Raw genomic sequence first — 115343 nt, 5'->3', positions numbered from 1 at the left:
CGCCGCGGGCCCGTGCATACCTGTGGAAACCGGGGTTTGTCAGGCCTGTTCGGCTCGGAACGCCGCCGGTGTCACGCCCGTGTGCTGCTGGAAGTACTTCGAGAAGTTCGCCGAGTCCCCGATGCCGACGGCCACGCCGATCCGGCCCACCGGCAGGTCCGTGTGGGCCAGCAGGCGCTTCGCCTCCAGGGTCACCCGGCGGTCGATGAAGGCCTTCGGGGTCTGGCCGGTCGCCGCCCGCACCGCGCGCACGAGGGTGCGCCGGGAGTAGCCGAGCTCGTCGGCGTACGCGCTCACGCTGTGGTTCGTGGTGAAGCCCTGCTCGACCGCCGCGCGGAAGCGGCTGAACGTCGTGTCCGGCTGCGGCCTGCACTCGTCCGCCGCCGCCTGCGCCGACACGTGCGCGACCCGCAGCATGAAGGCCGTCAGAGAGTGACGCAGTACCGACGTGTGCAGGCTGAGCGGCAGCGTCGCCGTGTCCAGATACTCGCGCTTCAGCTGCTCCAGCGATGCGTCCAGGGCGGCGCGTTGGGCTTCGTCGGGGTGGAGCAGGGGTGGCCGGTCGTAGCGGTACAGGCCCGTCGCCTCGACGATCGCGCGCGGCAGGAAGCCGGGCTGCATGGTGAGCGCCGTGCCGACGTAGCGCTCGCTCGTCGAGAAGCCGTGCACCTGGCCGGGCCGGATCCACAGGATGTCGCCGGCGCCGACCTCGTACTCCGTGAAGTCGATCATGTGGCGGACCGGGCCCTCGCGGAAGAAGAGCAGGACGTGGAAGTCGATCCGGTGCACGCGCCGCGACAGGCCCACGCCGCCCGCCCAGGGACCCTCCGTGCCCATCGGGCCGATCTGTATCCCGACCCCGGACACGCTGGCGCTCGGGTCGAAGGGATACGTACGGATGTGCTCCGTCGCTCCCATATGTGCGCTCGGATGTGCGCCGCCCTGCTCCGTCATCCACTTTCCTTGGGTCGAACCGGCTCGGCCTCTGACAGGTGTCCCATTTTCACCGAACGCTGGCACGGGGGCACCTGCCGCGCCAAAAGTATGACCTTTAGATTCGTAGGTAGTTCGACCAGGGCTTTCGCCCCGGTCGGGCGGTGCCTTCGGGTACCTCGGATGCACAACGGATGCGAAGGAAGTCGTACAGATGAGCACGCAGACACCGGACGCCCTCGGCCCCTTCGAGTGGAGTGACCTCGACCGGCGTGCCGTCGACACCGCGCGCCTGCTCGCGGCCGACGCCGTGCAGCAGGTCGGCAACGGCCACCCGGGTACGGCGATGAGCCTGGCCCCCGTCGCGTACACCCTCTTCCAGAAGGTCATGCGCCACGACCCGGCCGACCCCGAGTGGACCGGCCGCGACCGCTTCGTCCTCTCCCCGGGCCACACCAGCCTCACCCTCTACACCCAGCTCTTCCTCTCCGGCTACGAGCTGGAGCTGGACGACCTGAAGGCGTTCCGCACCCACGGCTCGAAGACTCCCGGCCACCCCGAGTACGGCCACACCGCCGGTGTCGAGACGACGACCGGACCCCTCGGCCAGGGCGTCGCCAACGCCGTCGGCATGGCGATGGCCGCCCGCTACGAGCGCGGCCTCTTCGACCCCGAGGCCCCCGAGGGCGAGTCCCCCTTCGACCACACCATCTGGGCGATCGTCTCCGACGGCGACCTGGAGGAGGGCATCTCCGCCGAGGCCTCCTCCCTCGCCGGCCACCAGAAGCTCGGCAACCTCGTCTTCGTCTACGACGACAACCACATCTCCATCGAGGGCGACACCGCCACCGCGTTCTCCGAGGACGTCCTGAAGCGGTACGAGGCCTACGGCTGGCACGTCCAGCGCATCGAGCCCCAGGCCGACGGCGACACCGACGTGCGGGCCCTGTACGAGGCCCTGGCCGCGGCGAAGGCCGAGACCGGCCGCCCGTCCATCATCGCGATGCGCACGATCATCGCCTGGCCCGCCCCGAACGCGCAGAACACCGAGGCGTCCCACGGCTCCGCCCTCGGCGCCGAGGAGATCGCCGCCACCAAGCGCGTCCTCGGCTTCGACCCGGAGCAGACCTTCGAGGTCGCCGACGACGTCATCGCCCACACCCGCGGGGCCCTCGACCGCGGCGCCGACGCGCACGCCGAGTGGGACAAGCGGCTCGGCGAGTGGCGCACGGCCGAGCCCGAGCGCTCCGCCCTTCTCGACCGCGTCGTCGCCGGCCGCCTCCCCGAGGGCTGGGAGCAGGCGCTGCCGTCCTTCGACGAGGGCACGAAGGTCGCGACGCGCGCCGCGTCCGGCAAGGTCCTCCAGGCGCTCGGCCCGGTCATCCCCGAGCTGTGGGGCGGCTCGGCCGACCTGGCGGGCTCGAACAACACGACCATCGACAAGGCCAGTTCGTTCCTGCCCAAGGGCAACCCGCTGCCGGAGGCCGACCCGTACGGCCGCACGATCCACTTCGGCATCCGCGAGCACTCGATGGCCGCCGAGATGAACGGCATCGCGCTGCACGGCAACACCCGTGTCTACGGCGGCACCTTCCTCGTCTTCTCGGACTACATGCGCAACGCCGTCCGCCTCTCCGCACTGATGCAGCTCCCCGTCACGTACGTGTGGACGCACGACTCCATCGGCCTGGGCGAGGACGGTCCCACGCACCAGCCCGTCGAGCACCTCGCCTCCCTGCGCGCCATCCCGGGCCTGAACATCGTCCGCCCGGCCGACGCCAACGAGACCGCCGTCGCCTGGCGCGAGATCCTGCGGCGCGGCACGACCAAGCCCGCCCCGCACGGCCTCGCGCTGACCCGCCAGGGCGTGCCCACGTACGAGCTCGACGAGCGGGCGGCGAAGGGCGGTTACGTCCTGCGCGAGGCCTCCACCGGGACGCCCGACCTCATCCTGATCGCGACCGGCTCCGAGGTGCACCTCGCCGTGGCCGCCCGCGAGCAGCTGGAGGCCGAGGGGATCGGCACACGCGTCGTGTCGATGCCGTCCGTCGAGTGGTTCGAGGAGCAGTCGCAGGACTACAAGGACAGCGTCCTGCCGTCGTCCGTGAAGGCGCGCGTCGCCGTCGAGGCCGGCATCGGACTGACCTGGTACCGCTACGTCGGCGACGCCGGACGCATCGTCTCCCTGGAGCACTTCGGCGCCTCCGCCGACGCCGCCACGCTCTTCGCCGAGTACGGCTTCACCGCCGACAACATCGCCGCCCGGGCGCGCGAGTCCCTCACCGCCGCCCGCGCCTGATCCGTACGCACCCGTACACCCGAAAGAAGATGAAGAACATGAGCAACGCCGACTCCACCGTCAAGCCCCTCAAGTCCCTTGCCGGCGAAGGCGTTTCCATCTGGCTGGACGACCTGTCCCGCAAGCGCATCGAGTCCGGCAACCTCGCCGAACTGATCGAGAACAGCCACGTCGTGGGCGTCACGACGAACCCCTCGATCTTCCAGGCGGCCATCGGCTCCGGTGAGGGGTACGAGGAGCAGCTCGCCGACCTCGCCACCCGCGGCGTCACCGTCGACGAGGCGGTCCGCATGATGACGACCGCCGACGTCCGCGCCGCCGCCGACATCCTGCGCCCCGTGTACGACGCGACCGAGGGCCGCGACGGCCGCGTCTCCATCGAGGTCGACCCGCGCCTGGCCCACGACACCGAGGCCACCGTCGCCGAGGCCAAGCAGCTGTCCTGGCTGGTCGACCGCCCGAACGTCATGATCAAGATCCCGGCCACGAAGGCGGGCCTCCCGGCCATCACCGAGGTCATCGGCCTCGGCATCAGCGTCAACGTCACGCTGATCTTCTCCCTGGAGCGCTACCGCGCCGTCATGGACGCCTACCTCGCGGGCCTGGAGAAGGCGCAGTCCGCCGGCATCGACCTGGCGGGCGTCCACTCCGTCGCCTCCTTCTTCGTCTCGCGCGTCGACGCCGAGATCGACAAGCGCCTCGACCAGGTCGGCACCGACGAGGCCAAGTCCCTCAAGGGCAGGGCCGCCCTCGCCAACGCCCGCCTCGCCTACGAGGCGTACGAAGAGGCCTTCGCCTCCGAGCGCGCCACGAAGCTGGAGACCGCCGGCGCCAACAAGCAGCGCCCGCTGTGGGCCTCCACCGGCGTCAAGGACCCCGCGTACAAGGACACCCTGTACGTCGACGAGCTCGTCGCCCCCGGCACGGTCAACACGATGCCGGAGGGCACCCTGAAGGCCACCGCCGACCACGGCGAGATCACCGGCGACACGGTGACGGGCGGCTACGAGCAGGCCCGCGCCGACCTCAAGGCCGTCGACGCGCTCGGCATCTCCTACGACGAGGTCGTCCAGCAGCTCGAGGACGAGGGCGTCGCCAAGTTCGACGTCGCGTGGAACGACCTGCTCGGCACCGTCGCGAACCGCCTCGCCGGCAAGGAGGCGCAGGCCAAGTGAGCACCACAGCTTGGCAGAACCCGCTGAGGGACCCCCGCGACCGCCGCCTGCCGCGCATCGCGGGCCCCTCCGGGCTCGTCATCTTCGGCGTCACCGGCGACCTGTCCCGCAAGAAGCTGATGCCGGCCGTCTACGACCTCGCCAACCGCGGACTGCTGCCGCCGGGCTTCTCGCTCGTCGGCTTCGCCCGCCGCGAGTGGGAGGACCAGGACTTCGCCCAGGTCGTCCACGACGCGGTGCGCGAGCACTCCCGCACGGAGTTCCGCGAGGAGGTCTGGCAGCAGCTCGTCGAGGGCATGCGCTTCATCCCCGGCGACTTCGACGACGACACGGCGTTCAAGCAGCTGGGCGATGCCGTCGACGACCTCGACGAGAAGCGCGGCACGAGCGGCAACTACGCCTTCTACCTCTCCGTGCCGCCGAAGTTCTTCCCGCAGGTCGTGCAGCAGCTCAAGAAGCACGGCCTCGCCGACGGACCCGAGGGCTCCTGGCGCCGCGCCGTCATCGAGAAGCCGTTCGGCCACGACCTCGCCAGCGCCCGCGAACTCAACGCGATCGTGCACGAGGTGTTCGCCCCGGACCAGGTGTTCCGGATCGACCACTACCTCGGCAAGGAGACGGTCCAGAACATCCTGGCCCTCCGCTTCGCCAACCAGATGTACGAGCCGATCTGGAACCGGAGTTACGTCGACCACGTGCAGATCACGATGGCCGAGGACATCGGCATCGGCGGCCGCGCCGGCTACTACGACGGCATCGGCGCAGCCCGTGATGTCATCCAGAACCACCTCCTCCAGCTCATGGCGCTCACCGCCATGGAGGAACCCGCCTCCTTCGACGCCGAGTCGCTCCTCACCGAGAAGCTCAAGGTCCTCAAGTCGGTGCGGCTGCCCGAGAACCTCGGCGAGCACACCGTCCGCGCCCAGTACGCGGCCGGCTGGCAGGGCGGCGAGAAGGTCCCCGGCTACCTCCAGGAAGACGGCATCGACCCCAGGTCGAAGACCGACACCTACGCGGCCATCAAGCTGGAGGTCGACAACCGCCGCTGGGCGGGCGTCCCGTTCTACCTGCGCACCGGCAAGCGCCTCGGCCGCCGCGTCACCGAGATCGCCGTCGTCTTCCAGCGCGCCCCGCACTCCCCGTTCGACTCCACCGCCACGGAGGAACTCGGCCAGAACGCCGTGGTCATCCGGGTCCAGCCCGACGAGGGCATGACCGTACGCTTCGGCTCGAAGGTCCCGGGTACCTCGATGGAGATCCGGGACGTGTCGATGGACTTCGCCTACGGCGAGTCCTTCACCGAGTCCAGCCCGGAGGCGTACGAACGGCTCATCCTGGACGTTCTGCTCGGCGACGCCAACCTCTTCCCCCGTACGGAGGAGGTGGAGGAGTCCTGGAAGATCCTCGACCCGATCGAGGGCCACTGGGACGCCCACGGCCGGCCCGCGCAGTACGCCTCGGGAAGCTGGGGCCCGAAGGAAGCGGACGAGATGCTCGCACGAGACGGACGGAGCTGGCGCAGGCCATGAAGATCGACCTCACCGACACGACGGCAAGCAAGGTCAACAAGGCCCTGGTGGAAGGCCGCAGGGCGATTGGCACCCCGGCCGTGGGCATGGTCCTCACGATGGTCATCGTGACCGACGAGGAGAACGCCTACGACTCCATCAAGGCCGCCGAGGAGGCCTCCCGCGAGCACCCCTCGCGCACCCTCGTCGTGATCAAGCGGCACGCCCGCTCGCCCCGCGACCGCCAGGGCAACCGCCTCGACGCCGAGGTCAGGGTCGGCGCGGACGCCGGGACCGGCGAGACCGTCCTGCTGCGCCTGTACGGCGAGGTCGGTCAGCACGCCGACTCCGTCGTCCTGCCGCTGCTGCTCCCGGACGCGCCCGTCGTCGTCTGGTGGCCCGTCGACGCCCCCGAGGTTCCCGCCAAGGACCCCCTGGGCGCGCTCGCCCAGCGCCGCATCACCGACACGTACGCCGTCGAGGACCCGCTGACCGCGCTGGCCGCCCGCGCCGCCTCGTACGCCCCCGGCGACACCGATCTCGCCTGGACCCGCCTCACCCCGTGGCGCTCCATGCTCGCCGCCGCCCTCGATCAGGCCGGCGCCGAGATCACCTCGGCGGCCGTCGAGAGCGAGGCCGAGAACCCCAGCGCCGAGCTGCTCGCCCGCTGGCTGGGTGTCCGCCTCGGCGTGCCCGTCGAGCGCGTCACCACCGCGGGCCCGGTCGTCACCGCCGTCCGCCTCGGCACGGCCGGCGGCGAGATCCGCATCGACCGCCCCGACGGGCCCCTCGCGCAGCTCACCCTGCCCGGCCAGCCGCAGCGCACCCTGGCCCTCAAGGTCCGCACCACCTCCGAGCTGATCGCCGAAGAACTCCGCCGCCTCGACGCGGACGAGATGTACGCCATCGCCCTGCGCGGCGACGGCACCAAGGAGCGCGTTCAACATGCCTGACACCACCCCGCATCTCACGGTCCGCCCCCAGTGGACGGCCCTTTCGGACCACCGCGCGAAGCAGCGCCAGGTCCATCTGCGGGATCTGTTCACCACCGACCCGGACCGCGCCGGGCGCTACACCGTCCAGGTCGGCGACCTGCACGTCGACTACTCCAAGCACCTGATCACGGACGAGACGCTCGCCCTGCTCCAGGAACTGGCCGTCGCCACCGACGTGTTCGGGCAGCGCGACGCGATGTTCCGCGGCGAGAAGATCAATACGACGGAGGACCGGGCCGTGCTGCACACGGCGTTGCGGGCCCCGCGTGACGCGGTGGTCGAGGTCGACGGTGAGAACGTCGTCCCGCAGGTGCACGCCGTCCTCGACAAGATGGCCGTGTTCGCGGGCAAGGTCCGTTCGGGGGAGTGGACGGGGCACACCGGCAAGCGGATCAAGAACGTCGTGAACATCGGCATCGGCGGCTCGGACCTGGGTCCCGCGATGGCGTACGAGGTGCTTCGCTCCTTCACCGACCGGGACCTGACGGTCCGTTTCGTGTCGAACGTGGACGGTGCTGACCTGCACGAGGCCGTGCGTGATCTCGACCCGGCCGAGACGCTGTTCATCATCGCCTCGAAGACGTTCACCACGATCGAGACGATCACCAACGCCACGGCGGCACGCAGCTGGCTGCTCACGGCGCTCGGCGACGACTCGGCGGTCGCGAAGCACTTCGTGGCCCTGTCGACGAACGCCGAGAAGGTGTCCGACTTCGGCATCGACACGGCCAACATGTTCGAGTTCTGGGACTGGGTCGGAGGCCGTTACTCGTACGACTCGGCCATCGGCCTCTCGCTGATGATCGCGATCGGCCCGGACGCCTTCCGGGAGATGCTCGACGGGTTCCACCTCGTCGACGAGCACTTCCGCACCGCCCCCGCCGAGGCGAACGCTCCGCTCCTGATGGGCCTGTTGGGCATCTGGTACGGCAACTTCCACGGCGCCCAGTCGCACGCGGTGCTCCCGTACTCGCACTACCTGTCCAAGTTCACGGCGTACCTCCAGCAGCTCGACATGGAGTCCAACGGCAAGTCCGTGGACCGCGAGGGCCGCCCGGTGGACTGGCAGACGGGTCCCGTCGTCTGGGGCACCCCCGGCACCAACGGGCAGCACGCCTACTACCAGCTCATCCACCAGGGCACGAAGCTCATCCCGGCCGACCTGATCGGCTTCGCCCGCCCGGTCGGCGAGCTCTCGGCCCAACTGGCCGACCAGCACGATCTGTTGATGGCCAACCTGTTCGCGCAGGGCCAGGCCCTCGCCTTCGGCAAGACCGCCGACGAGGTCCGCGCCGAGGGCGTCGCCGAGGCGCAGGTGCCGCACCGCACCTTCAAGGGCAACCACCCCACGACCACCATCCTGGCGAAGGAACTCACGCCTTCCGTCCTGGGCCAGCTCATCGCCCTCTACGAGCACAAGGTGTTCGTCCAGGGCGCCGTCTGGAACATCGACTCCTTCGACCAGTGGGGCGTCGAACTCGGCAAGGTCCTCGCCAAGCGCGTCGAACCCGCCCTCACCCAGGGCGCCGACGTCCCCGGCCTCGATGCCTCCACCCAGGCGCTCGTCGCCACCTACCGCACGCTCCGGAAGAAGTGAAGACAGACATGACCGCGATACAGCTCGGACTCATCGGCCTCGGCAAGATGGGCGGCAACATGCGCGAGCGCATCCGCCGCGCCGGCCACACCGTCATCGGCTACGACCGCAATCCCGAGGTCTCCGACGTCGACTCGCTCGCCGAGCTCGTCGACCGGCTCGAAGGCCCGCGCGTGGTCTGGGTGATGGTCCCCGCGGGCGCCGCCACCCAGTCGACGATCGACGAGCTGAAGGAACTCCTCTCGCCCGGCGACATCGTCGTGGACGGCGGCAACTCGCGCTGGACCGACGACGAGAAGCACGCCGCCGAGCTCGCCACCAAGGGCATCGGCTTCGTCGACGCCGGCGTCTCCGGCGGTGTCTGGGGTCTGGAGAACGGCTACGCCCTCATGGTCGGCGGCGACAAGGAGCACATCGCCCGCGTCCAGCCCGTTTTCGACGCCCTCAAGCCCGAAGGCGACTTCGGCTACGTCCACGCCGGCAAGGTCGGCGCCGGGCACTTCTCCAAGATGGTCCACAACGGCATCGAGTACGCCATGATGCAGGCCTACGCCGAGGGCTGGGAGCTCCTGGAGAAGGTCGACTCCGTCACCGATGTGCGGGAGGTCTTCCGCTCCTGGCAGGAGGGCACGGTCATCCGTTCCTGGCTGCTCGACCTGGCGGTCAACGCGCTGGACGACGACGAGCACCTGGAGAAGCTGCGCGGCTTCGCCGCCGACTCCGGTGAGGGCCGCTGGACGGTCGAGGCGGCCATCGACAACGCGGTGCCGCTGCCCGCGATCACCGCGTCCCTGTTCGCGCGCTTCGCCTCGCGCCAGGACGACTCACCGCAGATGAAGATGATCGCCGCGCTGCGCAATCAGTTCGGCGGCCACGCCGTCGAGAAGAAGTAATCAGAGGGAGACGACAGCCATGGGCGACCTCCTGCTGGTCCGCCACGGCGAAACGGAGTGGAGCCTGTCCGGACAGCACACCAGCTGGACGGACAAGCCCCTCACCCAGCACGGCGAGGAACAGGCCAAGTCCCTCGCCCCGCTCCTCGCCGGACGTCCGTACGCCCTCGTCCTCACCAGCCCGCTCGGCCGCGCGGTCCGCACCGCCGACCTCGCGGGCCTGAGCGGGGCCAGGACCGAGGCGGATCTCCATGAGTGGCACTACGGCGCCTACGAAGGCGTCACCACCCGCGAGATCCACCGCACCCGCCCCGACTGGGACCTGTGGACCCAGGGCGTCCCGCAGGGTCCCGAAGGCGGGCCCGGCGAGTCCCCGGAGGCCGTGGGCGAGCGGGTCGACCGCGTCCTGGCCCGCGTGGCACCCGCGCTCGCCGAGGGCGATGTGGTCCTGGTGGCCCACGCCCACGTCCTGCGCGTGCTCACGGCCCGCCGCCTGGGCCTCGCCCCGGCGGACGGCCGGTTGTTCCAGCTGGCGACCGGGACGGTGAGCCGCCTTTCGGCGGAACACGGGCGACCGGTGATCGCGGAGTGGAACGTGCGGGCGCCCGGACGCGAGTGAGCCGAGTGAACGCGGGGTCTTGACAAGGGGATTGGTCCATACCAACTTGGTGGTCGCGCCTCGCGCGCCGCTGGTGTCCGGTCCAATCCCCTTGCCCCCACCGGGAGTTCATGTGTTCTCCAGACGCAAGAGACGCTCCGGAAGGCCCCGCCTTCTCGCCCTCATCGGATCCGCCGCACTCGCCGTGGCCGGCGCGGTCGCCCTCCCCACCACCGCGCAGGCGGCCAACGTGCTGTCCAACGCGGGCTTCGAAAGCGGCAGCACGAGCCCGTGGACCTGCTCCGGCGGGCTCGGCTCGGTCGTGTCCAGCCCGGTCCACGGCGGCACCAAAGCCCTGGCGGGGGCGGCCAGTTCCAGTGACAACGCGAAGTGCAGCCAGACCGTCTCCGTCCAGCCGAACACCGCGTACACCCTCTCGGGCTGGGTGCGCGGCAACTACGTCTACCTCGGCGTGGACGGCGGGGCCTCGACCTGGACGCAGTCGCCGACGGCCTACAGTCAGCTCACGGTGCAGTTCACGACCGGCGCCTCCCAGACCAGCGCCACCATCTACACCCAGGGCTGGTACGCGCAAGGCACCTACTACGCCGACGACATCAGCCTCGACGGGCCCGGCGGCGGGGGCGGCGACACCCAGGCGCCCACCGCCCCGACGGCCCTGAAGTCCACCGGCAAGACCTCGACGAGCGTCTCCCTGTCCTGGACCGGGGCGAGCGACAACGTCGGCGTCACCGGCTACGACATCTACAGCGGCGGCAGCAACAAGCTCCTGACGGTCTCCGGCACGAGCGCCACCGTCAGCGGCCTCTCCCCGAGCACCGCGTACGCCTTCACGGTCAAGGCCCACGACGCGGCCGGCAATGCCTCGGCCGCCTCCAACTCGGTCTCCGTGACCACCGATCAGGGCTCCGGCGGCGGGACCGGTTTCAAGCAGGCGGCCCCGTACTTCTACACCGGCTGGGGTTCCCCGCCCAGCCCGGCCACGGTGATGAACGCGACCGGCGTCAAGTGGTTCACGATGGCGTTCGTCCTCTCCTCCGGAGGCTGCAACCCGGCCTGGGACGGCCAGCGCGCCCTCACCGGCGGCCAGGACCAGACCGCGATCAACGCCATCCGCTCCGCGGGCGGTGACGTCGTCCCGTCCATCGGCGGCTGGAGCGGCAACAAGCTCGGCCCCAACTGCTCGACCCCCGAAGCCCTCGCGGGCGCCTACCAGAAGGTCATCGACGCGTACGGGCTCAAGGCCATCGACGTCGACATCGAGAACTCCGACGAGTTCGAGAACGAAGCCGTCCAGGACCGCATCCTGGGCGCCCTGAAGATCGTCAAGGCCAACAACCCGGGCCTGCGCACGATCCTCACCTTCGGCACCTCGACGACCGGACCGACGTACTACGGCAACCGCCTCATCGAGCAGTCCAAGGCCCTGAACGCGGGCATCGACGTCTTCACGATCATGCCGTTCGACTTCGGCGGCGGCTCCGACATGTACGGCAGCACCGTGAACGCCGCCGAGGGCCTCAAGGCCAAGCTCAAGTCGGTCTACGGCTGGGACGACACGACGGCGTACGGGCACATCGGCATCTCCGGCATGAACGGCCTCAGCGACCAGCAGGAGACCACGACGCCGGCGATCTGGACCCAGGTCAAGGACTGGGCCAACAGCCACCACATCGCACGCCTCGCCTTCTGGTCGGTCAACCGTGACCGGCCGTGCGCGGGCGGGGGAGTGGCGGAGAACTGCTCCGGCATCAGCCAGGACAACTGGCAGTTCACGAAGATCACCGCCGGGTTCACCGGCTGAGCACGCGCAGGCGCAGGACAGGCCCCCGGGTTCTCCCGGGGGCCTTGTCGTTCCCCGGAAGCCTCGGAAGATCGTCAACTTCCTTGCGCGCCTGAGGACTTACGCACGAGGCGCATCGCGCGTACAGTCCCGGGCAACCTCGTTTAGTTACGTAACTTTACTGGCGCCTCCCTCCCGCGTGAGGAGCTCCATGTGAACGTGCCTCCCTCCACGCCCGTCGTGCTCGCCCTCGATTTCGGCGGCACCAAGACGGCCCTGACCATTGCGGACCAGCACGGCACCCGGTTGCACGACCTCACCGTCGAGACCGCGGCGGAGCACGGCGCACGAGCAGGCCTCAAAAGGGCCATGGGTGCCGCCCGCTCCCTCCTCGACGGCCGCGAACCGGTCGCCGTCGGGGTGTCCACCATCGGCATCCCCGGCGCCGACGGGGTCGCCCTCGCCCCGAACATCCCCGGCTGGGACGAACTCGCCCTCGGTCATGAACTCGCCCTGGAATTCCCGGAGTCGGAGCTTCGCCTCGCCACCGACGTGAAGGCCGCGGCACGCTACGAATGCGACGCCGGGGCGTTGAAGGGCTGCGACCCGGGCCTGTACGTGAACCTCGGCACCGGGCTCGCCGTCGCCATCGTGGCCGGCGGCACGGTCGTGGCCGGACGGCACGGCGCGTCCGGCGAGATCGGCTACAACCTGCGCACCGTCGCCGACGTCGGACGGGGCTCCGGTGACCGGATCCCGTTGGAGGACGTCGTCAGCGGCAAGGCTCTCAGCCGCGCAGCGCAGGCGAACGGTTCCACCGAGCTCTCCCTCCACATCGTGGAGTTCATCGACGAGCTGGCCTTCCATCTCGTCAACCTCGCCATCGCCGTGGATCCCGAGCGGATCGTCGTCGGCGGCGGCATGGTCCGCTCCTGGGCCGCTCTGCACGCACCGCTGCGCACCGCCCTGGACGCGGCCGTGCCCTACCCGCCGCAGCTCGTACCCGCGGCGCACCCGTACGACGCGCCCCTGCTCGGGGCACTCGCGCTGGCCGTCGAGGCCGCGCGCACCGGAACCTGACGCACCCGGCCCACGAAGGGACTGGCAGGACATGAGGCCCACGCGCATCCTCGCCGCAGCGGTCATCGGCGCGCTCGCCGTGACGGCGACGGCCTGTTCGGAGACCAAGCACAAAGGCGGCTCCGACGGCAACGACGCCACACAGAGCAGCGGCCCGAAGAAGAAGGGCGGCACGGTCACCATCGCCAACACGGCGGGGCAGACCTGGACCTGCAACTTCAACCCGTTCAACCCGGCCGTCTACAACACCTCCATCGGCTTCGTCTACGAACCCCTGATCTACGTCAACGCCCTCAAGAACCAGGCCGAGACACCGATGCTCGCCAAGAGCTACAAGTGGAACGCCGACAAGACGCAGATCGACTTCACGATCCGCTCCGGAGTGAAGTGGAACGACGGCAAGCCGCTCACGGCCAAGGACGTCGCCTTCACCTTCAACCTCATGAAGCGCGTCAGGTCCACCGACCTGTACGCCCTGTGGACCACGGCCGGACTCCGGTCGGCGACCGCCTCCGGCGACCAGGTCACCCTGAAGTTCGACAAGGCGGCACAGCCTTACTTCTACGCGTTCGCCCACCAGGTCGCCATCGTGCCCGAGCACGTCTTCGGCACCGGCGCGGCCGCGGCCCACCCCGACACCTGGGTCGACAAGAAGCCCGTCGGCACCGGCCCCTTCGAGGTCAACCCCTGCTCACCGAACAACATCCAGTACACCGCCAACCCCGACTACTGGCAGCAGGGCAAGCCGTACATCCAGAAGGTCGAGTACCCGGCCTACCTCGACAACGGCCCCGCCAACCTCGACCTCGCCAACGGCAAGGCGCAGTGGGGCAGCCAGTTCATCCCGGGCATCAAGCAGTTCTACCTGGACAAGTCGCCCGACAACCACACCTGGTCGCCGCCCGTCCTGAACGTCGGCATCTACCCGAACCTCGACCCGTCCCACAAGATGTCCAGCAACCTCAAGGTCCGCCGGGCGATCTCGTACGCCATCGACCGCGACAAGGTCTCCAAGATCGGGGTCGGCGGGCAGGAACCGGCCGCCAACCAGTCGGGCATCGTCACGCCGACGTTCGACACGTACTACGACAAGGCGGCCGTCGAGAAGGCCGGCTTCGACAAGCCGGACCCGGCCCGCGCCAAGAAGCTCCTCGGCGAGCTCGGCTACTCCCCGTCGAAGCCGCTCAAGCTGAAGATCATCACGATCACCGGCTACACCGACTGGGACGCCTCCCTCAACGTCATCAAGCAGAACCTGAAGGCCGTCGGCATCGACCTCACCGTCCAGGACCTCGCGCAGCAGACCATGGTCGGCAAGCTCTACACCGGTGACTACGACCTTGCGTACTACAACCAGCAGACCAGCGGCCCGACCCCGTACTACGAGCTGCGCCAGATGCTGCACTCCGCGAACACCGCGCCTCTCGGCAAGAACGCCACCAGCAACTACCAGCGCTACAAGAACCCGAAGGTCGACCAGCTCCTCAACGACTACGCGTCGGCGGACGAGACCAAGCAGGTCGAGATCGTCAAGCAGGTCGCCCAGTACATGATCGACGACGTCCCGGTGATCCCCGTCGTGGAGGCGGTGGACTGGTTCCAGTACAACACCAAGGACATCGCCGGCTGGCCCACCGAGGACAACCCCTACGCCCAGCCCGCGGCCTACAACTTCCCCGACACGGGCCAGGTGCTCACCCACCTGTACTCCAAGTCGGCCCAGTAGGCGGTGACCTGTGCGCTTCATACTGCGCCGCCTGGGGTTCTTTCTCCTCACGCTCTGGGCGGCCCTCACCCTGAACTTCTTCATCCCGCGCTTCATGCCGGGCGACCCGGTCGACGCGCTCGTCGTGCGCACCCGTGGCCGCGTCTCCCGCGACGCGCTCGAACAGATGCTGACGTCGTTCGGCTTCAAGCCCGACCAGAACGTGGCGGTCCAGTACGTCGACTACCTGGGCCACATGTTCACCGGGAACTGGGGCCGCTCCATCGGCCAGACGCTGGGCGAGCCGGTCACCAAGCTGATCGGCGGCGCCCTGCCCTGGACCCTGGGCCTCGTCGGCATCACCACGGTGCTCGCGTTCGTCCTCGGCACGCTCATCGGCACCGTCTCGGGCTGGCGCCGCGGCGGCGCCCTCGACGCGATCCTCCCGCCGATCTTCGTGATCACGTCGGCGCTGCCGTACTTCTGGGTGGGCCTGCTGCTGATCCTGGTCTTCTCCCAGGGCACCGGCGGCTGGCTCCCCGCCAACTTCAACTACGACACCACGATCGTGCCCGGCTTCTCCCCGGGCTTCGTGGGCAGCGTGCTCTCCCACGCGGTCCTGCCCGCGGCGACGCTCCTCATCACGACGATCGGCGGCTGGATCCTCACCATGCGCAACAACATGATCACCACGTTGGCCGAGGACTACGTCCGGATGGCCCGCGCCAAGGGCCTCGGCTCCCGCCGCATCATGTACGGGTACGCCGCCCGCAACGCGATCCTGCCCAACCTCGCCGGCTTCGCCATGTCCCTCGGTTTCGTCATCTCGGGCGCGATCCTCATCGAGTACGTCTTCAACTACCCCGGCATCGGCTACCTCCTCTACAACGCCGTCCAGAACGTCGACTACCCGCTGATGCAGGCCCTGTTCATGCTGTTCACGGTCGCGGTCCTGGTGGCGCTGCTCGCGGTGGACATCGCGACGGTGTGGCTGGATCCGCGAGCCAGGGCGAAGGGGTGAGCGCCCGATGACCACCACCGCCATCACCGCACCGCCCCCGGAGAAGGCCCCGGCCCGCACCCGGGCGGGCGGCGGCCTCTGGCGCGCCGTCCGGGGCAACCGGAAGGCCATGGCGGGCGCGGTGATCCTGCTCGTGTTCACCGTCGTCGCCGCGTTCCCGGGCCTGTTCACCTCCGTCGACCACCCCGACGAGGCGAACTTCGCCCCCCGCCTCGCCCCGTCCACCGCCCATCTCCTCGGCACCACGGCGCTCGGCCAGGACATCTACTCCCAACTCGTCCACGGCACACGGGAGTCGCTCGTCATCGCCGTCGTGGCCGGCGCCCTCGCCACCGTCCTGTCCGTGATCGTCGGAGTCTCCGCCGCGTACCTCGGCGGCCTCGCCGACGACCTCCTGTCGCTCCTGACGAACGTCGTCCTCGTCATTCCGGCGTTCCCCCTGGTGATCATCCTCGCCAAGTACGCCGGCAAAGGCTCGCTCACCGTCATCCTCGCCGTCCTCGTCCTCACCGGCTGGTCCTACGGCGCCAACCAACTGCGCGCCCAGGCACTGTCGTTGCGCAACCGGGACTTCCTGGAATCGGCGCGGGTGCGCGGCGAGCGGCGCTCGTACATCATCGTCTGCGAGGTCCTGCCGACGATGACGTCCCTGATCGTCGCCAACTTCCTCGGCGCCGCGCTCTATTCGGTGCTGAGCGCGGCCGGCCTGCAGTTCCTCGGCCTCGGCGACCCGAACTCGCAGAGCTGGGGCACCATGCTCTACTGGGCCCAGAACCAGCAGGCCCTGCAGACCGGCACCCCGCTGTGGTCCCTCGCCCCCGGCCTGTGCGTCGCCCTGCTCGGCGTCGCGTTCGCCCTCGTCAACTACGCCTTCGACGAGATCGGCAACCCGGCCCTGCGTCCCGTACGAAGGAGGCGCAAAGGTGCCTGAACCCCTGCTGAGCGTCACCGACCTCACCGTCGTCTACGACACCGCACGCGGCCCCGTCACGGCCGTCGACCACGTCGAACTCACGGTGGAAAAAGGACAGTTCACCGCAGTCGTCGGCGAGTCCGGCTGCGGCAAGTCCACCCTGATGTTCGCCGTCGCGCAGCTGCTCAACCCGCCCGCCCGCATCGCCGGCGGCGCCGTCCGCTTCCGCGGCGAGAACCTCGTCACCCTCGGCGAACGCGAACTCAACGCCCTGCGCTGGCGCGACTACTCCGTCGTCCTGCAGTCCGCCATGAACGCCCTGAACCCGGTGGCCACCCTCGCCGCCCAGTACAAGGACGCGATGGCCGCCCACGGGACTCATACGAACGAGGAGATCCGGGCCCGCTCCGCCGAGGTCCTCGACCTCGTCGGCATCGACCCCGTCCATCTGCACAGCTACCCGCACCAGCTCTCCGGCGGCATGCGCCAGCGCGCCATGATCGCCATGGCGCTGCTGCTCACCCCGGACCTGGTCATCATGGACGAGCCGACCTCAGCGCTCGACGTCGTCGCCCAGCGCTCCCTCATGGTCCAGATCAAGGAACTCCAGCAGCTCCTCGGCTTCGCCGTCGTGTTCGTCACCCACGACATGTCCCTGGTGAGCCACTTCTCCGACCAGCTCCTCGTCATGTACGCGGGCCAGGTCGTCGAACAGGGCCCCACCCGCACCGTCTTCGACCACCCCTCCCACCCCTACAGCCGCGGCCTCCTCGAAGCGTTCCCCTCGATCCGCGGCCCCCGCGTCCCGCTGCACGGCATCCCCGGCAGCCCGCCCGACCTCGCCGCGCCCCCGGCCGGCTGCCGCTTCACCCCGCGCTGCCCCCTCGTCCACGAGCGGTGCCATGTCAGCGAGCCCGCCCTGTACGAAGTGGGGGCGGCCCGCTCCCGCTGCCTGCTGCACCTCACGGAGGCCGCCTCATGAGCCCTCTCCTCGAAACGATCGGCCTCACCCGCCACTTCAAGGTCGGCACCGGGCTCACCCGCAGCGTCCTGCACGCCGTCGACGACGTCGACCTCGCCATCGGCGAACGCGAGATCGTCGCCCTCGTCGGCGAGAGCGGCAGCGGCAAGTCCACGCTCGCCCGCCTCGTCGCCCAGGTCCACAAGCCCACCCGCGGTGAGATCCGGTACCAGGGACAGCCGCTGACCGCCCACCGCGGCCGCAGGGCCGAGCTCGCCTACCGCGGCGACGTCCCCATGGTCTTCCAGGACCCCTTCGCCTCCCTCAACCCCGCCTACCGCGTCTCCCACGGCATCCTGCGCGGCCTCAAGCTGCACCGCCCCGAACTGAGCGGCACCGAGCGCCAGGCGGAAGCCGAGCGGGTCGTCGAGGCGGTCGGCCTCACCCCCGCCGCCGAGGTCCTGTCCCGCTTCCCGTACGAACTCTCCGGCGGCCAGCGCCAGCGCATCGGCTTCGCCCAGGCTCTCGCCCACCGCCCCAAACTGATCCTCGCCGACGAACCCGTCTCCATGCTCGACGTCTCCATCCGCATCGGCCTGCTCAACGTCATGGCCGACCTGCGCGAGACCGAGGGCGTCTCCATCCTCTACATCACCCATGACATCGCCGGCGCCCGCTATCTCTCGGACCGGATCGCCGTCATGTACGGCGGTCACGTCGTCGAGACCGGCCCCACCGAGGACGTCCTGGCCCACCCCCGCCACCCCTACACCGAGCTGCTCCTGTCCGCCGTCCCCGATCCGCGCGCCCCCCTCGACGTCGACGCGGCCGCCGCCAAGACCGACCCGCCCGTCGTCATCGACCCCACCCCCAGCTGCCGCTTCCGCACCCGCTGCCCGCTCGCCGTCGACCAGTGCCACCACGTCACCCCACGCCTGCAACCCGTCGCCGAGGGCCACACGGCGGCCTGCCACGTCACGGCCCCGCCCGAGGGCGCCCGGTGACCACACCCCCCTGGAACCGCCTGCGCCTGCGCAGCAACAACGAATGGCTGCTCCTCGAACGCCTACGCCTCGAAGGCCCCGCCTCCCGCGCCCAACTCGCCCGCGACAGCGGCCTGTCCAAGCCCACCGTCTCCTCCGCCCTGGCCGCCCTGGAACGCGCGGGCCTGGTCCGCGAGGCCGGCACCCACGCGCAGAGCAGGGGACGCGTCGCCGTCCTCTACGAACCCGACCCTCGTGCCGGACACGTCCTCGGCATCGACATCGGCCGCGCCCTGCTGCGCACGGCGGTGGCCGACGTGACGGGCGCGATCGTTTCCCGTACGGAGTTACGCAACCGCGGCCGCAGCGCGGGAGCGGTCGCCGACGCGGCCGTCACCTGCGCCGAACAGGCCCTCGCGGAAGCCGGGTTGAGCCAGGCGGACGTCGTGCACACCGCCGTAGCCACCCCCGGCGTCTTCGACCGCCACACCGGCCGGGTCCGCTATGCCGTCAACCTGCCCGGCTGGGGCCGCCCCGGCCTCGTCGAGCGCATGCGCGACCGGCTCGGCACCCCGCTCTCCGTCCACAACGACGCCAACCTCGCCGCGCTCGGCGAGTACACCTTCGGCGCGGGCAAGGACAGTCATCTGTTCGTGTACGTCCTGATCGGCACCGGCCTCGGCATGGGCGTCGTCGCCGACGGCGAACTCTTCCTCGGCGCGCACGGCGCCGCGGGCGAGATCGGCTTCCTGCCACTGGACGGCGTACCGGCCTCGGGAGCGGCCCCCCGGCGCGGGATGCTGGAGGACGCGGTCTCCGCCGACGCCGTCGTCCGGGCCGCCCGCGTCCTGGGCATGACCGGGCCGCTCACTGCCAAGCGAGTCTTCGACGCCGCCCGCACCGGCGACCGTGCCGCCCTCGCCGCCGTACGTCAGGAGGGCGAGCGCCTCGCCCTCGCCGTCGCCTCCGTGACCGCCGTCCTCGATCCCGATCTGGTGGTCCTCGGCGGCGGCGTCGGGAAGGGCGCGGACCTCCTGCTCGCCACGGTCGCCGAGACCCTGCACCGCCTCACCCCGCTGCGCCCCCGCGTCGAGCCCAGCAGGACGGGAGCGGACGCGGTCCTGTTGGGAGCGATCACCACGGCCCTGCGCGCCGCCCGCCCGCTGCTCTTCGAGCGTCTGACGGGGAGGGGGCCGGAGAGAGGTCCGGCAGAGGGTCCGGAAATGCAAAAAACCCCAGATTGACTGGGGTTCCTGCTGGTGTCCGAGGGGGGACTTGAACCCCCACGCCCGATAAAGGGCACTAGCACCTCAAGCTAGCGCGTCTGCCATTCCGCCACCCGGACAAGGTGTCTGTCTTCGCGGGGTGTTCCCCGCGGCGACAGAGAGAACATTACCAGGCCCGAAGGGGTGCCCGAGCCCGCCACCTCTTCGCTGTGAACGGCGGATGACGACCCCCGCCCGCCCTTGGGCCGCGGCCTTCGGAGAGAGAGGATGAGGGGGACCACCAGCAACGACAGTGGAAGGAACAGGCGTGAGCGAGTCGAGCACGGGCAGGACGGTCTCGGGCGAGGACGAGGTCGTCGACCTCTGTCGTGAGCTGATCCAGATCGACACCAGCAACTACGGCGACCACTCGGGCCCCGGTGAGCGCAAGGCCGCCGAGTACGTGGCGGAGAAGCTCGCCGAGGTGGGCCTCGAGCCCAAGATCTTCGAGTCCCACCCGGGCCGGGCCTCCACGGTCGCCCGGATCCAGGGCGAGGACCCCTCGCGGCCCGCGCTCCTGATCCACGGCCACACCGACGTCGTTCCGGCCAACGCGGCGGACTGGACCCACCACCCGTTCTCCGGCGAGATCGCCGACGGGTGCGTCTGGGGTCGCGGCGCCGTCGACATGAAGGACATGGACGCGATGACCCTCGCGGTCGTCCGGGACCGGCTGCGCAGCGGCCGTAAGCCCCCGCGCGACATCGTCCTGGCCTTCCTCGCCGACGAGGAGGCGGGCGGCACGTACGGCGCGCGGCACCTCGTCGACAAGCACCCGGACCTCTTCGAGGGGTGCACGGAGGCGATCAGCGAGGTCGGCGGGTTCTCCTTCACCGTCAACGAGAAGCTGCGGCTCTACCTCGTGGAGACGGCCCAGAAGGGCATGCACTGGATGAAGCTGACCGTGGACGGCACCGCCGGCCACGGTTCGATGATCCACAAGGACAACGCGATCACCGAGCTGTCCGAGGCCGTCGGGCGCCTGGGGCGGCACAAGTTCCCGGTGCGGGTCACCAAGACGCTGCGGCACTTCCTCGACGAGCTCGGCGACGCGCTCGGCACCGAGCTCGACCCGGAGAACATGGACGAGACGCTCGCCAAGCTCGGCGGCATCGCCAAGCTGATCGGCGCCTCGCTGCAGAACACCGCCAATCCGACGCAGCTCGGCGCCGGCTACAAGGTGAACGTGATCCCCGGGCAGGCCACCGCGCACGTCGACGGCCGCTATCTGCCGGGCTACGAGGAGGAGTTCCTCGCCGATCTCGACCGCATCCTCGGCCCGAACGTGAAGCGCGAGGACGTGCACGCGGACAAGGCCCTGGAGACCACCTTCGACGGCGCGCTCGTCGACGCCATGCAGACGGCGCTCCAGGCCGAGGACCCGATCGCCCGCGCGGTGCCGTACATGCTCTCCGCCGGCACCGACGCCAAGTCCTTCGACGACCTCGGCATCCGCGGGTTCGGCTTCGCCCCCCTGAAGCTGCCGCCGGAGCTGGACTTCGCGGGCATGTTCCACGGCGTCGACGAGCGAGTTCCGGTCGACGGGCTCAAGTTCGGTGTGCGCGTGCTCGACCGGTTCATCGACGCGTCCTGAACCGGCGAGGTCGCGCCGGTATTCGACTGCGCGTACGTACAGGACTGGAAAGAGTGAAAGGAAACATAGGCTCGTAGCCTGATCAGTCCCTCCTCGTTACAGGGAGTGCAGTCCGCGGCTGGGACTGCATTGCCAACAAGGAGGAATAATGATCAAGAAGGTCGTCGCTGCTGCGGCTGCCACGGGTGGTCTCGTGCTCGCTGGTGCGGGCATCGCCGCTGCCGACACCGGTGCTCAGGGTGCCGCCGTGAAGTCTCCCGGTGTGATCTCGGGCAACGTCATCCAGGTTCCGGTCCACATCCCGGTGAACGCCTGTGGCAACACGGTGTCCGTGATCGGGCTGCTGAACCCCGCCTTCGGCAACGCCTGCGTCAACAAGTGACGTTGAAGTGCATCGCCCCTTGAGGGCCTGAGTCCGTCGGCCCCGGAGTGCGCGCCATGCGCTCCGGGGCCGATTGGGCATTCCGCGCACGCGTATGGATGCCCGTGCGCATTCCGCAAGGTAATAAGGCAGGTTAAAGCTATGCGACAGGTCACGCGCAAAGGCCTGATCACCGTGGCGGCCGCGACCGGCGTACTCGCCGTGTCCGGTGGTTACGCCCACGCAGACTCCGGTGCCGAGGGGGGCTCGTCGGGATCGCCCGGCGTCCTTTCCGGCAACACGATCCAGCTCCCCGTGGACATTCCGGTCAACGCGTGCGGCAACACAGTGAACGTCGTCGGGTTGCTCAACCCCACGTCGGGCAACGACTGTGCGAACACGTCGAAGCCGGGAGGCGGCCGCGCCGGCGGGAGCCACTCCGGTGGGCACCACTCCGGTGGGCACCACCACCACGGCGGTGGCGCCACGGCCGAGGGAGGCACGAGCGATTCGCCCGGCGTCGGCTCCGGCAACCATGTGCAGGTTCCGGTCCACGTGCCGGTCAACGCCTGCGGCAACAGCGTCTCGGTCATCGGGCTGCTCAACCCGGCGGGCGGCAACGACTGCGCGAACTCGCCGGGAGAAGAGCCGACGACCCCGCCGACCAAGCCGCCGACGAGGAACGTGCCGAGCACGCCCCACCACCCCGTCACGCCGTCGACGCCGTCGACGCCGAGCCGGCCCGTCACCCCGAACCACCCGGGGACGCAGACCGTCACCCAGCCCAAGGGTTCGGAGCAGCTCGCCGAGACCGGCAGCTCGATGCCGCTGGGTACCGTCCTCCCGGCCGGTGCGGGCGCCCTGCTCGCGGGCGCGCTCCTCTACCGGCGGGCGCGGGCAGGCGTGTGACCGCCACGTGACGCGGCGTGACTGAGAAGGTGCGGAACGGAGCGGGCCCAGTAGCGACGGGGCCCGCTCCGCTCGCTCACCACGTGGCGCGCAGCTGGCGGATGATCCGCCGGCGCAACCGCACTCTGCGGCTGCCGTCGCGCAGCAGGCTCAGGCGGTCCAACTCCCAGTGTCCGTACTCGGCGTGGTCGGTCAGCAGGCGTGTGGCGTCCTTGCGGGAGACCCCGCGAGGGACGTACACGTCGACAAATTCGTATTCCGGCATCGCATCTATTGTGCGGGCACGGGCCGTGTACGGATAGCGTCTGCCCTATGTCTGATGCTGCGCAGCCCACCACTGCCGAGGTACGCGCCGCCGCCGAGGCGGTCAAGGCTGCGCTCGACCGCCACCTGGCGGCTGTCGAGCGCAGGTCGGGTGAGGACGATCCGGCCGTCTATGAAGCGTTCAACGAACTGGCCGCGGCGGCCGAGGAGTACGACGAGCTCCTCTATGACCGCTACGACGAGGTCACCCCCTTCGAGATTCCCGGTACGGAGGACTCGCTGCCCCCGTACACCGGGCCCGAGGAACCGAACGCCCTGAGCGTGCTCATCCGGCGCGACTACGCCGTGGTGGAGCCGCAGCGACTGCTGGCACAGGCCCAGCGGGTCGCCGACGTGGAGGCCGACTCGGACCTCGGCGACGGCGCCGCGGCGGCCGTCGGGACCATCGGGAGCAGCGTGCACGCCGCCCTCGGTGTCCTCTTCGGAGAGTTCGAACCCGACGAAATCGCGTCCCGGCACAAGGAGTTCGGCCTGGAGGAGGGCGACTCCACGCTGTGGGTGACGGCCTCGGACGAACCGGCGGAGCCGGGGGAGTGGCTGGACGCGCCGTTCGACCAGGCCGATCCGCAGCGGGTCGTCTGCCGCTTCGACGTCAGTTCCGTCTTCGACGACGAGCTGGACGGCGACCTCGAGGCCGACGGGCCCGGCGCGGTCACGGGCGCCACGGACGACGAGCTGGAACCGACCTGACACGGCCGGTGACGGCGTCGGCGAGCGAGTGAGGGGCGGGCGGACTTCGGTCCGCCCGCCCCTCCCGTCTGCCGCTGTGGGCTTACTGCGCCGGCGGGACCTGCGCGCGCAGCAGGGTCTGCAGACGTGTCGTACGCGGCTTGGCCGGGACCTCGGCCACGGCGCGCGGCAGGGCCGAGTCCGCGCCGTGCACCACCGAGAGGTGCCGCTCACCGCGGCCGAACGCCGTGTACACCCACGGGCGGCTCAGTGCCTGCGTCGCGTCGCCCGGCAGCACGACAACCGCCGCGGGCCACCGCAGGCCCACCGCCTGGTGCGCGGTCAGCGCCCACCCGTGCCGCACGGTCCGCTCCACCGCGTCCTGCGGTACGACCACCGGGGTCCCGGCGCAGTCCAGGTGCAGGCCGTCCGCGTCGGCCCGCACCACCCGGCCGGGCACCGTGCGGCCAGGGGCTGGTACGTACGCGATCCGGTCGCCCGGGTCGAAGCCGCCGAAGCGGCCGGGGCCGGGGTTGAGGCGCTCCTTGAGGGCCGCGTTCAGCGCGCGCGTCCCGGCGGCGCCCCCATGGCCGGGCGTGATGACCTGGGTCTGCTCGGAGGGCACGCCGATCGCCCGCGGCACCGAGTCGGCGACCAGCTGTACGGCCCGGTGGATCGCCTCGGCGGCGTCGCGCACCGGCACGATCACCACTTCCTTGCCGGGGGCCGCCACCTCGTTCAGCTCGCCCACACCGATGCCGGAGACCAGCTCTCCGACCGGGCCGGGGTCCGGGGTGCGGGAGACGATCCGGGGGCACACGCGGGCCGTGAGGAGATCCGCGAAGACCCGGCCGGGGCCCGCGGACCACAGGACGGACGGGTCGCCGCTGAGGACGAGCCGCGCGCCGTCGGGGAGCGACTCGGCGAGCATCGCGGCCGTCTCCACGTCGAGCTGCGGCGCGTCCAGGACCACCAGCAGGTCCACCGCGAGCGCGCCGTCCCGGTCCCGGCCAGGGCCCTCGGCGCCGGACAGCAGGCCGGACACGGTGACCGCGGTGCCCTCCGGGGCGCCGGGGCCGAAGTGCTCGGCGAGGCGGCGCCGCCCGTCGAGGCTGTGCGCCGCGGCGCACACGCGCAGGCCGAGGCGGGCCGCGGCCTGGACGAGTGCGGCGGGCTCGGCGCGGGCCGCCTCGGCGCCCGTGTGCAGGACGAGGCCGTGTCCGGCGGCCGCCCTGATCAGCTCGGCGGTGGAACCGCCGGCCGCCGCGGCAGCAGGCTCCCAGTCCGCGAGGGCCTGCGAACTGTCTTCCTTGGAGAGGGAGTTGACCAGCCGGGCGAGCCCGTCGGCGAGGCTCTCCTCGGCCAGCGCGTACCGCTCGAGGCCGACGAGCACCCGGACCGGCCGCTCGGCTTCGTCACCGTCCTGCGAGCCGTCCTCCGAGCCGTCCTGCGCTGCGGTCTCCTGGGCGCTCTCCGGGGCGCGTGCGGGCCCGCCGGGCGGCTCTTCCAGTGCGTCCTGGAAGACGAGCGCGTCGCCCTCGGCGATGGCGCTCTGCACCGCCTCGTCCGGGTCGGGCACGGCGCGCTTGCCCAACGCCTCCGCGAGTTGCGGCGCGTCCAGGGCGGTGTGCCCCGCGACCGCGGCCTGTTCCAGCAGCCATACGGTCACGGCACGGCCCCTGCGCTCGTCGCCGGGGCCGCACTCGGCGCCGAGCAGCGCGCGGGCGAAGCCGTCCGCCTGCTCGGGCCGCACGCCCGGGATCCGCAGGAGCTGCCAGGGGTCGTCCCGGAGCGCACTGTCAGCGCCCTCACCGAGCGTCGCGGCGGCGGGTGCGGCGAGCGAGGCGGGGGCGCCGCCCTCGGCCAGGAGGGCCCGCACGGCGTCGACGGCCTCCGCGGCCGGCTCGGCAGGTCCCGCGGGCGCGGCGGCCGGCGCACGGCGGACGGGCTCGGCGACGACCTTGCGGGGAGCCGGCGCAGGCTCGCTGAACACGGCGGCGGGCCGCTCACCGCTCTCGACGGCCCGGACCGCGGCGAGGAGATCGGCGGCCGTACCGCTCAGCTTCCCCCCTGCCGCGATGGGCCCTTCCTTGGCCGCCTTCCGCTGGGCGATCCGCTCCTGCAACTCCCGCTGCGCGGCGATCTCGGCAGCGGCCTCGGACACGCCCTCGGTGGCGGGCTCCGCGGCGGCGGCACCGGCACCGGCTCCGTCGTCCGTCTCGGCTCCGTCGTCCGTCTCGGCCGGGTCAGGGGTGCCGGCCCCTTCCTCGGCGGCGGTTTCCTCGGGGCCGGTGGGCTCCGCGCCTTCTCCGGCGCGGGGCGCGTCGGTGTCGGCCGGGCCCGGATGGCCCTCCGCGGCAGCGGGCTCCGTACTCACAGCGTGCTCCAGTCCTGATCGGGATAGCGGTGCACGGGCGCCGACACGTCGTCGAGCGCCTGGCAGATCTCGTCAGGAAGACTAAGGGCCTCCACTGACAATGCCGCCGTGAGCTGCTGCGAGTTGCGCGCGCCGATGATGGGGGCGGCCACCCCGGGCCGGTCGCGGATCCAGGCGAGGGCGACCTGGAGCGGCGTCACCGCGAGGCCGTCCGCCGCCGTGGTGACCGCGTCGACGATGCGGGTCGCGGCGTCGTCGAGGTACGGCGCGACGAAGGGCGCCATGTGGTCGGACGCGCCCCGCGAGTCGGCGGGCGTGGCGTTGCGGTACTTGCCGGTGAGGACCCCGCGGCCGAGCGGTGACGACGGGAGCAGACCGATGCCGAGGTCGAGCGCTGCGGGCAGGACCTCCCGTTCGACCCCGCGCTGGAGCAGGGAGTACTCCATCTGCGTACTGGCGAGCCGGGTGCGTATCCCCGGTGCGGCCAGCTGCCACGTGCCGGCCTTGGCCAGCTGCCAGCCGCAGAAGTTGGAGACGCCCGCGTACCGGGCGCGGCCGCTGCTCACCGCGATGTCGAGGGCCTGGAGCGTCTCGTCGAGCGGGGTGGCCGGGTCGAAGGCGTGGACCTGCCACAGGTCGACGTAGTCCGTGCCGAGGCGGGCGAGGGACGCGTCGAGGGCGGCGAGGAGATGGGCGCGCGAGCCGTCGAAGCGGCGGTCCGGGTCGGGCACGCTGCCCGCCTTCGTCGCGATGACCAGATCGCGTCGCGGCACGAGGCCCTCGACGAGCTGCCCGAGGAGATACTCGGCCTCCCCGCCCCCGTAGACATCGGCCGTGTCGACGAGTGTGCCGCCCGCTTCCCAGAACGTCTTCAACAGGTCCGCGGCGTCGTGCTCGTCGGTGTCGCGGCCCCATGTGAGGGTGCCGAGCCCGATCCGGGACACGCGCAGGCCGGTGCGGCCGAGATGCCTCTGCTCCATGGGCGCTGAGATTACTGGCCGGAAGTCGGTTATTGGGGGCCTGTGGACAACCGGCCTCTGCCGACCCCCGAACCGGCGCGCTAGGGTGCCCGGACAAAGGACGTTACTGATCAGTAAGGGGATCGGCCATGGAGCTCGGCATCAACCTCGGTTACTGGGGCGCCGGAATGGACGCGGACAACCTGGCCGTCGCACGGGAGGCCGACAAGCTCGGCTATGCCGTCTGCTGGGCCGCGGAGGCCTACGGCTCGGACGCGCCCACGGTGCTCTCCTACGTCGCCGCGCAGACCGAGCGCATCGACATCGGCTCCGCCATCATGCAGATCCCCGCCCGCCAGCCCGCGATGACCGCGATGACGGCCGCGACCCTCGACTCCCTGTCCGGCGGCCGCTTCCGCCTCGGCCTCGGCGTCTCGGGCCCGCAGGTCTCCGAGGGCTGGTACGGCGTGAAGTTCGACAAGCCGCTCGCCCGCACCCGCGAATACGTCGAGATCGTGCGCCGCGCGATGAGCCGCGAGCGGCTGTCGTACGAGGGCGAGCACTGGACGCTGCCGCTGCCGGGCGGCCCGGGCAAGCCGCTCAAGATGACCGTGCACCCGCAGCGCGAGCACATCCCGCTCTACATCGCGGCGATCGGCCCGAAGAACCTGGAGCAGACCGGCGAGATCGCCGACGGCGCCCTGCTGATCTTCCCGGCCGCCGAGCACCTGGAGGAGACCGCCCTGACGCACCTGCGAGCGGGGCGCGAGAAGGCCGGCAAGACCCTGGAGGGCTTCGACGTCGTCCCGACGCTGCCCCTCGCGCTCGGCGCCGACAAGGACGTGCCCGCGCTCGCCGACATGTTCCGCCCGTACACCGCCCTGTACGTCGGCGGCATGGGCAGCCGGAAGCAGAACTTCTACAACCAGCTCGCCCAGCGCATGGGCTACGAGAAGGAAGCCGCCGAGATCCAGGACAAGTACCTGGGCGGCGACAAGGAGGGTGCGGGGGCCGCGGTGCCGCACCAGCTGATCGACTCGACGACACTGCTGGGCTCCGTGGAGCGGATCGCCGAGCGGATGCAGGCCTACGCGGCTGCCGGGGTGACGACTCTGACGCTGGCCCCCGCCGGCTTCACGCTCGACGAGCGGATCGCGGCCCTGCGGGCCGGCACCGAGGCCCTGGAGCGGGCCGGACTGGCGTAACGCGGGGAGAGGGAAAGTTCTGCGGCCGTGGTGGGGGCTCGGGGGTCTTCCCCGCCACGGCCGTCATGGGTAACAACGTCTCATCGGGCACCTGGTTACGCCCCGAGACCCTCTCACGGGGTCCTTCCTTCGGCCGAGTGGCCCCACACAGCTGTTGCCCGGTCCGGCATGCCGTATTTGACTCGTTTTCGGCGGAACCCCCGCACGGAACGCGCGGCGCGCACGGAGGTGCCAGAGATGCTGTCGGCCAAGAGTCTGTTCCAGGAGATCCTCGACGACGACGAGTCTTTCCGGCTCTTCTGTTCCATCGCGGCGAGCGGGGAGTCGCAGGGCGGCTGGGAGAACGGCCGTATCGCCGCGCTCGTCCCCCTCAGCGAGCGGGCCCTCGCGCCCAAGATCGCGCGGCACGGCGCCGACGAGGACAAGCACGGGCGGATCTTCAACGCGCTGATGAAGAAGCGCGGCCTGCAACCCGTGGACGTACCGCCGGAGACCGACTACACGATGCTCCTGGAGAAGCACGGCATCGGCCTCGCGCACCAGCAACTCAAGGCCGACGATCCGCTCACCGTGCGGGACGTCGTCACGTATCTCGCCCACAGCCGGGTCACCGAGCAGCGGGCCTCCGAGCAGATGGAACTGCTGCGCAAGTACTTCGCGGACGACCCCGAGATCGGCCGCGCGGTGAAGATGATCTCGGTCGACGAGGACAACCACCTCGCGTACTGCCACGAGGAACTGCTGCGCTTCGCGTACGCGGGCCACGGCCGCGACATCCAGCGCATCCTGCGCGAGTGCGCCCTGGAGGAGATCCGCGTCTACCGCGACGTCAGCCTGGCCGTCATGCAGCACATGGGGCACATCCTGCGCTGGCCGAAGCCCAAGGCGGGCCTGCTCGCGGCAGGCATCCACGCCATGTACGCGTACGAACGCCTGGTCGGCTGGCGGCGGATGGTGTCCCTGGAGATGCCGGAGCGGCGCAACGCGCTGGGCGGGCCCACGACGAGCGCGGTCGAGTTCGCCTAGGGCCCCCGGGGAGGCGCGCTACAGCCAGCCGCGCCGCTTGAACGTCCGGAACAGCAGAAGTTCCAGGCAGAGCATCGCGAGGATCACGATCGGATAGGACCACGTCCAGTGCAGCTCCGGCATGTGGTCGAAGTTCATGCCGTAGATGCCCGCGATGAGGGTCGGGACCGCGGCCATGGCGGCGTACGCCGAGATCTTGCGCATGTCGTCGTTCTGCCGCACACCCATCTGCGCCAGGTGCGCCGCCAGGATGTCCGAGACGAGCCGGTCGAGGGCGTCCACCGACTCGTTGACGCGCAGGAGGTGGTCGCCGACGTCGCGGAAGAACGGCCGCGCCGAGTCGTTCACGAAGGGCACGGACCCCATGGACTGGCCGGTTCCGGACAGCCGGGCGATCGGGAGCAACAGCGGGCCCGTGGCCCGGCGGAACTCCAGGATCTGGCGCTTGAACGTGTAGATCCTGGACGCCGTGTTGCGCGAGCCGCCCCCCTCCGGCGAGAACACCTCCGCCTCCAGCTCCTCCATGTCGGTCTGGAGCTCGGTCGCGACCTCCAGGTAGTGGTCGACGGTCGCGTCGGCGATCGAGTACAGGACCGCGGTCGGCCCGTGCCGCAGCACGTCGGGGTCCGCTTCGAGCCGCTTGCGTACGGTCTTCAGGGGCGCGCCCTCGCCGTGCCGGACGGTCACCACGAACGAGTCGCCCATGAAGAGCATGACCTCACCGGAGGAGACCCTGTCGCTGTCCGGCTCGTACACGACCGGCTTGAGCACCACGAACACCGAGTCGTCGTACACCTCCAGCTTCGGCCGCTGATGTGCCTTGAGCGCGTCCTCGACGGCCAGCGGATGAAGGCCGAACGCCTCGCTGACCCGCGCGAACTCGTCCTCCGCCGGCTCGTGCAGGCCGATCCAGACGAAGGAGTGGCCCTCGGCCCTGGCCTCGGCGAGCGCGTGGGAGAAGTCCGCGGGCCCCTCGGTCCTGCGCCCGTCGCGATAGATGCCGCAGTCGACGATCACGCTTCGTATTCTTCCCAGGGGGTGCCCGGGCCGCACGTCGCACTGGGCCTAGGCTGGCCCGCATGCCCACGCTGATCCTCGTCCGGCACGGACGCTCCACCGCCAACACCGCGGGCCTGCTCGCCGGGTGGACCCCCGGTGTCTCCCTCGACGAGCGCGGCGCCGCGCAGGCCGCCGCGCTGCCGGAGCGGCTGGCCGCGGTGCCCCTCGCCGAGATCGTCACGAGCCCCCTCCAGCGCTGTCAGGAGACCCTGGCCCCGCTGCTCGCTGCCCGCCCGGAACTCACCCCGCACACCGACGACCGCATCGGCGAGTGCCACTACGGCGACTGGTCGGGCCGCAAGCTCGCCGAGCTCGTCGACGACCCGCTGATGGAGGTCGTGCAGCAGCACCCGTCGGCCGCCGCGTTCCCCGGCGGCGAATCCATGCGGGCCATGCAGCACCGGGCCGCGGAGGCCGTACGCGAGTGGAACGCGCGCGTGGAGCGCGACCACGGCCCGGACGCCGCCTATCTGATGTGCTCCCACGGCGACATCATCAAGTCGCTCGTCGCGGACGCCATAGGGCTTCATCTGGACCTCTTCCAGCGCATCTCCGTGGAGCCCTGCTCGGTCACGGTGATCCGTTACACCCGGCTCCGCCCCTATCTCGTCCGCCTCGGCGACACCGGTGACTTCGCGTCGCTCGCCCCGCGCGAGAAGCCGGCCGAGGGGGACGCCCCGGTCGGGGGCGGTGCGGGCGCCCCGTGATCGTCCGCCGCAGTAGGGTGAAGCCGTCGCAGTAACTGCAGTTGTTGCCGCGCCCGATCAAGCAGTCGGTCCCAGCAGTCGATTCCAATGGAGACAGGACGTGTCCCGTCAGGTGTTCCTCTACGACCCCCCGGAGCGTTTCGTGGCCGGCACGGTCGGGCTCCCCGGGCGCCGTACCTTCTTCCTCCAGGCCTCGGCCGGCGCCCGTGTGACGAGTGTGGCTCTGGAGAAGACCCAGGTCGCAGCCCTCGCCGAGCGCATGGACGAGCTCCTCGACGAGGTCGTGCGCCGCAGCGGCGGGAACGCGTCGGTGCCCGCCGTCGTGCCCACGGAGATCCACGACACCGCGCCTCTCGAAGCGCCCGTCGACGAGGAGTTCCGGGTCGGCACGATGGCCCTCGCCTGGGACGGCGAGGAGGAGCGGATGATCGTCGAGGCGCAGGCGCTCGTCGAGCTCGACGCGGACTCCGACGAGGACCTCGCGGAGGCCGAGGAGCGGCTGCTCCAGGACGAGGAGAACGGCCCCCCGATGCTGCGGGTCCGGCTCACCGGCGTACAGGCGCGCGCGTTCGCCAAGCGCGCCCTGGACGTCGTGAACGCGGGGCGCCCGCCGTGCCCCCTGTGCAGTCTGCCGCTCGACCCGGAGGGACACGTATGCCCGCGTCAGAACGGATACCGGCGAGGAGCGTGACCGTCACGGACACGGACCTCCTCACCAGGGGCGAGCTGGCGGTCCAGGGGCGCATCCGTGAGGCGTCGAACGCGGTGCTCCTGTGCACGGTCACCCACGCGGGCCGTGCGGCGTCGTGCGTGTACAAGCCCGTCGCCGGCGAGCGTCCCCTGTGGGACTTCCCCGACGGCAACCTCGCCCGGCGCGAGGTCGCGGCCTACGAGGTCTCCGAGGCCCTCGGCTGGAGCCTCGTACCGCCGACCGTGCTGCGCGACGGGCCGTACGGCGAAGGCATGTGCCAGCTCTGGATCGACCAGCCCGATGAGCCCTCCGAGGGTGCCGAGCTGCTCGCACTCGTGGAGGGTGAGGAACCGGGCGACGGCTGGAAGGCCGTCGGGTTCGCGGAGGTCGGCGAGGGGCGCACGGCGCTGCTCGTACACGCGGACGACACGCGGCTGCGGCGCCTCGCCGTGCTGGACGCGGTGATCAACAACGGCGACCGCAAGGGCGGTCACCTCCTGGTCGACACCGAGGGGCGCCTGTTCGGCATCGACCACGGTGTCTCCTTCAACACCGAGGACAAGCTGCGCACGCTCCTGTGGGGCTGGGCGGGGGAGCCACTGACCGGAGAGGCGACCGAGGCCCTGAAGGCGCTCACGGGCGCCCTGGAGGCCGGGAAACCCCTCGCGCTGCGGCTCGCGGAGCTGATCACCGAGGACGAGCTGGGCGCCGTACGCGCACGGGTCGACGCGATGCTCACGACCGGGAAGCACCGGGAGCCGAGCGGGGAGTGGCCGGCCATCCCGTGGCCGCCCGTCTGAGCCGGTCCGTCTGAGCCGGTCCGTCTGAGCGGGTCCGTCTGAGCCGGCCCGTCCGAGCCCGCCCGTCCGAGTCGCCCCGTCCGAGCCCTGCGGTCCGCGTCGTCCGGGGGCGCATCTCAGTGGCTGCGGCTACGTTCGAAGGGATCCCTCACGGGATCCCCGGAACGGAGGCCACGCCGTGAAACTGATCGTCGAGGACCGGATCGACCGGCCCGTGAAGGACGTGTTCAACTCCATCGTGAGCCCGGAGGGGCTGTCCAGCTTCTTCACGGCTGACGCATCCGGCCCGATGATCCCCAACACCACGGTGACCTGGCGTTTCGGCCATGTCGACGCGACCTTCGACGTCGAGGTCGGGCCCGTGGAGACGGACCGGCTGATCTCGTGGAGCTGGCCCGGGGGAGACGTGACCATCGAGCTGGAGCGGGCCGACGACGGCGCGGCCACGCTGCTGACGATCACCGAGCAGCCCATGAGGGAGAACCTGGAGGGTGCCGCGCGGGCCGTCGGGCAGACCCAGGGGTGGACGTACTTCGTGACGGGGCTCAGAGCTCATCTGCTGCACGGCATCCGCCACTTCGGACTCTCGGGCGCCATCCGTGCCACCGTCGAGGCCTGACATGGCACCCGAGCGGACCGCAAGAGGGCCTTCCCGGCCATCGGACCCGGTCCGGTTCGTATGCGGAAGCTCCGTCCGGTTAGGCTCATGGCATGCATGCCTGGCCCGCTTCTGAGGTCCCCGTCCTGCCTGGCAAGGGCCGCGACCTGAGGATCCACGACACCGCGACCGATGGCCTCGTCACCCTCGAGCCCGGTCCCGTCGCCCGTATCTACGTCTGCGGGATCACCCCGTACGACGCGACCCATATGGGTCACGCGGCGACCTACAACGCGTTCGACCTCGTTCAGCGCGTGTGGCTCGACACCAAGCGGCAGGTCCACTACGTCCAGAACGTGACGGACGTCGACGATCCGCTGCTCGAGCGCGCGATCCGTGACGGCGTCGACTGGACCGGACTCGCGGAGCGCGAGACCGCCCTCTTCCGCGAGGACATGACCGCCCTGCGGATGCTGCCGCCGCAGCACTACATCGGAGCCGTCGAGGCGATACCCGGCATCGTGCCGCTCGTCGAACGGCTCCGGGACATGGGCGCCGCCTACGAGCTCGAGGGCGACGTCTACTTCTCCGTCGAGTCCGACCCCCACTTCGGCCAGGTCTCCCGCCTGGACGCCGCGGCGATGCGGCTGCTGTCCGCCGAGCGCGGCGGTGACCCGGACCGCCCGGGCAAGAAGAACCCGCTCGACCCGATGCTGTGGATGGCCGCCCGCGAGGGCGAGCCGAGCTGGGACGGCGGCTCGCTGGGCCGCGGCCGGCCCGGCTGGCACATCGAGTGCGTCGCCATCGCCCTCGACCACCTGGGCATGGGCTTCGACGTGCAGGGCGGAGGGTCCGATCTGGCCTTTCCGCACCACGAGATGGGCGCCTCGCACGCGCAGGTCCTCACCGGCGAGTTCCCGATGGCCAAGGCGTACGTCCACGCCGGCATGGTCGCGCTCGACGGCGAGAAGATGTCCAAGTCCAAGGGCAACCTCGTCTTCGTCTCGAAGCTGCGGCGCGACGGGGTCGACCCGGCCGCGATCCGTCTCGCGCTCCTCGCGCACCACTACCGGGCCGACTGGGAGTGGACCGACCAGGTCCTGAGCGACGCCGTCGAGCGGCTGGGCCGCTGGCGTGCCGCCGTGTCCCGCCCCGACGGTCCGTCCGCCGCGGCGCTCGTCGAGGAGATCCGCGAGGCGCTGTCGAACGACCTCGACGCACCCTCCGCGCTCCTCGCGGTGGACCGCTGGGCCGCCCTTCAGACGGAGCAGGGCGGTACGGACGAGGGGGCGCCCGGCGTGGTGTCCCGCGCGGTCGACGCCCTGCTCGGAGTGGCGCTCTAGACGCCTCGGCCCCGGGCCCCGGTCCCGGGGCACACATCCCTCGACCGCCCCCGAACTCCTTCGAGTTCGGGGGCGGTCACGTCTGTCCGTGTGACGGCAGGCGCACAGCGAAGGGGCGGTGCACACCGCGTGTGCACCGCCCCTGCTGAGCCGTTGTCGCCCTACTCCGGCGAGTCCTCGGAGGAATCGTCCCCGGAGTCCGAGGACGTGTCCGTGTCACCCGTCCCGCCGGGGGCCTCCGTGCCCGGGTCGGGGCGCTGGGGCCGCGGGGGCCGGGTGCGCTCGCTCGGGGTGTCCCGCAGGTACGACGCCGTGTCGCCGCCGTCCGTCGCGTGGCCGGCCGGACCGCCCGGAGGGCCGCCGCCGTCCCTGCGCCGCAGATAGCGCTCGAACTCGCGGGCGATCGCCTCGCCGGACGCCTCGGGAAGCTCCGCGGTGTCCCGGGCCTCCTCCAGCGACTGCACGTACTCGGCGACCTCGCTGTCCTCCGCCGCCAGCTGGTCCACGCCCAGCTGCCACGCCCGGGAGTCCTCGGCCAGCTCGCCCAGCGGGATGCGCAGGTCGATCAGGTCCTCCAGGCGGTTGAGCAGCGCCAGCGTCGCCTTCGGGTTCGGCGGCTGCGACACGTAGTGCGGCACCGCCGCCCACAGGGAGACCGCGGGGACGCCCGCGTGCGTGCAGGCCTCCTGGAGGATGCCGACGATGCCCGTCGGACCCTCGTACTTGGTCTCCTCCAGGTCCATGGTGCGCGCCAGGTCCGCGTCGGACGTGACGCCGCTGACCGGCACGGGCCGCGTGTGCGGGGTGTCGCCGAGCAGCGCGCCCAGGATGACGACCAGCTCGACGCCCAACTCGTGCGCGAACCCGAGCAGCTCGTTGCAGAACGAACGCCACCGCATCGACGGCTCGATGCCCCGGACCAGGACCAGGTCGCGCGGCTTGTCGCCGCCGACCCTGACCACGGAGAGCCGGGTCGTCGGCCAGGTGATCTTCCGCACGCCGCCGTCGAGCCACACCGTCGGCCGGTTGACCTGGAAGTCGTAGTAGTCCTCGGCGTCGAGCGCCGCGAACACCTCGCCCTTCCACTCCTTGTCGAGATGCGCGACCGCGGCGGAGGCGGCGTCACCGGCATCGTTCCAGCCTTCGAACGCGGCCACCATGACCGGGTCGACCAGCTCGGGAACCCCCTCGAGCTCGATCACCCAGCGCCTCCTTCCGACGTCCCCCAGTGCCCTCATGGCCTGGGAGGGACCCCTATCGCGTACCTGCCCACCTTACGGCGTCCGAGAGGACCGTCCGCAGCCCCCTTGTACGGGGGAGTGACCGGATCACTGCCCCGCGATCCGCCCTCGCACTCCCCCTTCACGCCCGTAGCGGAACCCGTGTCAGAGCGTGGAGCGCAGCCACTGCTCCACGCTCGCGATGTGCACCGTCGCCCAGGACCGCGCCGCCTCCGCGTCACCGTCGCGCAGCGCCGCCAGGATCGCCCGGTGCTCGTGCAGGGTCCGGCTGACCGCGTCCTCCTGCGTCAGGCCGCGCCAGACGCGGGCCCGGGTCGTCGGTCCGGACAGGCCGTCGAGGAGCGAGCACAGGACCGAGTTGCCCGAGCTCTGCACGATGCCGCGGTGGAACTCCAGGTCGGAGGCGACGAGTTCCTCCACCGAGGGCGCGGTGCCGAGCGCGTCCAGCTGGGCCGCGAGCGCGTCGAGCCGCGCCTCGTCGATCCGGGTGGCGGCCATCGCGGTCGCGGCCGGCTCCAGGATGCGACGCACGGCGAGGAATTCGAGGACGGTGTCGTCGCGGTGGAAGTCGACGACGAAACTCAGGGCCTCGAGGAGGAGTTGGGGGTCGAGGCTGGTGACGTACGTCCCGTCGCCCTGCCGCACGTCGAGGATGCGGATGAGGGACAGGGCGCGGACGGCCTCGCGCAGGGAGTTGCGGGACAGGCCGAGGTCGGCGGCGAGTTCGCTCTCCTTGGGGAGCCGGTCGCCCGGGCGCAGGGCGCCGGAGACGATCATGCCCTTGATCTTCTCGATGGCCTCGTCGGTGACAGCCATGGCGGCCTCCCTGTCCTCGGTCGGAGCGCCACCGTCTGGAGCGCCGATACCTCCGATGTATCGGCCCATTATGTGTGCACGGACGCGGTAGGCGGGGCGTAGTCCCGTAACCACGACCTGATCGTGCGGATGCGGGAGCGGAACGCGCGCACGACGGACGACGCACGCCCGGCCGGGAGGTCCCCGGCCGGGCGTTCTCAACTCGCCTGGCTGTTCTCCAAGTCGGAGCGGTCCGTCGTGGACTCCGCACTCGCCTCCGGCCGAGCCTGAACCGGTCGCGCGAGCAGCCACGCGCCGCAGACCAGGGTGACCGCTTGTGCCCCGGCCAGCAGCGCGAACCCGGCGCCGAAGCTGTGCCCGCCGCTCGCCGCGATGGCCACGCCCATCAACGTCGGCATGAAGGCCGAGACCAGGTTGCCGACCCCGTTGACCACCCCGTACGCGCTGCCCACGAAACGGGCCGGCGCGCAGTGCTGGACCAGCGTGGGTATCGCCGGGCCTTGCAGGCCCCAGAAGCCGCCCGCGAGGATCAGTCCCGTCGCCGCCGCCCCGTCGCTGTCCGCCCCGGCGACGAGGAGGACACAGACCGCCGTACCGGCCGAGCCGACGACGAACGGCAGCGCGAGCAGCCGCCGCGGCAGCCGGTCGAGCAGCAGACCGCCGAGGAACCCGGACACCAGCGACATCAGGAACGGCAGCGACGACACGGCGCCCATGGCGGCCAGGGAGAAGTGCCGCTCCTGCAGAAGATACGACGGCAGCCAGGCGCTCGAACCCCACAGATACGCAAGCGTGGCGATCTCGATGAGCAGGATCGGCGCCAGGCGCGGCATGTGCAGAGCGCCCTTGAGGGTGGCACCGAACCCGGGCCGGCCGGCCCTCGCCACACCCCGGCCGCGGACGAACAGGGCGATCAGCGGCAGGCCGATCACCGCGTTGAGTGCGGCCAGGGCGAGGAACGACGTGTGCCAGTCGAAGCGGTAGACGAGATACGTGATCAGGGGGAGGCCCGCGGCCGTGCCCAGGGACACCCCCATCGAGCTGACCGCGTTCGGCCTTCCCGCCTCGTGCGGCGAGAAGTGCTCGCGCACGTACATCGTCTTGAGCGAGAACAGCGGTCCCTCGGCCGCGCCCAGCAGGGCACGCAGCACGGTGAGCGTGAGCGCGCCCAGGGCGTACGGCGACAGCAGGGTCATCACCGACCACAGGGCCACGCTCACGAACAGGCCGCGCCGCACCCCGAGCGTCGTCTCGTAGAACGGAGTGAGGAAGAACGCCGCGATGCCGTACCCCACGAGGAAGACGGTCGACAGGGCGCCCTGCGCCACCCGGTCACCGGTGATGCCGAAGTGTTCGGTGAACGCCTCGTCGGTGATGAGGACGGAGACGTTCACCCGGTCCACGTAGCTGATCAGGACGATGACCAGAAGGCTGAGGACACCCGACCAGCGGGCTCTCGGACTCATGCAGACGCCTGCTCCGCGGCGGCGGCCCGGTACATGCGGCGCAGGCGCACCACTCCCAGGTCGTGCTGGTAGAGGTTCTCGCGCTGGTCGGCGTCCGCGGGCATGGCCTCCAGCATCACGCGGTCCTGCTCGAGCACCTCCCAGTGGCGCTCCTCGATGAGGGTCTTGTAGAGGAAGCGCCAGGTGTCACGCTGCCAGCCCTCGACCCGGCGGTAGCGCCAGAAGAAGACACCGCAGCGCTGCTCGTCGACCGGGCAGACCATGCCGACGATCCCGAACGGACCGCCGGGACCGGCCGACGGCGGGTACGGGATGGACAGGTCGACCCAGTCGATGCCGGTGTGGCACAGCTCGACCCAGTCGAAGTTGACGCCCCGCTGGTCGGTCTTCTCGAAGAAGTAGCCCCGGTCCGTCTCGCGGATGCGGAACTTGGCCGTCGTGTCACCGTCGTACATGGTGTGCGAGTCGTGGTGCAGGAAGGCGCCGTGCATCGGGTCGAGGAGGTTCTCGACGGCGTAGCGCCACGGCACCTCCCACTCCGCGTAGCACAGGATCGCGTCGGTGCCGGGTTCGGTGAGCGGCTCGGGGAGCGTCAACTCGGCCGGTTCCGGGTGCTGTTCGTCGCCGAAGTAGGCGAGGATCGCGCCGCCGACCTCGCGCACGGGCAGCGACCTGACGAGCTTCTTGCCCTCCAGGTTGCAGCCGGGCAGGCCGGGCACCGAGGAGACGGTCCCGTCACCCTCGACCTCGACGCCGTGGTACCAGCACGCCACCCGGTCCCCGAGGTGTTTGCCGAGCGACAGGGGCGCGCCGCGGTGCGGGCAGCGGTCCGCGAGCATGGACAGCGTGCCGTCGGAGCGGCGGAACAGGAGCCACTGCTCGCCGAGCGCGGTCACCTTGCGCATGGCGCCGGGCGCGACGAACGAGGACGGGACGACGGGGTGCCACTGGTTGCGCAGGCCCGTCGCGTAGATGTGGTCGGCGGTCATCGGGATCACGCTCCCAGTCGGTGCATCTCGGCGCGGAACGAGTCCTCGGTCCACGGGGCGCCGTCGGGGGCGTGGACCTGGCGGGCGTTCAGCCCACGGATGACGTCGGCGAGTTCGTGGCCGTCCTTGGTGAAGACCTCTTCGAGGGTGGCGGCCAGCTTGTACTCGTAGGGGGTGGGTTCGTGCGTACGGGACTGGTGGACGTTCAGGTACGGCCAGGTGGTGGTCACACGTGCCTCCAGGGAAGGGGTTACAGGTCGAGGGCCAGACGGCCGGAGGCGCAGCGCGAGACGCAGATCATCATCGAGGCGCCCGCGGCCCGTTCGGCGTCGGAGAGCAGGAAGTCGCGGTGGTCGGGCGTGCCGTCGAGCACCCGGGTCTCGCAGGACCCGCAGATCCCGTCGCGGCAGGAGCTGGCCACGTCCAGGCCGGCCGCCTCCGCCGCCTCCAGGATCGACGTGTCGGCGCCGACGGTGAGCGTGAGCCCGGAGGCGCGGCACTCGACCTCGAAGCCCTCGTCGTCCGTGGACCGCTCGACGACCGGGGCCGCGAACCGCTCGACGCGCAGCCGGTCCGCCGGGCAGAGGGCCTCGATGGCGGCGAGCAGCGGCTCGGGACCGCAGCAGTAGACGAGCGTCCCGGCCGGCAGCCCGGCGAGCGTGGACGCGAGGTCGATATGACCCTGCTCGTCCTGCGGCACCACCGTGAGATCACCGCCCAGCGCGGTGAGTTCGTCGACGAACGCCATCGACCCACGGCTGCGGCCGCCGTACACCATGCGCCACTCGGCGCCCCGGCGCGCGGCCTCGCGGGCCATCGCGAGGATCGGCGTCACACCGATGCCGCCCGCGACGAAGACGTAGCCCGGCGCGTCCTCCAGCGCGAAGTGGTTGCGCGGCGCCGACACCGTGACCCGCCCGCCGGGGCGCAGCTTCGTGTGCACATGGCGCGAACCCCCGCGTGACGAAGGCTCGTTGAGGACGCCGATGCGGTACGACGCCGGGGTGCGCGGGTCCGAGCACAGGCTGTACTGGCGGACCTGCCCGCCCACGTGGACGTCGAGGTGCGCGCCGGGCTCCCAGGCGGGCAGGGGCTTGCCGTCCGGGTGGGTCAGTTCGACGGAGAGGACGCCGTCGGCCTCCCAGGTCATGCGGTGTACGAGGAGGTCCAGGAGGGTCTCGTCGGTTGCGGTCATGGCTGCGGGGCCTCCCTACGCGGTGGGGATCTTCACGGGCGGGGTGAACGGGTTCTTCATCGGGCCGAGCGCCGCGAGATCGACCTCGACGAGCGTCGGCCCGTCGGAGGCGACGGCCTCGGCGACGACGGGCTCCGCGTGCTCGGCTGCGGCGATCCGCAGATACGGCAACCCGCAGGCCCGGGCGAGGAGTTCGAAGTCGGGTGTGGCGAGGTCGACACCCGAGCGGCGGTCGCTGTGGCGGTCCTGCATGTTGCGCAGGACGCCGTAGCCGCCGTCGTTGAACACGAGGAGGGTCAGGCGCGGGCGCTCCTGGGCGAGGGTGAGCAGTTCGCCGAGGTGCACGGCGAGCCCGCCGTCACCGGCGATGACGACCGTGGGCGCGTCGGGCCGGGCGAGCGCGGCCCCGATGCCCATGCCGAGGCCCTGCCCGATGCCGCCGCCGCGCGGGAAGACGTTGTCGCGCGGGTCGTACATGTCGAGGAGGCGGTTGCCCCAGCTGCTCGACGGGATGGTGACGTCGCGGGCGACGACTGCCTCGCGGGGGAGCGCGGCCCGGATCGCGTCGCAGATGGCGGCCTGCGGGCCGATGTTGTCGTGCAGGGTGGCGCGCACTTCGTCGCGGACCGCGGTGACCCGCGCCGTCCAGCCCGGCTCGGCGGGCCTCGCGTACGGGAGCAGCCGCTCCAGTACGTCGGCGGCGTCGCCGTGCAGCGCGTGCGGGGCCGGGTACACACGGCCGAGCGCGTCCGCGTCCAGGTCGATCTGGATGTGCGCGGCGGGGAGCTGGAGGCCGTAGTCGGCGGTCTCGTTGGACCGGAAGTGGGTGCCGATCGTGACCAGCACGTCGGCGTCGGCGAGCAGGGCGCGCCCGGCCGGCGTCGTCGCGAAGTTGCCGACGACCTGCGGGTGGTCCTCGGGGACGGCGCCGCGCCCGGAGTTGGACGTCAGGAGAGCGGCGCCGGTCGCGGCGAGCAGGTCCGCGAGCTGGACACGGGCGCGCGTGGCACCGCCACCGGCCCAGATCACCGGGCGCCGGGCCGAGGCCAGCAGGGCCCCCGCGGCGGCGAGCTCGTCGGCACCGGGCGCGGGCACGGCGGTCTCCTCGAACTCCTCCGCGGCGGTGTCGGTCTGGGCCGCGTACTGGAGGTCGACCGGCCACTCCACGCTCGCCGGGCCGCCCGGCGCCGTGAGCGCGGCACGGGCCGCCTCGCGCAGGATGCGGCCCGCCCCGTCGGCGGACGGCACGGTCGCGGCGTACTTGGAGACCGCCGTCAGCATGCCCAGCTGGTCCTTGGTCTCGTGGATGAAACCGCGGCCGCTGCCCAGGAACTCCGACTCGACCTGCCCGGTGATGTGCAGGACGGAGGTGCCGGACGCCAGCGCCTCGATCAGGGAGCCGGCCGCGTTGCCCGCGCCCGTCCCGGTCGACGTGAGGGCGCAGCCGAGCGTGCCGCGGGCCCTGCCGTAGGCGTCGGCCGCGTTGACGGCGGACGCCTCGTGGCGCACGGGCACGAACCGCAGCTCGCGGTCGACGGCCTCGACGAGCGGCAGGTTGTGCACACTGACGATCCCGAAGACCGTGTCGATGCCCAGTTCCCGCAGAACGGCGACGAGGAGATCGCCTCCGGTGTCGTAACGCATGGTGGTCTCCTCAGAGGATGGAGCGGCCGACTCCGCCGCAGACGTCGATGCTGGTTCCGGTGATGTACGAGGCTCGCGGCGAGAGCAGCGCGACGATCGCGTACGCGACCTCCTCGGCCCGGCCGAGCCGCCCGAGCGCGATCCCGCGGTCGGTGGCGAGTTCCGCCTGCCAGTCCTCGTAGGAGAGCCCGGACTCCGCGGCGGCGTGCCGGCGGGTCCACTGGCCGGTGTCGACGAGGCCGAGGCAGACCGAGTTGACGCGGATCCCCTCGGGGGCGAGCTCGGTGGCGAGAGACTTGGAGAGGTTGAGGATGCCGGCGCGGGCGGCGCTCGTCGTGATCAGCCGGGTCTCCGGCTGCTTGGCCAGGACGGCGTTGACGTTCACGACGGAGGCGGCGTCGGACGCGGCGAGGTGGGCGCGGGCGGCGTGCAGCGGGTTGAGGACGCCGGAGAACTTCAGCTCCAGTTCGTCGCGCCAGTCCTCGGCGGTCGACTCGTCGAGACTCTTCATGCGGGACTGGCCCGCGTTGTTGACGAGCCCGTCGAGGCCCCCGAAGGTGTCGGCCGCATGCCGGACGAAGTCCCGTACGGCCGTCGCGTCCCGCACGTCGCAGACGCCGGTCAGGAGACGGTCGCTGCCGAGGCGCGCCGCCGCCTTCGAGAGGCGGTCGGCGTCACGGCCGCAGGTCGCGACGCGCGCGCCCTCGTCCAGCAGGGCGCGGACCGTGGCCAGGCCGACGCCCGAGCTGCCGCCGGTGACCAGGACGGTCCGGTCGGCGAGGCCCAGATCCATGATTCTCCTTCAAGGCGCGGAGCGCCGCAGTACGTTGCCACTCGGCCTCGGCGGCGGTCAGGGCTCGGCCGTCATGAGGGATCTGGATCCCGGACGAGGAGCCGCCTCGCTCGCGAGGGGGAGGAGGCACAACTCTGCGCTCCTGTGGTGTAGATCAGTTCATCGTGAAGCCGCCGTTGACGGCGATCACTTGTCCGGTGAGATAGCGGGACTCCTCGCCGAGCAGGAAGGCGACGAGACCGATGAGGTCGCCGGGCTCCTGCGGCCGCGAGATGGCCCGGCCCGAGCGGTACAGCTCGTGCCGTTCCTCGGGGACGGTCTCGGTGGCCTCGCACTCGGTGAGGCCGGGCGCGACCGCGTTGACGGTGATGCCCTTGTCGCCGAGTTCCCTGGCCATCGCCCGGGTCAGGGCGATGACCGCGCCCTTCGAGGCGATGTAGTGGGCGAGGCGGGGCGAGCCGTAGAGCGCGGCGTCCGAGGCGACGTTCACGATCCGGCCCGGCGAGCCGAAGAGCGGGTACAGGGCCTTCGACACCAGCCAGGGGCTGCGGGCGTTGACCGTCATCAGGCGGTCCCACACCTCGACGTCGATGTCCTGGAACTCCTTGCCGCCGACGCCGTTGGCGAGAGCCGCGTTGTTGATCAGGCCGTACAGCGGACCCAGTTCCCGTACGCGGGCGGCGAGTTCGTCGACCGACTCGGGGTCGGCGACGTCGCAGCGCACGAAGTGGGCGTCGAGTCCGTCACCGCGCAGTTCCTCGACCGCGTGGTTCCCGCGCTCGGTGTCGAGCTCGGCGACGACGACGCGGAAGCCGTCCTCGGCGGCCCGGCGGGCCATGGCCAGTCCCAGGCCACGGCCCGCCCCGGTGACGACGACGGTGCCGGCGCCCCCTGAGGGGTCAGTCACGGGTGACACCGTGCATCGGCGAGTGCTCCGGGTACGTCGGGACCTGCGGCTTCTGCGTGCCGATGACGACGCAGAACAGGGCGTCGGTGTCGCCCTCGTTCTTCAGGGACCGGGCCACGCCCGCCGGGACGACGATCATGTCGCGGTAGCCGAGGGTGCGGTACTCGACCTCGTCGGCGCCGCGGTGGATGCCCACGCGGACCTGGCCCTCCAGGACGAAGAAGGCCTCCTCGACGTCGTGGTGGGTGTGCTCGGGGCCCTCGGCGCCGGGCGGCAGCAGCATGTTGGAGAAGGTGAAGCCGCCGGAGGGGAGGATCCGCGAGTCGTTCTCGTGGTTGCCGGTGGCGCCGGAGCCGACGTAGCGGATCTGGCCGCGGCGGTACTGCGGGCCCGCCTTCTCCTGGAAGGAGAGGGTGTTGAAGTCCGCGACGCGGGACTCCTTGGTGGCGATGAGCGAGTCGGTGTACTTGCCGAGGTCGCTGCCGTTGTCGTAGTCGGTGGTGGTCAGAGGCATGGCTGGACTCCTACTCGGGGATGCGGGCGGTGATGCGGAGGTGGGACAGGACCCACGCGTCGAAGCGCGCGGGCTGTTCCTGGTTGGCCAGGTGACCGGCGTCCTTGACGATCACGTAGGCGGTCTTGTGGAGGGCGCCGGCGAGGACCTGCGAGGCCTCGACGCCGGTGACCTGGTCCTGGTCGCCGCACAGGACGAGCGTGGGCGCGGCGATCGTGGGCAGTTCGGGCCGCAGGTCGGCACCGGCCATGGACTCGGCGGCGTAGGCGTAGCCGGGCAGCCGCACGGAGGCGGCCATGGTGTCGACGACCCGCTGTACGAGTTCCTCGGGCGCCCCGCCGGACACGAGCCGCGGCCCGCGCTTCTCGGCGAAGGCGCGCGGCCCGAGCTCGGCCAGCTCGGCGGCCCGCGCCCGCATGCCCTCGGCCTTGGCGGGGTCGGTGCCGGAGCCCGCGCTGGAGTCGGCGACGACGAGGGACTCGACCAGATCCGGGTGGCGGGCCGCGAGCCGCAGCGCGATCACCCCGCCCCAGGAGACACCGATCACGTGCGCGCGTCCGCCGCGCTCCCGGACGACCTCGGCGGCCGCGTCCGCGAACCCGTCCAGGTCCAACGGCCCTTCAGGATCGGGCGACTTGGCGTAGCCGGGCGCGTCCCAGGCCACGACCCGCGCGTACGCGGACAGCTCGGCGAGCTGCGGGGCGAACGCCGCCGACGAGGAGCCGATGCCGTGCAGGCACAGCAGCAGGGGGCCGTGATCGCCCGCCTCCTCGACATGGACGGCGCTCACAGGATCTGGCCCGTCCGCCCGGCCAGCGCCGCCAGGCTGCGCAGCACCGCGTACGGCACGACCTGGCTCGTCGCGGGGTTGCCCGGGTCCGGCAGGTGCGCGACGTCGAAGCGGTACGCGCCGTGCGCGCCGGACGCCTCGACGACGTGCCGCGTGTGGCGGGCGCCGGGGTCGGCGACGACCCGGACCCGCACAGCGTCCAGGTCGCCGACGGCGAGGGCGACCGAGGCGGCCACGTTCGTCGACTTGGGGAACTTCACGGGGATGTCGCGCGCCGTGCCGGACATGACCTCGACGGGCCCGGTCGCCGTCCGCAGCCTGGACAGCAGCTCCTCGTCCATCCAAGGCTGTTCGAGGGTGGACGGCAGCTTGGTGGTGGTGAGCCGCACCTCGTCGAGGGGGCCGAGGGAGCACACCGCCTGAAGAAGGTCGAGCCCGCCCACCGCACCGCCGGTGAAGTACACCCGGCCGGGGCCCGCCGCGAGCAGCCGCTTGGACAGCTCGTCGTCGGTGAGCGCCCCGGTCGACGCGACGAGCAGATCGGTGCCGGAGGCGAGGACCCGCTCACCCCACTCCCGTACGACACCCTGCCCGGCCGCCTCGACGATCAGGTCGCAGCACTCCAGGGCCTCGTCGAAGGTCCGCTGGGGCGCGGGCGCCGTGTCGCCGAGGGGGCGGTTGTCGATGATGCACGTCAACTCGGCGCCGGGCACCTGCTGTTCGGCGAGTGCGGTGCCGACGACGCGGCCGATCGCGCCCCAGCCGACGAGGCCCACCTTGCGTACCGTGCTCATGCGCTGACCTCCAGGGAGACGGATGTGTGCGGGCCGGGGTCCGGGGAGCCGGCCATGTGACAGCGGATCTCCTTCGACGGCGGGCCCGCCGTGCCCCACAGGTCGGACAGCTCGGGCACGCGGCGCCACACCCGCGCGATCCACGCGTCCTCGACGATCTGCGCGACCTCGGACGTGTACTCGCACACGAGCCCGGACGGGTCGGTGAAGTAGGAGAAGGTGTTGTTGCCGGGGCCGTGGCGGCCCGGGCCCCACTGCGGGTCGATGCCGTGGTGCTTGAGCCGGCCGAGGCCCCGCATGAAGTGGTCGACCGAACTCATCTCGTACGCCACGTGGTTGAGGGAAGCCCACTCGGCCTGGTTGAACGCGATGCAGTGGTGGTCGGCGTTGCAGCGCAGGAACGCCATCTGGTGCTCGGACCAGTCGGAGACGCGCAGGCCGAGTACGTCGCAGTAGAACGCGACGGAGGCGTCGATGTCGGCGGTGTTCAGGACGGCGTGCGTGACGCCGACGGGGACGGCGGCGTCCCTGCCGCGCGGCGCGACCGCCTCGACCTGCGCGCTGATCTCCACGAGCCGCTGTTCGGGGTCGGTGAAGCGCAGGCCGTAGCCGCCGCCCACCTGGTCGAGCGGTCCGGGGCCGAAGACCGGGGTGATCCCGCGGGCCTCCAGGCGCCGGGCCGCCTCGTCGACCTCGGCGGGCGTGGCGACGGCGAACGCGAGCCGGCCGAGTCCCGTGCGGTCCGCGCGGGTGAGGTGCAGGACGTGGTGCTCCTCGCCGGTGCCGCGCAGCCAGGCCGCCGCGCCGCGCTCCGCCTCGACGGTCCGCAGGCCCCAGACCTCCTCGTAGAAGTCGGCGGCCTCGGTGAAGGCGGGGGTGAGCAGCTCGACGTAGCGCAGGGAGCGCAGGCGGGCGACGGGTCCTGGCGATGGGTGGGGCATGAGTGTCTCCAGACGACGGGGCGGTCAGTTGGCCCAGGGCAGGGGCGCGTCCGAAGTGCCCCAGTACAGGGACTTCTGGCGCTGGTAGGCGCGGATGGCGTCGCGGCCCTTCTCCGTACCGAGACCGCTGTCCTTCATCCCGCTGAACGGGGTGGACGCGCTGAACTGCTTGTACGTGTTGATCCAGACCGTCCCCGCCTCGATCCGGCGGGCCAGGCGCCACGCGGCCCGGTGGTCGCGGGTCCAGATCCCGCAGGCGAGCCCGTAGACGGAGTCGTTGGCCTGGCGGACCAGGTCGTCCTCGTCGTCGTAGGGCAGGGCGACCAGGACGGGCCCGAAGATCTCCTCCTGGCAGGTCCGTGAGGTGTTGGGGAGCCCGTCGAGGACGGTGGGCAGGTAGTACGCGCCGTCCCGGTACGTGTCGCCCTCGGGCGCCCGGCCGCCGCACAACACCCGGGCGCCCTCGGAGCGGGCCAGATCGACATGGGCGGCGACGGAGTCCCGGTGCCGGTGGTGGACCAGCGGTCCGACCTGGGTGCCGGGGTCCGTGCCGGGACCGACGCGCAACTTGCTCACCCGCTCGACGAGTTCGCCGACGAAGCTGTCGTAGATCTCGCGTGCGACGAAGAGCCGCGAGCCCGCGATGCAGGACTGGCCGCTGGACGAGAAGATCCCGAACATCACGCCTGCCAGAGCCTGCTCGACGTCCGCGTCCGCGCGCACGATCGTCGGCGACTTGCCGCCGAGTTCGAGGGAGGCGGGGATCAGCTTCGAGGCCGCCACCGCCGCGATGGACCGGCCGGTCTCCGTGCCGCCGGTGAAGCCGATCCTGGCCACCAGGGGATGGTGCACGATCGCGTCTCCGACGACCCGGCCGCTTCCGGGCAGGACCGACAGCAGGGCGGTGGGCAGGCCGAGCTCGCCGAGCGCCTGGTGGATGAGGCGCCCGAGCGCGAGGGAGACCAGCGGGGTCCAGGCGGCGGGCTTGAGCAGGACGGCGTTGCCGCCGGCGAGGGCGGGCGCGATCTTCTGCGCGTCGCTGGCGACCGGCGAGTTCCAGGGGTTGATCGCGCCGACGACACCGATCGGCTCGTACACGCTCATCGTCACGTACGCGCCGCGGGACGGGGTGAGGGTCTCCTCGGCCGTCTCCAGGGCCGCCGCCATGTACCGGAAGGTGCCGGCCGCGCTGAGCGCGAGGGCCTTCGTCTCGGTGAGGGTCTTGCCGGTGTCGGCGGTCTGGAGGGCCGCGAGGTTGTCGGCGGCCTCCTCGGTCAACTCCGCGATGCGGCAGAGGAGTCGGGCGCGCTGGTGGGGGAGGAGATCGCGCCAGGCCGGGTCGGCCACGGCGAGCGCGGCGGCCCGAGCGGCCTCGTCGACCTCGTCCGCGGACGCGGAGTGGACGGTGGCGAGCACTTCTCCGGTCGCCGGGTCGACGGTCTCGACCGGCTCGCCCGCGCCGCGTCGCCACTGGCCCGCGATCAGGATGTCGGTGGGGTGGTGAGGCACGGGCGGGACCTCCAGGCGGTCTACGGCCAACGGGTGCGGGGGAGTTGGGCTCACCGAGGCGCTCGCTCACGTTGGCTGCGTCCATCGGCTTGCTCAGTGCTAGAAATCTAAGCGCTTAACTATTTTCCCGCAAGACCCTGCGGCGAAGTCGTCGCGCGACGCTGTCCGAGGTGGGTTACGTGAGGGTGACGGTGAGGTCACTTCCGATGTATCTAAGCCGTTAATCATTGACCGCTTAGATAAGTGCTCTTAGTGTCTGCGCAACTCCTCTGTTCGCGTTGTCGCGGAAGGACCCCCTCATGACGACTGTGGCCGGCAAGCCAGGCCTCGGCTCGATAGCAGCCCGGCTCGAACGACTCCCGCAATCCCGCTGGCACGTGAAGGTCCGGTTCCTGATCGGCGCCGTCACGTTCTTCGAGGCGTTCGACCAGCTCCTTGCCGCGTCCGCGCTGCCCGTCCTGATCAAGGACTGGCACCTGACCACGGGCCAGGCCACCTTCGCGGTCACCACCGGCTCCGTGGGCATGCTCCTGGGCGCCCTGGTCGCCGGCTGGCTGGGCGACCGGATCGGCCGGGTGCGGACCGTGGCCCTCGGCGTCGCCGTCACCGCGCTCGGGAGCCTCGCCGTGGCCTTCTCGAACGGCATCGAGCTCTTCTCGCTCTTCCGCTTCGTCCAGGGCCTGGGCATCGGCGGCGTCGTCCCCGTGGCGGCCACGTACATCAACGAGATCGCCCGCTCCGACAAACGCGGACGCTTCGTCCTGATCTACGAGATGATCTTCCCGGCCGGTCTGGCCGCGGCCACTCTCGTCGCGGTGTGGGTGGTGCCGAACCTCGGCTGGCGCGCGATGTTCGTGATCGGCGCCCTGCCCGTCCTGCTCGCCGTCGCCCTGCCCAAGCACGTCGCCGAGTCGCCCCGCTGGCTGCTCTCCCAGGGCCGCACCGAGGAGGCCGAGCAGGCCATCGCGCGGATCGAGGCGGAGGTCGCCGCGGCCACCGGGGAACCCCTGCCGCAACCGGCCGCGGACCGGTCGGAGGAGACCTCCCGGGGCCGCCTGCGCGAGCTGTTCACCGGCCGCTACCTGCGCCGCACGACCGTCGTCTCCGGGCTCTGGTTCGTCGCGTACTACGTCAACCACGGCATCTCCACCTGGCTGCCGTCGCTCTACACCAAGAACTTCGGGCTCGACCTGACCACCGCGCTCGTCTACACGCTGCTCAGCAATGTGACGGGACTCCTCGGCACCCTCGCCGTCGCCCTCGTCATCGACCGCGTGGGCCGGCGCCCCGCCCTCGTGGCCGCGCTCGGCGGCACCACGTTCACCCTGGCGACGCTCGCCCTGGTCGGTGTGACGTCGGGCGGCCAGGTCGCGATCTTCGCCTCCTGTACGACGTTCTTCGTCTACGCGATCAACGCGGGCCTCTACCTCTACTCACCCGAGCTGTACCCGACGCGCAACCGTGCCAAGGGCGCCGCGTTCGGCGGTCTGTGGAACCGCCTCGGCGTCATCCTGGGCCCGATCACGGTCGGCGCGATCATCGGCGGGGGCGGCAGCCTCACGCTCGTCTTCGCCCAGCTCGCCGCGGTCGCCGCGGTGGGTGCGGTGATCGCGCTGTTCGCGGTGGAGACGAAGGGCAGGACGCTGGAGGAGCTCAACTCCTGACGGTGGTGCGCGTGTTCGGCGCCGGTCTCTCGCGCGGGGGGTGCGAGGGGGCCGGCGCCGTTCGTGTTCCCCGTGGCGTCGGTGGAGGCGGTGGCGTCGGCCGGGACGGGCGCAGGTCCGTCGTCTGCGCGGCGGTGCTGCCGTTTCAGTTCTGTCCGTCCGCCATCGATCGTCCCAAGCCACCCAGAAGCGCGGCGAGTTGGCGCTGCTCGCCGGGTACGAGGCCCGCGAGCAGCTCCCGTTCGTGCGTACGACGTTCCTCGGACATGCGGCCGACCAGGTCGACCCCGGCCGGGGTCAGCCGGAGATGGACGATGCGGCGGTCCTGGCCGTCCCGTTCGCGCTCGATGAGGCCGGCCTCGACGAGACGGTCGGCGTGCTGGGTGACGCCGCCCGCGCTGACCGCGCCGGCCGCCGCGATCTCACCCATGGTGCGCCGGTAGGGCGCTCCCACGGCGTGCAGGGCCGCCAGCACCTCGAAGGCGGCCAGGCTGATGCCGTGCCGCTTCACGACCCGCCCGATCAGGGTCCGGTAGCGGGCGGTGCACTCGTTGAGCGCGGCGAAGACGGCCGGCCCCGAAGCGCCGGGGGCCTCGCGTGGGGGCGGCCGGTGCGCCGCCGCGGGGTCCGGCGCCGGGACCCGCCCGGTCAGCGCGGCCGTCAGCACGTCCGTGAGCACAGGTTCCAGCGTCTCCGTGGGCACCGACCTCGCCGGCTCATGGGCGAACAGATAGCGTTCCATGATCACGCCGAAGAGAACGCTGCGGATCATGGCGATGCGGGCGTCCGCCGCGTCGGAGTCCCCGAGCACGCTCCGCAGTGGCTCGCTCACCTGGCGGTCGAGGATCGTGGACAGCAGCTCGGCGCTGGGGGGATGGCTGAGCCCCGAGCGGATCAGCGCCGGCCAGGGGTCGTGCGCGGGGAGCCGGTCCCAGCGGTCGAGATAGTCGTGGGCGAGTGCCCCCGGCAGCTCCTCGCGGCCGACCGAGGGGTCGTCGAGCACGCCCTCGGTGACACCGGTCCCGCCGCCGACGACCTCGCGGAACAGCCCGTCCTTCGAGCCGAAGTACGCCATGACCAGGCCGGGCGTGACCCCCGCCTCGGCCGCGATGGCCCGGATGCCCACCCCTTTGTAGCCCTGGGCGGCGAACAGCCGCCGCGCCGCATCGAGGACGGCGCTGCGGCGCCCCTCGGGGTCGTGGGAGCGGCCGCGGCGGGGCTCGGGGGCGGTCCGGTCCGGGGTGCTGTGCTCTGCGTCCACGTGCCTCAGATTAAACGAGTGTTCAGAAATGGGGTGTTCGGGCCGGTCGTACGACGGCGTCCCGCCCGGGCCGCCGTCGCCGCCGTGTCGCCCGGGCCGCCGTCACTCGCCGGCCCGTCCGGCCCTTCCGGCGCCCTTCCGGCGCCCTTCCGGCGCGCCCTCGCGGGGTGCGTTCGAATACAGCCGTTCAAAAACGCCCGTTCAAAAGTGGCTCATGACGCGTGCACCGGCCCCGCGAGGCCGCTCAGCGCCCGTCCGCTGCCGCCCCGCCGCACCGCGATGAGCTCCGCCGCGATGGACACGGCCGTCTCCTCGGGCCCGCGCCCGCCGAGATCGAGGCCGATCGGTGAGCGCAGCCGCGCCAGTTCGGCCTCGCCGAGCCCCGCGGCCCGCAGCCGTGCCAGCCGGTCCTCGTGCGTGCGCCGGCTGCCCATGGCGCCCACGTACCCGGCCCTGCTGCGCAGCGCCAACTCCAGCAGGGGCACGTCGAACTTGGCGTCATGGGTCAGCACGCACACGGCCGTGGCCGCGTTCACCTGGTCCTCATGGGCCGCGAACCAACGGTGCGGCCAGTCCACGACGACCTCGTGCGCGTCCGGGAAACGAGCGGCCGTCGCGAAGGCCGGGCGGGCGTCGCACACGGTCACCCGGTGTCCGAGCAGAGCTCCGATCCGCACGAGGGGGCGCGCGAACTCGACCGCGCCGCACACCAGGAGGTGGGGCGGTACCCCGAAGGCCTGCACGAACAGTTCCCGCTCGGGCGCGCACGACGAGTCAGGGCCCGGCTCGCCGACCCGTACGAGGCCGCTCGTGCCGCGGGCGAGCAGCGCTTCGGCGGCCAGGGCCGCGGCCCGGTCGAGCCGTGCGTCGCCGAGTGTCCCGCTCACCCCGGACGCGCCCGTGGCGAGGCTTCCCGGCCCGCCCTCCACCGGCGTCACCAGTGCCACCGGGACATGGGCCGCGAGGTCGGCGGCCACCCGGGCGAGCGGTGCGTCGCCGGTGACCTCGCGTACCAGCACCTCAATGGTTCCGCCGCAGGTCAGGCCCACCGAGAACGCGTCGTCGTCGCTGACCCCGTACGTCTCGCGGGCGGGCCCCGCACCGGCGAGGACGTCCTCCGCGACCGCGCACACCGCGGCCTCCACGCAGCCGCCGGAGACGCTGCCGACGACGCGGCCGTCCTCGGCGACCAGCATCGACGTACCGGCGGCGTGCGGGGCGGAGCCCCAGGTGCCGACGACCGTCGCCATCGCGAAGCGGGTCGCGGAGGCCTGCCACGCGGCTGCCTGGTCGATCACGTGTCGCATGTCGCTCACCTCGAGCACATCGAATCGGCTGCACCCTCTTGCCAAGAAGAAACTTTAGTGTAAATCATTTTAGGCATTAGATAGATGCGTCGACCCGAGAGGCCTGGTGGAAGCCGGTTGAAACCGACACCCTTTGACTACAGCGCTCCAGGCAGCGTCGGCGAGGTACTCGCCCTCCTCGCCGACGAGGAGCGGGAGGCCAAGGTCCTGGCCGGCGGCCAGTCCCTGATCCCCATGCTCAGCATGCGCCTCGCCCGCCCGGGGCTGCTCGTCGACATCACGCGGGTCCCCGGCCTCGACCGCCTGTACGCCGACGCGTCGGGCGCCCTGCACATCGGCGCCGCCGTCCGTCAGTCCCGGGCCGCGGACGACCCCGCGGTGCGCGACGGGTGGCCCCTGCTCGCGGCGGCGATCCGGCGCATCGGGCACCCGCAGATCCGCCACCGCGGCACGGTCTGCGGCAGCCTCGCGCACCACGACCCCGCCGCCGAACTGCCGGCCGCCGCGCTCGCCCTCGACGCCCGCTTCGTGATCGCCGGACCCGGCGGCACGCGTACCGTCGGCGCCGCCGACTTCTTCGTGGCCACCTTCCAGACCGCCGTGGCTCCGGACGAGCTCCTCACCGAGGTCGTCCTGCCGCCACGGGCCGGTGACGGCTGGGCCTTCGAGGAACTCGCCCGCAGACATGGCGACTTCGCCACCCTCGGTGTCGCGGTCACCCTGCGCCGGGCGCCGGACCGGCGCACGGTCGCCGCCGCCCGCGCGGTCTTCTGCGGCGCGGGCCCCGTCCCCGTCCGCCTGCCCGCCGTCGAGGAGGCGCTGACCGGGACCGACGCGGGAGCGGCGGCCCTCGACGCGGCCGCGTCCGCCGCGCTCGCCGGCCTGACGCCCGCCGACGACGTCCACGCCACGGCCGCCTACCGCCGCGAGGCCGCCGCCCACCTCCTCGTCCGTGCCTGCACCCTCGCCTGGGAGCGCTGCTCATGACCACCGACCTCGCCACCCCCGACCCGGCGACGGCCATCCACGCCGCCCCGCCGCCGCTCGCCGAACCCTCCGGCTGGCACGAGATACGCCTGACCGTCAACGGCGCGCCCGTGACCGCCCAGGTGGAGTCCCGGCTGCTGCTCAGCGACTTCCTGCGGGACCGGCTGCGCCTCACCGGCACCCACGTCGGCTGCGAGCACGGCGTCTGCGGTGCCTGCACCGTCCTCGTCGACGGCGAGCCGGCGCGCTCCTGCCTGACGCTGGCGGTGCAGTGCGCGGGCGCCGAGCTGCGCACGGTCGAGGGCCTCGCCCCCGGGGACGCCCCGCTCACCCCCGTGCAGCGGGCGTTCCACGAGTGCCACGGGATGCAGTGCGGCTTCTGCACCCCCGGATTCGTGATGACGGCGACCGCGCTGACCGAACAGCCCCGGCGGCCCGACGCGGCTGACGTAGCCGACGCCCTCAGCGGACACCTGTGCCGCTGCACGGGCTACCGCAACATCCGCCGTGCCGTGTGCCAGGCGCTGGACGAGCGCTTCGACGGCGGCGACGCCGAGCAGGGGGAGTGACTCGTATGTCCCACGGACCGTCCCCAGCACCCCGGCAGCCCGCGCGGGGCGACGGCCCCTGGACCGGCCGCCCCGTTCCGCGCGTCGAGGACGACCGCCTCCTGCGGGGCAACGGCCGCTACGTCGACGACGTCGCCCTGCCCGGTGCCGCCGAGGCCGCCTTCCTGCGCAGCCCGCACGCCCACGCCCGCATCCGATCGGTCGACGTCACCGCCGCGCTCGCCGCCCCCGGGGTCGTCGCCGTCTGGACCGGCGTCGACGTGGCCCATCTGCCCGCCATGCTCAACAGGGAGGAGCTGCGTACCCCGCCCGGCCTCGCCGAACTCCTCGACCCGTACGTCGCGATCACGCCGATGCCGCTCCTCGCCACGGACAAGGTCCTCTACGTCGGGCAGCCCGTCGCGGTCGTCCTCGCCGAGAACCGCTACCTCGCCGAGGACGCCCTCGAACTCGTCGACGTCCGCTACGCGCCCCTGCCCGTCCTCGTCGACCCCGACCGCGCGCTGACCGAGGACGCGCCGCTGCTCCACGACGAGCTGCGCGACAACACCGCCGTCGCCGTGGCCACCAAGGTGGGCGACCCCGACGCGGCGTTCGCCTCGGCCCACACCGTCGTCAGCGAGGAGTTCCAGGCCCACCGCTACGTCGCCTCGCCCGTCGAGACCCGCGCGGTCTCGGCCCAGGTCGACCCGTACAGCGGCGAGCTGACCGTCTGGTCCAACACCCAGACACCGCACCGGGTGCGGGAGGCCACGGCGCACACACTCGGCCTCGACCCGGAACGCGTCCGTGTCATCGCCACCGACGTCGGCGGCGGCTTCGGACAGAAGGGCATCCTCTACGTCGAGGAGATGCTCGTCCCGTACGCGGCCCGTGTCCTGGGCCGCCCCGTGCTCTGGCGCGAGGACCGCAACGAGAACCTGACGGCCTCCTCGCACGCCCGTGAGCAGATCCACCGCATCGAACTCGCCGCGGACGCGCAGGGCCACCTCCTCGCCGTACGCGACCGCATCACCGTCAACTTCGGCGCGTACAACATGACCGGCCTGGTCGTGCCCTACAACTCGGTGTGCCATCTCCTCGGCCCCTACCGTGTCCCGCACGTGGACATCGACGTCGTCGGTGTCCTCACCAACACCACCTTCGCCACGCCCTACCGGGGGGCGGGCCGCCCCGAGACCGTCTTCGCGATGGAACGCGCGATGGACCGCCTCGCCGCCGAACTCGGCCTGGAACCAGCCGAGTTGAGGGCACGCAACCTCGTGGGCCCCGACGAGATGCCGTACGCGACGGGCCTCGTGGACCGCTCCGGCAAGCCGCAGTCGTACGACTCCGGGGACTTCCCCGAGCTGCTGCGGCGCGCCGTCGCCAAGGCCGACGTCGAAGGGGTGCGCGCCCGGCAGCGCGAGGGCGCCCGTGACGGCAGGCTCGTCGGGGTCGGCTTCGCGATGTACATCGAGGCGACCGGACTCGGCCCGTTCGAGACCGCCCGTATCGACGTCGCGCCCAGCGGCCGGGTCAAGCTCGCGATCGGCGCACCTTCCCAGGGGCAGGGGCACCGCACGTCCATGGCGCAGATCGCCGCCGACGCGATCGGAGTTCCCTTCGACGCCGTCGACGTGGTGGGCGGGGACACCTCCGCGACGCCGTTCGGTGTCGGCACCATCGCCAGCCGGGCCCTCGTCAACGCGGGCAACGCCACGCACCGGGCCGGCCGCCTCGTCCGCGAGAAGATCATCGAGGCCGCGGCGCGCCGGCTCGGCGTCCCCGCCGACGGGCTCGACCTGCGCGAGGGCGTCATCACGTCCAAGACCGCCGAGGAGCAGGCCCTCACCCTGGCCGAACTCGCCGGCCGGGCCCCGCTTCCCGGCACCCCCGAGCCCACCGACGGCCGGCACGGCACGGAGCTCAGCGAGACCGTGCACTTCCGCCCGCCCGGCTTCGCCGTCTCGAGCGGCGCGCACGCCGCCGTCGTCGAGGTCGACGAACACACCGGCGAGACCGAGATCCTGCATTACGTGGCCGTCCACGACGCGGGCGTCATCGTCAACCCGATGATCGCCGAGGGCCAGGTCACCGGCGGTATCGCCCAGGGCATCGGCGGCGCGCTCTACGAGGAGATGATCTACGGCCCCGACGGCCAGCCCCGTACCGGCACCTACATGGACTACCTGGTGCCGACCTCGTCCGAGATACCCGACCTCGACCTCGACGAGATCCATTCCCCGAGCCCGATGAACGACCTCGGCGTCAAGGGCCTCGGTGAGGGCGGCGCCATCGCCCCCCAGGCCGTCCTCGCGAACGCCGTCGAGGACGCGCTGCGCCCCTTCGGCGTGGTCGTCCGGCGCGGCCCCCTCTCACCCAGCCGTGTACGCGACCTGCTCCGCGCGGCCGGCCGGCCCACGGCCGCCGGCTGACCCGGCGCCGCTCCACCCCGACGATCGGACACCCACCATGCGACTCGACCACTCCTTCACCGTCCCGGCCGCGCCCGACGACGCGTGGAGACTCTTCCTCGACCTCGGCCGTGTGGCCCCCTGCATGCCGGGCGCCGTGCTCGACACCCTCGACGGCGACGCGTTCACCGGACGCGTCAAGGTGAGGGTCGGCGCCGTGCAGATGAGCTACCGCGGCGAGGGCACCGTGACGCGCGACGAGAGCGCCCGCTCGATGGTCCTCGACCTCAGCGGCAGCGAGACCCGGGGCGCGGGCACCGCGTCCGCCACCGTCACCGCGTCGCTCGCCGCCGACCCGGCGGGCACCCGGGTCCGCGTCGGCACCGACCTCGACATCACCGGCCGCCCCGCCCAGTTCGGCCGCGGCATCATGACCGAGGTCGGCGACCGCATCGTGCGCCAATTCGCCGACCGGCTGGAGGAGTTGCTGAGGGAACCGGCCGCCGCGGAACCGGCGGCAGCGGTCCTGTCGCAGGCCCGCGAGCCCGAAGCGGTGGACCTCGGAGCGGCCGCCCTGCCCGTCCTCCTGCGGAAGGCCGCCGTCCCGGCCGCGGCCGTTCTCGTCACGATCGCCGTGTTCCGCCTCCTCGCCCGACGCGGGTCCGGCCCCCGATCGCTTCAGGGGTAGGATTTTCAGGGGCGTAGGACATCGCGTCGCGCCCGGGAGCGGCCGAGGGGACGGGGATGACTGAACGGAAGGCGGCACGGCGTGATGCCGTGGCGGAGGTCATCGAGGACTGGGCGCGTGAGCGGCCCGAGCTGGACACGACCCCCCTGGAGGTCCTCGCCCGGCTGCACCGCTCGTTCCTGCGGTACAACACCAAGCTCATCGCGTCGATAGAGCGACACGGGCTCTCCGTCGCCGGATTCGACGTGCTGACCGCGCTGCGCCGCTCCGGCGAGCCGTACCGCCTGACCGCGGGGCAGCTCGCCGACCAGGGGCTCGTCTCGTCGGCCGGGGTCACCCTGCGCATAGACCGCCTGGAGAAGGACGGCCTGATCGTCCGGGAGCGCGACGCCGGCGACCGCAGGGTCGTCTACTCGCGGCTCACGGACGAGGGGCTCGCCAAGGTCGACGAGGTCTTCACCGAGCACCTCGACAACGAACGCCGGATGCTCGGGGAGCTCTCCCCGGCGGAGCGCCGCCAGCTCGCGCGGCTCCTGCGCAAGCTGGAGAACTCCATCCTCGCGTCCGACACCCCCGACGAAGCGGCTTCTTAGGGACGAGGCGGTTTCCGGGCGACGAGGCGTTTCCCGGCGACGACGCGGCTTCCTGGAACGGGGGCGCTCACTCCCACAGGGAGCTGGGCGCCTCCCTCCTGATCACCGGCGCGATCTCCTCGGCGAACCGCTGGAGCGTCTCGACCTGCTCGCCCGTACCCTGCCCGAAGGCGTCGACGGTGACCGACTGGAGGTCGTGCCGGTACACCTCGTGGTAGCCGAGGATCTTGTCGATGATCTGCTGCGGCGAACCGATCAGCTGGGGCCCGTCCGCGATGGCGTCCTCGATCGTGCGGAACGGCGTGTTGTACCCCGCCCTGCCCTCCAGGTGCGGCTTGAAGGTCTGCGCGACCTTCGCCTCGTACAGCTCCTTGAAGCGCGCCACCGCCCGCTCGTGCGAGTCCGCGATGAGCAGGCCGCCCGAGCCCGCCGCGACATGCGCCCGTGCGGGATCGTGCCCGTACGCCTCGAACCGCTCCCGGTAGTGGTCGATGAGCTTCGCGTAGGCCGCCCGCGGCTGGATGGCGTTGGCCGTGAACAGCGGATCGCCGTGCCGGGCCGCCAGCTCGGGGGAGTTGAGCGAGGTCGCCGAGCCGTGCCAGACGCGCGGCAGTCCGTCGTACGGACGCGGCACCGTCGTCACGTTCTTCAGGGCGGGCCTGAACTCGCCCTCCCAGTCGACGCCTTCCTCGCTCCACAGCCGCTTGAGGAGCTCGTACTTCTCCTTCTGGAGGTCCCACTGCCGCTCCTCGTCGAGCCCGAAGAGGTCGAAGTGGCCGGCCTCCGCGCCCTTGCCGATGACCAACTCGATGCGCCCGCGAGAGAGTTGGTCGAGGGTCGCGTAGTCCTCGGCGACCCGCACCGGGTCGAGGATCGCGACGACCGTCACGCCGGTCAGGAGCTTGATACGGGACGTGCGGGCGGCCAGCGCGCCGAGGACCACCGTCGGGCTCGACGACAGGAACGCCCCCGCGTGCCGCTCGCCGACCGCGTAGGCGTCGAAGCCGAATTCCTCCGCCGCGACACAGACGTCGACGACCTGCGTCAACCGGTCGGCGGCGGACGGGAGTTCACCGGTGAGGGGGTGCGGCGCATGGCCGATGATGGACAGGACCTGGAACTTCATGTCCCCACTCTCGCGCCCGGGCGTTGCGGGCGTGTGTACGCGGCATGGCGGCGCACCGGGGCATGCGAGAGGGGCGGCTCCCCCCGTGGGAGCCGCCCCTCAAGTCAGGTGATTCCAGGGGTGCCTACTTCTTGTCGAGCACGTCCTGGACCTTGGCCCGCACGTCGTCCGTGGCCAGGCCGCGGATCGTCAGCGTGGTGCGGCGGCGCAGCACGTCGTCCGCCGTCTCGGCCCACTCGTGGTCGCGGGCGTAGGCGACCTGCGCCCAGATCTCCGGGGCGTCCGGGTGGACCCGCTCGCCGAGCTCCGGGTTCTCGTTGGCCATCCGGGCGATGTCGAAGGCCAGCGAACCGTAGTGCGTGGCCAGGTGCTTGGCCGTGTCGGCCGCCATGCGCGGCCCCGGGGCCGGGTTGTCGACGAGGAGGCGGTGCGCGACGGCGCGCGGGTTGGCGACACCCGGCAGCGGCATCCGCTTCGGCAGCTCCTTGACCGGCTCGAAGTCCTCGCCCAGCGGGTGGCCCGGCAGCGACTCCAGCTTCTTCATGACCGTGCGGCCGATGTGGCGGAACGTCGTCCACTTGCCGCCGGCGACGGACAGCATCCCGCCGCGGCCCTCGGTGACGACCGTCTCGCGCTTTGCCTTCGAGGTGTCGCCGGGCCCGCCCGGCAGCACGCGCAGACCCGCGAACGAGTACGTGATCAGATCCCGCTTCAGCTGCTGGTCCCGTACGGAGAAGGCCGCCTCGTCCAGGATCTGGTCGGTGTCCTTCTCGGTGACCGACACGTCGCGCGGGTCACCCTCGTACTCCTCGTCGGTCGTGCCGAGGAGCAGCATGTCCTCCCACGGGAGAGCGAACGTGATGCGGTACTTGTCGATCGGCGTCGCGAGCGCGGCCTTCCACGGGGAGGTGCGCTTGAGGACGAGGTGGGCGCCCTTGGAGAGGCGTATGGAGGGGGCCGCGTTCGGGTCCTCCATGGCGCGCAGGTGGTCGACCCAGGGGCCGGTCGCGTTCAGCACGAGCCGGGCGTTCACGCCGAACTCCTCGCCGTCGACGCGGTCCTTGAGGTCAGCGCCCGTGACCCGGCCCCGGGTGAAGCGCAGACCCGTGACCTCGGCGTGGTTGAGGACCACGGCTCCGGAGTCGACGGCCGCGCGGACGGTCATCAGCGCCATGCGCGCGTCGTTCATCTGGTCGTCGCCGTACACGGCCACGGCCTTGAGGTTCTCCGTCCGCAGCTCGGGCACGTCCTGCTGTGCCTTCGCGGGGGAGAGCAGGTGCCCGACACCGTCGCCGAACGCCGACAGGGCGCTGTACGCGAACACGCCCGCGCCCAGCTTCGCGGCGCCGTGCGGGCCGCCCTTGTAGACAGGCAGGTAGAAGGTGAGCGGGTTGGCGAGGTGCGGTGCCACCTGACGCGACACCGCACGTCGCTCGAAGTGGTTCTCCGCCACCAGCTTCACCGCGCCGGTCTGCAGGTAGCGCAGACCGCCGTGGAGCAGCTTGGAGGAGGCGGAGGAGGTGGCGCCGGCGAAGTCACCGGCGTCCACCAGGGCCACCCGCAGTCCCGACTGCGCGGCATGCCAGGCGGTGGAGATGCCCAGGATTCCGCCGCCGATCACCAGGAGGTCGTACTGAGCCTTGGAAAGCTGCTCCCGGGTCTCGGCGCGGCTCGCTGCTTTGAACGACGCAGTCGAACCGGCGGCCGGATGCGTCCCGAGGGCAGGGACGCTCTGCAGGGTGGTCATGTCTTACTCCTCGCCACTTTCGTCGAGCCAGCCCATGGAGCGTTCGACGGCCTTGAGCCAGCTCTTGTACTCACGGTCGCGCTTCTCCGCGGCCATGTTGGGGGTCCATTCGGCGGCCCGGCGCCAGTTGGCGCGCAGGTCGTCCGTGCTCGTCCAGAAGCCGACGGCGAGACCGGCGGCGTAGGCGGCACCGAGGCAGGTGGTCTCGGCGACCATCGGGCGCACCACGGGGGCGTCCACGAAGTCCGAGAGCGTCTGCATCAACAGGTTGTTGGAGGTCATGCCGCCGTCGACCTTGATCGCCGCGAGCTCGACGCCGGAGTCCTTCGTCATGGCGTCCGTGATCTCACGGGTCTGCCAGGCCGTGGCCTCCAGGACGGCGCGCGCCAGGTGCGCCTTGGTGACGTACCGGGTCAGGCCGGCGATCACACCGCGGGCGTCGGAGCGCCAGTACGGGGCGAACAGACCGGAGAAGGCCGGCACGAAGTACGCGCCACCGTTGTCCTCGACCGACGACGCGAGCGTCTCGATCTCGGCGGCGGTGGAGATCAGGCCCATCTGGTCGCGCATCCACTGCACCAGCGAACCGGTGACGGCGATCGAGCCCTCCAGGGCGTAGACCGCCTTCTGGTCGCCGATGCGGTAGCCGACGGTGGTCAGCAGGCCGTTGTACGAGTTGACCGGCTTGTCGCCGGTGTTCATCAGCAGGAAGGTGCCGGTGCCGTACGTCGACTTGGCCTCGCCCTCGGAGAAACAGGTCTGGCCGAACAGGGCCGCCTGCTGGTCGCCGAGCGCGGACGCGACGGGAATGCCGCCGAGGAGGTCGCCGAGACGGCCGCCGCTGACCTCGCCGTACACCTCGGCGGAGGAGCGGATCTCCGGGAGCATGGCCAGGGGGACGCCGATGGACTCGGCGATCTTGCTGTCCCACTCCATGGTGTGGAGGTTCATCAGCATGGTGCGGGAGGCGTTGGTCACGTCGGTGACGTGCTTGCCGCCGTCGACACCGCCGGTCAGGTTCCAGATGACCCAGCTGTCCATGGTGCCGAAGAGGATGTCGCCCGCCTCGGCGCGCTCGCGCAGGCCCTCGACGTTGTCGAGCAGCCAGCGGGCCTTGGGGCCCGCGAAGTAGGAGGCCAGCGGGAGGCCCGTCTCACGGCGGAAGCGGTCCTGGCCCACATTGCGCCCGAGCTCCTTGCACAGGGCGTCGGTACGGGTGTCCTGCCAGACGATGGCGTTGTGGACGGGCTCACCCGTGTTCTTGTCCCACAGCAGCGTCGTCTCGCGCTGGTTGGTGATGCCGATGGCCTTGATGTCGTCGCGGGTGATGCCGGCCTTCGTGATGGCTCCGGCGACGACCTCCTGGACGTTGGTCCAGATCTCGGTCGCGTTGTGCTCGACCCAGCCCGGCTTCGGGAAGATCTGCTCGTGCTCCTTCTGGTCGACGGAGACGATCCGGCCGTCCTTGTCGAAGACGATGCAACGGCTGGAGGTGGTGCCCTGGTCGATCGCTGCGATGAACGGGCCCGCGGTGTGTGCGTCGGTCACGGTCTGCTCCTGGAAGTTCTCGGTGCGGCTCTGGCGGAGGGTGCGTAGGGGGTCGGTCGCCTACTTGAAGGCGATGTTGTAGAGACCGCCCGCTATGGCGCCGCCGATGAGCGGGCCGGCGACCGGGATCCAGGCGTACGTCCAGTCGGAGCCGCCCTTGTTCGGCAGGGGCAGCAGGGAGTGCACGATGCGGGGTCCGAGGTCACGGACCGGGTTGATCGCGTAGCCCGTGGGCCCGCCGAGGGAGAGACCGATGCCGACCACGACGAACGCGGTGACCATGGCGCCGAGGACACCCAGGCCGTTGCCTCCGTCGTTGAGGCCCTGCGTGAGGATGGCCAGGACGAGCACGACCGTGGCGATGATCTCCGTGACGAGGTTCTGCGCCACGTTCCGGATCTCGGGGCCGGTCGAGAAGATGCCGAGCACCGGGCCCGCGTTGGGCGCGGCCTTCTCCTGGACCATGCCTTCCTCGGCCGGCGGGGCGGCGAGGATCTCCGGGTCGGTCAGATGCGCCTGGAACTGGCCGTAGTACGTGGCCCAGACCAGCAGGGCGCCGATCATCGCGCCCAGGAGCTGCGAGCCCAGGTAGAGCGGAACGTCGCTCCACTTGGTGCCGCCCTCGATGGCGAGGCCTATGGTCACCGCCGGGTTCAGGTGGGCGCCTGACACGCCCCCTGCCAGGTAGGCACCGGTCAGTACCGCGAAGCCCCACCCGAAGGTGATCGCGAGCCAGCCGGCGTTGCGCGCCTTGGAGCGCTTCAGCGTGACGGCGGCGCACACGCCACCGCCCAGCAGGATGAGCACGGCGGTACCGATGGTCTCGCCGATGAAGATGTCGGAGCTGGACACCCGCGACTCCTTTGTCCTTCGTCCAGGGGAAGCCGAACCCCGGGTCCCTCTCCGGTGGTTCGCGCCCTCAGGTGAGAGCGTTTTCGGCCCTGGCTTGCCACACTCTAACGCCTATTGCCGGTAGGTGTTCGACAATGCCGACCGATGGACGCGAGTCTCACCCCGGGGTTACTCGCTAGTCAAGGGTTCTGTTATCGAAAACTCGATCGTTATTGATCGGGCCGGGCTATCGGTTCCGTGTCTGGACTGCGCGTTCGTCGATGGTGTCCCGGAAAGGTGCGGCATGCACGCTGAAACGGCGAAGGCCCCGCCGGGAAGCGGGGCCTTCGGTCCGTACGGGGGCGCCGGCGGGCGGCGCGGGGCGCTCAGAAGCGGCTGGCGCCCAGGTCCCGGGAGACGGCGCGGGCGCAGTCCCGCACGGCGGCGACGAGCTCGGGGCGCAGCTCCCCCTCGACGCACACGCGCTCCACGGCGCCGGTTATGCCGACCGCGCCGACGGGCATGCGCCGCCGGTCGTGGATCGGGGCCGCGACGGACGCGACGCCCTCCCAGGTCTCCTCGACGTCGTCCGCGTACCCGCGCGCGCGGGTCAGGTCCAGAAGGGTCTCGAACTCGGTCATGTCGCTCACGGTCCGCCCGGTGAACACCTTGCGCTCCACCTCGACGACCTCGCTGTGCGCCACCGGGTCGTACGCCGACAGGACCTTGCCGAGCGCCGTGGAGTGCAGCGGCTGCATCGCCCCGACCTCCAGGACCTGACGGCTGTCGTCGGGCCGGAACACGTGGTGCACGATCAGTACGCCCTGCTGGTGCAGGACGCCGAGATAGACGCTCTCGCCGCTGGAGCGCGCCAGGTCGTCCGTCCACACCAGCGCGCGCGCCCGCAGCTCGTGCACGTCGAGATAGCTGTTGCCGAGGCGCAGCAGCTCCGCGCCCAGCTGGTAGCGGCCCGACGCGGCGTCCTGCTCGACGAAGCCCTCGTGCTGCAACGTACGCAGAATGCCGTGCGCCGTGCCCTTGGCCAGGTCCAGCGCCGAGGCGATGTCCGAGAGGCCGAGCCGGCGCTCACCGCCCGCAAGGAGCCGCAGCATGGCGGCTGCCCGCTCGAGTGACTGGATGTTCCGTGCCATCCCAGCCCTTCCTCCCTCGATCCTCTCGCCGAGCAACGTTCGACAATGCTGAACACTATCGGTCGTTGCCGACCTCGTGCGAATACGCGAGGAGCCTATATTTCGCCCCGTTTGGCTCGACGCCCCGGTTCGGAGCCCACCCGCACGCACCCGCACCCCGCGCCACATGGCCGTTCCGGCCAGTGGACGCCTCCGCGCAGAAACCACCGGCCCGGCTACCCTGACCGGGTGCGCCTCCTCCATGGGAGCCGCAAAGCCGACAGCCGTCGCACCTCAGGGAGCACTTTCATGGCCTCGTTGCCAACGCCCGTCCCGTCCACCGACTCCGCCGGCCGGACCCGAGCCGACGCCCTCCGTGAAGCCCTGGCCACCCGCGTGGTCGTGGCCGACGGCGCGATGGGCACGATGCTCCAGGCGCAGGACCCGACCCTCGAGGACTTCGAGAACCTCGAAGGCTGCAACGAGATCCTGAACGTCACCCGCCCCGACATCGTCCGCTCGGTCCACTCGGAGTACTTCGCGGTCGGCGTCGACTGCGTCGAGACCAACACGTTCGGCGCGAACCTCGCGGCCCTGGGGGAGTACGACATCCCCGAGCGCGTCTTCGAGCTCTCCGAGGCCGGCGCGCGCATCGCCCGCGAGGTCGCCGACGAGTTCACCACGAGCACCGGACAGCAGCGCTGGGTCCTCGGCTCCATGGGCCCCGGCACCAAGCTGCCCACCCTCGGCCACGCCGCGTACACGGCGCTGCGCGACGCCTACCAGCAGAACGCCGAGGGCATGATCGCCGGCGGCGCCGACGCGCTCCTCGTCGAGACGACGCAGGACCTGCTCCAGACGAAGGCCTCGATCATCGGCGCCCGCCGCGCCCTCGACGCCACCGGTACGAACCTCCCGCTGATCTGCTCGGTCACGGTCGAGACCACCGGCACGATGCTCCTCGGCTCCGAGATCGGCGCGGCGCTGACCGCCCTGGAGCCCCTCGGCATCGACATGATCGGCCTGAACTGCGCCACCGGCCCGGCCGAGATGAGCGAGCACCTGCGCTACCTCGCCCGCCACTCCCGCATCCCGCTGTCCTGCATGCCCAACGCCGGCCTGCCCGTCCTCGGCAAGAACGGCGCGCACTACCCGCTGACCGCCCCCGAGCTGGCCGACGCCCAGGAGACCTTCGTCCGCGAGTACGGGCTCTCCCTCGTCGGCGGCTGCTGCGGCACCACCCCCGAGCACCTGCGCCAGGTCGTCGAGCGCGTCCGCGGCCTCACCCCCACCGTCCGCGAGCCGCGCCCCGAGCCGGGCGCCGCCTCGCTCTACCAGACGGTCCCGTTCCGCCAGGACATCTCGTACATGGCGATCGGCGAGCGCACGAACGCCAACGGCTCCAAGAAGTTCCGCGAGGCCATGCTGGAGGGCCGCTGGGACGACTGCGTCGAGATGGCCCGCGACCAGATCCGCGAGGGCGCGCACATGCTCGACCTCTGCGTCGACTACGTGGGCCGTGACGGCGTCGCCGACATGGAGGAGCTGGCCGGGCGCTTCGCCACCGCCTCCACCCTGCCGATCGTCCTGGACTCCACCGAGGTCGAGGTCCTGCGCGCCGGCCTGGAGAAGCTCGGCGGCCGCGCGGTCATCAACTCCGTCAACTACGAGGACGGCGACGGCCCCGAGTCCCGCTTCGCGAAGGTCACCCGCCTCGCGCAGGAGCACGGCGCCGCCCTGATCGCGCTGACCATCGACGAGGAGGGCCAGGCCCGCACCGTCGAGCACAAGGTCGCCATCGCCGAGCGCCTCATCGACGACCTGACCGGCAACTGGGGCATCCATGAGTCGGACATCCTCATCGACTGCCTCACCTTCACCATCTGTACCGGCCAGGAGGAGTCGCGCAAGGACGGCATCGCCACCATCGAGGCGATCCGTGAGCTGAAGCGCCGTCACCCCGACGTGCAGACCACGCTCGGCCTGTCGAACATCTCCTTCGGCCTCAACCCGGCCGCCCGCATCCTCCTCAACTCGGTCTTCCTCGACGAGTGCGTGAAGGCGGGCCTCGACTCGGCGATCGTGCACGCGTCGAAGATCCTGCCGATCGCCCGGTTCGACGACGAGCAGGTCACCACCGCCCTCGACCTGATCTACGACCGTCGCGCCGAGGGCTACGATCCGCTGCAGAAGCTGATGGCGCTGTTCGAGGGCGCCACCGCGAAGTCCCTCAAGGCCGGCAAGGCCGAGGAGCTCGCCGCGCTGCCCCTGGACGAGCGACTCAAGCGCCGCATCATCGACGGCGAGAAGAACGGTCTGGAGGCCGACCTCGACGAGGCGCTGCAGACCCGCCCCGCCCTCGAAATCGTCAACGAGACGCTCCTGGACGGCATGAAGGTCGTCGGCGAACTCTTCGGCTCCGGCCAGATGCAGCTGCCGTTCGTCCTCCAGTCCGCCGAGGTCATGAAGAACGCGGTGGCCTATCTGGAGCCGCACATGGAGAAGTCCGACGCCGAGGGCAAGGGCACCATCGTCCTGGCCACCGTGCGCGGCGACGTCCACGACATCGGCAAGAACCTCGTCGACATCATCCTGTCGAACAACGGCTACAACGTCGTCAACCTCGGCATCAAGCAGCCCGTCTCCGCGATCCTGGAAGCCGCCGAGGAGCACAAGGCCGATGTCATCGGCATGTCCGGACTCCTCGTCAAGTCCACGGTGATCATGAAGGAGAACCTGGAGGAGCTCAACCAGCGCAAGATGGCCGCCGACTTCCCCGTGATCCTCGGCGGCGCGGCACTGACGAGGGCGTACGTCGAGCAGGACCTCCACGAGATCTACGAGGGCGAAGTCCGTTACGCGCGCGACGCGTTCGAGGGCCTGCGCCTCATGGACGCCCTCATCGCCGTCAAGCGGGGCGTCCCCGGCGCCACGCTCCCCGAGCTCAAGCAGCGCCGGGTAAAGGCGGGCGCCGTACAGATCGAGGAGCGGCCCGACGAGGAGCCGGCGCGCTCCGACACGTCCACCGACAACCCGGTCCCCGAGCCTCCCTTCTGGGGCACCCGCGTCATCAAGGGCATCCAGCTCAAGGAGTACGCGTCCTGGCTGGACGAGGGCGCCCTGTTCAAGGGCCAGTGGGGCCTCAAGCAGGCGCGCACCGGCGACGGGCCCACGTACGAGGAGCTGGTGGAGACCGAGGGCCGCCCGCGGCTGCGCGGCTGGCTGGACGAGCTGCACACCAAGAACCTCCTGGAGGCGGCCGTCGTCTACGGCTACTTCCCGTGTGTGTCCAAGGGCGAGGACCTGATCATCCTCGACGACCAGGGCAACGAGCGCACCCGCTTCACGTTCCCGCGCCAGCGCCGCGGTCGCCGGCTGTGTCTCGCGGACTTCTTCCGTCCCGAGGAGTCGGGCGAGACCGACGTCGTCGGCCTCCAGGTCGTCACCGTCGGCTCCCGGATCGGCGAGGAGACCGCCAAGCTCTTCGAGTCGAACTCGTACCGCGACTACCTCGAACTGCACGGCCTGTCCGTCCAGTTGGCCGAGGCCCTCGCCGAGTACTGGCACGCACGCGTCCGTTCGGAGCTGGGCTTCTCGGGCGAGGACCCCGCCGAGATGGAGGACATGTTCGCGCTCAAGTACCGCGGCGCCCGCTTCTCGCTCGGCTACGGAGCGTGCCCGGACCTCGAGGACCGCGCCAAGATCGCACAGCTCCTGGAGCCCGAGCGCATCGGCGTCCACCTCTCCGAGGAGTTCCAGCTCCACCCGGAGCAGTCCACGGACGCGATCGTCATCCACCACCCCGAGGCGAAGTACTTCAACGCGCGCTGACGTGGTCCGCAGACCGCCCGCGTGTCGCCGACGCGCGCACTGATCCGCAGAAGTCGTACACTGGTCGGTCCAGTGCAGGCCGGTTGCCTTCCTGTCAAAAGGAGGCAGCCGGCCTTCTCGTCCCTCACGGAGGTGTGCCCGGATGACCAGTACGGTCCCCGCTCTCGGTACCCGAACGGCCGAAGGCTCCGCCCTGCAGGCCGTGCTCCTCGACATGGACGGCACTCTGGTGGACACCGAAGGCTTCTGGTGGGACGCCGAGGTCGCCGTCTTCGGCTCGCTGGGGCACGCGCTCGACGAGGCGTGGCGCGAAGTCGTCGTCGGCGGCCCCATGACCCGCAGTGCCGGCTTCCTCATCGAGGCGACCGGCGCGGACATCACGCTCCCCGAGCTGACCGTGCTGCTCAACGACGGCTTCGAGGAGCGCATCAGCAGTGCCCTGCCGCTCATGCCGGGTGCCGCGCGGCTGCTTGCCGAACTCGCTGCCCACGAGGTGCCCATGGCCCTCGTGTCCGCCTCTCACCGGCGCATCATCGACCGGGTCCTGACCTCGCTCGGCCCGGAGCACTTCGCGCTCACGGTCGCAGGTGACGAGGTCGAGCGGACGAAGCCGTACCCCGACCCGTACCTGCTCGCCGCCGCGGGACTGGGTGCGGATCCGGCCAGATGCGCCGTCATCGAGGACACCGCCACCGGTGTCGCCGCCGCCGAGGCGGCCGGCTGCCACGTCGTCGCCGTACCCTCCGTGGCCCCCATCGCACCCGCCTATCGGCGCACCGTCGTCCCCTCGCTCGAACACGTCAACCTGCCTTTTCTCCATGGGCTGATGGGCTACTGAACCTTCGGTAACACCGCTCGCGCGTGGCCGAAATGCTGTGCCCATCAACCCAGTTGAGCGTGTGACGTTTCCCACTCGACGTGGGGTCGACAGGTATGCGGACCTGTGCTGCGACCCCACCTCCCGCTCCATCCCGAGTGACCTTGTGTCCCGATTGGTCGGACCCTGAGCCGAAGAGACCCCTGTGGGGTTATCGGTGTGTCCGCGCCCGGTTTCGCAGCGTGATGAAGCCGTGGCTCCGGCCCCTTCGGGACGCTTCGCCGTGCGCATTAATGTCGTGGCGAGAACATCGCCGTAACCCCTCGTGTCCCGTCGACACCACCCCCGTTGCCGGGCCCACGGGATCGACAGCTCTGGAGAACTTCGAGCATGAACCGCAAGACTTTGGTGTTGCCGGCCGTCATCGGCCTGCTCGCGCCTGTGCTCGCCGCCTGCGGCGGGTCCGACAGCGGGGGCAAGGACGGCAACCCGATCGCCGTCGGTACCACCGACCGGTTCGTTGCCTCGAAGGCGGTCCCGGCCCCGTTCGACCCCGCGTACGCCTACGACGCGGGTTCCTGGAACGTGCTGCGCCAGACCATCCAGACCCTGATGGCCATGCCGCGCGGCGGCGGCGAGCCGGTGCCCGAGGCCGCCCAGACCTGCGGCTTCACCGACACCGGCAACGAGCGCTACTCCTGCACCCTGCGCAAAGGCCTCGCGTACGCCGACGGCACCCCCGTCACCGCCTCGGACGTGAAGTTCTCCATCGACCGCGTGCTCGGCATCAAGAGCGACAGCGGCTCCTCCGCGCTGCTCTCCAGCGTCGACACGATCGAGACCAAGGGCCGCAGCGAGGTCATCTTCCACCTGAAGAGCCCCGACGCCACCTTCCCGTACAAGCTGGCCACACCCACCGCCGGCATCGTCAACCCCGACGACTACACGAAGGGGAAGCTGCGCAACGGCTTCGCGGTCGACGGCTCCGGCCCGTACACCCTTGACGCCAAGGTCAAGAACAACACCCTCGTCAAGGCCGTCTTCACCAAGAACCCCCACTACAAGGGGCAGTTGAAGCCGAAGAACGACAAGGTGGAGCTGGTCTCCTTCGCGGACGCCGGCGCCATGGGCAAGGCCCTCGAAAAGGGCGACGTCGACATGATGACGCGCACCATGTCGCCGGAGCAGATCAAGCAGCTCTCGGACAACCCGAGCAAGAACATCAACCTGGTCGAGATGCCGGGCATGGAGATCCGTTACCTCGGATTCGACACCAGCGCCCCGGTGGTCAAGAGCAAGGCGGTCCGCCAGGCCATGGCGCAGGTCGTCGACCGCGGCCAGCTCACGGCCGACGTCTACGGCACCTCCGCCGAGCCGCTCTACTCGCTCGTGCCCGCCGGCATCACCGGCCACACGAACTCGTTCTTCAACCGGTACAGCGAGCCGAGCGTCTCCAAGGCCCGCTCGATCCTGTCCCGGGCCGACATCACCACGCCGGTGAAGCTGACCCTGCACTACACGACCGACCACTACGGCCCCGCCACCAAGCGGGAGTTCGAGGTGCTCAAGAAGCAGCTCAACTCCAGCGGCCTGTTCGACGTCGGCATCAAGGGCGACGCCTGGGACACGTACCGCGCCTCCGAACTCAAGGGCAAGTACGACGTCTACGGCCTCGGCTGGTTCCCCGACTTCCCCGACGCCGACAACTTCATCGCGCCGTTCCTCGACAAGGACAACTTCCTCGCGTCCCCGTACGCGAACAGCACGATCCGGGACCAGCTCATCCCCGAGTCCCGTCGTGAGGCCGACCGGCTGACCGCCTCCAAGAGCCTCACCAGCATCCAGAACATCGTCGCCGACGACGTGCCGGTCCTCCCGCTCTGGCAGGGCAAGCAGTACGTCGCCGCCCGCGACGACATCACCGGAGTCGAGTGGGCGCTGAGCTCCTCCTCGATCCTTCAGCTCTGGGAGCTCGGCCGCGGCGTGAGCGGCTGATCCCCGCGCGAGCCGGCCTCCCCCTGCGGGCGGCCGGCTCGCCCGATTTCCGCACCACTGACGACAAGGCACGTACGTGAGAATGCGCAACCAGTGGCTGGTCCTGCCCCTCGGGACGGGACTCACCGCGGCCCTGCTGGCCGGCTGCGGCACCGACCAGGGCGATGCCGCCGGGCAGGGCGGGGCCGTGGTCATGGGAATGTCCGACGACATCCAGGCCACCGATCCGGCGTCCGGCTACGACCCGGGGTCGTGGCTGCTGTTCAACAACGTGTTCCAGTCGCTCCTGAGCTTCCCCAAGGGCAGCACGGAGCCGGAACCCGAAGCCGCCAAGGAGTGCTCCTTCACGGACTCCGGCACCCGCGTCTACTCCTGCACCCTGCGCGACGGCCTCACGTTCAGCAACGGCCACAAGCTCACCTCGAAGGACGTCAAGTTCTCCTTCGACCGCATGATGAACATCGGTGACGACGCCGGCCCGGCGATCATGTTCCCCATGCTCGACAAGGTCGAGACGCCGAACGCCAAGACGGTCGTCTTCAAGCTGAAGCACGCGGACGCCACCTTCCCCAGCAAGATCGCGTCCGGCGCCGGTTCCATCGTCGACCACACCGCCTACTCCATGGACGGCCTGCGCACGGACGGCAAGGCCGTCGGCTCCGGCCCCTACAAGCTGGACTCCTTCGACAAGAAGAAGGCCGTCTTCTCGGTCAACCCGGGCTACAAGGGCACCGCGAAGGTCCAGAACTCCGGCATGACCATCAAGTTCTTCCACGGCGACCAGGCGGGCCTGAAGAAGGCCCTCGTCGGCGGCGACATCGACCTCGCCTACCGCGGACTCGCCGCCAAGGACATCGCAAGCATCGAGAACTCCACCTCGACGAGCAAGCCCGTGGACGTCGTCGAGGGCACCAGCGCCGAGGTCCAGCACCTGGTCTTCAACATGAAGGACCCCGTCGCGGGACGCCTGTCCGTGCGCAAGGCCATGGCGTACCTGATCGACCGGGACGCCCTGGTCGACGAGGTCTACCAGGACACCGCCACCCCGCTGTACTCGATCATCCCGGCGGGCATCAGCGGCCACAACACGGCCTTCTTCGACACCTACGGCGCCCACCCCTCGCCCGCCAAGGCCCGCGCCGCGCTGCGCGCCGACGGCATCACCGGCAAGGTGAAGATCACCCTCTGGTCGACGCCCTCGCGCTACGGCCCCGCCACCGACCAGGAACTGGCGGCCGTCGCCAAGCAGCTCAACGCGAGCGGCCTGTTCGACGCCGACATGAAGTCCATCGAGTTCGGCCAGTACGAGAAGGACATCAAGACCGGCAAGTACGGCGTGTACGTGAAGGGCTGGGTCCCGGACTACCCGGACCCCGACAACTTCACCCAGCCCTTCTTCGGCGCCGGCAACGTGCTCGGGAACAACTACACCAACAGCACCATCACCGGGAAGATCATCCCGGAGACCGGGGCAGAGAGCGACCGGGCGTCCACCGACCGGGACTTCGAGCAGCTCCAGAACATCGTCGCCGACCAGCTCCCGGTCCTGCCCGTCTGGCAGGCCAAGCAGTACGCCGTCGTCCGCGACAGCGTCTACGGCCTGGAGTCCTGCCTCGACGCGTCGACCGTGTTCCGCTTCTGGGAGATCAGCAAGGGCTGAGCCGACCGACGCACCACGCAACAGGCCGGTGGCCGCCTCCCTTCGCGGGAGGCGGCCACCGGCCTGTTCTCTCAGACGCCATTGCTCGTGCCGGAGCCTTCTACTGGGCGCCGGGACGCACCAGACCGCTCTCGTACGCGTACACCGCCGCCTGCACGCGGTCGCGCAGCCCCAACTTCGTCAGCACATGGCCGACATGGGTCTTCACCGTCGTCTCGCTGACGAACAGATCCGCCGCGATCTCTGCGTTCGACATGCCGCGCGCCACGAGCTTCAGGACCTCGACCTCACGCTCGGTCAGCGTGTGCAGTGTGTCGGGCACCGGGTCGTCACCCGACGGGAGATGGTCCGCGTACTTGTCGAGCAGCCGGCGCGTGATGCTCGGCGCGAGCATCGCCTCGCCCGCCGCGACCACCCGGATCGCCTGCACCAGCTCGTTGGCCGGGGCGTCCTTCAGCAGGAAGCCGCTGGCGCCGGCGCGCAGCGCCTCGACCACGTACTCGTCGAGGTCGAACGTCGTCAGGACGAGCACCTTCGCCGCACCGTCCCGGCCGGGGCCGGTGATCTGCCGGGTCGCCTCGACACCGTCCATCCGCGGCATGCGGATGTCCATCAACACCACATCGGGCTGCAGGGCACGGACCTGGTCGAGCGCCTGCAGGCCGTCTCCGGCCTCGCCGACGACCGCGATGTCCTGCTCGGCCTCCAGAATCATCCGGAACCCGGTACGGAGCAGCGGCTGGTCGTCGACCAGTAGGACGCGGATCGCCACGTAACTCTCCTTCGGTAGTCCGGGCCCATTCTGCCCTGCTAGCCGGCGTCGGACCCGGGCACCCTGATCTGAAGCGGATACGGCGGGGGAGTCCCACCGAACTCCGGGCAAACCGCCTGATGGTCGCACCAACCGCACAGCTTCGTCGGGCGCGGCCGCCACTCGCCCGTCTCCGTGGCCAGCTGGATCGCGTCCCACAGCGCGTGCAGCTTGCGCTCCACCCGCTCCAGGTCCGCCACCACCGGGTCGTACGTCAGCACGTCGCCGCTGCCCAGATAGACCAGCTGGAGCCGCCGCGGTACGACGCCCTTCAGGCGCCACACCACCAGCGCGTAGAACTTCATCTGGAAGAGGGCGCCCTCCGCGTACTCGGGGCGCGGGGCCTTGCCCGTCTTGTAGTCGACGATCCGGACCTCGCCCGTCGGCGCCACGTCGACCCGGTCGATGATGCCACGCAGCTTCAGGCCCGAGTCCAGCTGGGCCTCGACGAACAGCTCCCGCTCGGCGGGCTCCAGACGCGTCGGGTCCTCGAGCGTGAACCAGCGCTCGACGAGTTGCTCGGCCTCGCCGAGCCAGCGCGCCATCCGCTCACCCTCGCCGTCGTCCGCGAACAGGTCGGCCAGCTCCGGCTTCACCTCGCGCAGCCGGTCCCACTGGCCGGGAATGAGCGCCTTGGCCCGCGGCGCCGTCCGCTCTCCCGCCGGAGCGTCGAACAGTCTCTCCAGCACGGCGTGCACCAGCGTGCCGCGGGTCGCCGCCTCGCTCGGCTTCTCGGGCAGCTTGTCGATCACCCGGAACCGGTAGAGCAACGGGCACTGCATGAAGTCGCTCGCGCGCGACGGCGAGAGCGACGCGGGGCGAGCGGCCGCGGCGGCCCCTTCGGTGCTGGTTTCCATGACGACAGACCATACGGGCCGCCACTGACAGTCAGCCACGAACGCGTCGCGGGCGTCCTGGGAGGCCGTCCCCGGCGGTGCCGCAGGGGAGTCGACGAGGGCCGCGCCACACCGGACGCATACCATCGACGGCAGACCCCCTCGCCCTGCATGATCGTGCAACGGCAGGAGCGAGGGATTTCCAACGAGGGGACCGAGGGATCACCGTGGACGACAGCGGCCGGCCGCAGCCCGGCAGCGGCACGACGGACGACCATCAGGCCGCCCGCCCCGGCCCCACGCCCCCACCGTCCCCGAGTGCCAACGGCGAGGCCCGCGCGAACTCCGTCCCGCACACGCCCCGGGACCCGGAAGAGCCGCCGCACGAGGAGCACCCCGAGGACGCGGCCCCGGCCGACCAGGGCGACACCTCGGACACCGCCCCGGACCCGTTCACCAAACACACCCCGGCCGGCGGCGACGACGCGCCCGCGCCCGCCCAGGACCCCGTATCCCAGGGCGACACCCCGCCCAGCCGTACCCCCGCGACAGGCGGCCGCCGTCCCACCAAGGCCCCTGAGCCCCGTGGCGGACTCCTCATGGGGCGCCCCTTCGGTGTCCCCGTCTACGTCGCGCCCAGCTGGTTCCTCGTCGCCGCCCTCATCACCTGGGTCTTCGGCGGACAACTCGACCACGTCCTGCCCGGACTCGGCGCGGTCCGCTATCTCGTCTCCCTCTTCTTCGCGGTCGCGTTCTACGCCTCCGTGCTCGTCCACGAACTCGCGCACACCGTCGCCGCGCTCCGCTTCAAGCTGCCGGTGCGCCGCATTCAGCTCCAGTTCTTCGGCGGCGTGTCCGAGATCGAGAAGGAATCCGAGACGCCGGGACGCGAGTTCGTACTCGCCTTCGTCGGACCGCTGCTCTCCCTCGTCCTGGCCGGCGTCTTCTACCTCGGCATGCTCGCCGTGGAACCCGGCACCGTGCCCGGCGTCCTGCTCGCGGGACTGATGATCTCCAACCTCATCGTCGCCGCGTTCAACCTGCTGCCCGGCCTGCCCCTCGACGGCGGCCGCATGCTCCGCGCGATCGTCTGGAAGATCACCGGCAAGCCCATGAGCGGCACCGTCGCCGCCGCCTGGGTCGGCCGGGCCCTCGCGATCACCGTCCTCATCGGACTCCCGCTGCTCACCCAGTCCGGCGCCCTCGGCGAAGGCGCCGCGGACGTCAGCGGCATGGACACCGTCACCGACGCCCTGCTCGCCGCCATCCTCGCCGCGATCATCTGGACCGGCGCCGGCAACAGCCTCCGCATGGCCCGCCTGCGCGAACACCTCCCGGAGCTGCGCGCCCGCACCCTGACCCGCCGCGCCGTCCCCGTGGAGAGCGCCACCCCGCTGTCCGAGGCCCTGCGCCGCGCCAACGAGGCGGGCGCCCGCGCCCTCGTCATCGTCGACGCCGACGGGGAACCCAGGTCCCTCGTGCGCGAGGCCGCCATCGTCGGCGTACCGGAACACCGCCGCCCCTGGGTCGCCGTCAGCGGTCTCGCCCAGGACCTCACCGACGGCATGCGCGTCTCCGCGGAACTCGCCGGCGAGGAGCTCCTCGACACCCTCCGCGCCACCCCCGCCACCGAGTACCTCGTCGTCGAGGAGAGCGGTGCCATCTACGGCGTCCTGTCCGCCGCCGACGTGGAGCGCGCCTTCGTCAAGGCCATGGCGCGCCCCTCCTGACCGGGCCCGTACCCCCGCGACCCCTGGTCCGCGGGTCCTCCGCGGACCGGTAGGCTGGTCACATGTCCGAACCGACCGGTGCCGCCCGCCGACGCGGGCCCTTCAAGGTCGGGGACCAGGTACAGCTGACCGACCCCAAGGGCCGCCACTACACGTTCACGCTCGAGGCCGGGAAGAACTTCCACACCCACAAGGGTTCCTTCCCCCACGACGAGCTGATCGGCGCTCCCGAGGGCAGCGTTGTCCGCACCACCGGAAACGTCGCCTACCTCGCGCTGCGCCCCCTGCTCCCCGACTACGTCCTGTCCATGCCCCGCGGCGCCGCCGTGGTCTACCCCAAGGACGCGGGGCAGATCCTGGCCTTCGCCGACATCTTCCCCGGCGCACGCGTCGTCGAGGCAGGCGTCGGCTCCGGCTCGCTGAGCAGCTTCCTGCTGCGCGCCATCGGCGACGAGGGCATGCTGCACTCCTACGAGCGCCGCGATGACTTCGCCGAGATCGCCACGCAGAACGTGGAGCGCTACTTCGGTGGCCCCCACCCCGCGTGGCAGCTCACTGTCGGCGACCTCCAGGACAACCTGAGCGACGCCGATGTGGACCGCGTCATCCTCGACATGCTCGCCCCCTGGGAGTGCCTCGAGGTCGTCTCCAAGGCCCTCGTCCCCGGCGGCATCCTCTGCTGCTACGTCGCCACCACCACCCAGCTCGCGCGGACCGTCGAGTCCATCCGCGAGATCGGCTGCTTCAACGAGCCGACGTCCTGGGAGTCGATGATCCGTAACTGGCACGTCGAGGGCCTGGCCGTCCGCCCGGACCACCGCATGATCGGCCACACCGGCTTCCTCCTCACCGCCCGTCGCCTCGCGGACGGCGTCGAGCCGCCCATGCGCCGCCGCCGCCCCGCCAAGGGCGCGTACGGCGAGGACTACTCGGGCCCGAACGCGGACGGCGGCAACGCCGGGCGCTGACCCGAACACCCGACACAACGCACAGGCGCCGTCGTCGAGTTCCCGGCATATCGGGGGAACTCGACGACGGCGCCCGTTCGTTGAGGAGTGGCGCGCACAGTACGGCAAGGACACGTGAGGAAGCTGAGAATCAGCGGACCCTGACGTTCCCCCACGGTGTGAGGTATGGCACGATGCTGGCCACCCCCACCGGCACAGCCCTCACAGGAGACACTCCTAGTGCAGCACCCCGCCGTCCCGGAACTGGCGCACACCACCACCCGCCCCATCCACTGGCTCGCGACCGCCGCGGCCGTATCGGCCGTCGTCGCGGCCTCCTCGTTCCTGCAGCCCGGCGCGGCCACCGCGGCCCAGCCGGCAACACAGCCCGTCGGCACCAGAACCGCCGCCGCGCCGCCCGACGCGGCCGCCGTCCACTTCCCGCTCGAGTGCGGCCCCGCAAAGATCCTCGTGGTGAAGAAGGCCACGGGGGACCTGGACGGCGACGGCAGGCCGGAAACCGTCGCCGTGGTCCGCTGCGACGCGGGCTCCGGCACCCCGCCGAACGGCGTCTACGTCCTCACCCAACCCCCCGAGGCCCACGCCGAGCCGCGCATCGTCGCCACCCTCGTCGACCCGAAGGAGCGGCTCACCGCCGACGACGTGGCGGTACGCGACCGGGCCGTCACGGCAACGCTCCTCGGCTACTCCAGCTCCGCCGTCCCCAGTTGCTGCCCCGACACCCAGGACAAGGCCAAGTGGCAGTGGAAGGGCGATGCGTTCGTGCGCTCCACTCCCGCGGAGGCACGCAGCGTCTGAGGCGCGGCACACGAAAGGGGCCCTGCCCGCCGGGAACGGCGGCACGGGCCCCTTTCGTTGGCCTCTTCCCACACCGAGTGACGCGCGGGAACCCCGCGGTCACTCCGCGTCAGGGCCGTAGACCTCCACCCTGTCCGAAACGCGACGTACATGAATGCAGTCGCCCGGGCACTCCTTCGCGGAGTCCACGACGTCGTTCAGAAGCGGCAGCGGCACCGGGGTGGTGGCCCCCTGTGCCTGCAACAGCTCGTCCTCCGCGCCCTTCACATAGGCCAGTCCGTCGATGTCCAGCTCGAAGACCTCCGGCGCGTACTGCACGCAGATCCCGTCGCCGGTGCAGAGGTCCTGATCGATCCACACCTCAAGGGCGACACCGCTGTCGATGCCGGATCCGGCCTCCTGCTGCACGCTCATATCTCCTGCCGTTTCCTGCCTCGAACCACCCCGCGTACCAGCAAGTCGGGCCAGCTCCGACGGGTGTTGAACAGTTCGACCCTACAACCGGCCGCTTTCCGATGTTGTTGGGTGGGTATTCCCCTGGCGTGAGGGAGAGCGCAAGGGTGAAGATCGGACACACCCCCTTCGTCTTTGTGATCTAGGGGTTTCAATCGACACCCACCCAGGTAGGGTCTGGAAGCGTCCAGCTCCCCTTGGAGGAGGTGAGGACCGTGGCAGCCCACGACGACGACATGAACCGCGGCATCCGCCCGGGAAGAGGGTCCGACGACCCCGCCGGTCAGATTGCCTATCTTGAGCAGGAGATCGCCGTCCTGCGACGCAAGCTCGCCGACTCTCCGCGCCATACGAGGATTCTCGAAGAGCGGATCGTCGAGCTGCAGACCAACCTGGCCGGCGTGTCCGCACAGAACGAGCGGCTCGCCAACACGCTCAGGGAGGCCCGCGATCAGATCGTGGCCCTCAAGGAGGAAGTCGACCGGCTCGCGCAGCCGCCGGCCGGCTTCGGAGTCTTCCTCATGGCGAACGAGGACGGTACCGCCGACATCTTCACCGGCGGCCGCAAGCTCCGGGTGAACGTCAGCCCCAGCGTGGAGCTCGAAGAGCTCAGGCGCGGCCAGGAACTGATGCTCAACGAAGCGCTCAACGTGGTCGAGGCCATGGAGTACGAGAGCGTCGGCGACATCGTCACCCTCAAGGAGATCCTCGAGGACGGCGAGCGCGCCCTGGTGGTGGGGCACACCGATGAAGAACGAGTGGTCCGGCTCGCCGAACCGCTCCTCGACATCACCATCCGCCCCGGCGACGCCCTCCTGCTCGAACCCCGATCCGGCTATGTCTACGAAGTCGTACCCAAGAGCGAAGTCGAAGAGCTCGTCCTGGAAGAGGTCCCGGACATCGGCTACGAGCAGATCGGCGGTCTGGGCAACCAGATCGAGCTGATCCGCGACGCGGTCGAGCTCCCCTACCTCTACCCGGACCTGTTCAAGGAGCACGAGCTGCGGCCGCCCAAGGGCGTCCTGCTCTACGGGCCTCCCGGCTGCGGCAAGACCCTGATCGCCAAGGCGGTGGCCAACTCCCTTGCCAAGAAGGTCGCGGAAGTGACCGGACAGGCCACGGGCAAGAGCTTCTTCCTCAACATCAAGGGTCCGGAGCTGCTCAACAAGTACGTCGGTGAGACCGAGCGGCAGATCCGCCTCGTCTTCCAGCGTGCGCGTGAGAAGGCCAGCGAGGGCACGCCCGTCATCGTCTTCTTCGACGAGATGGAGTCCCTCTTCCGCACCCGCGGATCAGGCGTCAGCTCGGACGTGGAGAACACCATCGTCCCCCAGCTGCTCGCCGAGATCGACGGTGTGGAGGGCCTGGAGAACGTGGTCGTGATCGGTGCCTCCAACCGTGAGGACATGATCGACCCCGCGATCCTGCGGCCCGGACGACTCGATGTGAAGATCAAGATCGAGCGCCCGGACGCCGAAGCGGCCAAGGACATCTTCGCCAAGTACCTGACCGCCCGCCTCCCGCTGCACTCCGACGACCTCGGAGAGCACGGCGGCGACCGCGCCAGTACGGTCCACGGGATGATCCAGACCGCCGTGGAGCAGATGTACGCGGAAAGCGAGGAGAACCGCTTCCTCGAGGTCACGTACGCCAACGGTGACAAGGAAGTCCTGTACTTCAAGGACTTCAACTCGGGCGCCATGATCGAGAACATCGTCGGACGCGCCAAGAAGGCCGCCATCAAGGCCTTCCTGGAACACAACCAGAAGGGCCTCAGGGTCTCCCACCTCCTCCAGGCTTGCGTGGACGAGTTCAAGGAGAACGAGGACCTGCCGAACACCACCAACCCGGACGACTGGGCCCGCATCTCCGGTAAGAAGGGCGAACGGATCGTTTACATCCGTACGCTCGTCACCGGAAAGCAGGGCGCGGACACCGGACGCTCCATCGACACGGTGGCGAACACCGGGCAGTACCTGTAAAAGGCAGGGCGGCTGCGGGTGCCTCTACCGGGTACCCGCAGCCGACTGTTTTCCAGGCAACAATTCCGGCCGACTTTCCGGTTTCCCGGCAACGGCCGGCTCGCAGGCTCAGCAACAGCAATGACGGTAATGATCTCCCCACCGGCGCATAGGCGTTCTAGGCTCTTCGGTACCGCCGAGTCGCGCAGCGCGGGGACGGGCACCGCACGCGCACCGGAGAACCAGCGGTACTTGAGCGCCGCCCCCGAACGGGGGCGCCGCCGGGCAAGGAGGGCCGCATGACCGTACGGCGAGTAATGGGCATCGAGACGGAGTACGGGATCTCCGTCCCCGGCCACCCCAACGCCAATGCCATGCTCACCTCGTCCCAGATCGTCAACGCCTACGCGGCGGCGATGCACCGGGCGCGCCGCGCCCGCTGGGACTTCGAGGAGGAGAATCCGCTGCGGGACGCGCGAGGCTTCGACCTCGCCCGGGAGGTCGCCGACTCCAGCCAGCTCACCGACGAGGACATCGGCCTGGCCAATGTCATCCTCACCAACGGTGCCCGCCTGTACGTCGACCACGCACACCCCGAATACAGCGCCCCCGAGGTCACCAACCCGAGGGACGCCGTCCTGTGGGACAAGGCCGGCGAGCGCATCATGGCCGAGGCCGCCGAGCGCGCCGCCCAACTCCCCGGGGCCCAGCCGATCCACCTCTACAAGAACAACACCGACAACAAGGGTGCCTCCTACGGCACGCACGAGAACTACCTGATGAAGCGGGAGACCCCCTTCTCGGACATCGTGCGCCACCTGACGCCCTTCTTCGTCTCCCGCCAGGTCGTCACCGGAGCCGGCCGCGTCGGCATCGGCCAGGACGGCCATGAGCACGGCTTCCAGCTCAGCCAGCGCGCGGACTACTTCGAGGTCGAGGTCGGCCTGGAGACGACCCTCAAGCGCCCCATCATCAACACCAGGGACGAGCCGCACGCGGACGCGGAGAAGTACCGCCGCCTGCACGTGATCATCGGCGACGCGAATCTCTCCGAGATCTCGACCTATCTCAAGCTGGGCACGACGGCCCTGGTCCTTTCCATGATCGAGGACGGCTTCATCGCTGTCGACCTGGCCGTCGACCAGCCCGTGCGCACCCTCCACCAGGTCTCCCACGATCCCGGCCTGCAACATCTGGTCACACTCCGCAGCGGCCGCACGCTCACCGCGGTGCAGCTCCAGATGGAGTACTTCGAGCTCGCCAGGAAGTACGTCGAGGAGCGCTACGGGGCGGACGCCGACGAGCAGACCAAGGACGTCCTGACCCGCTGGGAGGACGTGCTCGGCCGCCTGGAGAGCGATCCGATGAGCCTGGCCGGAGAGCTCGACTGGGTCGCGAAGCGGCAGCTCATGGAGGGCTACCGCCGCCGCGACAACCTCGACTGGGACGCCGCGCGGCTCCACCTCGTCGACCTCCAGTACGCCGACGTGAGGGCCGAGAAGGGCCTGTACAACCGTCTCGTGGCCCGCGGCAGGATGAAGCGGCTCCTGGACGAGTCGGAGGTCGAGAGGGCCCGTACGAAGCCTCCGGAGGACACCAGGGCGTATTTCCGCGGGCGCTGCCTGGAGCAGTACGCGGACGACGTCGCCGCGGCCTCCTGGGACTCGGTGATCTTCGATCTGCCCGGCCGTGACTCTCTGCAGCGGGTCCCAACCCTCGAACCCCTTCGCGGAACGCGTAATCACGTGAAGGAGCTGCTCGACCGGTGCCGCACGGCCGAAGATCTGGTCCGGGTGCTGTCCGGAGGCTGAAAAGCCGGCGGCAGGGGAATCACAGAGGTGGGCCTCGCACGTTGGACGAAGTGCGGGGCCGATGTCGGACCCGGCTTGTAGGGTCTGATCAAGAACGTCGAACCGAGCGGGGTGAGGTAGATGGCGACCAAGGACACCGGCGGCGGACAGCAGAAGGCGACGCGTTCCACCGAGGAGGTCGAGGAGCAGGCGCAGGACGCGCAGGCTTCCGAGGACCTCAAGGAACGCCAGGAGAAGCTGAGCGACGACGTGGACTCCGTGCTGGACGAGATCGACGACGTCCTCGAGGAGAACGCCGAGGACTTCGTGCGGAGCTTCGTTCAAAAGGGCGGCGAGTAGCTCGTTCCACCTTTGAACTGAAGGTGGCGTGGCCGGGGTGCCGGGGGCGGGCGGGTCGTCGACCGAAGCCGTCCCAAGCACCCGGCCACGGATGTGGATCACTGCCGTTCCGCGGGTAGGGTCCCTGACGTACTGTGCTTCAACTGCAATTCGGCCATCGGCAAGTTGGGACATTCGTCCCGACGTCATCCGTCGCGCCGCCGCCTACGTGGAAGGAATCGCGTGGAAGCCAACACTCGTAGCACCGGGCGTCTACCAGCAGCCTTCCTGACGCCTGGATCCTCGTCCTTCGTGGACTTCCTGTCCGTGCATCAGCCGGAAATCCTGCCCGGGAACCGCGCGTTGCCGGTGAAGGGCGCGATCGAGGCGCCGCACGGCACGACGATCGTGTCCGTCACGTTCCCCGGCGGTGTGGTCCTCGCCGGTGACCGCCGGGCCACCATGGGCAACATGATCGCTCAGCGCGACATCGAGAAGGTCTTTCCGGCGGACGAGTACTCGGCGGTGGGTATCGCCGGTACGGCCGGTCTGGCCGTGGAGATGGTGAAGCTCTTCCAGCTGGAGCTGGAGCACTTCGAGAAGGTGGAAGGCGCCCAGCTGTCGCTGGAGGGCAAGGCGAACCGGCTCTCGACCATGATCCGGTCGAACCTCGGCATGGCCATGCAGGGCCTGGCCGTGGTGCCGCTGTTCGCGGGGTACGACGTGGACCGCGGCAAGGGCCGCATCTTCTCGTACGACGTCACGGGCGGGCGGAGCGAGGAGCACGGGTACGCGGCGACCGGCTCCGGTTCGATCTTCGCGCGTGGGGCGATGAAGAAGCTCTACCGCGACGATCTGACGGAGCCGGAGGCCACGACGCTCGTCGTGCAGGCCCTGTACGACGCGGCGGACGACGACTCGGCGACCGGTGGTCCCGACGTGGCGCGCCGGATCTACCCGATCGTCACCGTGATCACGGACGACGGGTTCCGCAGGCTCACCGACGAGGAGGGTTCGCAGATCGCCCGTTCCATCCTCGAGCGCCGGCTGGAGCAGCCCGACGGCCCGCGGGCCGCGCTTCTCTGACCGGTACGCATCCGTCATGCCCGAAGCGCCATTCGCCCGAGACTTGAGTCACTGAGTCACTGACAGAAAGGGACGGACAGCCGGTGTCGACGCCGTTCTATGTCTCACCCCAGCAGGCCATGGCCGACCGGGCGGAGTACGCCCGCAAGGGCATCGCCCGCGGTCGCAGCCTGGTTGTGCTGCAGTATGCCGATGGCATCGTGTTCGTCGGCGAGAACCCGTCCCGCGCGCTGCACAAGTTCAGCGAGATCTACGACCGGATCGGCTTCGCCGCCGCCGGCAAGTACAACGAGTACGAGAACCTGCGGATCGGCGGTGTGCGCTACGCCGACCTGCGCGGTTACACCTACGACCGTGACGATGTGACGGCGCGTGGCCTGGCGAACGTGTACGCGCAGACGCTGGGCACGATCTTCTCGAGCAGCGCCGAGAAGCCGTACGAGGTCGAGCTGGTGGTCGCCGAGGTCGGGTCCGAGCCCGAGGGCGACCAGATCTACCGCCTTCCGCACGACGGCTCGATCGTCGACGAGCACGGCTCGGTCGCGGTCGGGGGGAACGCGGAGCAGATCAGCACCTACCTGGATCAGCGCCACCGGGACGGGATGACTCTCGCTCAGGCGCTGAAGCTGGCGGTGCAGGCGCTGTCGCGGGACACCAACGGCAGTGAGCGGGAGATCCCCGCGGAGCGGCTGGAGGTGGCGGTCCTCGACCGCACGCGCCCGCAGCAGCGGAAGTTCAAGCGCATCGTGGGGCCGCAGCTGTCGCGGCTGCTCGAGGCCGGTGCGGCGACGTCCGCCGAGCCGGTGGAGAGCAGTGACACGGAGTCCGACGACGAGGAGTGAGCAGGGCTTTCCTGCCGAGGTGTCCGGCGCCCCGACCGTGCAAGCGGTCGGGGCGCCGTTCGTCGTCTCAGGCCGCGGGCGCGGCCGTGGAGCCGCGGACGACCAACTCGACGGGGAGCGCGCCGGTTTCCGGGGTGCGGCCGTCCAGGACGGCGAGGAGCGCGGCCATGCCCCGCTCGCCGAAGAGCTCCGCCGGCAGCCGGACGGTGGTGAGTTCGGGCTCGACGGCGGTGGCGAGCGAGAGGTCGTCGAAGCCGGTGACGGAGAGGTCGTCGGGGATGCGCAGGCCCAGTCTGCGGGCGGCCTTGTAGGCGCCGGTGGCGAGCTTGTCGTCGTCGCAGACGATCGCGGTGGGGCGGGGTCCCGGGGTGGTGAGCGCGGCCTGCGCGGCGGTGCGGGCGGCGTCGACCGTCAGGGGCGAGCGCACGGTGCTCACGTGGGTCTCGGGGACGCGGGCCGTGCGGTCGGCGAGCTCGTGGGCGCGCACGTCGAAGGTCCAGGAGGGCACGGCCGAGGCGAGGTGCAGGAACCGGCGGTGGCCGAGGGCCAGCAGATGGTCCGTCACCTGGCGCATCCCGTCGGCGATGTCGAGGTTGACGGTGGCCGCGCCGCCGGTGCCCGCCGTGTCGTCGGGGTCGCTGTCGAGCATGACGAGGGGGAGTCCGCCGCCGCGGATGGCGGTGACGGCGTCGGAGGCCATGGAGGAGGCGAGGACGCCGTCGAGGGCCGCGCGTGCGGAGTCGAAGGGGTCGCGCGCGGGGCCGATGCCTTCGGGGGAGGGGTAGAGCACGACGCCGAAGCCGTGTTCCGCGGCGACGCGGGCGGCGCCGGTGTAGACGCCGGCGAAGAACTCGTTGGTGAGGGCGGGGACCACGAGGAGGGCCGTGCGGGTGCGGCCGAGGCGCAGATTGCGGGCGGCGAGGTTGGGGCGGTAGCCGAGGTCGCGGGCGGCGGCGCGGACGCGTTCGGCGGTGGCTTCGGCGACGCGGCCGCGCCATTTGTCGCCGAGCACGAGGGAGACGGCGGCCTGGGAGACTCCGGCGGCGCGGGCGACGTCGCGGCTGGTGGGACGCGCGGGGGCCGTCTCGTCTGACCCGGTCGTCACTCATGCCTCCGTGGGGTGTGCGGCGGGGCCCTCGGGTGGACCCGTGGTCTGCGGACATGGTACGTATGACCCTCGACGTTATACGTAAAACCTAGGGCGCCTCGGGGCGGCGAGAGGGCGGGCGATGGCCGCGGGTTATGCGGAGATCCTCAAGGCGCGGCACGCGGCGCGGCTGCTGGCGGGCACCCTGGTGGGGCGCCTGCCGAACGCGACGGCCGCCATCGCGATCGTGCTGTTCGTGCGGGCCGAGGGCGGCACGTACAGCCTGGCCGGGGCGCTCGCCGCGGTGTACGGCGTCTCCAACGCGGTGGGCCAGCCGCTGCTCGGCCGGCTCGTGGACCTGCGAGGACAGCCGCGAGTGCAACTCCCGGCAGCGCTGGCCTCGGCCCTGGCCATGACCGTCTTCGCCTGCGCCGGGACCGGGTCACCGGCGCTCGCGTACGCCGCCGTGGGCGCGGCCGGCCTGTTCACCCCGCCCCTCGAGGGCGGGCTGCGCGCGCTGTGGCCGAACGTGCTGCCGCGCGAGGACCAGGTGCACACCGCGTACGCGATGGACGCCGTGGCGCAGGAAGTCATGTTCACCGTCGGGCCGTTGCTCGTCACTGTGTGCGTTTCGCTGTGGTCGGCGCAGGCCGCGCTCATCGTTCTGAACGTCGTCGGCGTGCTCGGCGCGCTGTCGGTGGTCGTGTCGCAGCCGTCGCGCGCGTGGCGCTCGGCGCCGCGCGAGGCGCACTGGCTGGGCGCCCTGCGCTCGCCCGGACTCCTCGCGCTCCTCGGGGCCTTCCTGTTCATCGGGACGGCGCTGGGCTCGATCACGGTGGCGGGCGTCTCGTACGCGGACGGACACGGCGGCGACGTGACGTACGGCTGGCTGATGGCGGCGCTCGGGCTCGGCGCGCTGGCCGGTGGCTCGGTGTACGGGGCGCGGCAGTGGGCCGGTGTCCCCGAGCGGCGGCTGCGGTGGCTGGTGGCCCTGCTGGCCCTCTTCTACGTGCCGTTGGTGCTGATGCCGGGCGTGGTGGCCATGACGGCCCTGACGGCGCTCGCGGGGGTGTTCCTCGCCCCGTCGATCGCCTGCGCGTTCATCATCGTCGACCGGCACGCGCCGCGGGGCACGGTGACGGAGGCGTTCTCGTGGCTCGTGACGACGTTCACGGTGGGTACGTCGATCGGAACCGCCGCCGCCGGACCGGTCGTCGAGTGGGGCGGCACGGTGTGGGGCTTCGCCGTTCCCGGAGCCGCGGGCGTGGCCGCTCTGCTCGTCCTCCTCGCCACCGGACGGGTCCTCGCAGCTCCCCGTGGCGCCGGGCGTGTCGCGGGCTCATCGGAAAATGATCGAAACGGTGCTGTCGAACCCGGTTTCAGTACAGGGCATCAGGCGTAATGTTCACTCATGGACCGCCGCATTTTCGGGCTGGAGAACGAGTACGGCGTCACATGTACGTTTAGGGGACAGCGCCGCCTGTCTCCTGACGAGGTGGCGCGGTACCTCTTCCGCCGTGTCGTGTCATGGGGCCGCAGCAGCAATGTCTTTCTGCGGAACGGCGCCCGCCTCTATCTCGATGTCGGGTCACATCCGGAATATGCAACTCCCGAATGTGACAACGTGACCGAGTTGGTCACGCACGACAAAGCGGGCGAGCGCATTCTGGAAGGCCTGCTCGTCGACGCCGAACGCCGCCTGCACGAGGAGGGAATCGCGGGCGACGTCTATCTCTTCAAGAACAACACGGACTCGGCGGGAAACTCCTACGGCTGCCACGAGAACTATCTGGTGGCCCGTCACGGGGAGTTCTCGCGACTCGCGGACATCCTCATTCCGTTCCTGGTCACACGGCAACTGCTGTGTGGCGCGGGCAAGGTGCTGCAGACTCCGCGCGGCGCCGTGTACTGCGTGAGCCAGCGCGCCGAGCACATCTGGGAGGGCGTGTCCTCCGCGACCACGCGTTCCCGCCCCATCATCAACACCCGCGACGAACCGCACGCGGACGCCGAGCGCTACCGGCGTCTGCACGTCATCGTCGGCGACTCGAACATGTCCGAGACGACGATGCTCCTCAAGGTGGGCGCCACCGACCTCGTGCTCCGCATGATCGAGGCCGGCACGGTCATGCGTGACCTCACACTGGAGAACCCGATCCGGGCCATCCGCGAGGTCAGCCACGACATCACCGGCCGGCGCAAGGTGCGTCTGGCCAGCGGCCGCGAGGCATCCGCCCTCGAGGTGCAGCGCGAGTACTACGAGAAGGCCGTGGACTTCTGCGAGCGCCGCGGGATCCGCACCGGCACCGTCGAGCAGGTCCTCGAACTGTGGGGCCGCGTTCTCGACTCGATCGAGGCCGAGGACCTCGACCGGATCGGCACCGAGATCGACTGGGTGATGAAGTACAAGCTCATCGAGCGGTACCGGGCCAAGCACAACATGACCATGTCGCATCCGCGGGTCGCGCAGATAGACCTCGCGTATCACGACATCCACCGCCGCAGGGGCCTCTACTACCTTCTGGAGAGGAAGGGACAGGCGGCCCGCATCTGCAACGACCTCAAGATCTTCGAGGGCAAGTCGGTGCCGCCGCAGACCACGCGCGCTCGGCTGCGGGGCGACTTCATCCGCAGGGCCCAGGAACAGCGCCGTGACTTCACGGTCGACTGGGTGCACCTGAAGCTGAACGACCAGGCGCAGCGGACGGTGCTGTGCAAGGACCCCTTCCGGTCGGTGGACGACCGGGTGGAGAAGCTGATCGCTGGAATGTAGGACGACCCGCTCACCGTCGACCCGGAGCCCCGTACGTGATCTACGTACGGGGCTCTTTGGTGCGTGTGCGGTACCCCGGGTCAGTGACGTGAGGGCCTACAGTGGCTGGACCGTACTCACGTAACCCGCAACCTGAGGATCACTGTGCGACGCCGACTTGCTGCTCTGCTCATCGTCCCGGCTCTGGCGCTGACCGCGACGGCGTGCGGGGGTGATGACAACAAGAAGAGCGACACGGACAAGGCGGACTCGGCGTCTCCCTCGCCCAAGGCCGAGGCGGCCGCGCCCAAGCCCGTCGACTCGGCTTCGCCCATGCCGGAGATCAGCGGCGCCATCGGCAAGCAGGCGAAGATCACCGTGCCGAAGGCCGAGCCGAGCGGCAAGTTCGTCGTGCACACGCTGTCGCAGGGTCACGGCGCCGTGGTCAAGAAGGACGACCTGGTGTCGATGAACTTCACCGGCAAGGTCTGGAAGAGCGGCAAGGACCTCGGCAGCTCCTACCAGCAGGGCGGCAGCCCGCAGATGATCACCGCGGGCTCGAAGTCCGTCATCCCGGCGTTCGCGGACGCCCTGGTCGGCCAGAAGGAAGGCAGCCGCGTCCTCGTCGTGGCGCCGCCCGCCGCCGGCTTCGGCAGCCAGGGCAACCAGCAGGCGGGCGTCACCGGCACCGACACGCTGGTCTTCGCGATCGACGTCGGCAAGGTCACCCCGAAGATGGCGACGGGCACGCAGGCGTCCATCCCGTCGAACCTGCCGCAGATCAAGGCCGACAAGCCGGAGCCCGCGACGATCTCCGTGCCGAAGAACGACCCGCCGAAGAAGCTGGTCGACCAGGTCCTGATCCAGGGCAAGGGCCCCGAGGTCAAGAGCGGCAAGACGGTCACCATGCAGTACAGCGGTGCCGCCTGGAAGATCAACGAGGGCAAGCCGAAGGCCACGCTCTTCGACTCCTCGTGGAACACCGGCCAGCCCTTCACCACGGTCATCGGCGCGGGCCAGGTCATCCCGGGCTGGGACAAGGGTCTCGTCGGCAAGCACGTGGGCGACCGCGTCCTGCTGGTGATCCCGGCCGACCAGGCCTACGGGAAGCAGGCCAAGGGCGACACGCTCCCGGCCAACTCGACGCTCGTGTTCGTCGTCGACATCCTGGCCACGTCCTGACCCTGCGGGATGCAAGACTGTCCGGGTTGCCCAACCGTTTAGCAGCAGGAGCAAGAGACGTGAGCATCGAGAAGCCCGAGATCGACTTCCCCGAGGGCCAGCCGCCGGCTGACCTGGAGATCAAGGAGATCTGGGAGGGTGACGGCGCCGTCGCCAAGCCCGGCGACTACGTCAAGGTCCACTACGTGGGCGTGGCCTTCTCCACCGGCGAGGAGTTCGACGCCTCCTGGAACCGCGGCAACCCGCTGGAGTTCCAGCTCGGCGCCGGCCAGGTCATCACCGGCTGGGACAAGGGCATCCAGGGCATGAAGGTCGGCGGCCGCCGCCGGCTGACGATCCCCGCCCACCTCGCCTACGGCGACCGTGGCGCCGGCGGCGGCGTGATCGCCCCCGGCGAGACGCTGATCTTCGTCTGCGACCTGGTCGGCGTCTGATCGACAACGACGCGGTCGCCGTCTGATCAGGCTGTGACCGCAAGCGGTCAACCGAGGGCCCATGCCTCCTGGCATGGGCCCTCGGCTTTTGCCACGACACCCCGGAGCGGTACGGTCGACGTTCGGATGGGGGAGAGCCAGAGGGCTCTCGAAGAGAGGACGTAGGGCGTCGATGGCCATTGCGAAGGCCGAGCGGCTGATGAATCTGGCGCTGTGTCTGCTCGGGACGGGACGCCCGCTCAGCAAGCGTGAGCTGCGCGGTTCCATCGAGGCCTACCTGGAAGCCAATTCCGACGACAGCTTCAACCGGATGTTCGAGCGCGACAAGGACGACCTGCGCGAGCTCGGCCTGGTGATCGCGACCGTGGAGAACCTCGACGGGGAGGTCGGCTATCTCGCCCGCCGCGACAGCAACCGGCTGCCGCCCGTCACCCTCGACGCCGAGGAGGCCGCCGCGCTGGGTCTCGCCGCGAAGGTCTGGCAGCAGGCCCGTCTCGCCGGCGCCGCCAGCGGAGCCCTGCAGAAGCTGCGGGCCGCGGGACTCCCCGAGGACGTCGACCCGTACGAGGCGCACTCGGCCCTCGAACCCCGTATCCCCGCGCACGAGGCGTCCTTCGAACCCCTGATGCTGGCCTGCCGCGACCGGCGGCCCGTCGTCTTCGACTACCGCAAGGCCACCGCCGCGCGGCCCGAGCAGCGGCATGTCGAGCCGTGGGCGCTGGAGTGCTGGCGCGGCCACTGGTACCTCGCCGGCTGGGACCGCGACCGCGGCGCCGAGCGCGTCTTCCGGCTCTCCCGCATCACCGGCAAGGTCCGCTCCCGGGCCGGCCGCTTCACCGCCGACGTGCCCGACGTCGTGACCGTCCGCGAGACCGTCGCGGGCTGGGCCGGCGAGACCGCCGACCGCACGGCCCTGATCAGGCTGCGCACCGGCTCCGGCTATCCGCTGCGCGCCAAGGCCTCGGCCGTACGCGACCTCGGCGACGGCTGGGACGAGCTGGAGATTCCTTACGGACACGGGCTCGACGCCTGGCTGGTCGAGTTCGGGCCCGATGTGGTCGTGCTCGAACCCGCCGAGCTGCGGGCCGAGGTCGTCGACCGGCTGCGTGCCGTGGCCAAGGGCTGAGGGGAACGAGGACCAATGGCCACGAACGCCATCGACCAGACCCGGCGGATGCTGTCCCTCGTGACGTATCTGCGGGAGCGCCCCGGAGCACGCGTCGAGGATGTCGCCCGCGCCTTCGGGATCACCGAGGACGAGCTGATCTCGGACCTCGACATCCTGCCGCTGTGCGGGACGAGCTTCCGTGGGGGCGACCTCCTCGACATCGACACGGACGGCGACCGCATCTGGTGGCACAACCCGGACGACGTCGCCGCGCCGCTGCGGCTCGCCGCCGACGAGGCGACGGCGCTGCTCGTCGCCGCGCGCGCCGTGTCCACACTGCCCGGCCTCAGGGAGAGCGACCGGCTCGCGCTCCTTCGGGCCACCGCCAAGCTGGAGGCCGCGGCGGGCGAGGCGGCCGGGGCGAGCGCCCGGCTCTCGGTGACCTTCGAGTCCGAGGGCGGCGTCTTCGCCGACGTCGACCGGGCGATCTCGGAGCGGCGCCGGCTGTGGATCCGCTACTACTCCCCGGCCCGCGACGAGCTCACCGAGCGGGAGATCGACCCCATCCGCCTGGTGAGCGTCGGCCACACCTACGTGGAGGCCTGGTGCCGGCGCTCCGAGGCGCGGCGCACCTTCCGCCTCGACCGGGTCGCCGAGATCCGGATCCTGGACGAGCCGTCCGCGCCGCCGGAGATCGAACTGCGGGACCTGTCCGAGGGGCTCGTGCAGCCCGCGGCCGAGGACCCGGAGGTCGTGGTCGAGGTCGGTCCCGGCGGACGCTGGGTCGCGGAGTACTACCCGCACGACAGCGCCGAGGAGTTGGCGGACGGCGGCCTGCGGATCACGCTGCGCACGCCGGACCCGTCGTCGCTGAGGCGGCTCGCGCTCCGGCTCGGCCGCGACGGGCGCATCGTCTCGCCGCTCGGGCTCGCCGAGAGTGCGCGGCAGGCCGCCGGGGAGGCGCTGGCCGCGTACGACGGGCAGGGGTAGCGCCGTTGGCCGCGGGCGGGTCCGTGACGACCCTCACGCGCGCGGCCGGGGCGAGAAGGGTGGGCGTGCCGTTGACCGCGGTACGGCCCGGGGGCGCCAGAAGTTCGGGAAGTTCTGAAAAATCTGGGATGGTCGAAATGGGTGGATTGTCCGCAGTGGTGGGTCCGGTGCTCTTCAAGGCCGCCTGCCCCGACTGCCGTGAGCGGTTCGAACTCTCCGCAGGAGCCCTGCGCCTGGCGATCGGTGCCACCCGCCGCACCACGTTCTACTCGTTCACCTGCCCCGAGTGCGGCGCCGCCGTACGTAAGCCGGCCGGGGAGCGGATCATCGAACTCCTCACCGGCGGAGGGGTGAGCACGCTCCGCCTCCACCAGACCGTCTAGGCTCGGCGCATGTTCTGGGCGATGCTGGCGATTGCTGTGGGGTTCGTGGGACTCGCCGTGCTCGGCGTACTCGCGGTCAAGGTCTTTGTCGAGGCGCAGCGCCTCGGGCGCCAAGTCGCCGACACCACGCAGCAGATCAACCGCGCGGCGGAGGACCTGGAGCGGGCGGCGACCGGAACGGCCCGCGCGAGCCGCGAGCTTCTCTGATCGCAGGACCCGCCGAGTGTGACGGGGGAGACATGCTGGAAAGCGCTTTACCCCTGTGCCCTGTCCGGTTGCCGGGACGGGCGGGTACGCTGCGAGGCGCGGCCCGTCGAGCGAGGCGCGGACCGCAACTGGGAGTACGCAGAGGGATTGCCCCCTGTTCACCCCCGCGGGATACGATCGCTGCCAGCACGGTGGTCGGACATCAGTCCGACCTGTACCGGCAGCCCCGCCCCTGCCGCCTCGGTGAGAAGGTAAACGCTTATGTTCGGAAAGATCGGCGCCCCTGAGATCATTCTGATCCTCGTCGTCATCGTCCTGCTGTTCGGCGCGAAGAAGCTTCCGGACATGGCGCGCTCGCTGGGCAAGTCGGCCCGCATCCTCAAGAGCGAGGCCAAGGCGATGAAGTCCGACGGCCAGCAGACCGCTCCGGCCGACCCGCCGCAGCACGACGGGCAGACCCCGGCGCAGCGCACGATCAAGGCCGCCCCCGGTGACGTGACAGGCGGCCGCCCGGTCACCGAGCCGACCGACCAGACTTCGCAGCGCTGATCCCGGGCCGCCCCGCGAAGGCGGCCTGTCGCACGAGATGAGGACGTGGGTTGCTCAAGTCTGCCCGCAAGACGGAGAAGGATCCCGAGGGGCGGATGCCGCTCGCGGAACACCTGCGTGAGCTACGCAACCGGCTCACGAAGGCCCTGCTGGCCATCGTCGTCGTCACGATCGTCGCCGCCTTCTTCTACAAGGACATCATCGAGTTCTTCACCAATCCGGTGCTGGACTCGGTGGGCTGCAAGTCGAGCTTCGCCGAGCTCGCGGAGCAGGCGAACAAGGGACAGCACGACGAGACGTGCGCGCGGATCGTGCTCAACGGTCTGCTGACGCCGTTCACGCTCGCGCTGAAGATCTCGCTGATGGCGGGTGTCGTGCTCGCGTCGCCGGTCTGGCTGTACCAGCTGTGGGGCTTCGTCGCGCCCGGCCTGCACCGGCACGAGAAGAAGTACGCGACGGCTTTCGTCGCCACCGGCTTCCCGCTGTTCCTGTGCGGCGCCTTCTTCGCGTACAAGACCCTCCCCACGATGGCGAGGGTGCTGCTCGACTTCTCGCCGGGCGGTGTCGACAACCAGCTGCCGCTGGACGATCTCCTGGACCTGATCACGCGCATGGTGGTCGTCTTCGGGCTCTCCTTCGAGCTGCCGCTGCTCCTCGTGATGCTCAACCTCACCGGGGTGATCACGGGCAAGCGGATGATCGGCTGGTGGCGCGGCATGATCATGGGCATCACGGTCTTCGCGGCCGTGGCCACGCCCAGCACCGACCCGCTGAGCATGTTGGCGCTCGCCGGACCCATCTGGGTCCTCTACTTCGCGGCCGCCGGTTTCTCCCTGCTCAACGACCGCCGCAAGGCCAGGGACCACGAGGACCTGGACGACGACGAGGCCTCGAACCTGGACCTCACCCCCGAGCCCGTCTCGGCCGGCAACGCGCTGCCCGAGCAGGCGAGCTCGGACCATGACCGGGTCAACGGTTATGACGACGTGACCTGACAGGGCGGCACGATCTTGTAAGGTCCGCCCGTGACCAGCGAGATCACCCTCTTCGTCAATCCCACCGCCGGGCGCGGCCGGGGCGCCCAGGCGGCGCAGCCGGCCGCTTCCGCGTTGCGGGCGGCCGGTTTCTCCGTGCGTACGGTCGTCGGGGAGGACGCCGGCGACGCGCTCACGCGCGCGCGTGCCGCGGTCCACGACGGCACCGGAGCGCTCATAGCCGTCGGCGGTGACGGCATGGCCAACCTCGCGCTCCAGGCGGTCGCGGGCACCCGCACCCCGCTCGGCGTGATCGCCGTCGGGACGGGAAACGACTTCGCCCGCTCCCTCGGACTGCCCGTGCGCGACCCGGCGGCGGCAGGCGCCCTCGTCGCCGACGCCCTCAAGGGCTCGCGGATACGCGAGCTCGACCTGGGGCGGGCCGACGGACACTGGTTCGGCACCGTCCTGGCCTCGGGGTTCGACTCCCGGGTCAACGACCGGGGCAACCGGATGCGCTGGCCCGGCGGCCGCTTCAAGTACGACCTCGCGATCGTCGCCGAACTCGCCGCGTTCAAGCCCATCCCGTACCGGATCACCCTGGACGACGGCCCCGCGCTGGAGGTCGAGGCCACGCTCGTCGCCGTGGGGAACGGGACGTCGTACGGCGGTGGCATGAAGATCTGTGCCGGTGCCGACATGACGGACGGACTCTTCGACATCACGGTCGTCGGAGACTGCTCACGGGCGACGCTGCTCAAGGTCTTCCCGCGCGTCTACAAGGGGACCCACCTCGACCACCCCGTGGTCACCGTCCACCGCGCGAAGAAGGTCGAACTGGCTGCGGAGGGGATCACCGGGTACGCCGACGGGGAGCCGCTCGGAAGCCTGCCCCTGACCGTCGAGTGCGTGCCGCGGGCCGCGCTGGTCGTAGGGCCCTGACGCCCGGAGATCGTGGGCCCCGGCCCTGGAGATGGGCCCCGGGCCCGGAACTCGTGGCGCTCCGATCCGAAAAGGGGCCGATCACAATAAAGATCGTCCGTTGTCAGTGGTGGCCGGTAGTCTCGAAAGCACGATGACAGAGGACCTCTCACCGGCCGAGCGGTACGCGGCAGCACGTAAGCGCGCTGCCGAGCAGGCCACCGCGCTCGCCGATTTCCGCGAGATGTACGACTTCGGCCTCGACCCCTTCCAGATCGAGGCGTGTCAGGCTCTCGAGACGGGCAAGGGCGTCCTGGTGGCCGCGCCCACCGGCTCCGGCAAGACGATCGTCGGCGAGTTCGCCGTCCACCTGGCCCTCCAGCAGGGCAAGAAGTGCTTCTACACGACACCCATCAAGGCGTTGTCGAACCAGAAGTACGCCGACCTCGCCAGGCGGTACGGAGCCGACAAGGTCGGCCTGCTGACCGGCGACAACAGCGTGAACGCGGACGCTCCGGTGGTCGTCATGACCACCGAGGTCCTGCGGAACATGCTGTACGCGGGCTCGCAGACCCTCCTCGGCCTCGGCTACGTGGTCATGGACGAGGTGCACTACCTCTCCGACCGCTTCCGCGGCGCCGTCTGGGAAGAGGTGATCATCCACCTCCCGGAGTCCGTCACCCTGGTCTCCCTCTCGGCGACCGTGTCGAACGCGGAGGAGTTCGGCGACTGGCTCGACACCGTGCGAGGCGACACCGAAGTGATCGTCTCCGAGCACCGGCCCGTACCCCTGTTCCAGCACGTGCTCGCCGGGCGCCGGATGTACGACCTCTTCGAGGAGGGCGAGGGCCGCAAGAAGGCCGTCAACCCGGACCTGACGCGCATGGCCCGCATGGAGGCCAGCCGCTCGTACAACCCGCGCGACCGCCGCAAGGGCAAGATGGTGCGCGAGGCGGACCGCGAGCGCGAGCGCCGACAGCGCTCCCGGATCTGGACGCCCGGCCGCCCCGAGGTCATCGAGCGCCTCGACAGCGAGGGGCTCCTGCCCGCGATCACGTTCATCTTCAGCCGCGCCGCCTGCGAGGCCGCCGTACAGCAGTGCCTGTACGCGGGCCTGCGGCTCAACGACGACGAGGCCCGCGCCCGCGTCCGCGCGATCGTCGAGGAGCGCACGGCCGCGATCCCCGACGAGGACCTGCACGTCCTCGGCTACTTCGAGTGGCTCGAAGGCCTGGAGCGCGGCATCGCCGCCCACCACGCGGGCATGCTGCCGACGTTCAAGGAGGTCGTCGAGGAGCTGTTCGTACGCGGCCTCGTGAAGGCCGTCTTCGCGACGGAGACCCTGGCGCTCGGCATCAACATGCCGGCCAGGTCCGTCGTGCTGGAGAAGCTCGTCAAGTGGAACGGCGAGCAGCACGCCGACATCACGCCCGGCGAGTACACCCAGCTCACCGGCCGGGCCGGTCGGCGTGGCATCGACGTCGAGGGCCACGCGGTCGTCCTGTGGCAGCGCGGCTTCAGCCCCGAGCACCTCGCGGGACTCGCGGGCACGCGCACGTACCCGCTGCGCTCCAGCTTCAAGCCGTCCTACAACATGGCGGTGAATCTGGTCGAGCAGTTCGGCCGGCACCGCTCGCGCGAGCTGCTCGAGACGTCCTTCGCGCAGTTCCAGGCCGACAAGTCGGTCGTCGGGATCTCCCGCCAGGTCCAGCGCAACGAGGAGGGCCTGGACGGCTACAAGGCCTCCATGACCTGCCACTTGGGAGACTTCGAGGAGTACGCGCGGCTGCGCCGCGAGCTCAAGGACCGCGAGACGGACCTCGCCAAGCAGGGTGCGGCCCAGCGGCGCGCCGCGGCGGCCGCCGCCCTGGAGAAGCTCAAGCCGGGCGACGTCATCCACGTCCCCTCCGGCAAGTTCGCCGGGCTCGCGCTCGTCCTCGACCCCGGCCTCCCGGCCGGCCGGTCGAACGGACACCGTGGCTTCGAGCAGCACGACGGACCGCGCCCGCTGGTCCTGACCGCCGAGCGCCAGGTCAAGCGGCTCGCGTCGATCGACTTCCCGGTGCCCGTCGAGGCGCTGGAGCGGATGCGGATCCCCAAGTCCTTCAACGCGCGCTCGCCCCAGTCGCGGCGGGACCTCGCGTCCGCGCTGCGCACCAAGGCCGGCCACATCGTGCCCGACCGGCATCGCAGGGGCCGCGCGGCGGCGGCCGACGACCGTGAGATCACGCGGCTGCGCGCCGAACTGCGCGCCCATCCCTGTCACGGCTGCGACGAGCGCGAGGACCACGCCCGCTGGGCCGAGCGCTACTACCGGCTGCGGCGCGACACGCAACAGCTGGAGCGCCGCATCGAGGGCCGGACGAACACGATCGCCCGCACCTTCGACCGCATCGTGGCCCTGCTGACCGAGATGGACTATCTGCGCGGCGACGAGGTCACGCAGAACGGCAAGCGCCTCGCGCGTCTGTACGGCGAGCTCGACCTGCTCGCCAGCGAGTGCCTGCGCGACGGGGTCTGGGAAGGCCTCAGCCCGGCCGAACTGGCCGCGTGCGTCTCGGCGTTGGTGTTCGAGGCCCGCGCCGCCGACGACGCGCTCGCGCCCAAGCTGCCGTCCGGCAAGGCCAAGGCGGCGCTCGGTGAGATGGTCCGCATCTGGGGCCGGCTCGACGCCCTGGAGGAAGAGTTCAAGATCAGCCAGACCGAGGGCGTCGGCCAGCGCGAACCCGATCTGGGCTTCGCCTGGGCCGCGCACCAGTGGGCGTCCGGCAAGGGCCTCGACGAGGTTCTGCGCGAGGCGGACATGCCCGCCGGTGACTTCGTGCGCTGGTGCAAGCAGGTCATCGACGTGCTCGGCCAGATCGCGGCCGCGGCGCCGTCCGTCTCCGGAGCGGGAGACGGGGACACGGTCGCCAAGAACGCCCGCAAGGCCGTGGACGCGTTGCGGCGCGGCGTGGTGGCGTACTCGTCCGTCGGTTAGAGGGCGGCCGGTGGTGACCGGTCGCGCCGTTCCCCGCGCCCTGACGGGCGCGGGGACACAGGCCGTACGCGATTCCATGACGGTCATGCCGTCCGTGTCCGTTCGTGCCGAACTCAACGAAATCCACGGGTAGTTGCTGCCGCCACCGATCAGGGCGTGCATGTGCGGAGGGTGAACTGTCCCCGCGTACCCATGTGTTCCTCGGGCTGACCGAAGGCGTCATTCTCGTGCACCGCCCCGATCCCGAATGCTCCGTACCGGTCGTCGCCCCGGTCGTCGCCGCGACGGCCGCGGGCGCGGACCCGCGCACCGCGGGCCCCTGACCTCACACGCGTCACGCACCGAGGGCCCAACAGCCTTTCCGTGACGGGGATTTCGCACGGGCGGACGTGATCACTCCATGTGTGCGAGCCGCCGCTGAGCGTGCAAATGGGGCCGAGTGTATTCCTCCCGTCCGGCCATTTCAGGTGCTTGCGGAATATGACACAGCGGTGATCCCACGGGACTAAGCTCGCCCGCAGCGCACCGAGTTGGCACATATTCGTGCGTTTGTTCCCAATCTTGTAGATGGTTCGAGTTCATCCCCCCACGCGCACGTCGGCACGTCCCCGTAACCACACATTTCCCCGATCCGACCGTTCAGAGGGCATACATGGTGAGTGTTCAATCGCCTCCCGGTGGCCGAGAGATCCCCTACACACGCGTGCTGTTGCTGCCCGCCGTGGCCATGGCCGCGGCGACCGGAGCCGCCGTCGCGGTGGTGGCGCAGCCCGCGCGGCTCGCCGTCGCCCTGTGCGGCGGCTTCGCCACGCTCCTGCTGATCCTGGTGGCCGCCGAGGTGGTACGCCGCGGCCGCACGATCAAATGGGAGCGGGCCCAGTCCGCCCGCCACGTCGAGCATCTGGAACGCAGTCTCGCCGCCCGTGACGACGAGGCCCAGTGGATGGCCAGGTATCTGCTGCCCGAGTCCCTGTACCGGCTGCGCTCCGGCGACACGGCCTCGGAAGCCGTCAAGGTCGTCGTCGAGAGTGACCCCGCGCACTCCCAACTGCCCCAAGCGCAGCGCAGGTTGATGGCCGAGGTGCTCGACCTCATCGACCGCGAGGAGAACATGCGCGACGCCGCGCAGCGCGCCTTCGTCTCCATCGCGCGCCGCGTCCAGTCCATCGTGCACAAGCAGAACGCCGAACTGCGCGAGATGGAGGAGGACCACGGCCGCAACCCCGAGGTCTTCGACGACCTCCTGCGCATCGACCACGGCACCGCGCTGATCGGCCGGCTCGCCGACTCCATCACCGTCCTCGGCGGCGCCCGCCCCGGCCGCCAGTGGCCCCGGCCGGTGCCGCTCTACAGCGTGCTGCGCGGCGCCATGTCGCGCATCCTCGAATATCCCCGCATCGAGCTGCACTCGATCGCCAAGGTCGCCATCCGCGGCATCTCCGTCGAGCCGCTCATCCACGCGCTCGCCGAGCTCATGGACAACGCGACGCGCTACTCGCCGCCGCAGACCAAGGTGCACGTCACCGCGGTCGAGGTGCAGACCGGCATCGCCATCGAGATCGAGGACGGCGGCGTCAGCCTCAGCGAGGAGGCCCGCGGCCGCGCCGAGGAGATGCTCGCCCGCGCCAAGGCCGGTATCGACCTCAACGACCTCGGCGAGAACCCCCGCCTCGGCATGGCCGTCGTCGGCCGGCTCTCGCAGATGTACGACATGCAGATCGCGTTGCGCCAGTCCGCGTACGGCGGCGTCCGCGCCGTCCTCATCGTGCCGCGGATCATGATCACGACCGATCCCGCGCCCGGCCTCGCGCACGGCATCGGCGCCTCCGGTGTGCCTCGCGTCAACAACGACGGCGAGCCCATCGTGGAGGAGCCCCGCAAGAAGAAGCTGCGCCGCCCCACCACGGGACCCCGCCCCTCCGCACCGCTGATGGCCGCCATGGAGGACGACGTCCCCGTCGTCACCGAGTGGCGCGCCAACGGACTTCCGCAGCGCCGCAGGAAGGTCGACACGAAGGTCATCGACCAGCAGATCATCGTGACGCCCAGGGCGCCCGAGAACGGCGGCGGGGCGGCGCCGCGCGCGGACCAGCCCCCGCAGTGGACGCCCATCCCGGTGCCGGCCTCCGAGGCCGAACCCGAGAAGCCGGACCAGCCCGAACCGGGCCTGTGGGTCGAGGCGTTCATGAACGGGCTCAAGGGTGACGGGCAGGGCGACGCGTCGGGCGAGCCCACCGGGACCAACCAGCAGGTCGACGAGGGAGACCGTCAGTGATCCAGCAAAGGGCAAACTTCGACTGGATGCTCAAGGAGCTCGCCGACGGCGTGCCTCAGACCCGGCAGGTCGTGGTGCTCTCCGCGGACGGCCTGCGCATCGCCCGCTACGGCGGAGACCCCGACGCGGCCGACCGCATCGCCGCCGCCTGCGCCGGACTCCAGAGCCTCGCCACCGCGGTGGCCAGCGAGATCCCGGACAGCGACGGCCGGATGAGCATGGTCATCATCGAGGTCAGCGGTGGGTTCTTCTACCTCATGGCCGCGGGCAAGGGCGCGTACCTCGCGGTCCTCGCCGACGCCCACGTGGACGCCGGACTCATCAGCAACCGCATGCGCGACCTCGTCGTACGCATCGGCGCACACCTCACCAGTCCGCCCCGGCGCAACGGGCAGACCGTATGACGCATCCCCCGCAACCCTCCCGGGCGGAGCCGCCGCAGCGCGAACGCCGCGGGCCGGACGGCAAGGGCGCCAACCCCGAACGCCTGTACACGATCACCGGTGGCAGCGAGGGGGCCGAGCGCGCGCCGCTCGACCTGGTCACCCTGATCGTCGCGCGCGCGGACCCCCCGCCCGCGGCCCCGCCCGAACAGGCAGCCCTGTTACGGCTGTGCAAGTCACCCCTGTCCACGGCCGAGATCTCGGCCTACCTCAGTCTGCCGTTCAGCGTGGTCACCGTGCTGCTCGGCGAACTCCTCGCGGCCGAACTGGTCCAGGCGCGCGCCCCCGTCATCCGCGGCGCCGTAGCCGACCGTTCCCTCCTCGAAGCGGTGATGCATGGACTTCAAAAGCTCTGACACGCTCCGGGACGGACCCCACATTCCGGGGCCCCGGAGCGAGGACCATCTGCCCGACACGGTCACGGCCGCGGTGAAGGTCGTCATCGTGGGCGGCTTCGGCGTGGGCAAGACCACGATGGTGGGATCCGTCAGCGAGATCAGGCCGCTCACCACCGAAGAGACCATGACCCAGGCGGGCATCGGAGTCGACGACAACTACGGCTCCGAGACGAAGACCGCCACCACGGTCGCCATGGACTTCGGACGCATCAGCATCACGGACGAGCTGGTGCTCTACCTCTTCGGCACCCCGGGCCAGGAGCGCTTCTGGTTCCTGTGGAACGGCCTGTTCGAGGGCGCGCTCGGCGCCGTCGTGCTCATCGACACCCGCCGCCTCGAAGTCAGCTTCGACGTGATCGGGCGCCTGGAGGAGCGCGGCGTGCCGTTCGTCATCGCCAACAACGCCTTCCCCGACGGCCCGCGCTACCCCGCCGACGAACTGCGCCAGGCACTCGACCTCGACCCGGACGTCCCGATCCTCGAGTGCGACGCCCGGCGCCGCGCCTCAAGCCGGGACGTCCTGATGACGCTGATGCGCTATCTGCACGAACTGGCGCTCGCCCGCGTCTGACCCGGCCGGCGCCGGCCGCCCTTTCTTCGACACAGCCTTTTCCACACAGACTTTCCACACACCGGAGCGATCACCGTGACGACTCCCTCCCACTCCCACGCCGGCACGGACGAGGCCGCGCTCAGTCCACCGCCCGGCTGCCCGGCCCACGCCCTGGGCCCCGGCGGCCTGCGCCGGCTCTACGGTCCCGAGGCGGACGACGACCTCGCGGCCGTGTACGAGAAGCTGCGCGCCGAACACGGCCCCGTCGCCCCCGTCCTGATCCACGACGACGTGCCGATGTGGGCGGTCCTCGGGCACAGCGAGAACCTGCACATGGTCCGCTCGACCTCCCAGTTCAACCGCGACGCGCGCCACTGGAACGCCGTCCTCGACGGCAGTGTCACCCCCACCAACCCCCTCGCGCCCGTCTTCAGCTGGCAGCCCATCTGCAGCTTCGCCGAGGGCGCCGACCACCAGCGGCTGCGCGGCGCGGTCACGGGGGCGATCGGCACCATCGAGGCCCGGGGCCTGCGGCGCTTCATCAACCGCGCCGCGAACGAACTGGTCAACAAGATCTGCGAGACCGGCGAGGCGGACGTCGTCAGCCAGTTCGCCGAGCATCTGCCGATGATGGTGATGTGCCGGATCTTCGGCATGCCCGAGGAGTACAACGAGCGGATGGTGCAGGCCGCCCGCGACATGATCAAGGGCACCGAGACCGCCATCGCGAGCAACGAATACATCATGGGCGTCCTCACCAGGCTCACCGCCCGCCGCCGTGCCCACCCCGAGGCCGACTTCACCAGTCACCTCATCGCCCAGCCCGCCGCGCTCGACGACGACGAGGTGGCCCAGCACCTGCGCCTCGTCCTGATCGCCGCGTACGAGGCGACGGCCAACCTCATTGCGAACGTGCTGCGCGTGGTCCTCACCGACCCGCGCTTCCGTGCCCAGCTCAACGGCGGCCAGATGACCGTGCCCGAGGCGGTCGAGCAGTCCCTGTGGGACGAGCCGCCGTTCAGCGCCATGGTCGGCTACTTCGCCAAGGAGGACACCGAGCTCGGCGGCCGGCACATCCGCCGGGGTGACGGCCTGATCTTCGGCATCGCGCCCGGCAACGTCGACCCCGTCGTACGGCCCGACCTGTCCGCCAACATGCAGGGCAACCGCTCGCACCTCGCCTTCGGCGGCGGACCGCACGAGTGTCCCGGACAGGACATCGGCCGCGCCATCGCCGACATCGGTGTCGACGCGCTCCTGATGCGCCTTCCCGACGTCGAACTCTCGGTGCACGAGCACGAGTTGCGCTGGCGCTCCTCGATCCTCTCGCAGCACCTGGTGGAGCTGCCGGTGAAGTTCGAGCCGCGCCCGCCGCAGGACGTCGTCGCCAAGCCCGGCATCCGGCCGGTCCCGGAGCCGCGCGACGAATGGCAGGTGTCGACGCACGCCCCGCCGGCGCCCGCCCCCGCTCCGGCGCCCGCCCCCCAGCCGCAGCAGCAGCCGCCCGCAGCGTTCCCGGAGCCCGCCGCACCGCCGCAGGGCGCCTGGCGGCGTTTCCTGCGCTGGTGGCGCGGCTACTGACCGGGCAGCGCCCAGGCGTTACGAGGGGTGCGCGGGCGCCGTCGGCCCGCCGCCCGCCCACTCCTCGTACGCCGACCAGGCGTCGAGCGTCCGCCCGCTCTCGAAGCGGTGCTCCCGGCCCGTCACCGGATCCCTGAACTCCAGGGTCCGGGCGAGGAGTTGGAGCGGGCGGCGGAAGTCGTCCGGCGCCACCTCGTCGGCGATCACCGGGTAGATCGGGTCGCCGAGGATCGGCAGGCCGAGCGCGTTCATGTGGACGCGCAGCTGGTGGGTGCGGCCGGTGTGGGGGAGCAGCCGGTAGCGGCCGAGCCCGCCGCGCCGCTCGACGAGCTCGATCCGGCTCTCCGCGTTCGGCTCCGCGCCCGGCACTTCGCGCGCGGCGAGCACCCCGCGCTCCTTCTCGATCCGGCTGCGCACGGTCCTCGGCAGAGCGATTCCCGGGTCGTGGGCGGCCACCGCCTCGTACTCCTTGCGTACGAGCTTGTCGCCGAACAGAGTCTGGTACGCGCCGCGTTCCTCGGACCGGACGACGAACAGGACGAGGCCCGCGGTGAGCCGGTCGAGCCGGTGCGCCGGCCCGAGCGCGGGCAGGCCCAACTCCCGCCGCAGGCGCGCCAGCGCGGTCTCGGTGACGTGGCTGCCGCGCGGCGTCGTCGCCAGGAAGTGCGGCTTGTCGGCGACGACGATGTGCTCGTCGCGGTACACGATCCCGATGGGGAACGGCACCGGCACCTCGGGCGCCAGGTCGCGGTGGAACCACATCCAGGCGCCCGGCGCGTACGGCGCGTCCGCCGTCACCGCGGCCCCGTCCGCGCCCACGATCCGTCCCTCGCGCAGCATCGCGTCGATCATCTCGGGCCCGGCCGCGAGCCGCTCCACGAGATGGTCGCGCACCGTGCTCCAGGCGCCGTCGAGCGGCAGCATGACCCGGAAGGCGTCGATGCCGTCGCGCTGCGGCAGCGGGGAGGGCGGAATGCGCCGCTTACGTCTCATCGCGGCCCAGCCTACGGGCGGCCGCGGGTCCCCGGGAACCACGGACGGAGGCGGGCCGCCGGGGGCAGGATGGGGCCCATGCCGATCACGATTCCGCAGGTCCTGGCCACCGGCGCGCTCGCCCGCGGCCCTCAGCCCACCATCGAGGCCGAGGGCGGCCTCGTCCTCAGGCCCTGGCGGGACGACGACGTGCCCGCCGTGTACGCGGCGTTCCGCGACCCTACGATCCAGCGCTGGCACGCCCGCGTCGCGGAGTCCGAGGACGAGGCGCGCGGCTGGATGAACGAGTGGCGGGACGCCTGGGACGTCGAGCAGAGGGCCAGCTGGGCCCTCGCCGCGGCGGACACCGGCGAGGTGGTGGGCCGCACGGCGCTGCGCTACCTGTCTCTGCACGAGGGGCTGGCCGAGGTCGCGTACTGGGTCCTGCCCGCGGCGCGGGGCGCCGGTGTCGCCCCGCGCGCCGTCGCCGCGCTGTCCCGCTGGGCGCTCGACGAGATCGGCTTCCACCGCCTCGAACTCCAGCACGCCGTCGGCAACATGGCGTCCTGCCGGGTCGCCCTCAAGTCGGGGTTCGCCCTGGAGGGCACGAAGCGCAGCGCGCTCCTGCACGCGGACGGCTGGCACGACTGCCACCTCCACGCGCGCGTGCAGGGCGACCGCCGACCGGAGGCGTGACGCGGCCGTATCGGGCGCACCCCCACCGGATCCCCGCGCCGAGGTCCGCGCCTCTTGTGCACCCGCCTCATTCGCGATACATCGTGTGTTGACGCCGATGGTCTATCGCGATATGTTCGGCTACGGATATTCGGATACGGGGTGTCGGGTGCGAGGGGTGAGGTGAGGTCCGTGGCCACGAAGCGGCGCAAGCTGGGCAATCCGCTGGCCCTCGCGGTGATGGTGCTGCTCATGGAGAAGCCCATGCACCCGTACGAGATCGCGCAGACCCTGCGCCGGCGTGGCAAGGACACCACGACGAAGATCAACTACGGCTCGCTCTACACGGTCGTCCAGAATCTGGAGAAGCACGGCTTCGTCGAGGTCGCGGACGTGCAGCGGCAGGGGAACCGGCCGGAGCGCACGCTCTACGGGATCACCGACGACGGCCGGGAGGAAGCGCTCGAGTGGCTCTCCGACCTGCTCGCCGTGCCCGCGCGGGAGTACCCGATCTTCGAGACGGCGCTCTCCCTCATGGGGGTCATACACCCCGACGAGGTGACGCGACTGCTGGAGGAGCGCCTCGCCTCGCTCGAGGTCCAGGCGGCGAGCGCACGCGGTGGACTCATGAAGCTGTACGAGACGCTGCCGCGGATCTTCCTCGTGGAGACCGAGTATCAGCTGCACATGGTCGAGGCGCAGGCCGAGTGGATCCGGGGCTTCCTGCGGGAGGTCAAGGACGGCACGCTCGACGGCGTCGGACAGTGGCGGACGTTCCACGAGACCGGTGAAATCCCTCCGGAATTCGCCGAGTTGGAGGAAACCCGCCCCGACCGGTGATCCACACGGAAGCCGGTGGCCCGTGCGTGAGCCGGTGACCCACTCGGAAGCCGGTGGGGCTCGGCCGCAGGAAGAGAAGAGGGACCCGGAGAGAAGCAGGCCGAGAGAGACAAACAGACCCCGGCAGGACTGTTGCAGCAGTCCCGCCAGGGTCTCGAACCCCGGACCGACCCACCGTGCGGCGAGCCAGGCGATCGAGGTGCGGCACACCCAGGATAGCCCGGCGCTCTTCACGTGGATCGGCCGTCATCCGCTCACACCCGCGAGCGGATCCACCGTCGTCCGCTCACACAGGAGAGCCGTCGTCATGAGCACCCGTGCGCCCGCAGTGCAGGCGCGTCAACTCGTCAAGACCTATCCCGGCGATGTCACCGCGCTCAGCGGCATGGACATCTCCGTGGAACCCGGCACCGTCTTCGGCCTGCTCGGCCCGAACGGCGCAGGGAAGTCCACCACCGTCAAGATCCTCACCACCCTCGCCCGCCCCGACTCCGGGACCGCCACCGTCGCGGGCCACGACGTGCTGCGGCACCCCGACCGGGTGCGCCGCGCCATCGGTGTCGTCGCCCAGAAGTCCGGCGCCGACCCCGTCGCCACCGGCCGCGAGAACCTCCAGCTCCAGGGCAGGCTCTACGGCCTGCGCGGAGCGGACCTGAACCGGCGCGTTGCCGAACTCCTCGACCGCTTCCGTCTCTCCGACGCCGCCGGACGCCAGGTCAAGGGCTACTCGGGCGGCATGCAGCGCCGCCTCGACGTGGCGCTCGGCCTCGTCCACCGGCCCGAGGTGCTCTTCCTCGACGAGCCCACCACCGGCCTCGACCCGGAGGCCCGCACCGCGATGTGGGACGAGATCGCGCGCCTCGCGGGCGACGAGGGCCTGTCCATCCTGCTCACCACGCACTACCTCGAAGAGGCCGACCGGCTCGCCGAGCGCATCGCCGTCGTCGACCGCGGCCATGTCGTCGTCGAGGGCACCCCCGACGGCCTCAAGGGTGAACTGCGCGGGGACGCCGTCCACCTGGAGCTGTACGCCCCCGTCCCGGACGCGGGCCGCACGCTGCTGGAGGGCGCGCTCGCCGCGCTGCCGGGCGTGCGCGAGACCCAGTTCGACGGCCGGCGCGTCAGTGTCCGCGCCGACGACGGGGCCGCCGCCGTGCCCGCCCTGCTCGGCGCGCTGGAGCGGGCGGGCGTAGCGGTCACGGCCGCCACCGTGGCCCGCCCCTCGCTCGACGACGTCTATCTCCGCTACGCAGGCCGCCGCTACTCCGAGGCGCAGGCCGCCACCCTCGACGCGTCCGCCGCCGACGCCCTCGCCCCCGCCGGAGGTGCCCGATGAGTACCGCGATCCCGCAGACCTGGTTCATGACGCAGCGTCAGCTCATGGTGTTCCTGCGTCAGCCCGCGTATCTGCTGATCACCCTGATCCAGCCGGTGGTCTGGCTGTTCCTGTTCGGCAACCTGTTCAAGAAGGTCGTCGAGCTGGGCGGGTTCGGGACCACGACCTATCTCGACTACCTCATCCCCGGCGTCGTCGTGATGAGCGCGCTCAGCTCCAACATGTGGGCGGGCATGGCGACGCTCGACGAGATCCAGCGCGGCACGCTCAACCGGTTCCTCACCACACCGGTGAGCCGAGGCGCCCTGATGAACGGCAATGTGGTGAGCAACGGTCTGGTCACCGCGCTCCAGTCCGTCGTCATCGTGCTGCTCGGCCTTCTCGGCGGGGCCGAACTGCCGGGCGGGGCGGGCGGAGTGCTCATCCTCGTCGCCGCCGCGGTGCTCCTCGGCACGGTGTTCGGCGCGCTGTCGAACGCGCTGGGCATGCTGGTCAGGGAGCGGGAGTCGATCATCGGGATCAACACGTTCCTGTTGCTCCCGCTGACCTTCCTGTCCTCCGCGTTCATGGCGCCGTCGCAGATGCCGTCGTGGATGCGGCACACAGCCGACTTCAACCCGCTCAACTGGGCGATGGTCGCGGGCCGTTCGGCGATGTCCGACCACCCGGACTGGAGCGACGTGCTGACCCGCGGCGGGGCGCTCCTCGTGCTGGCCGTCGGGGCGGTGTGGCTGTCGACCCGCACCTTCCGCTCGTACCAGCGGTCCGTCTGAGCACGACGCCTGGGAGGCGCTCCCTCCGCGGGGGCGCCCCGGGCGGAGCGGGAGACAGCCCTAGGCCGTCTCCTGCTCCGCCTCCACCTGTGCGTTCCACTCCCGCTTCGAGGCCTGCCAGCCGTCCTCGTTGTGACCGAGGCGCCAGTACCCGGAGATCGAGAGGTCCTCGCGCGGGATCTCCCGCTCGGTGCGCAGATGGCGGCGCAGCTCCTTCACGAAGCCCGCCTCGCCGTGCACGAAGGCCTGCACCCGGCCGGCCGGGAACGCGAGCCCGCGTACGGCCTCCACCAGGGCCTCGCCCACCGGCCGGTCGCCGCGGTGCAGCCAGACGACCTGCGCGGCGGAGTCGATCTTCTGCTCCTCGGTGGCGTCGGAGACCTCCACGAACGCGTGGGCCACGGCGCCCTCGGGCAGCGCCTCCAGGGCGGCCGCGATCGCGGGCAGGGCGCTCTCGTCACCGGCGAGCAGATGCCAGTCGGCAGCCGAGTCCGGGGCGTAGGCGCCGCCGGGGCCGGCCAGATGCACGCGCGCTCCCGGCTGTACGTCCCGCGCCCAAGGGCCGGCGATGCCCTCGTCGCCGTGCACCACGAAGTCGAGCGTCAGCTCGCGCGCCACCGGGTCCCAGGCGCGCACGGTGTACGTACGCGTCACGGGCCACTGCTCGCGCGGCAGCTCCTCGCGGATCCGGCCGAGGTCGAACGGCTCGGGGTAGATGACGCCGTCGAGCGGGAACTGCAGCTTCACGTAGTGGTCGGTGCAGCCGCCCGCGGCGAACGCGGCGAGGCCGTCCCCACCGAGGACCACGCGCTGCATGTGCGGGGTGAGCCGCTCGGTGCGCAGGACCTCGCCCCGGTGCGCCGTCGGCTTCCTGCGTTCCGGACGTTCCGCCATGGCGGCCTCCCCTGAAGATCACTGGGTACTTAGGTTTACCTAAGTTAACACTCAGCGCTCAAGGGTGGTGAGCAGCCGCTGCAAAGATCCGCCCAAGCCCCAGCGCTCCGCGAGCTTGTCGAGGGCCGCGGGATCGCGCGCTTCACGCGGCAGCGCCGTGTCCACGTCCGGCAGGGGCACGTCCGCTGCGACCCGCACGACCGTCGGCGCGACAGCGATGTACGGCCGCGACTCGTCCAGGCGCTTGCGCTGCGAGGGCGTCAGCTTCGACTTCGGGTCGTCGACGGCGGCCATGATCCCGGCCAGGTCCCCGAACTGCGCGAGCAGCTTCGCCGCCGTCTTCTCGCCGATGCCGGGCACGCCCGGCAGGCCGTCGCTCGGGTCGCCGCGCAGGAGGGCCAGATCCACGTAGCCGGAGCCGTCGACGCCGTACTTCTCGCGCAGCAGTTCCTCGTCGGTGACCTGGAGGGTGCCGACGCCCTTGAGGGGGTACAGGACGCGGCGCTCACGCGCGTCGTCGACGAGCTGGAAGAGGTCGCGGTCGCCGGTGACGATGTCGACCGGACCGGTGGCCCGCCCGGTGAACGTGCCGATGACGTCGTCCGCCTCGTACCCCTCGACGCCCACGCGCGCGATGCCCACCGCGTCGAGCACGTCCTCGATGATCGGGACCTGGGGGGAGAGGGTGTCGGGAATCTCTTCCGTATAGGAACCGTCCCGCCCGGTCTCGGTCTCCTGCGCGACGCGATGCGCCTTGTACGAGGGGATCAGGTCGACCCGCCACTGGGGCCGCCAGTCCGCGTCCATGCAGGCCACCAGTGAGTCGGGGTGGTGGTCGTGCACGAGCCGGGTGATGAATTCGAGCAGGCCGCGCACCGCGTTGACCGGCGTCCCGTCAGGGGCCTTCACGGAGTCGGGGACACCGAAGTAGGCCCGGAAGTACAGGGACGCGGTGTCGAGCAGCATCAGGCGATCGGTTCGCTGGGTCACGTTCCACATCCTGCCGCACGGCACCGACAGCCACCGCTTCGCCAGGATGTGGCGGATCCGGTTCCGGAAGTGAACGCAATGTGAACTGGAACACTCTTCCGTTTGATCTGCATAAGTGAGGGCAGGCGCGCCCCCGGAGCGAACCCGGTCCCTCATTCAACCAATGGATGTGTTTCCGGCCCGCGAGCGGACCTCGCATCGCTCCACGGCCCGCCGGCGGGGGAGGCGGGCCGTCATGGTTCTACCCGAGAGGTGTATGTGTCCACGCTGCAAGCCGAAGACCTGTACAAGGTGTTCGGCAGACGACCCGATGAAGCGGTGGAGAAACTCCGCCACGGAGCAGACCGTGAGGAACTGCGCGCCGGCGGCACCACCGCTGCCGTGATCGACGCATCCTTCACCGTCGAGCCGGGCCAGATCTTCGTCGTGATGGGTCTGTCGGGCTCCGGCAAGTCCACGCTTCTGCGCATGCTGAACGGACTGCTCGAGCCCACGGCCGGGCACGTCCGCTTCGACGGCCAGGATCTGACCGCGCTCAGCCCCCGCGACCTGCGTGCCGTGCGCTCCAAGAAGATCAGCATGGTCTTCCAGCACTTCGCGCTCTTCCCCCACCGCAGCGTGCTCGAGAACGCCGCGTACGGCCTCGAGGTCCAGGGAGTCCCCCGCAAGGAGCGCGAGCAGCGCGCCGTGGAGGCGCTGCGCCTGGCCGGTCTCGCCGGCTGGGAGAAGTCCTGGCCCGACGAGCTCTCCGGCGGTATGCAGCAGCGCGTGGGCCTGGCCCGCGCACTCGCCACCGACGCGGACCTGCTCCTCATGGACGAGTCGTTCAGCGCGCTCGACCCGCTGATCCGCCGCGACATGCAGGACCAGCTCCTCGAGCTCCAGAAGACCCTGAAGAAGACCATCGTCTTCATCACCCACGACCTGAACGAGGCCATGCGCCTGGGCGACCGCATCGCCGTCATGCGCGACGGCCGCATCGTCCAGATCGGCAGCGCCGAGGACATCCTCGTCACGCCGGCCAACGACTACGTCGCCTCGTTCATCCAGGACGTGGACCGCTCCCGCGTACTGACCGCGGGCGCCATCATGACCGCCCCCGAGAAGGGGTACGACCCGGCCGACGCGCCCGCGACGGTCACCGAGGACACCCCGGTGATCGAGCTGTTCACGCCGTGCTCCACGGACGGCGTCGCCGTCGCGGTGACCGACAAGAGCGGCAAGCTCACAGGTGTCGTGACGCGGGAACGGCTCCTCGCCGTCCTCGGTGAGCCGATGAAGCCCACCGCGCAGACCTCCATGACGAAGGCTCCGAAGGGCGCCGTCCCCACGCCGCGTGGCGAGGGCGACGAGCCGGTGAAGAAGGTGAGCACCGGTGCCTAGGATTCCCTTCGGTGACTGGGTCAACGACGTCGTCGAGTGGCTGCTCAGCAACGCCGCGTGGCTCTTCGACTTCTTCAAGAACGTCTTCAACGGTGCCTACGACGGCATCAACTGGGTCCTCCAGGCCCCGCAGCCGCTGATTCTCGCGGGCATCTTCGCGGTGGTCGCCTTCTGGCTGCGCGGCACGGTGGCCGGTGTCCTGACCTTCGTGGGATTCGCGTTCATCGACTCCCTCGAACTGTGGGACCACGCGATGATGACGCTGTCGCTCGTCCTCGTGGCGACGATCATCGCGCTGGTCATCTCGGTGCCGGTCGGCATCTGGGCGGCCCGCTCCAGCCGGGTCAGCGCGGTCGTGCGCCCGGTCCTGGACTTCATGCAGACGCTGCCCGCGATGATCTACCTCATCCCGGCCATCCTGTTCTTCGGCTCGGGCGCCCCCGCCGGCATCGTCGCCACCCTGATCTTCGCCCTGGCCCCCGGCGTCCGTATGACGGAGCTGGGTATCCGGCAGGTCGACAAGGAACTGGTCGAGGCCGCCGACGCGTTCGGTGACACCCCGCGCAACACGCTGTTCCGCGTCCAGCTGCCGCTCGCGCTCCCGTCGATCATGGCCGGCGTCAACCAGGTCATCATGCTGGGCCTGTCCATGGCCGCCATCGCGGGCATGGTCGGCTCCGAGGGCCTCGGCGCCGACGTGAACGAGGCCATCGGCCAGCTGAACGTCGGCCTCGGCTCCGAGTCCGGCGTCGCCATCGTGATCCTCGCGATCTACCTGGACCGCATGACCAGCGCGCTCGGCACCCAGGCGTCCCCGATGGGCCGCCGCGCGCTCGCCAAGGTGCGCGCCGCGCACGGGCTCACGGTCTGGAACTACCGCCCGCGGCCCGAGGTCGCGGTCGTCGGTGTGGTCATCCTCGCGCTCGTCGCGGGCGGCATGGGCATCTTCGGCGGTTCGAAGAGCGAGAACCCCGTGGCGGACGCGTCCGACGTCGGCCAGGGCAAGAAGATCTCCATCGGCTACATCCCGTGGGACGAGGGCGTCGCCTCCACCTTCCTGTGGAAGGAGATCCTGGAGCAGCGCGGCTTCGACGTGCAGGCCAAGCAGCTCGACGCGGGTCCGCTCTACACGTCGCTGGCCTCCGGCCAGATCGACTTCGAGACCGACTCCTGGCTGCCGACCACGCACGCGCAGTACTGGAAGAAGTACGGCAAGCAGCTCGACGACCTCGGCGCCTGGTACGACCAGACGTCCCTGGAGCTTTCGGTGCCGGCCTACATGAAGGGCATCGACTCGCTCGAGGACCTCAAGGGGCAGGCCTCGAAGTTCGACGGCAAGATCACCGGCATCGAGGCGAGCGCCGGCGAGATGAGCCTGCTCAAGAGCAAGGTGCTCAAGGAGTACGGCCTCGACAAGGAGTACAAGGTCGTCGACAGCTCCACGCCGGCGATGCTGGCGCAGCTGAAGCGCGCGTACGCCAAGAAGCAGCCGATCGTCACGACGCTCTGGTCCCCGCACTGGGCGTACAACGACTACAAGCTGAAGAAGCTCAAGGACCCGAAGGGTGCCTGGGGCAAGGGTGACGGCGTGCACACGCTGTCCCGCAAGGGCTTCGCCGACGACAACCCCGAGGTCGGCAAGTGGCTCAAGGACTTCAAGCTGACCGAGAAGCAGCTCACGAGTCTCGAGGCCGAGATCAACAAGGCCGGCAAGGGCAAGCAGCAGGACGCCGTCAAGACCTGGCTGAAGGCCAACCCCGGCGTCGTCGACAAGCTGGCCCCGGTCAAGAAGTCGTCGACGGCCGGCGGCAAGGGCGAGGCCGCCCGTCCGGTGAACGTCGCATGGTTCCCCTGGGACGAGGACGTCGCGGTCACCTACCTGTGGAAGCGGGTCCTCGGCGACCGCGGCTACAAGCTCAACCTGAAGCAGATGGACGTCGGCCCCGTCTACACGGGTCTCGGCTCCGGCGACCTGGACGTCAACTTCGACGCCTGGCTGCCCTATGCCCAGAAGAACTACTGGGACAAGCACAAGGACAACCTGACGGACCTGGGCTCCTGGTACAGCCCGACGTCCCTCGAGATCGCCGTGCCGTCCTACGTGAAGGGCGTCAAGTCCCTCGAGGACCTCAAGGGCAAGGGCTCCACCTTCGACGGCAAGATCATCGGAATCGAGCCGGGCACCGGCGAGATGAACCTGCTGAAGAAGAACGTCCTGCCGGGCTACGGCCTGGACAAGGAGTACAAGGTCGTCGACGGCTCCACGCCGGCGATGCTCGCCGAGCTGAAGCGCGCGTACGCCAAGAAGCAGCCGGTCGCCGTCGTGCTCTGGTCGCCGCACTGGGCGTACAGCGAGTACAAGCTCAACAAGCTGACCGACTCCAAGAAGCTCTTCGGTGAGGGCAACACGATCCGCACCATCGCCAACAAGAGCTTCCCCTCGAAGTACCCGCAGCTCACGAAGTGGTTCAAGAACTTCAAGATGAGCGAGAGCGAGCTGGGCAGCCTCGAGGCGGAGATCAAGAAGCGCGGTCAGGGTCACGAGGAAGAGGCCGTGGACGCGTGGCTGAAGACGCACGAGGGCGTCGCGGACCGGATGGCTCCGCAGTAGATCCCGAGTACGTTCAGAAGTAGTTCCGACACGCGTGGGCGGCCGGTGTTCAGCACCGGCCGCCCACGCGCGTTCCGCCGCTCACATGAAACCGTCGGGCGAACCTGCGTAGGGTGCAAGGAGCCGAGCAGGTGACGACGCGCGGGAGGCAGCCGGAGCGATGGACGAACACAAGGAGACTCTTCGGGTGGGCGCGGCCGTGCGGCGCAGGCGCCGGGCCCAGGAGCTCACCCTTGCCACCGTGGCCGAACGCAGCGGCCTGTCCGTCCCTTTCCTGAGCCAGATCGAGAACGAACGCGCCCGGCCGAGCCGGCGCTCCCTGGAGAAGGTGGCCGACGCGCTCGGCACCACGGCGGTCGAGCTCCTGGCCGCCGCCGACCCCGCCCACACCGTGGACCTGGTGCGCGCGGACGACACCACGGTCGCCGAGGACGCGTCCCCCGAATCGGTCGTGCGCTCGCTCGTCCGCGGCCATCACCAGCTGCACGCCGAGGAGTTCATCGGCGACCACGACCCGGGCCGCGAGTTCCAGCTCCGCAACGACGTGCTCATGTACGTCACCGAAGGCGCCGTCGAGGTCGAGGCCGAGGGCAGGGCCTATCGGCTGGGCCACGGTGACAGCCTGTACCTGACCGGTGGCGTACGGCACCGCTGGCGGGCCACCGCCGCGGACGCGCGCGTGCTCGTCGTCGCGGTCGCCGAACACATCGAGGCGCGGGACGAACCCGGGCGGTGACCGTGTCCCACGGCCCACGCGTCGTCTCCCTCGTCCCCTCGCTGACCGAGGCGGTCGCCGTCACGCTGCCCGGAGCCCTCGTCGGTGCCACGGACTGGTGCACACACCCGGCGGACCTCGGCAGCGGTCTCGTGCGGATCGGCGGCACGAAGAACCCCGACGTCGAACGGATCGTCGCCCTCGCCCCCGATCTGGTGATCGCCAACGAGGAGGAGAACCGCGCGCCCGACCTCGCGGCCCTGCGCGCCGCGGGACTCGACGTCCTCGTCACCGAGATCCGCGATCTGCCGGGCGCGCTGCGTGAGCTGGAGCGGGTCCTCAGGGCCTGCGGCTCTCCCGGCCGGCCCCGCTGGCTGGACGAGGCCGCGGCGGCCTGGGACGGGCTGGAGCCCCCCACCCGGCGGCTGCGGGCGGCGGTGCCGGTGTGGCGGCGCCCCTGGATGGTGCTCGGCAGGAACACCTTCGCCGGTGACGTGCTCGCCCGGCTCGGCGTGGACAACGTGTACGCGGACCACGGCGAGCGCTACCCGCGCCTGGCGGCCGACGAACTGCGCTCGGCGGACATCGACCTGGTGGTGCTGCCCGACGAGCCGTACCGCTTCACGCGCGACGACGGGCCCGAGCAGTTCCCGGTGCCCGCCGCGCTCGTCAGCGGGCGTCATCTCACGTGGTACGGGCCGTCGTTGACGCAGGCGCCGGCTGTGCTGCGCGCGGCGCTGCGAGCAGCTCGCCGCTGATCAGGCCGCGGACCGTGGGCACGGCGGCGAAGGCCCAGGCGGCGACGAGGGCGGCGTACAGGACGACCGCGAGCACGTCGTACACCGCGAGCCCCGTGTGCTTGGCGAGGCCCTCCGCGCCGGTGACACAGGTGCCGATGGGGAAGGTGAACGCCCACCACGTCATCGAGAACCGCATGCCGCGGCGGCGGGCCCGCACCACGAGCGCCGCCGCGAGCGCCAGCCACAGCAGCGCGAACCCCATCACGGGGACTCCGAACAGGACGGCGAAGACGCCGAACCCCTGGGCGTACGGGGCCGGCAGGACGCCCGGCGCGGTGTCCGCGAACTTGTTGACGGCGGTCGTCGACTGGCCGAGGGGGCCGAGCACGAGGAACAGCGCGGGCGTGAGCATCAGCGGCAGAGGTCCCGCCGTCACCAGGCGCGCGAAGATCACCGGAAGCATCACCGCGGTGGCGATCAGGCTGAGCCCGAACATGGCGACACAGGCGACCAGCATCGTCTGCTGCCACTGGCCCGACGGGAGATGCGGCACCAGGAGCGGGCCGACGGCCGCGGACACCATGGGCGCCACGACGGGGAGCAGCCACACGGGGGACGCCTGACCCGGCTCGATCCGGTGCCTGGCCACCATCAGGTACGGGACGGCCACCGCCGCCACGAGCCCGATCACCGTCCCCGCCGTGAACAGCACCGTGTCCAGGGCGACGGCCGCCCGCGTCCCGATCCAGTCCTGGCCGACGAGCATCGTGCCGCCGCCGACGGCGAGCAGTGCCATCGCGAGGCAGCCGTAGAAGGGGGCCACGCCCGGGTCGAGCAGATGTTCCTTGGCGCGGTCGCTGTGGTGCGTCCAGTGCAGGGCGC

General features: G+C 70.8%; 104 protein-coding genes, 1 tRNA gene and 1 pseudogene (1 of these 106 cut by a window edge). 71 read left to right on the top strand and 35 right to left on the bottom strand.

What is annotated here, in order from left to right; genetic code table 11:
- Window positions 1-39: 39 nt before the first annotated feature.
- The gene (locus LGI35_RS11765) at window positions 40-954 is read right to left on the bottom strand and encodes a helix-turn-helix domain-containing protein (protein ID WP_227293822.1); all 915 of its coding nucleotides are present in this window, start codon (window positions 952-954) and stop codon (window positions 40-42) included.
- A 193-nt stretch (window positions 955-1147) separates the two neighbouring features.
- Between LGI35_RS11765 and tkt the strand changes: the two genes are divergently transcribed.
- From tkt to LGI35_RS11690, 15 genes are all read left to right on the top strand, one after another.
- Window positions 1148-3232 (top strand): transketolase, encoded by a 2085-nt coding sequence (gene tkt / locus LGI35_RS11760; protein WP_227293821.1) that lies wholly within the window; start codon window positions 1148-1150, stop codon window positions 3230-3232.
- 38 nt (window positions 3233-3270) lie between these two features.
- Complete coding sequence (tal, locus tag LGI35_RS11755) at window positions 3271-4407, top strand: transaldolase (RefSeq protein WP_376567492.1); 1137 nt, start codon at window positions 3271-3273, stop codon at window positions 4405-4407.
- Window positions 4404-5936 (top strand): glucose-6-phosphate dehydrogenase, encoded by a 1533-nt coding sequence (gene zwf, locus LGI35_RS11750; RefSeq protein WP_227293819.1) that lies wholly within the window; start codon window positions 4404-4406, stop codon window positions 5934-5936. Before tal ends, zwf begins: the two co-directional genes overlap by 4 nt.
- Window positions 5933-6868 (top strand): glucose-6-phosphate dehydrogenase assembly protein OpcA, encoded by a 936-nt coding sequence (opcA, locus tag LGI35_RS11745; protein ID WP_227293818.1) that lies wholly within the window; start codon window positions 5933-5935, stop codon window positions 6866-6868. Before zwf ends, opcA begins: the two co-directional genes overlap by 4 nt.
- Window positions 6861-8507 (top strand): glucose-6-phosphate isomerase, encoded by a 1647-nt coding sequence (pgi, locus tag LGI35_RS11740; RefSeq protein ID WP_227293817.1) that lies wholly within the window; start codon window positions 6861-6863, stop codon window positions 8505-8507. The genes opcA and pgi overlap by 8 nt, the downstream gene beginning before the upstream one ends.
- A 17-nt stretch (window positions 8508-8524) precedes the next feature.
- Window positions 8525-9400, top strand: a complete 876-nt coding sequence (gnd, locus tag LGI35_RS11735; RefSeq protein WP_264484721.1) for a phosphogluconate dehydrogenase (NAD(+)-dependent, decarboxylating) — start codon at window positions 8525-8527, stop codon at window positions 9398-9400.
- 19 nt (window positions 9401-9419) lie between these two features.
- The gene (locus tag LGI35_RS11730; protein WP_227293815.1) at window positions 9420-10019 is read left to right on the top strand and encodes a histidine phosphatase family protein; all 600 of its coding nucleotides are present in this window, start codon (window positions 9420-9422) and stop codon (window positions 10017-10019) included.
- Between the two features lie 112 nt (window positions 10020-10131).
- Window positions 10132-11823: a carbohydrate binding domain-containing protein gene (locus LGI35_RS11725; RefSeq protein ID WP_227293814.1), complete on the top strand. Its 1692-nt coding sequence runs from the start codon at window positions 10132-10134 to the stop codon at window positions 11821-11823.
- A 192-nt stretch (window positions 11824-12015) separates the two neighbouring features.
- Window positions 12016-12882 carry an ROK family protein gene (locus tag LGI35_RS11720; protein WP_227293813.1) on the top strand — a complete coding sequence of 289 codons (867 nt, stop codon included), beginning with the start codon at window positions 12016-12018 and terminating at the stop codon, window positions 12880-12882.
- Between the two features lie 31 nt (window positions 12883-12913).
- Window positions 12914-14608, top strand: a complete 1695-nt coding sequence (locus LGI35_RS11715) for an ABC transporter substrate-binding protein (protein ID WP_227293812.1) — start codon at window positions 12914-12916, stop codon at window positions 14606-14608.
- Between the two features lie 10 nt (window positions 14609-14618).
- Entirely contained in the window at window positions 14619-15608 is a 990-nt protein-coding gene (locus LGI35_RS11710) for an ABC transporter permease (protein ID WP_116503022.1), read from the top strand.
- Between the two features lie 7 nt (window positions 15609-15615).
- Window positions 15616-16539 (top strand): ABC transporter permease, encoded by a 924-nt coding sequence (locus LGI35_RS11705; protein ID WP_227293811.1) that lies wholly within the window; start codon window positions 15616-15618, stop codon window positions 16537-16539.
- Window positions 16532-17503, top strand: a complete 972-nt coding sequence (locus LGI35_RS11700) for an ABC transporter ATP-binding protein (RefSeq protein ID WP_227293810.1) — start codon at window positions 16532-16534, stop codon at window positions 17501-17503. The genes LGI35_RS11705 and LGI35_RS11700 overlap by 8 nt, the downstream gene beginning before the upstream one ends.
- Window positions 17500-18486 carry an ABC transporter ATP-binding protein gene (locus LGI35_RS11695; RefSeq protein ID WP_227293809.1) on the top strand — a complete coding sequence of 329 codons (987 nt, stop codon included), beginning with the start codon at window positions 17500-17502 and terminating at the stop codon, window positions 18484-18486. The genes LGI35_RS11700 and LGI35_RS11695 overlap by 4 nt, the downstream gene beginning before the upstream one ends.
- A complete protein-coding gene (locus tag LGI35_RS11690; protein WP_227293808.1) occupies window positions 18483-19709 on the top strand; it encodes an ROK family transcriptional regulator in 1227 nt (408 codons plus the stop codon). The genes LGI35_RS11695 and LGI35_RS11690 overlap by 4 nt, the downstream gene beginning before the upstream one ends.
- Window positions 19710-19722: 13 nt before the next feature.
- Here the strand turns inward: LGI35_RS11690 and LGI35_RS11685 are convergent.
- Window positions 19723-19810: transfer RNA gene (locus tag LGI35_RS11685), tRNA-Leu, on the bottom strand.
- Window positions 19811-19998: 188 nt separating this feature from the next.
- Between LGI35_RS11685 and LGI35_RS11680 the strand changes: the two genes are divergently transcribed.
- The 3 genes from LGI35_RS11680 to LGI35_RS46285 all read left to right on the top strand — a co-directional run bounded on the left by LGI35_RS11680 (window position 19999) and on the right by LGI35_RS46285 (window position 22594).
- A complete protein-coding gene (locus tag LGI35_RS11680) occupies window positions 19999-21324 on the top strand; it encodes a M20/M25/M40 family metallo-hydrolase (protein ID WP_165914451.1) in 1326 nt (441 codons plus the stop codon).
- 148 nt (window positions 21325-21472) lie between these two features.
- A complete protein-coding gene (locus LGI35_RS11675; protein WP_116503035.1) occupies window positions 21473-21706 on the top strand; it encodes a chaplin in 234 nt (77 codons plus the stop codon).
- 141 nt (window positions 21707-21847) lie between these two features.
- Entirely contained in the window at window positions 21848-22594 is a 747-nt protein-coding gene (locus tag LGI35_RS46285; protein ID WP_227293807.1) for a chaplin, read from the top strand.
- Window positions 22595-22670: 76 nt separating this feature from the next.
- Here LGI35_RS46285 and LGI35_RS11665 read toward each other — a convergent pair whose 3' ends face one another.
- Window positions 22671-22859: a DUF5703 family protein gene (locus tag LGI35_RS11665; protein WP_067429589.1), complete on the bottom strand. Its 189-nt coding sequence runs from the start codon at window positions 22857-22859 to the stop codon at window positions 22671-22673.
- Between the two features lie 47 nt (window positions 22860-22906).
- On the opposite strand from LGI35_RS11665, the gene LGI35_RS11660 reads away from it, so the two are divergent.
- Window positions 22907-23608: a hypothetical protein gene (locus LGI35_RS11660; RefSeq protein WP_227293806.1), complete on the top strand. Its 702-nt coding sequence runs from the start codon at window positions 22907-22909 to the stop codon at window positions 23606-23608.
- A gap of 82 nt (window positions 23609-23690) precedes the next feature.
- On the opposite strand, the gene LGI35_RS11655 is transcribed toward LGI35_RS11660, so the two are convergent.
- Both LGI35_RS11655 and LGI35_RS11650 read right to left on the bottom strand, forming a co-directional pair.
- On the bottom strand, window positions 23691-25964 hold the full coding sequence (locus tag LGI35_RS11655; RefSeq protein ID WP_227293805.1) for an ATP-dependent DNA helicase: 2274 nt from the start codon (window positions 25962-25964) through the stop codon (window positions 23691-23693).
- Window positions 25961-26944 carry an aldo/keto reductase gene (locus LGI35_RS11650; RefSeq protein ID WP_227293804.1) on the bottom strand — a complete coding sequence of 328 codons (984 nt, stop codon included), beginning with the start codon at window positions 26942-26944 and terminating at the stop codon, window positions 25961-25963. Before LGI35_RS11650 ends, LGI35_RS11655 begins: the two co-directional genes overlap by 4 nt.
- 128 nt (window positions 26945-27072) lie before the next feature.
- On the opposite strand from LGI35_RS11650, the gene LGI35_RS11645 reads away from it, so the two are divergent.
- A complete protein-coding gene (locus LGI35_RS11645) occupies window positions 27073-28128 on the top strand; it encodes an LLM class F420-dependent oxidoreductase (RefSeq protein WP_227293803.1) in 1056 nt (351 codons plus the stop codon).
- Between the two features lie 237 nt (window positions 28129-28365).
- Window positions 28366-29154, top strand: a complete 789-nt coding sequence (locus LGI35_RS11640) for a ferritin-like domain-containing protein (RefSeq protein ID WP_227293802.1) — start codon at window positions 28366-28368, stop codon at window positions 29152-29154.
- Window positions 29155-29172: 18 nt separating this feature from the next.
- On the opposite strand, the gene corA is transcribed toward LGI35_RS11640, so the two are convergent.
- Window positions 29173-30171 (bottom strand): magnesium/cobalt transporter CorA, encoded by a 999-nt coding sequence (gene corA, locus LGI35_RS11635; protein ID WP_227293801.1) that lies wholly within the window; start codon window positions 30169-30171, stop codon window positions 29173-29175.
- Between the two features lie 62 nt (window positions 30172-30233).
- Between corA and LGI35_RS11630 the strand changes: the two genes are divergently transcribed.
- The 5 genes from LGI35_RS11630 to mshC all read left to right on the top strand — a co-directional run bounded on the left by LGI35_RS11630 (window position 30234) and on the right by mshC (window position 34352).
- Window positions 30234-30920 (top strand): histidine phosphatase family protein, encoded by a 687-nt coding sequence (locus LGI35_RS11630; protein WP_116503048.1) that lies wholly within the window; start codon window positions 30234-30236, stop codon window positions 30918-30920.
- A gap of 100 nt (window positions 30921-31020) precedes the next feature.
- Entirely contained in the window at window positions 31021-31611 is a 591-nt protein-coding gene (locus LGI35_RS11625) for a DUF3090 domain-containing protein (RefSeq protein WP_227293800.1), read from the top strand.
- Window positions 31575-32411 (top strand): SCO1664 family protein, encoded by an 837-nt coding sequence (locus LGI35_RS11620; protein ID WP_227293799.1) that lies wholly within the window; start codon window positions 31575-31577, stop codon window positions 32409-32411. Before LGI35_RS11625 ends, LGI35_RS11620 begins: the two co-directional genes overlap by 37 nt.
- Window positions 32412-32589: 178 nt before the next feature.
- Window positions 32590-33030 carry an SRPBCC domain-containing protein gene (locus LGI35_RS11615; RefSeq protein ID WP_227293798.1) on the top strand — a complete coding sequence of 147 codons (441 nt, stop codon included), beginning with the start codon at window positions 32590-32592 and terminating at the stop codon, window positions 33028-33030.
- Window positions 33031-33122: 92 nt separating this feature from the next.
- Window positions 33123-34352 (top strand): cysteine--1-D-myo-inosityl 2-amino-2-deoxy-alpha-D-glucopyranoside ligase, encoded by a 1230-nt coding sequence (gene mshC, locus LGI35_RS11610; RefSeq protein ID WP_227293797.1) that lies wholly within the window; start codon window positions 33123-33125, stop codon window positions 34350-34352.
- A gap of 161 nt (window positions 34353-34513) precedes the next feature.
- Here the strand turns inward: mshC and LGI35_RS11605 are convergent, their stop codons facing one another.
- From LGI35_RS11605 to LGI35_RS11540, 14 genes are all read right to left on the bottom strand, one after another.
- Entirely contained in the window at window positions 34514-35554 is a 1041-nt protein-coding gene (locus tag LGI35_RS11605; protein WP_227293796.1) for a PAC2 family protein, read from the bottom strand.
- A 183-nt stretch (window positions 35555-35737) separates the two neighbouring features.
- Window positions 35738-36409 carry a FadR/GntR family transcriptional regulator gene (locus LGI35_RS11600; protein WP_227293795.1) on the bottom strand — a complete coding sequence of 224 codons (672 nt, stop codon included), beginning with the start codon at window positions 36407-36409 and terminating at the stop codon, window positions 35738-35740.
- A 197-nt stretch (window positions 36410-36606) separates the two neighbouring features.
- Window positions 36607-37875: an MFS transporter gene (locus tag LGI35_RS11595; RefSeq protein ID WP_227293794.1), complete on the bottom strand. Its 1269-nt coding sequence runs from the start codon at window positions 37873-37875 to the stop codon at window positions 36607-36609.
- A complete protein-coding gene (locus LGI35_RS11590) occupies window positions 37872-38864 on the bottom strand; it encodes an aromatic ring-hydroxylating oxygenase subunit alpha (RefSeq protein WP_227293793.1) in 993 nt (330 codons plus the stop codon). Before LGI35_RS11590 ends, LGI35_RS11595 begins: the two co-directional genes overlap by 4 nt.
- 5 nt (window positions 38865-38869) lie before the next feature.
- A complete protein-coding gene (locus tag LGI35_RS11585; RefSeq protein WP_227293792.1) occupies window positions 38870-39094 on the bottom strand; it encodes a recombinase-like helix-turn-helix domain-containing protein in 225 nt (74 codons plus the stop codon).
- Window positions 39095-39114: 20 nt separating this feature from the next.
- Complete coding sequence (locus LGI35_RS11580) at window positions 39115-40059, bottom strand: PDR/VanB family oxidoreductase (RefSeq protein ID WP_227293791.1); 945 nt, start codon at window positions 40057-40059, stop codon at window positions 39115-39117.
- A gap of 15 nt (window positions 40060-40074) precedes the next feature.
- Window positions 40075-41703: a thiamine pyrophosphate-binding protein gene (locus LGI35_RS11575; protein WP_227293790.1), complete on the bottom strand. Its 1629-nt coding sequence runs from the start codon at window positions 41701-41703 to the stop codon at window positions 40075-40077.
- 10 nt (window positions 41704-41713) lie between these two features.
- On the bottom strand, window positions 41714-42496 hold the full coding sequence (locus tag LGI35_RS11570) for an SDR family oxidoreductase (protein WP_227293789.1): 783 nt from the start codon (window positions 42494-42496) through the stop codon (window positions 41714-41716).
- 154 nt (window positions 42497-42650) lie between these two features.
- Window positions 42651-43403, bottom strand: coding sequence for an SDR family oxidoreductase (locus tag LGI35_RS11565; protein ID WP_227293788.1), 753 nt, complete (start codon window positions 43401-43403; stop codon window positions 42651-42653).
- The gene (locus LGI35_RS11560) at window positions 43396-43917 is read right to left on the bottom strand and encodes a cupin domain-containing protein (protein WP_100599053.1); all 522 of its coding nucleotides are present in this window, start codon (window positions 43915-43917) and stop codon (window positions 43396-43398) included. The genes LGI35_RS11565 and LGI35_RS11560 overlap by 8 nt, the downstream gene beginning before the upstream one ends.
- Before the next feature lie 10 nt (window positions 43918-43927).
- Window positions 43928-44707 carry an alpha/beta fold hydrolase gene (locus LGI35_RS11555; RefSeq protein WP_227293787.1) on the bottom strand — a complete coding sequence of 260 codons (780 nt, stop codon included), beginning with the start codon at window positions 44705-44707 and terminating at the stop codon, window positions 43928-43930.
- On the bottom strand, window positions 44704-45501 hold the full coding sequence (locus tag LGI35_RS11550) for an aspartate dehydrogenase domain-containing protein (RefSeq protein ID WP_227293786.1): 798 nt from the start codon (window positions 45499-45501) through the stop codon (window positions 44704-44706). The genes LGI35_RS11555 and LGI35_RS11550 overlap by 4 nt, the downstream gene beginning before the upstream one ends.
- Window positions 45498-46442 (bottom strand): VOC family protein, encoded by a 945-nt coding sequence (locus tag LGI35_RS11545; protein ID WP_227293785.1) that lies wholly within the window; start codon window positions 46440-46442, stop codon window positions 45498-45500. The genes LGI35_RS11550 and LGI35_RS11545 overlap by 4 nt, the downstream gene beginning before the upstream one ends.
- Window positions 46443-46466: 24 nt before the next feature.
- Entirely contained in the window at window positions 46467-47951 is a 1485-nt protein-coding gene (locus tag LGI35_RS11540) for an aldehyde dehydrogenase (RefSeq protein ID WP_227293784.1), read from the bottom strand.
- 299 nt (window positions 47952-48250) lie between these two features.
- Here LGI35_RS11540 and LGI35_RS11535 point away from each other — a divergent pair, with 299 nt between their 5' ends.
- On the top strand, window positions 48251-49615 hold the full coding sequence (locus tag LGI35_RS11535; RefSeq protein ID WP_227293783.1) for an MFS transporter: 1365 nt from the start codon (window positions 48251-48253) through the stop codon (window positions 49613-49615).
- Window positions 49616-49760: 145 nt separating this feature from the next.
- On the opposite strand, the gene LGI35_RS11530 is transcribed toward LGI35_RS11535, so the two are convergent.
- The gene (locus LGI35_RS11530; RefSeq protein WP_227293782.1) at window positions 49761-50876 is read right to left on the bottom strand and encodes a TetR/AcrR family transcriptional regulator; all 1116 of its coding nucleotides are present in this window, start codon (window positions 50874-50876) and stop codon (window positions 49761-49763) included.
- Window positions 50877-51088: 212 nt separating this feature from the next.
- Window positions 51089-52183: an XdhC family protein gene (locus LGI35_RS11525; RefSeq protein WP_227293781.1), complete on the bottom strand. Its 1095-nt coding sequence runs from the start codon at window positions 52181-52183 to the stop codon at window positions 51089-51091.
- Between the two features lie 117 nt (window positions 52184-52300).
- Here LGI35_RS11525 and LGI35_RS11520 point away from each other — a divergent pair, with 117 nt between their 5' ends.
- The 5 genes from LGI35_RS11520 to LGI35_RS11500 are packed head-to-tail and all read left to right on the top strand — an operon-like array spanning window position 52301 to window position 57416.
- Window positions 52301-53170: an FAD binding domain-containing protein gene (locus LGI35_RS11520; protein ID WP_227293780.1), complete on the top strand. Its 870-nt coding sequence runs from the start codon at window positions 52301-52303 to the stop codon at window positions 53168-53170.
- Window positions 53167-53739, top strand: coding sequence for a (2Fe-2S)-binding protein (locus tag LGI35_RS11515; protein WP_227293779.1), 573 nt, complete (start codon window positions 53167-53169; stop codon window positions 53737-53739). The genes LGI35_RS11520 and LGI35_RS11515 overlap by 4 nt, the downstream gene beginning before the upstream one ends.
- A gap of 5 nt (window positions 53740-53744) precedes the next feature.
- Entirely contained in the window at window positions 53745-56156 is a 2412-nt protein-coding gene (locus LGI35_RS11510) for a xanthine dehydrogenase family protein molybdopterin-binding subunit (RefSeq protein ID WP_227293778.1), read from the top strand.
- A 37-nt stretch (window positions 56157-56193) separates the two neighbouring features.
- Window positions 56194-56823, top strand: coding sequence for an SRPBCC family protein (locus tag LGI35_RS11505; protein WP_227293777.1), 630 nt, complete (start codon window positions 56194-56196; stop codon window positions 56821-56823).
- Between the two features lie 56 nt (window positions 56824-56879).
- Window positions 56880-57416 carry a MarR family winged helix-turn-helix transcriptional regulator gene (locus LGI35_RS11500; RefSeq protein ID WP_100599042.1) on the top strand — a complete coding sequence of 179 codons (537 nt, stop codon included), beginning with the start codon at window positions 56880-56882 and terminating at the stop codon, window positions 57414-57416.
- A 67-nt stretch (window positions 57417-57483) separates the two neighbouring features.
- On the opposite strand, the gene LGI35_RS11495 is transcribed toward LGI35_RS11500, so the two are convergent.
- From LGI35_RS11495 to LGI35_RS11475, 5 genes are all read right to left on the bottom strand, one after another.
- Window positions 57484-58542, bottom strand: coding sequence for an LLM class flavin-dependent oxidoreductase (locus tag LGI35_RS11495; protein ID WP_227293776.1), 1059 nt, complete (start codon window positions 58540-58542; stop codon window positions 57484-57486).
- A 124-nt stretch (window positions 58543-58666) separates the two neighbouring features.
- On the bottom strand, window positions 58667-60289 hold the full coding sequence (locus LGI35_RS11490; RefSeq protein WP_227293775.1) for a glycerol-3-phosphate dehydrogenase/oxidase: 1623 nt from the start codon (window positions 60287-60289) through the stop codon (window positions 58667-58669).
- A 3-nt stretch (window positions 60290-60292) separates the two neighbouring features.
- The gene (gene glpK / locus LGI35_RS11485; RefSeq protein WP_227293774.1) at window positions 60293-61837 is read right to left on the bottom strand and encodes a glycerol kinase GlpK; all 1545 of its coding nucleotides are present in this window, start codon (window positions 61835-61837) and stop codon (window positions 60293-60295) included.
- Window positions 61838-61897: 60 nt separating this feature from the next.
- A complete protein-coding gene (locus LGI35_RS11480; protein ID WP_227293773.1) occupies window positions 61898-62689 on the bottom strand; it encodes an MIP/aquaporin family protein in 792 nt (263 codons plus the stop codon).
- A gap of 365 nt (window positions 62690-63054) precedes the next feature.
- Window positions 63055-63819, bottom strand: coding sequence for an IclR family transcriptional regulator (locus tag LGI35_RS11475; RefSeq protein WP_227293772.1), 765 nt, complete (start codon window positions 63817-63819; stop codon window positions 63055-63057).
- A gap of 288 nt (window positions 63820-64107) precedes the next feature.
- Here LGI35_RS11475 and metH point away from each other — a divergent pair, with 288 nt between their 5' ends.
- The 4 genes from metH to LGI35_RS11455 all read left to right on the top strand — a co-directional run bounded on the left by metH (window position 64108) and on the right by LGI35_RS11455 (window position 72101).
- Window positions 64108-67629, top strand: a complete 3522-nt coding sequence (gene metH / locus LGI35_RS11470) for a methionine synthase (RefSeq protein WP_227293771.1) — start codon at window positions 64108-64110, stop codon at window positions 67627-67629.
- Between the two features lie 142 nt (window positions 67630-67771).
- Window positions 67772-68467, top strand: a complete 696-nt coding sequence (locus LGI35_RS11465) for an HAD family hydrolase (protein WP_227293770.1) — start codon at window positions 67772-67774, stop codon at window positions 68465-68467.
- 369 nt (window positions 68468-68836) lie between these two features.
- Complete coding sequence (locus LGI35_RS11460; RefSeq protein WP_227293769.1) at window positions 68837-70441, top strand: ABC transporter substrate-binding protein; 1605 nt, start codon at window positions 68837-68839, stop codon at window positions 70439-70441.
- A gap of 76 nt (window positions 70442-70517) precedes the next feature.
- The gene (locus tag LGI35_RS11455) at window positions 70518-72101 is read left to right on the top strand and encodes an ABC transporter substrate-binding protein (RefSeq protein WP_227293768.1); all 1584 of its coding nucleotides are present in this window, start codon (window positions 70518-70520) and stop codon (window positions 72099-72101) included.
- Window positions 72102-72201: 100 nt separating this feature from the next.
- On the opposite strand, the gene LGI35_RS11450 is transcribed toward LGI35_RS11455, so the two are convergent.
- Together LGI35_RS11450 and LGI35_RS11445 are read right to left on the bottom strand one after the other, a co-directional pair.
- Window positions 72202-72873, bottom strand: coding sequence for a response regulator (locus LGI35_RS11450; RefSeq protein WP_227293767.1), 672 nt, complete (start codon window positions 72871-72873; stop codon window positions 72202-72204).
- Window positions 72874-72911: 38 nt separating this feature from the next.
- Window positions 72912-73769: a RecB family exonuclease gene (locus LGI35_RS11445; protein WP_227293766.1), complete on the bottom strand. Its 858-nt coding sequence runs from the start codon at window positions 73767-73769 to the stop codon at window positions 72912-72914.
- Between the two features lie 206 nt (window positions 73770-73975).
- On the opposite strand from LGI35_RS11445, the gene LGI35_RS11440 reads away from it, so the two are divergent.
- The 3 genes from LGI35_RS11440 to LGI35_RS11430 all read left to right on the top strand — a co-directional run bounded on the left by LGI35_RS11440 (window position 73976) and on the right by LGI35_RS11430 (window position 77244).
- Complete coding sequence (locus LGI35_RS11440; RefSeq protein ID WP_227293765.1) at window positions 73976-75478, top strand: site-2 protease family protein; 1503 nt, start codon at window positions 73976-73978, stop codon at window positions 75476-75478.
- A 62-nt stretch (window positions 75479-75540) separates the two neighbouring features.
- Complete coding sequence (locus tag LGI35_RS11435) at window positions 75541-76446, top strand: tRNA (adenine-N1)-methyltransferase (RefSeq protein WP_227293764.1); 906 nt, start codon at window positions 75541-75543, stop codon at window positions 76444-76446.
- Between the two features lie 219 nt (window positions 76447-76665).
- Entirely contained in the window at window positions 76666-77244 is a 579-nt protein-coding gene (locus tag LGI35_RS11430) for a hypothetical protein (protein ID WP_227293763.1), read from the top strand.
- Window positions 77245-77343: 99 nt separating this feature from the next.
- Here LGI35_RS11430 and LGI35_RS11425 read toward each other — a convergent pair whose 3' ends face one another.
- Window positions 77344-77658, bottom strand: a complete 315-nt coding sequence (locus LGI35_RS11425) for a ferredoxin (RefSeq protein WP_227293762.1) — start codon at window positions 77656-77658, stop codon at window positions 77344-77346.
- Window positions 77659-77912: 254 nt separating this feature from the next.
- Here LGI35_RS11425 and arc point away from each other — a divergent pair, with 254 nt between their 5' ends.
- The 6 genes and pseudogenes from arc (at window position 77913) to prcA (ending at window position 83715) form a co-directional block, all read left to right on the top strand.
- On the top strand, window positions 77913-79679 hold the full coding sequence (arc, locus tag LGI35_RS11420) for a proteasome ATPase (RefSeq protein ID WP_116503118.1): 1767 nt from the start codon (window positions 77913-77915) through the stop codon (window positions 79677-79679).
- A gap of 278 nt (window positions 79680-79957) precedes the next feature.
- Window positions 79958-81469, top strand: coding sequence for a depupylase/deamidase Dop (dop, locus tag LGI35_RS11415; protein ID WP_341483354.1), 1512 nt, complete (start codon window positions 79958-79960; stop codon window positions 81467-81469).
- Window positions 81470-81589: 120 nt separating this feature from the next.
- A complete protein-coding gene (locus LGI35_RS11410; RefSeq protein WP_011027899.1) occupies window positions 81590-81808 on the top strand; it encodes a ubiquitin-like protein Pup in 219 nt (72 codons plus the stop codon).
- A gap of 75 nt (window positions 81809-81883) precedes the next feature.
- A pseudogene (locus LGI35_RS11405) lies at window positions 81884-82079 on the top strand (endonuclease domain-containing protein); the annotation flags it as partial.
- Window positions 82031-82873 carry a proteasome subunit beta gene (gene prcB, locus LGI35_RS11400; protein ID WP_227293761.1) on the top strand — a complete coding sequence of 281 codons (843 nt, stop codon included), beginning with the start codon at window positions 82031-82033 and terminating at the stop codon, window positions 82871-82873. The pseudogene LGI35_RS11405 and the gene prcB, both read left to right, overlap by 49 nt.
- 83 nt (window positions 82874-82956) lie before the next feature.
- Window positions 82957-83715: a proteasome subunit alpha gene (prcA, locus tag LGI35_RS11395; protein WP_227293760.1), complete on the top strand. Its 759-nt coding sequence runs from the start codon at window positions 82957-82959 to the stop codon at window positions 83713-83715.
- A gap of 67 nt (window positions 83716-83782) precedes the next feature.
- On the opposite strand, the gene LGI35_RS11390 is transcribed toward prcA, so the two are convergent.
- Entirely contained in the window at window positions 83783-84820 is a 1038-nt protein-coding gene (locus LGI35_RS11390; protein ID WP_227293759.1) for a LacI family DNA-binding transcriptional regulator, read from the bottom strand.
- 124 nt (window positions 84821-84944) lie between these two features.
- On the opposite strand from LGI35_RS11390, the gene LGI35_RS11385 reads away from it, so the two are divergent.
- The 18 genes from LGI35_RS11385 (at window position 84945) to LGI35_RS11305 (ending at window position 102532) form a co-directional block, all read left to right on the top strand.
- A complete protein-coding gene (locus tag LGI35_RS11385; protein WP_227293758.1) occupies window positions 84945-86204 on the top strand; it encodes an MFS transporter in 1260 nt (419 codons plus the stop codon).
- A gap of 9 nt (window positions 86205-86213) precedes the next feature.
- Entirely contained in the window at window positions 86214-87575 is a 1362-nt protein-coding gene (gene pafA / locus LGI35_RS11380) for a Pup--protein ligase (RefSeq protein WP_030606492.1), read from the top strand.
- A gap of 144 nt (window positions 87576-87719) precedes the next feature.
- A complete protein-coding gene (locus LGI35_RS11375) occupies window positions 87720-88736 on the top strand; it encodes an FKBP-type peptidyl-prolyl cis-trans isomerase (RefSeq protein WP_227293757.1) in 1017 nt (338 codons plus the stop codon).
- Between the two features lie 59 nt (window positions 88737-88795).
- Complete coding sequence (locus LGI35_RS11370) at window positions 88796-89170, top strand: FKBP-type peptidyl-prolyl cis-trans isomerase (protein ID WP_227293756.1); 375 nt, start codon at window positions 88796-88798, stop codon at window positions 89168-89170.
- Window positions 89171-89342: 172 nt separating this feature from the next.
- Window positions 89343-90296, top strand: a complete 954-nt coding sequence (locus LGI35_RS11365) for a helix-turn-helix transcriptional regulator (protein ID WP_227293755.1) — start codon at window positions 89343-89345, stop codon at window positions 90294-90296.
- Window positions 90297-90311: 15 nt separating this feature from the next.
- Window positions 90312-91268: a helix-turn-helix transcriptional regulator gene (locus LGI35_RS11360; protein ID WP_227293754.1), complete on the top strand. Its 957-nt coding sequence runs from the start codon at window positions 90312-90314 to the stop codon at window positions 91266-91268.
- Between the two features lie 137 nt (window positions 91269-91405).
- Window positions 91406-91651 (top strand): phage terminase large subunit family protein, encoded by a 246-nt coding sequence (locus LGI35_RS11355; RefSeq protein ID WP_227293753.1) that lies wholly within the window; start codon window positions 91406-91408, stop codon window positions 91649-91651.
- Window positions 91652-91660: 9 nt separating this feature from the next.
- Entirely contained in the window at window positions 91661-91858 is a 198-nt protein-coding gene (locus LGI35_RS11350) for a hypothetical protein (protein ID WP_227293752.1), read from the top strand.
- A 261-nt stretch (window positions 91859-92119) separates the two neighbouring features.
- A complete protein-coding gene (tatA, locus tag LGI35_RS11345) occupies window positions 92120-92407 on the top strand; it encodes a Sec-independent protein translocase subunit TatA (protein WP_227293751.1) in 288 nt (95 codons plus the stop codon).
- Window positions 92408-92457: 50 nt separating this feature from the next.
- A complete protein-coding gene (gene tatC, locus LGI35_RS11340; RefSeq protein WP_227293750.1) occupies window positions 92458-93402 on the top strand; it encodes a twin-arginine translocase subunit TatC in 945 nt (314 codons plus the stop codon).
- A gap of 30 nt (window positions 93403-93432) precedes the next feature.
- Window positions 93433-94323 carry a diacylglycerol kinase gene (locus tag LGI35_RS11335; RefSeq protein WP_227293749.1) on the top strand — a complete coding sequence of 297 codons (891 nt, stop codon included), beginning with the start codon at window positions 93433-93435 and terminating at the stop codon, window positions 94321-94323.
- A gap of 133 nt (window positions 94324-94456) precedes the next feature.
- Window positions 94457-97282 (top strand): DEAD/DEAH box helicase, encoded by a 2826-nt coding sequence (locus tag LGI35_RS11330; RefSeq protein ID WP_227293748.1) that lies wholly within the window; start codon window positions 94457-94459, stop codon window positions 97280-97282.
- A gap of 194 nt (window positions 97283-97476) precedes the next feature.
- Window positions 97477-97605 (top strand): hypothetical protein, encoded by a 129-nt coding sequence (locus LGI35_RS46085; protein ID WP_264484670.1) that lies wholly within the window; start codon window positions 97477-97479, stop codon window positions 97603-97605.
- A gap of 329 nt (window positions 97606-97934) precedes the next feature.
- Window positions 97935-99557, top strand: coding sequence for a sensor histidine kinase (locus LGI35_RS11325; protein WP_227293747.1), 1623 nt, complete (start codon window positions 97935-97937; stop codon window positions 99555-99557).
- Entirely contained in the window at window positions 99554-99961 is a 408-nt protein-coding gene (locus LGI35_RS11320; RefSeq protein ID WP_100597102.1) for a roadblock/LC7 domain-containing protein, read from the top strand. Before LGI35_RS11325 ends, LGI35_RS11320 begins: the two co-directional genes overlap by 4 nt.
- Window positions 99958-100356 carry a DUF742 domain-containing protein gene (locus tag LGI35_RS11315; protein ID WP_227293746.1) on the top strand — a complete coding sequence of 133 codons (399 nt, stop codon included), beginning with the start codon at window positions 99958-99960 and terminating at the stop codon, window positions 100354-100356. Before LGI35_RS11320 ends, LGI35_RS11315 begins: the two co-directional genes overlap by 4 nt.
- Window positions 100337-100969 (top strand): GTP-binding protein, encoded by a 633-nt coding sequence (locus tag LGI35_RS11310; protein WP_116503155.1) that lies wholly within the window; start codon window positions 100337-100339, stop codon window positions 100967-100969. Before LGI35_RS11315 ends, LGI35_RS11310 begins: the two co-directional genes overlap by 20 nt.
- Window positions 100970-101044: 75 nt before the next feature.
- Complete coding sequence (locus LGI35_RS11305; protein WP_227293745.1) at window positions 101045-102532, top strand: cytochrome P450; 1488 nt, start codon at window positions 101045-101047, stop codon at window positions 102530-102532.
- 18 nt (window positions 102533-102550) lie between these two features.
- Here LGI35_RS11305 and LGI35_RS11300 read toward each other — a convergent pair whose 3' ends face one another.
- Entirely contained in the window at window positions 102551-103525 is a 975-nt protein-coding gene (locus LGI35_RS11300; protein WP_227293744.1) for an RluA family pseudouridine synthase, read from the bottom strand.
- Window positions 103526-103603: 78 nt separating this feature from the next.
- Between LGI35_RS11300 and LGI35_RS11295 the strand changes: the two genes are divergently transcribed.
- The 4 genes from LGI35_RS11295 (at window position 103604) to LGI35_RS11280 (ending at window position 107128) form a co-directional block, all read left to right on the top strand.
- Window positions 103604-104200 carry a GNAT family N-acetyltransferase gene (locus LGI35_RS11295; protein ID WP_227293743.1) on the top strand — a complete coding sequence of 199 codons (597 nt, stop codon included), beginning with the start codon at window positions 103604-103606 and terminating at the stop codon, window positions 104198-104200.
- A 171-nt stretch (window positions 104201-104371) separates the two neighbouring features.
- A complete protein-coding gene (locus LGI35_RS11290) occupies window positions 104372-105019 on the top strand; it encodes a PadR family transcriptional regulator (RefSeq protein ID WP_227293742.1) in 648 nt (215 codons plus the stop codon).
- A 307-nt stretch (window positions 105020-105326) separates the two neighbouring features.
- Window positions 105327-106355, top strand: a complete 1029-nt coding sequence (locus LGI35_RS11285; protein ID WP_227293741.1) for an ATP-binding cassette domain-containing protein — start codon at window positions 105327-105329, stop codon at window positions 106353-106355.
- Window positions 106352-107128 carry an ABC transporter permease gene (locus LGI35_RS11280; RefSeq protein WP_227293740.1) on the top strand — a complete coding sequence of 259 codons (777 nt, stop codon included), beginning with the start codon at window positions 106352-106354 and terminating at the stop codon, window positions 107126-107128. The genes LGI35_RS11285 and LGI35_RS11280 overlap by 4 nt, the downstream gene beginning before the upstream one ends.
- Before the next feature lie 60 nt (window positions 107129-107188).
- Here LGI35_RS11280 and LGI35_RS11275 read toward each other — a convergent pair whose 3' ends face one another.
- Complete coding sequence (locus LGI35_RS11275; protein ID WP_227293739.1) at window positions 107189-108022, bottom strand: siderophore-interacting protein; 834 nt, start codon at window positions 108020-108022, stop codon at window positions 107189-107191.
- Between the two features lie 51 nt (window positions 108023-108073).
- Complete coding sequence (locus LGI35_RS11270; RefSeq protein WP_227293738.1) at window positions 108074-109021, bottom strand: 5'-3' exonuclease; 948 nt, start codon at window positions 109019-109021, stop codon at window positions 108074-108076.
- 249 nt (window positions 109022-109270) lie between these two features.
- Here LGI35_RS11270 and LGI35_RS11265 point away from each other — a divergent pair, with 249 nt between their 5' ends.
- The 4 genes from LGI35_RS11265 (at window position 109271) to LGI35_RS11250 (ending at window position 114479) form a co-directional block, all read left to right on the top strand.
- Complete coding sequence (locus LGI35_RS11265; protein ID WP_227293737.1) at window positions 109271-110395, top strand: quaternary amine ABC transporter ATP-binding protein; 1125 nt, start codon at window positions 109271-109273, stop codon at window positions 110393-110395.
- The gene (locus LGI35_RS11260) at window positions 110388-113006 is read left to right on the top strand and encodes an ABC transporter permease/substrate binding protein (protein ID WP_227293736.1); all 2619 of its coding nucleotides are present in this window, start codon (window positions 110388-110390) and stop codon (window positions 113004-113006) included. The genes LGI35_RS11265 and LGI35_RS11260 overlap by 8 nt, the downstream gene beginning before the upstream one ends.
- Before the next feature lie 160 nt (window positions 113007-113166).
- Complete coding sequence (locus LGI35_RS11255) at window positions 113167-113742, top strand: helix-turn-helix domain-containing protein (protein WP_116503174.1); 576 nt, start codon at window positions 113167-113169, stop codon at window positions 113740-113742.
- Window positions 113739-114479, top strand: a complete 741-nt coding sequence (locus LGI35_RS11250) for a helical backbone metal receptor (protein WP_376218797.1) — start codon at window positions 113739-113741, stop codon at window positions 114477-114479. Before LGI35_RS11255 ends, LGI35_RS11250 begins: the two co-directional genes overlap by 4 nt.
- Here the strand turns inward: LGI35_RS11250 and LGI35_RS11245 are convergent.
- Window positions 114406-115343 carry the 3' portion of a TDT family transporter gene (locus LGI35_RS11245; protein WP_227293735.1) on the bottom strand. Its footprint extends 220 nt past the window's final position, so 938 of the gene's 1158 nt are visible here — the last part of the coding sequence; the start codon falls outside the window, past its right edge; it ends in the stop codon at window positions 114406-114408. The genes LGI35_RS11250 and LGI35_RS11245 overlap by 74 nt on opposite strands.

This window comes from Streptomyces longhuiensis (assembly GCF_020616555.1).
In the GTDB taxonomy this organism is placed as follows: Bacteria; Actinomycetota; Actinomycetes; order Streptomycetales; family Streptomycetaceae; genus Streptomyces; species Streptomyces longhuiensis.
The sequence above is the reverse complement of the archived record's forward strand: the minus strand, read 5'-3'. Positions and strand labels throughout refer to the sequence as shown.

Coding starts and splice junctions, on each gene's coding strand:
- LGI35_RS11765 (WP_227293822.1), bottom strand. CDS start 954: ATGACGGAGCAGGGCGGCGCACATCCGAGCGCACATATGGGAGCGACG.
- tkt (WP_227293821.1), top strand. CDS start 1,148: ATGAGCACGCAGACACCGGACGCCCTCGGCCCCTTCGAGTGGAGTGAC.
- tal (WP_376567492.1), top strand. CDS start 3,271: ATGAGCAACGCCGACTCCACCGTCAAGCCCCTCAAGTCCCTTGCCGGC.
- opcA (WP_227293818.1), top strand. CDS start 5,933: ATGAAGATCGACCTCACCGACACGACGGCAAGCAAGGTCAACAAGGCC.
- pgi (WP_227293817.1), top strand. CDS start 6,861: ATGCCTGACACCACCCCGCATCTCACGGTCCGCCCCCAGTGGACGGCC.
- LGI35_RS11730 (WP_227293815.1), top strand. CDS start 9,420: ATGGGCGACCTCCTGCTGGTCCGCCACGGCGAAACGGAGTGGAGCCTG.
- LGI35_RS11715 (WP_227293812.1), top strand. CDS start 12,914: ATGAGGCCCACGCGCATCCTCGCCGCAGCGGTCATCGGCGCGCTCGCC.
- LGI35_RS11705 (WP_227293811.1), top strand. CDS start 15,616: ATGACCACCACCGCCATCACCGCACCGCCCCCGGAGAAGGCCCCGGCC.
- LGI35_RS11695 (WP_227293809.1), top strand. CDS start 17,500: ATGAGCCCTCTCCTCGAAACGATCGGCCTCACCCGCCACTTCAAGGTC.
- LGI35_RS11675 (WP_116503035.1), top strand. CDS start 21,473: ATGATCAAGAAGGTCGTCGCTGCTGCGGCTGCCACGGGTGGTCTCGTG.
- LGI35_RS46285 (WP_227293807.1), top strand. CDS start 21,848: ATGCGACAGGTCACGCGCAAAGGCCTGATCACCGTGGCGGCCGCGACC.
- LGI35_RS11665 (WP_067429589.1), bottom strand. CDS start 22,859: ATGCCGGAATACGAATTTGTCGACGTGTACGTCCCTCGCGGGGTCTCC.
- LGI35_RS11660 (WP_227293806.1), top strand. CDS start 22,907: ATGTCTGATGCTGCGCAGCCCACCACTGCCGAGGTACGCGCCGCCGCC.
- LGI35_RS11650 (WP_227293804.1), bottom strand. CDS start 26,944: ATGGAGCAGAGGCATCTCGGCCGCACCGGCCTGCGCGTGTCCCGGATC.
- LGI35_RS11645 (WP_227293803.1), top strand. CDS start 27,073: ATGGAGCTCGGCATCAACCTCGGTTACTGGGGCGCCGGAATGGACGCG.
- LGI35_RS11640 (WP_227293802.1), top strand. CDS start 28,366: ATGCTGTCGGCCAAGAGTCTGTTCCAGGAGATCCTCGACGACGACGAG.
- LGI35_RS11630 (WP_116503048.1), top strand. CDS start 30,234: ATGCCCACGCTGATCCTCGTCCGGCACGGACGCTCCACCGCCAACACC.
- LGI35_RS11620 (WP_227293799.1), top strand. CDS start 31,575: ATGCCCGCGTCAGAACGGATACCGGCGAGGAGCGTGACCGTCACGGAC.
- mshC (WP_227293797.1), top strand. CDS start 33,123: ATGCATGCCTGGCCCGCTTCTGAGGTCCCCGTCCTGCCTGGCAAGGGC.
- LGI35_RS11600 (WP_227293795.1), bottom strand. CDS start 36,409: ATGGCTGTCACCGACGAGGCCATCGAGAAGATCAAGGGCATGATCGTC.
- LGI35_RS11595 (WP_227293794.1), bottom strand. CDS start 37,875: ATGAGTCCGAGAGCCCGCTGGTCGGGTGTCCTCAGCCTTCTGGTCATC.
- LGI35_RS11590 (WP_227293793.1), bottom strand. CDS start 38,864: ATGACCGCCGACCACATCTACGCGACGGGCCTGCGCAACCAGTGGCAC.
- LGI35_RS11580 (WP_227293791.1), bottom strand. CDS start 40,059: ATGACCGCAACCGACGAGACCCTCCTGGACCTCCTCGTACACCGCATG.
- LGI35_RS11575 (WP_227293790.1), bottom strand. CDS start 41,703: ATGCGTTACGACACCGGAGGCGATCTCCTCGTCGCCGTTCTGCGGGAA.
- LGI35_RS11570 (WP_227293789.1), bottom strand. CDS start 42,496: ATGGATCTGGGCCTCGCCGACCGGACCGTCCTGGTCACCGGCGGCAGC.
- LGI35_RS11560 (WP_100599053.1), bottom strand. CDS start 43,917: ATGCCTCTGACCACCACCGACTACGACAACGGCAGCGACCTCGGCAAG.
- LGI35_RS11550 (WP_227293786.1), bottom strand. CDS start 45,501: ATGAGCACGGTACGCAAGGTGGGCCTCGTCGGCTGGGGCGCGATCGGC.
- LGI35_RS11545 (WP_227293785.1), bottom strand. CDS start 46,442: ATGCCCCACCCATCGCCAGGACCCGTCGCCCGCCTGCGCTCCCTGCGC.
- LGI35_RS11535 (WP_227293783.1), top strand. CDS start 48,251: ATGACGACTGTGGCCGGCAAGCCAGGCCTCGGCTCGATAGCAGCCCGG.
- LGI35_RS11525 (WP_227293781.1), bottom strand. CDS start 52,183: ATGCGACACGTGATCGACCAGGCAGCCGCGTGGCAGGCCTCCGCGACC.
- LGI35_RS11515 (WP_227293779.1), top strand. CDS start 53,167: ATGACCACCGACCTCGCCACCCCCGACCCGGCGACGGCCATCCACGCC.
- LGI35_RS11510 (WP_227293778.1), top strand. CDS start 53,745: ATGTCCCACGGACCGTCCCCAGCACCCCGGCAGCCCGCGCGGGGCGAC.
- LGI35_RS11505 (WP_227293777.1), top strand. CDS start 56,194: ATGCGACTCGACCACTCCTTCACCGTCCCGGCCGCGCCCGACGACGCG.
- LGI35_RS11500 (WP_100599042.1), top strand. CDS start 56,880: ATGACTGAACGGAAGGCGGCACGGCGTGATGCCGTGGCGGAGGTCATC.
- LGI35_RS11495 (WP_227293776.1), bottom strand. CDS start 58,542: ATGAAGTTCCAGGTCCTGTCCATCATCGGCCATGCGCCGCACCCCCTC.
- LGI35_RS11490 (WP_227293775.1), bottom strand. CDS start 60,289: ATGACCACCCTGCAGAGCGTCCCTGCCCTCGGGACGCATCCGGCCGCC.
- LGI35_RS11475 (WP_227293772.1), bottom strand. CDS start 63,819: ATGGCACGGAACATCCAGTCACTCGAGCGGGCAGCCGCCATGCTGCGG.
- metH (WP_227293771.1), top strand. CDS start 64,108: ATGGCCTCGTTGCCAACGCCCGTCCCGTCCACCGACTCCGCCGGCCGG.
- LGI35_RS11465 (WP_227293770.1), top strand. CDS start 67,772: ATGACCAGTACGGTCCCCGCTCTCGGTACCCGAACGGCCGAAGGCTCC.
- LGI35_RS11460 (WP_227293769.1), top strand. CDS start 68,837: ATGAACCGCAAGACTTTGGTGTTGCCGGCCGTCATCGGCCTGCTCGCG.
- LGI35_RS11445 (WP_227293766.1), bottom strand. CDS start 73,769: ATGGAAACCAGCACCGAAGGGGCCGCCGCGGCCGCTCGCCCCGCGTCG.
- LGI35_RS11435 (WP_227293764.1), top strand. CDS start 75,541: ATGTCCGAACCGACCGGTGCCGCCCGCCGACGCGGGCCCTTCAAGGTC.
- LGI35_RS11425 (WP_227293762.1), bottom strand. CDS start 77,658: ATGAGCGTGCAGCAGGAGGCCGGATCCGGCATCGACAGCGGTGTCGCC.
- dop (WP_341483354.1), top strand. CDS start 79,958: ATGACCGTACGGCGAGTAATGGGCATCGAGACGGAGTACGGGATCTCC.
- LGI35_RS11410 (WP_011027899.1), top strand. CDS start 81,590: ATGGCGACCAAGGACACCGGCGGCGGACAGCAGAAGGCGACGCGTTCC.
- LGI35_RS11385 (WP_227293758.1), top strand. CDS start 84,945: ATGGCCGCGGGTTATGCGGAGATCCTCAAGGCGCGGCACGCGGCGCGG.
- pafA (WP_030606492.1), top strand. CDS start 86,214: ATGGACCGCCGCATTTTCGGGCTGGAGAACGAGTACGGCGTCACATGT.
- LGI35_RS11365 (WP_227293755.1), top strand. CDS start 89,343: ATGGCCATTGCGAAGGCCGAGCGGCTGATGAATCTGGCGCTGTGTCTG.
- LGI35_RS11360 (WP_227293754.1), top strand. CDS start 90,312: ATGGCCACGAACGCCATCGACCAGACCCGGCGGATGCTGTCCCTCGTG.
- LGI35_RS11355 (WP_227293753.1), top strand. CDS start 91,406: ATGGGTGGATTGTCCGCAGTGGTGGGTCCGGTGCTCTTCAAGGCCGCC.
- LGI35_RS11350 (WP_227293752.1), top strand. CDS start 91,661: ATGTTCTGGGCGATGCTGGCGATTGCTGTGGGGTTCGTGGGACTCGCC.
- tatA (WP_227293751.1), top strand. CDS start 92,120: ATGTTCGGAAAGATCGGCGCCCCTGAGATCATTCTGATCCTCGTCGTC.
- LGI35_RS11330 (WP_227293748.1), top strand. CDS start 94,457: ATGACAGAGGACCTCTCACCGGCCGAGCGGTACGCGGCAGCACGTAAG.
- LGI35_RS11325 (WP_227293747.1), top strand. CDS start 97,935: ATGGTGAGTGTTCAATCGCCTCCCGGTGGCCGAGAGATCCCCTACACA.
- LGI35_RS11315 (WP_227293746.1), top strand. CDS start 99,958: ATGACGCATCCCCCGCAACCCTCCCGGGCGGAGCCGCCGCAGCGCGAA.
- LGI35_RS11310 (WP_116503155.1), top strand. CDS start 100,337: ATGGACTTCAAAAGCTCTGACACGCTCCGGGACGGACCCCACATTCCG.
- LGI35_RS11300 (WP_227293744.1), bottom strand. CDS start 103,525: ATGAGACGTAAGCGGCGCATTCCGCCCTCCCCGCTGCCGCAGCGCGAC.
- LGI35_RS11295 (WP_227293743.1), top strand. CDS start 103,604: ATGCCGATCACGATTCCGCAGGTCCTGGCCACCGGCGCGCTCGCCCGC.
- LGI35_RS11285 (WP_227293741.1), top strand. CDS start 105,327: ATGAGCACCCGTGCGCCCGCAGTGCAGGCGCGTCAACTCGTCAAGACC.
- LGI35_RS11280 (WP_227293740.1), top strand. CDS start 106,352: ATGAGTACCGCGATCCCGCAGACCTGGTTCATGACGCAGCGTCAGCTC.
- LGI35_RS11275 (WP_227293739.1), bottom strand. CDS start 108,022: ATGGCGGAACGTCCGGAACGCAGGAAGCCGACGGCGCACCGGGGCGAG.
- LGI35_RS11270 (WP_227293738.1), bottom strand. CDS start 109,021: ATGTGGAACGTGACCCAGCGAACCGATCGCCTGATGCTGCTCGACACC.
- LGI35_RS11255 (WP_116503174.1), top strand. CDS start 113,167: ATGGACGAACACAAGGAGACTCTTCGGGTGGGCGCGGCCGTGCGGCGC.